Source organism: Bacillus sp. LK2, from assembly GCF_001043575.1.
Taxonomy (GTDB): domain Bacteria; phylum Bacillota; class Bacilli; order Bacillales; family Bacillaceae_G; genus Bacillus_A; species Bacillus_A paramycoides.
The window spans coordinates 229,381-344,723 of the sequence record NZ_LDUK01000021.1 but is presented as its reverse complement, the minus strand read 5'-3'; the positions used below and the strand labels follow the sequence as shown (position 1 = coordinate 344,723).

The window sequence follows — 115,343 nt, the reverse complement described above, 5'->3', positions numbered from 1 at the left end:
GCTGTTGTAGACCGTATTCATACAATGATTCCATCAAAACAAAAAAGGGCGTAACAAATGAGCGTAAAAAAAGAAAGAGTAGATGTACTATTAGTAGATCGAGGACTTATAGAAACGCGTGAGAAGGCTAAACGTGCTGTTATGGCAGGTCTTGTATATGCGAATGAAATGAGACTCGATAAGCCAGGGGAAAAAATTCCGCAAGATACGGAGATTACGGTGAAAGGGCAAGTTATGCCGTATGTAAGCCGTGGTGGTTATAAGCTTGAAAAGGCGTTAGAAACATTTCAACTTGATTTACAAGATAAAGTTATGATAGATATCGGTTCATCAACTGGTGGTTTTACAGATTGTGCGCTTCAAAATGGAGCGAAGTTATCCTATGCATTAGATGTAGGATATAATCAACTTGCGTGGAAATTGCGTCAAGATGAGCGTGTTGTTGTGATGGAACGAACGAACTTCCGTTACGTGACACCGGCAGATTTAGAACGTGGTTTACCTCAGTTTGCAAGTATCGATGTTTCATTTATATCATTAAAGCTTATATTGCCGGTTTTAAAAACAATGCTTATGCAAAATGGTGATGTAGCGGCATTAATTAAACCGCAGTTTGAAGCTGGGCGAGAACAAGTCGGGAAAAAAGGTATTGTTCGTGATAGAAAAGTACACGAGGCTGTCGTGGAAATGATTGTCGATTTTGCTCTGAAAGAAGGCTATGATGTAGAAGGTTTAACATTCTCACCTATTACAGGTGGAGATGGTAATATTGAATTTTTAATTCATCTAAAGTGGCACGGTGAACGTGAGAATGGCGAAAATCATTCTCCAGTTTCTATTGAGCAAGTTGTTACAGAAGCACATGAGGTTTTAAAACAAAAAGGGAAAGGGGAATAACATATGTTGTTCCTCTTTTTGTTGTAATTGTATAATGATTGTAAAAACAATTGTGTACAAGTAACGGATTATACGTTAACATAAATAAGTGAAGTATACCAATGTTTAAACTATGGTAAGAGATAGTGTGAGGTGCAAATGTATGAATAAAGGTCAGCGCCATATTAAAATCAGGGAAATTATTGCGAACAAAGAAATTGAAACACAAGATGAACTAGTTGATATTTTACGTAATGAGGGATTTAATGTAACGCAAGCAACAGTATCACGCGATATTAAAGAACTGCATTTAGTGAAGGTGCCATTACATGATGGTCGCTATAAATATAGCTTGCCAGCAGATCAACGATTTAACCCGTTGCAAAAATTAAAACGAAATCTAGTGGATTCATTTGTAAAATTAGACACGGCAGGACATATGCTTGTGCTAAAAACATTGCCTGGTAACGCTCATTCACTTGGGGCACTTATTGATCATTTAGAGTGGGATGAGATCATCGGAACCATTTGTGGTGATGATACTTGCTTAATTATTTGCCGTACACCTGAAGATACAGGTGTTGTCTCTGATCGTTTCTTAAATATGCTGTAACAGAAAAATCTTGTTTGCTTTCCTCTGTAAAGTGGAAAGCAAACAAGATATTTTTATTGGCTAAAAATATGGATTTTCAAATACAATACATTATTTTTTCCGAATAAAGTTAGAAAATAGGTGGATTGACCCGTAAAACAAATGTTTGGTACAATGGAGCGGGTTAGAAGAGTAATTTATACATATAAACATATAGTATAACTATTTGAATGAAGAATACTGAGAAAAGCCCTTAATAGGGGATTAGTTAATAACGAGGTGAATGGGGCATTGTTATCGGAATTATCGATTAGAAACTTTGCTATTATTGAGGCATTAAATATTTCTTTCCAAAAAGGTTTAACTGTTTTAAGTGGTGAAACAGGAGCTGGAAAATCCATTATTATTGATGCAATTAGTTTGCTTGTTGGTGGCCGTGGTTCAGCGGAATTTGTTCGATACGGAACAGAAAAGGCTGAGATAGAGGGATTATTCTATGTAGAAGATGATAAGCATCCATGTATCGCAAAGGCAGAAGAGTTAGATATAGAAATAGAAGATGGTATGATCATTTTGAAGCGTGATATTGCTGCGAACGGAAAAAGTGTATGTCGTGTAAATGGGAAACTTGTTACACTCAGCATATTAAAAGAGATTGGGAAAACGCTTGTTGATATTCATGGACAGCATGAAACGCAAGATTTAATGAATGAAGAACGTCATATGTTTATGCTCGATCATTTTGATGGAGATCGTATTGTTAAACAATTGGACGTATATCAAAATGTATACGCAGACTATGAGAAATTAAAAAAACAGTTGAAATCTTTAAGTGAAAATGAACAACAAATGGCCCATCGTCTAGATTTAATTCAATTCCAACATGAAGAAATTCGTAAAGCGGATTTAAAAATGGATGAAGAATATGAATTGACTGAGGAACGATTAAAAATCTCCAATTTTGAAAAGATTTATAAAGCGTTAGGAGATGCGTATCGTTCGTTAAGTTCGGACGGACAGGGGTTAGATCATGTAAGGAATGCAATGGCACAAATGGAGAGTATTACGCACTTAGATGAAGCGTATCAAGAAAATCATGATTCAATTGCAAATAGCTATTACTTATTAGAAGAAGTTGCATATCAGCTTAGAGAAAAGTTAGATATGATGGAATATGACCCGAAACGTTTAGATGAAATTGAAACGCGTTTGAATGAAATCCGTATGTTAAAGAGAAAGTATGGAAATACTGTAGAAGAGATTTTAGCGTATGCAGATAAAATTGAACAAGAAATTTTTACGATTGAAAATAAAGACGTACATATTGAAACAACGAGAAAGCAGTTAAAGGAATTAGAAGTTGTTATTCTAAAAGAGGCAACGTTGTTAAGTGATATGCGTCATGAACTTGCAGATCATCTTACAAGCGCAATTCATCAAGAGTTAAAAGAACTATATATGGAAAAAACGAAATTTGAAGTGAGAATCATGAAGAGGGAAGGAAACGCAGAAGAACCTCTTGTAGAAGGAACACCGGTGAAACTTACGACGGATGGCTACGATCATGTGGAGTTTTATATTTCAACGAACCCAGGTGAACCGTTAAAGCCACTTTCAAAGGTCGCTTCTGGCGGAGAGTTATCTCGTATTATTTTAGCTTTAAAAAGCATTTTTTCTAAGCATCAAGGTGTTGCATCTGTTATTTTTGATGAAGTGGATACGGGTGTGAGTGGTCGGGTTGCACAGGCTATTGCGGAAAAAATTTATCGTGTATCAGTAAACTCGCAAGTACTTTGTATTACGCACTTACCTCAAGTAGCTTCAATGGCGGACTCGCATTTATTTATTAGAAAGCAAGTGGCGAATGATCGGACGATTACATCCGTTACTGTGTTAAGTACGGATGAAAAAGTAACAGAAATTGCTCGAATGATTTCTGGTGTGGAAATTACAGATTTAACGACAGAACATGCGAAAGAGTTACTTACGCAAGCACATCATTTCAAGCAGACAGCAGAGGCTATCCAGTAATGGATAGCTTTTTTTCTCAAATGACGATTTCTTAATTCTTCCGGTTATAAATAAAGCACTGCAAGGAGAGATTAAAAAGTGAAGCCAAGAGGCTGAATGTGGGGTAGGAGCGAGGAGAGTGAACAAATTGAAATTAGAAAGATTTCGAAAAATAATAGGTCTTTGTCTCCTTGTTTCTCTAGTTCTTATTGGATGTTTTAAACCGCTTCGAACGTTTATTTCATCCCCGAAGCAACTTGTTGTTTTTGAAGGACAACAATCAGAAATAGCATCATTACCAGTTTTTAAGGCCTCATCTACAAATCGTAATGTATTTACAGTAAGTTCAAATGAACAAGAACTTATGGTAAATTCTCACCAAAATGGTGAAGCTGATATGGTGTTTCAACTCGCTGGTTTTCCAGTGAAAAAAGTAAATGTGAAAGTATTAAAAGATTTTAAAGTTATCCCAGGTGGACAATCGATTGGTGTGAAATTAAACACAAAAGGTGTACTTGTTGTAGGCCATCATTTAATTCAAACTGAAAAGGGTAAAGTATCTCCTGGTGAAACAGCTGGTGTACAGATTGGGGATATGATTACTGAAATTAATGGTAAAACAATTGAAAGAATGAGCGATGTAGCACCATTTATTCATAATAGCGGAGAAACAGGTGAACCGCTTAATCTTGTTTTATTAAGAGATGGAAAATACATTCGCACTAAGCTAACACCACAAAAAGACACTGGCGAATCCTCTTACCGAATTGGACTATATATTCGTGATTCAGCAGCTGGTATCGGAACGATGACATTTGTACATCCAGATTCCATGAAATATGGGGCGCTTGGTCATGTGATTTCCGATAATGATACAAAAAAGCCGATTCAAGTAGAAGATGGACAAATTATGCGTTCGACAGTAACGTCTATTGAAAGAGGGAGTCACGGGAACCCAGGGGAAAAATTAGCAAGATTTTCACCAGACCGTGAAGTAATTGGTAATATTACAGTAAATAGTCCGTTTGGTATTTTTGGGAAATTGAACACAAATATGACAAACGGTATAATGGATAAAGCAATGCCTATCGCATTATCCCATCAGGTAAAAGAAGGGCCAGCGAAAATATTAACAGTTATTGATCAAGATAAAGTAGAAGCATTTGATATTGAAGTTGTTAGCACAGTACCGCAAAAGTTCCCAGCTACAAAAGGTATGGTAATAAAAGTGACAGATAAACGCTTGTTAGCGAAAACAGGTGGCATTGTACAAGGGATGAGTGGAAGTCCAATTGTACAAAATGGAAAAGTAATTGGTGCTGTTACACATGTATTTGTAAATGATCCAACGTCAGGATACGGTGTTCATATTGAATGGATGTTACATGAAGCTGGAATTAATATTTATGATCAAGAAAGAAAAGCGAGCTAATACATATTAGCTCGCTTTTCTATTGGAAAATTCGTTGAAATTTTGTAAAAGCTCCGCAAGAGCTGTTTTTTGTTGTAAAATATAAGCAAAGGGTTGAACGTTTCGCTGGAATTCTATGATGGAATGTGTTGCGAAAGAAAAAAAATGAACGATAAACATATTTTTTTGTGATTTTATCGGAAAGTAAGAAACTTTAAAAGGGAATTTTCACACAATTGTCGAACAATTCATGTAGCCTAGAAGCTTACACATGTCGGAAGAATCGATTCGGTAAGGGAGGAAAAGCTGTGGAAAAAATTAAAGTATGTCTTGTGGATGATAATAAGGAATTGGTATCAATGCTAGAGAGCTATGTTGCTGCTCAAGATGATATGGAAGTTATCGGAACTGCTTACAATGGCCAAGAGTGTTTAAATTTATTAAAAGACAAGCAGCCTGATGTTCTTGTTTTAGACATTATTATGCCACATTTAGATGGTCTAGCTGTGCTAGAGAAAATGCGACATATTGAAAGGCTAAGACAGCCTAGCGTAATTATGTTGACAGCATTCGGGCAAGAAGATGTGACGAAAAAAGCAGTTGACTTAGGTGCTTCATATTTCATATTAAAACCATTTGATATGGAGAATTTAACAGGTCATATTCGTCAAGTGAGTGGTAAGGCAAATGCTACCATTAAACGTCCATTGCCATCTTTCCGATCAGCAACAACAATAGATGGAAAACCGAAAAACTTAGATGCGAGTATTACAAGTATCATTCATGAAATTGGTGTACCTGCTCATATTAAAGGATATATGTATTTAAGAGAAGCAATCTCTATGGTGTATAATGATATCGAATTGTTAGGATCTATTACGAAAGTGTTGTATCCAGATATCGCAAAGAAATACAATACAACAGCAAGCCGCGTCGAGCGTGCAATCCGTCATGCGATTGAAGTAGCTTGGAGCCGTGGGAATATTGATTCTATTTCGTCCTTATTTGGTTATACAGTATCAATGTCCAAAGCAAAGCCTACGAATTCCGAGTTCATCGCAATGGTTGCGGATAAGCTAAGACTTGAACATAAGGCTAGCTGAGAGTAGCATATTAAAAATATATTTTTTCATAAAAGATCGATGGGTTTAAAACACTCGTTGATCTTTTATTTTGTTATAAGGATAATATTGAAGTGTTATTTTCATAAGAAATATGATTATGACACATTTAAAGGTGATTCATTGATTTATATGGAAAATAAAAAGATATATTTAGTAAAATTATCTATAAAGGGATATTTATTGATATGGAATTTGTTAAGGGAGTAACTGGAAATGACTGGGGGATTTATATGAAAAAGAAAATTTTAATTTGGATTGGATGTGCAATAGGCTTAGTCGGGCTTACTGTTGGTATAACTTTTGGAATGTTGGAACTTGCAGATAATCCGGCGGACAAACAAGCTAGTGCTGAAATAGATACAAGCGAATATAAAACAGTTCCAAAAGAAAAAGAAGCGCAGTTTGGTGAGATTGGTGGCGCAAGTGCGAAACTTCAAATTACAAAAGATTCTACTGAAGAAGAAGTAGTTAAAGCGATGCACAGTATGACCCACCAAAAAGTAATAGCTGAGCAAAAATGGGGAGCAATCCCAATGTCTAAAGAGAATGCTAAAAAAGTAAGAAGTATCTTAAATGAGAGTACTTTTGAAACGAAAGAAGAACTTTTAGCGATTGCTGAAAGATGGATAAACAAAGACTTTAGTAAAGTTGTGGACGATCATAACTACTTCTGGAAATTGCAAGGTGGTAATATCGGAAAAGCTACAGGAGTTATGGATCCGCTAGAAGAGCAAACTTTTTCTTTAAATAATTTTGGAGATGGAGTAACAGGTGAATTACACAAATCTGGAGACCTTCAATATGTTGGAGGAAATTAAAATTTGCAAGTTGTAGAAAAAGCTTCTTTATAGGGGGCTTTTTATTATGGTGTTTCACGCATTCATAATTTTAGTGGGTAAGTTATCCGTGATATAATGAAGGAAGAAATATAAATTATAATAAAAAGCCCTGCAAAACAGGACTATATTATTCTTCGTCTTTATTTTGTTTTTCTAATTCAACTAACTTTTGAATTAAAATGTGTTGTGGCATATGCATAAGCTGTTCGAGCGGGACACCTAACGCTTTTGATAGGCGGACTGCAGTGTCTGGAGAAATTTGTAATGGTCTCATAGAAGTACCTCCTTTTTCGTATAGTATAGCATAAGATTGGGGGAGTGAGGATGACTCTTATATTTGCACATCGTGGTGCGGCGGGAACATACCCGGAAAATACAATGATTTCATTTGAAGCAGCGGAGGCTTTCGGGGCAGACGGAATTGAACTTGATGTTCAATTAACGAAAGATGGAAAAGTTGTCGTCATCCATGATGAAACTGTGAATCGAACGACGAATGGAAAAGGTGCTGTTCGGAATTATTTATACGAAGATTTATGTAAGTTAGATGCAAGTTATAAATTCAGCGGAAAAGTAGGTTTTTGTAAAATCCCTCTATTAGAAGAGGTGCTTGAATGGCTTACAAAAACGCAATTGCTACTCAATATTGAACTGAAAAATAATACAATTCCATATAGAGGCTTAGAGGAAGAAGTAATAACACTTGTACGTAAGTTTAGTTTAGAGGATCGGACTATTTTTTCTTCTTTTAATCACTACAGTATGAAGCGGTGTCATATGATGGCTCCGGATATTCAAACAGCTATTTTATATCGCGAAGGTCTGCATAGCCCGTGGGCATATGCGAAAAAAATGGGTGCTAAAGCAGTGCATCCAAATTATCGTTATCTTCAAGATGCCATTGCTGAATTAACGATGGAAAGTGGTGTAGAGGTTCGTCCTTACACAATAAATGAAGAAACGCTTATGCGTAAATATTTTGATATGAACATATCGGCGATTATTACTGATTATCCTGAAACAGCAAGAACGTTATTGTCGATAAAAAAATGAGACCTATTATAACGGTCTCATTTTTTGTTTATGGATATGTGAAAAATTTGTTCTATCTTCTAAAGCGGGCCTGTACTTTATTTCTCTTACGATCTCTATGTAGGACGAAGCCGCCAAAGATATAAAACCCAAGTGCGAAGCAAAAAGCGCCGATTAAAAATTGTAACCATAATATAGGGATTGGAGAGAATAAAATCCCAAATACAGTGTCTCTCATTAACTTTATGCCAAGCACAGCTAATGAAATAGGGATGAGTGCTAATAATAGAGCAAGGTAACGCTGCATACATAACGCTCCTTTTCAGATTATTTCGTATATATTAAATGATGTTATATGAAAAGGGGGTTTGTCAAGAGGTTGCTGAACGAGTAAGATAAGGGTGTGAAAAATTTTGCAGAGATACTTCGAGAGGAAGTGTAATGTATGAAACAAAAGGTGTTAATTGTTGGAGCAGGTGAAGGTGGAAGTACACTGCTTAGTCTGTTACAAAATTCAAATATATTTCAAATTATAGGGGTTATTGATATTAATCCAATAGCGAAAGGATTAGAAATTGCTAAGGAATATGGAATTCCGATTGATGATAGTGTAACCCCGTTTCTTTCTATGCATATTGATGTAATGTTTGATATGACAGGTGACTATGATTTACATAAGGTTTTATGGGAGGTTAAGCATAAAGATACTCTTCTTATACCAGGGGATATTGCAAAAATTGTTACGAGATTAGCGCATGAGAAGGAAGAATTAATTGGGAAGCTGGAAGAACAGACGCAACAAGGGGATTTGATTTTAAATTCTACACATGACGGTATGATTGTTATAGATCGAGAGGGACAAGTTCGTCTGTTTAATAAAAGTGCAGAGCGTATTATCGGATATAAAAAAGAAGAAGCGATAGGGAAATATATTTTAGAAGTCATTCCAACGAGTAAGTTACTGCGCATTATACGTACGAAACAAATAGAAGTGAATTATGAACTGACGCTAGAGAATGAAAAGAAAATTATTACAACGCGTATACCAATATTAAAAGAAGATGGAGAGGTTCAAGGGGCATTTGCGATTTTTAAAGATATTACAGAAGTTGTAGATTTAGCGGAAGAAGTTACAGACTTAAAAGAAATTCAAACGCTACTTGAGGCGATTATCAACTCATCTGAGGAAGCGATTTCGGTTGTCGATGAGAAAGGAAGAGGGCTAGTTATAAACCCTGCTTATACGAAGTTAACGGGTTTGACAGAAGCGGATATTATAGGGAAGCCGGCTACAACTGATATTGTAGAAGGTGAAAGTATGCATATGAAAGTACTTCGGACACGCCGAGCCGTACGAGGAATACATATGAAGATTGGGCAAAAAAAGCGGGATGTAATTGTAAACGTAGCACCGGTTATTGTTGATGGAATATTGAAAGGAAGCGTCGGTGTAATTCGCGATGTATCAGAAATTCAAAAGTTAACAAATGAATTGAATAGGGCAAGACAAATTATTCGAACATTAGAAGCGAAATATTCATTTGATGATATTGTTGGCGATTCAGATGAAACGACGGCAGCTATTGAACAAGCGAAGCTTGGAGCGAATACACCAGCAACGGTATTGCTACGCGGAGAATCTGGGACAGGTAAAGAATTATTTGCGCATGCGATCCATAATGGAAGTAATCGGAAATATAATAAGTTCGTCCGTGTAAACTGTGCGGCTATTTCGGAGACGTTGTTAGAAAGTGAATTATTCGGTTATGAGGAAGGTGCGTTCTCTGGAGCGAAAAGAGGCGGTAAACGAGGTTTCTTTGAAGAAGCAAACAATGGAAGTATATTTTTAGATGAAATTGGAGAGTTATCTGCGAATACGCAAGCGAAGCTCCTTCGTGTACTGCAGGAAAAGGAGATTGTGAAAGTAGGAGGAACGAAAGCGATACCTATTAATGTCCGAGTGATTGCGGCGACGCATGTGAATTTAGAAAAAGCGATTTTAGAAGGGAAGTTCAGAGAGGACTTATATTATCGTTTAAATAAAATCCCAATTCAAATTCCTTCCCTTCGTCAGCGCAAAGGAGACATACCAGCGATTGCAGAAAGGTTAATTCAAAAAATTAACCAAGATTATGGCCGGAATGTAGAAGGGCTCACCGATGCAGCCGTTTCGTATTTACAATCATATGAATGGCCAGGAAATGTTAGGGAACTTGAAAATATTTTAGGACGAGCTATTATCTTTATGAATTATAACGAGATATATATCGATGTACATCATTTACCGCCTTTACATAAAGAAGAACAAGTAGAGACGAAACAAAATAATTTATTACCTGAATTAGAAGAGAAGGCCCTTGAACACTTAGTGACAGAATTTGAGGGGAATATTATCCATGAATATTTGGAGAAATTTGATGGGAACAAAACGAAGACTGCAAAAGCGTTAGGGATTTCGGTTCGAAACGTATATTACAAGTTAGAAAAGTACAACCATGCAAAAAATAGCATGCAATAAATTGCGTACCGTGCAATTTATTGCATGGTATACAAGAAGTGACAAAATGAGACACAATATTCCGTTTTTTTAAAAGTATTGATTTTACTGCATTTTGAATGCGTTTTCATTATTGGTAAGACCACTTTTAAAAGTTGGCACGGTATTTGCTTAATAAATAGGCGAGGGACGACGGAAAGGGTTGATTACAAAATATGAAGTTAGAACACTTAATTGATCAAGCAGCAGGACAGCCTAAAAAAACTGTAGCTGTAGCAGTAGCTGAAGATCATGAAGTAATTGAAGCTGTAGCGAAAGCAATTAAATTACAGCTAGCTCAATTTCGTCTATATGGAAATCAAGAGAAAATAATGGGGATGCTACAAGAACATGGTTTACAAACTTCAGAACATATTGAAGTGATTGCAGCAGAGTCAAGTGCTGAGGCTGCAGAACTTTCTGTTAAAGCTGTGAGAAACGGTGAAGCAGATGTACTTATGAAGGGGAACATCCCAACAGCAAATATGTTGAGAGCTGTATTAAATAAAGAGTGGGGACTCCGTAAAGGTAGCGTACTTTCACACGTTGCAACGTTTGAGGTTCCAAATTACGATCACCTTATCTTTGTTACAGATGTAGCGATGAACATTGCACCTGATGTAACACAAAAAGCTGCTATTATACAAAATACTGTTCAAGTTGCCCAGGCAATAGGAATTGAGTTGCCAAAAGTGGCACCAATCGCAGCAGTAGAGGTTGTGAATCCAGCGATGCAGGCGACAATTGATGCAGCGATGTTAACACAAATGAATCGCCGCGGACAAATCAAAAATTGTATCGTTGATGGACCACTTGCTTTAGATAATGCAGTATCACAAATTGCAGCAGAGCATAAAGGCATAGTAAGTGATGTAGCAGGTAAGGCAGACATTTTACTCGTCCCAACGATTGAAGCTGGAAATGTGCTATATAAATCACTCGTTTACTTTGCAGATGCAAAAGTAGGAGCAATGATTGCTGGCGCAAAAGCACCGATTGTTTTAACATCTCGTGCTGATTCAGCAGAAACAAAAGTATATTCATTAGCATTGGCAGTTGCGACTGCTTCAAAATAAACCAAAAAGGGTAAAACATTAGGGGGAAACGACAATGACATTAGAAATCTTCGAATACTTAGAAAAATATGATTATGAGCAAGTAGTATTTTGTCAAGATAAAGAATCTGGTTTAAAAGCAATCATTGCAATTCATGATACAACACTTGGACCAGCTCTTGGTGGAACAAGAATGTGGACATATGATTCTGAAGAAGCGGCGATTGAAGATGCATTGCGTCTTGCAAAAGGGATGACATACAAAAATGCAGCAGCTGGTTTAAACTTAGGTGGTGCAAAAACAGTAATTATCGGTGATCCACGTAAAGATAAAAGCGAAGCAATGTTCCGTGCATTAGGACGCTACATTCAAGGACTAAACGGACGTTACATTACAGCTGAAGATGTTGGTACAACAGTAGATGATATGGATATTATCCATGAAGAAACTGACTTTGTAACAGGAATTTCACCTTCATTCGGTTCTTCTGGTAACCCATCTCCAGTAACTGCATACGGCGTTTACCGTGGTATGAAGGCAGCTGCAAAAGAAGCGTTCGGTACAGATAACCTAGAAGGAAAAGTAATTGCTGTTCAAGGCGTTGGTAACGTAGCATATCACCTATGCAAACATTTACACGCTGAAGGAGCAAAATTAATCGTAACAGATATTAATAAAGAAGCTGTACAACGTGCAGTAGAAGAATTCGGTGCATCAGCAGTTGAGCCAACTGAAATTTACGGTGTTGAATGTGATATTTATGCACCATGTGCATTAGGCGCAACGGTTAATGATGAAACTATTCCACAACTTAAAGCAAAAGTAATCGCAGGTTCTGCAAATAACCAATTAAAAGAAGATCGTCACGGTGACATCATTCATGAAATGGGTATTGTATACGCACCAGACTATGTTATTAATGCAGGTGGCGTAATTAACGTAGCAGACGAATTATATGGATACAATAGAGAACGTGCACTAAAACGTGTTGAGTCTATTTATGACACAATTGCAAAAGTAATCGAAATTTCAAAACGCGATGGCGTAGCAACTTATGTAGCAGCAGATCGTCTAGCTGAAGAGCGCATTGCAAGTTTGAAAAACACTCGTAGCACATACTTACGCAACGGTCACGACATTATTAGCCGTCGCTAATTATTCATATAAAACTTTTACAAAAGGTGTGGTTACCTCTCATGAGGTTTCCACTTCCTTTTGAATTTATTAGTGGAGGTAGCAACATTGTCCTTAAATCGAATTCTTGTTATTAATCCGGGTAGTACATCCACAAAAATTGGTGTTTTTGATAATGAAAGACCCGTTTTAGAAGAAACAATTCGTCATGACGAAGAGCAGATTGGAAAATATAAGCGAATCATTGATCAATATGAGTTTCGAAAAGAAACGATTTTAGAAGTTCTACATTCTCACGGTATTAACATTTCAAAATTGAACGCTGTTTGTGGGCGTGGTGGATTACTTCGTCCAATCGAAGGCGGAACGTATACAGTAAACGATGCGATGTTAGAAGATTTAAAAAATGGGTTTAGTGGTCATCATGCTTCAAACCTTGGAGGCATTTTAGCATATGAAATTGCTTCTGGATTAAATATTCCGGCATTCATTGTAGATCCTGTTGTTGTAGATGAAATGGAGCCGATTGCTCGCATAAGCGGTATTGCTGGTATGGAACGTAAAAGTATTTTCCATGCATTAAATCAAAAAGCGGTTGCTCGTAAAGTGGCTGAACAATTAAACCACAAATACGAGGATTTAAATTTATTAGTTACACATATGGGTGGCGGCATTACAGTGGGTGCTCATAAAAAAGGAAAAGTTATTGATGTTAATAATGGCTTAAACGGAGAAGGACCATTTAGTCCAGAGCGTGCTGGTACAGTACCAGTAGGACAACTAGTTGAAATGTGTTTCTCTGGCGAGTATTATCGTGACGAAATGGTTAAAAAGCTTGTCGGACAAGGTGGACTTGTAAGTCTAATCGGCACAAATGATGCGATTAAAGTAGAACAAATGGTTGAAAAAGGCGATCCTGAAGCAACTCTTATTTATAAAGCAATGGCATATCAAGTTGCAAAAGAGATTGGCGGAGCTAGCGCTGTACTTCACGGGAAAATCGATGCAATCGTATTAACTGGTGGACTTGCATACAGTAAAATTCTTGTCGATGAAATAAAAGAACGAGTAGATTGGATTGCAGATGTTATCGTACATCCAGGAGAAGATGAATTACAAGCATTAGCAGAAGGAGCACTTCGTGTATTACGTGAAGAAGAAGCTCCAAAAGAATATGTTGTACGTGAAAAAGAAACGGTAGCTAGGGGTTGAGATAATGGCAAAAGAATATGATTTAGTCATCGTTGGCGGCGGTACTGGTGGATATGTTGCTGCTATTCGTGCATCACAACTAGGTTTAAAAACTGCACTTGTTGAAAAAGAAAATCTTGGTGGTACTTGTTTACACAAAGGATGTATTCCTAGTAAAGCTCTTTTACGTAGTGCGGAAGTATACGCAACTGCTAAAAAAAGCGAAGAGTTCGGAGTTATTGCAAGTAATGTAGAACTAAACTTTGCGAAAGTACAAGAGCGTAAAGAGAAGATTGTAACGCAGCTTCATAAAGGCGTTCAACATTTAATGAAACAAGGTAAAATTGATGTGTTTGAAGGTATTGGCCGTATTCTTGGCCCATCTATTTTCTCTCCGATGCCAGGGACAATTTCAGTTGAACTTGCAAGTGGAGAAGAAAATGAAATGTTAATTCCAAAAAATGTACTTGTTGCAACAGGTTCTCGTCCAAATTCATTACCAGGATTAGAGTTAGACGGAGAGTATGTAATGTCTTCAGATCATGCCCTAAAAATGGAAACGCTTCCTAGTTCAATCATTATCGTGGGTGGCGGTGTAATCGGTATTGAGTGGGCATCTATGCTTGCTGACTTCGGTGTAGAAGTTACAGTATTAGAGTATGCGAAAACTATATTACCACTAGAAGACAATGACGTTTCAAAAGAAATGCAACGTCTATTCAAGAAAAAAGGTATTAAAGTGGTAACTGGTGCAAAAGTATTACCAGAAACATTGGTAAAAGATAATGGAGTAACAATTCAAGCTGAACATAACGGTGAGAATAAAGAATTTAAAGCAGAAAAAATGCTTGTATCTGTAGGAAGACAAGCGAATACGCAAAACATTGGTTTAGAGAATACTGATATCGTTGTGGAAAAAGGATACATTCAAACAAATGAGTTTTATCAAACGAAAGAATCTCATATTTACGCAATTGGAGATGTAATCGGTGGCTTGCAACTTGCTCACGTTGCTTCTCATGAAGGAATTGTTGCAGTAGAACATATTGCAGGTAAAGAAGTTACACCAATTGATTATTCGATGGTATCAAAATGCGTATATAGCAGTCCAGAAGTTGCTTCTGTTGGCTTAACAGAACAAGAAGCGAAAGAAAAAGGCTATAAGTTAAAAGTAGGTAAGTTCTCATTCCGTGCAATCGGAAAGGCACTTGTATACGGAGAATCAGATGGTTTTGTAAAACTTGTAGTTGATGAAGAAACAAATGACATTCTTGGTGTTCATATGATCGGGCCACATGTAACAGATATGATTTCTGAAGCTGGTCTTGCAAGAGTACTTGATGCAACACCTTGGGAAGTAGCACATACAATTCATCCGCATCCATCATTATCTGAAGCGATTGGTGAAGCAGCACTAGCTGTAGATGGAAAAGCGTTACACGCATAAAAATGTGGATTTAGGAGGTTATGAAAAATGGCAGAAGTAAAAGAAAAGCGCCATGAAGAGCTTGGCTTAAATGATGAGCAAGTATTAGAAATGTACCGTACGATGTTACTTGCACGTAAAATCGACGAACGTATGTGGTTATTAAACCGTGCAGGTAAAATTCCATTCGTAATTTCTTGTCAAGGACAAGAGGCTGCACAAGTTGGAGCAGCGTTCGCTCTTGATAGAGAGAAAGATTATGCATTACCATACTACCGTGATATGGGTGTTGTACTAGCATTTGGTATGACAGCTAAAGAGCTTATGTTATCTGGCTTCGCTAAAGCTGGAGATCCAAACTCTGGTGGTCGTCAAATGCCTGGTCACTTCGGTCAAAAGAAAAATCGTATTGTTACAGGTTCATCTCCAGTAACAACACAAGTACCGCATGCAGTTGGTATTGCGTTAGCTGGAAAAATGGAGAAGAAAGATTTAGTAACGTTCGTTACATTCGGAGAAGGCTCTTCAAACCAAGGTGATTTCCATGAAGGTGCGAACTTTGCTGGCGTACACAAACTACCTGTTATTTTCATGTGTGAAAATAATAAATACGCAATCTCTATTCCAGTTGAAAAACAATTAGCATGTAAAAATGTATCAGACCGTGCAATTGGATATGGTATGCCTGGATACACAGTAGACGGAAACGATCCACTTGCAGTATATAAAGCAGTAAAAGAGGCAGCAGACCGCGGTCGCCGTGGTGAAGGCCCAACTCTAATCGAAACAGTATCATATCGTTTAACAGCACATTCTAGTGACGATGATGATCGTGTTTATCGTGATAAAGAAGAAGTAGAAGAAGCGAAGAAAAATGATTCAATTATAACATTTGCTGCTTATTTAAAAGAAGTTGGCGTGTTAACTGAGGAATCTGAGAAACAAATGTTAGATGAAATTATGCATATCGTAAACGAAGCAACAGAATATGCAGAAAATGCTCCGTATGCAGCACCTGAAGATGCATTGAAGCACGTATACGCAGAATAGGGGGGAACGTTTCATGGCTGTAATGTCTTATATTGATGCTATTACATTAGCAATGCGCGAGGAAATGGAACGCGATGAGAAAGTATTCGTTTTAGGTGAAGATGTTGGTAAAAAAGGTGGCGTATTTAAAGCGACACACGGATTATATGATCAATTTGGTGAAGATCGTGCGTTAGATACACCACTTGCAGAATCAGCAATCGCTGGGGTAGCAATTGGTGCAGCGATGTATGGTATGCGTCCAATCGCTGAAATGCAGTTTGCTGACTTCATCATGCCAGCAGTAAACCAAATTGTTTCTGAGGCAGCAAAAATTCGTTATCGTTCTAACAACGATTGGACTTGTCCAATTACAGTTCGTGCGCCATTTGGTGGCGGTGTTCACGGTGCATTGTATCATTCACAATCTGTAGAAGCGATGTTTGCAAACCAACCAGGTTTAAAAATTGTTATCCCTTCTACACCATATGATGCAAAAGGCTTATTAAAAGCTGCAATTCGTGATGAAGATCCAGTATTATTCTTTGAGCATAAACGTGCATATCGCTTAATTAAAGGTGAAGTGCCAGAAGATGATTACGTATTACCAATCGGAAAAGCAGATGTAAAACGTGAAGGTGATGACATTACTGTTATCACATACGGATTATGTGTCCACTTTGCTCTTCAAGCAGCTGAGAAATTAGCGCAAGATGGCATCTCTGCACACATTCTTGATTTACGTACTGTATATCCATTAGATAAAGAAGCAATTATCGAAGCTGCTTCAAAAACTGGTAAAGTTCTTCTTGTAACAGAAGACAATAAAGAAGGAAGCATTATGAGTGAAGTGGCAGCAATTATCGCTGAAAACTGTCTGTTTGATTTAGATGCACCAATTGCACGTCTTGCAGGCCCAGACGTTCCAGCAATGCCATATGCACCAACAATGGAAAAATTCTTTATGGTAAATCCAGATAAAGTTGAAAAAGCAATGCGTGAACTTGCGGAATTTTAATCGGGGGGACTATACATGGCTGTAGAAAATATTACAATGCCTCAGCTCGGGGAGAGCGTTACAGAGGGTACAATTAGTAAATGGCTCGTTAATGTTGGCGATCATGTGAACAAATATGATCCACTTGCAGAGGTAATGACAGATAAAGTAAATGCAGAAGTACCATCTTCTTTCACTGGTATTGTGAAGGAGTTAATAGCTGGTGAAGGTGATACGTTAGCTGTAGGTGAAGTTGTTTGTGTCATTCAAGTAGAAGGCGCAGATGAAGTAGCGGCAACTGCTGTAGAGGAAAAAACGAAAGAAGAACCAAAAGCAGAAGTAACTACATCTGAAAAAGCACCGAAAGTAAAACAACCAACTGATGGAAAACCACGTTTTTCACCAGCGGTTTTAAAACTTGCGGGCGAGCATAATGTTGATTTAGATTTAGTAGAAGGTACGGGAGCAAATGGCCGTATTACTCGTAAAGATATTTTAAAGCTAGTGGAATCTGGAAACATTCCGCAAGCAGGTGCGAAAAAAGAGGAAGCTGTAGCAGTAGTAGAAGCACGTCCAGAAGCACCGGTAGCGCAAAAAGTAGAAGCTGCAAAACCAGTTTCTGTGCCGACAATGCCTGGAGATATCGAGATTCCAGTAACAGGTGTGCGTAAAGCGATTGCAGCAAATATGTTACGTAGTAAACACGAGGCACCTCATGCTTGGATGATGATTGAAGTAGATGTGACAAACCTTGTGTCATACCGTAACTCAATTAAAGGTGATTTTAAAAAGCGTGAAGGCTTTAACTTAACGTTCTTTGCTTTCTTCGTAAAAGCAGTAGCACAAGCGTTAAAAGAGTATCCTCAAATCAATTCTATGTGGGCAGGCGATAAAATCGTTCAGAAGAAAGATATTAACCTTTCAATCGCTGTTGCAACAGAGGAAGAACTATTTGTACCAGTAATTAAGCAAGCGGACGAGAAAACAATTAAAGGTATCGCTCGTGAAATTACAGAACTTGCAGGGAAAGTACGCACGAAGTCGTTAAAAGCGGACGAAATGCAAGGCGGAACATTTACAATTAATAACACAGGATCATTCGGTTCTGTTCAATCTATGGGTATTATTAATTACCCACAAGCGGCTATTTTACAAGTAGAATCAATTGTAAAACGCCCAGTAATTATGGATAACGGTATGTTCGGTGCTCGTGACATGGTTAACTTATGTTTATCACTTGATCACCGCGTACTTGATGGTTTAATTTGTGGTAAGTTCTTAGGACGTGTTAAAGAAATTTTAGAAAACATGTCAGAAAACAATACGTCTGTATATTAATAAAAAGCTCGCTTATGCGAGCTTTTTATCATCTTATTTCTTCATTTGCTTCCTACAATATGTATAAACCTTTTCCCATTAATCTTACAATGAATGATCATGTATAAGGAATTTGCGAAAATACATTGCTGATATATGGTATATAGATATAAAATAAGAAAAGAATAATTTTTTTGGCAAATCTTACTGATGAAACTGTAGTATAATATATTGTATTGTATGAAAAAGAGAGTTATTCTATATAAGTGTTTTATAGATAATGTGTAATCAGTCGTCAAAACATGAAGAATGTTGACTCCTGGTTTTTTATTTTGCTGTAACAATGTTTCAGGAGGATGTCATGAAAAGAAGTACCGAGTTTCTAAAAAGTTTAGATGTAAAATTAATTTTAATTTTGTGTGCATTATGTGTTACGAGTATAGCCGCTATATATAGCAGTCAGCAAACCGGACAGTATGGAGATGCAAACTTTGCTGCGAAACAGGGTTTGAACTACATAATTGGGGCTGTATTGTTATTGCTTGTTGCAAGCATCGACTTAGATCAATTGCAAAAATTGTCTTGGCCGCTTTATATAGTTGGGTTTGGTTCACTTATTCTTTTGAAAATACTACCGGTTTCCACTTTCACACCTGAAAAATTAGGTGCAAAAAGATGGTTCGTTTTTCCATTGGTTGGACAAATCCAGCCATCTGAGTTTTTCAAAATTTCATTGCTTCTACTAGTTGCAAGTTTAGCGGTGAAACATAATGCTCAGTATATGGCCCGGACATTCCAGACTGATTTAAAATTGGTTGGGAAGATTATGTTAGTATCTCTTCCACCTATGGCCGTTGTATATAGCCAACCAGACACAGGAATGGTGTTCTTATATGCAGCAGCTATCGCATGTATTTTATTCATGTCAGGAATTCAAAAGAAATTAATTGCGATATGTACAGTAATTCCAGTGACAATATTGTCTGCATTAATATTTATATTTGTAAGATACCCAGACTTCTTCTTTAATAAACTGGTTACTTTACTAAAACCTCACCAACAATCACGTATTATAGGTTGGTTAAATCCATTTGAAAATGCAAATGAAGGCTATCAAACGCAGCAATCGATTTTAGCTGTAGGTAGTGGAGGTATGGAAGGTAAAGGGTACGGTGAAGGGAGCGTCTATATTCCAGAGAAACACACTGACTTTATATTCGCTACAATTGCTGAAGAAGGTGGATTTATAGTAGCAGCACTAGTTGTGTTCTTGTTCCTGTTACTACTTTATCGAACAATTATTATTGGTTATTCTGCTGATAATTTATTTGGTACACTATTATGTGCGGGATCAATAGGAATACTAACGGTTCAAATATTTCAAAATATTGGTATGATCGTTGGATTAATGCCTGTAAAAGGTATCGCATTACCTTTCTTATCATATGGGGGAAGTTCCTTATTCTCGAATATGATTATGATGGGACTCATATTATCGGTACGGAAAACGTATAAAAAATATATGTTTTCAGTTAAGTAACAAAAAGCTGGTTCGTTTAAAAACGAATCAGCTTTTTTACATATATGCTCTTAAACGTTGCAAACTAAAACAAAATTGTAGTTTGCAACGTTTAAGGGGTGCAAAGTTATGTATATACATATTTTTGAAGGAGCACGGCATATTTCTAATGGGGAATGGATTATTCGGGCAGTTATAGCTTATATATTTTTAATTTTAGTTGCGAAATTGATGGGACAAAGGTCCATTGCACAACTTCGCTTTTTAGATGTTGTATTAGTGTTATTGCTTGGTGGGAATATTTCTAATGCACTATCCGATGAAAAGGTCGGATTGCTTGGTTCAATGATTACAACTTTTATACTAGTTGTATTACATATTGTAAGCTCTGTTTTAATGTTGAAATGGGATAGGTGGAGACGTTTTTTAGAGCCTGCGCCAGTTATTCTTATACACAATGGTTCCATTGATTTTAGCAATTTGAAAAAAGCGAGAATTACGGCAGAATATTTATTTTCGGAACTTCGCATGCGAAATGTGAGCGATATTCAAACGATTAAATTAGCATTATGGGAAGCAAGTGGTGTTGTTTCTATATTTCAGTATCCAGAATATGAAGCAGTTTCTCGGCTTGATCTTAAAGTGGCGGGGAAAAAATCTCCAGTTGCTTTTATTTTAGTGAAGGATGGTAGAATTCAACAGGATGTACTCGCTTTATTAGGAAAAACAGAAGAGTGGGCGAAAGAGTTTTTAGAGAAGAGTGCGGAAATCGAATCCATTATGTTAGCTACAGTAGATGAAGCACATAAAATAAATATTTTGTTAAAAAAATGAAAAATATACGCATTTTGTCGTTTCATACATATGATACAATAGTGTGGACAACGAAAAAGGAGGCGATACGATGGGATATGTAGAAGAATTACGAAAAATAGTTGGTCATCGCCCTTTAATTTTAGTTGGAGCTGTTGTACTCGTTATAAATGAAAGTGGATATGTATTATTACAGCAACGAACAGAGCCGTACGGAAAATGGGGGCTGCCTGGCGGGTTAATGGAGCTTGGTGAATCACCAGAAGAAACAGCTTACCGCGAAGTATATGAAGAGACAGGAATAGAAGTTAAGAATTTACGATTAATCAATGTATTTTCTGGAGCGAATTATTTTACCAAATTAGCAAACGGTGATGAATTTCAATCCGTAACAACTGCCTATTATACCGATGAATACGAAGGAAATTTTGTTATGAATAAAGAAGAAGCTGTTCAGCTTAAGTTCTTTCCAGTAACAGAGCTACCTGACTATATTGTAGGGTCACATAAAAAAATGATTGTTGAATATATGAAAATTATGGAAAGAAAGATATAATAATAGTGGAAGAAATACAAAAACACAGCTCTGGTTGGTAGTCCAGACGCATGATTTCATGTCAGTAACCTTCCCCTCCGGGATGTCCGGTATTTCTAATTTTGCTAAGGAGGGGCTGTCAATGGAATTGACAGTATATCACGATGGTCAATTTTTTGTAGGAATTATTATGCGCCAAGAAAAAGGGAAATTGTATGGAGCCAGGTATATTTTTGGGACGGAACCATCAGATGAAGAAGTACTTATATTTGTAAATGGTCCAATGTTAGCGTATTTCCAGCGCTTTGCAAGATGTGGTGTGGAGATTAAAGAAAAACAGCGTCCGAAAAGTATTAAGCGTATCATAAGGCAAGCTGCTAAAGAATTAAATGTAAAACGTTATACAAAGGCGCAAGAGGCAATTAGTTTATCTTATGAACTGCATAAACAAGAAAAGAAAGTGCAATCTAAAGAGAAGCGAGAAGCAGAAAAGCAGCGGAAACGTTTAATTAAAGTACAAAAGGCAAAGCAAAAACATCGAGGTCATTAAGAAAAGGTGTTAGAGCAAGAGCTCTAACACCTTTTCTATGCTTAAATACAAGTAAACTTACTTGTATTTTCTAAACATTAACTGGTAAGATACAAATAGGTAGAATTAGAGGAGGGAACACATTGATTAACTTTAACTTTTTTATGAACGATGTTGTCCGTCAAGCGCGTGAAGAGATTGTCTCTGCGGGATATACGGAATTGACGACACCAGAAGCAGTTGAAGAAGCATTTAAAAGAAATGGTACAACACTTGTAATGGTAAACTCTGTATGTGGTTGTGCAGGCGGTATTGCTCGCCCTGCTGCTGCACATTCCGTACATTATGATAAACGTCCTAACCACCTTGTAACGGTATTTGCGGGTCAAGATAAAGAAGCTACAGCAAGAGCTCGTGAATATTTTGAGGGATATCCACCTTCATCTCCATCATTTGCTTTATTGAAAGATGGAAAAATTGTAACGATGGTAGAACGTCATGAAATTGAAGGTCATGAACCAATGCAAGTAATTGCAAAACTACAATCTTACTTCGAAGATAATTGCGAAGAACTATAAGGAAGAGAAAAAGCGGTACGTCCACGATTAAGTGGATGTACCGCTTTTTTATTTAGTTTTTATAATGATCGAACATGCATAAGAATGTTATTTTATGCATGTTTTTATGCGTTGTGAATGACGGTAATAATGTTTTTGTGTTTATTTTTATTTTAAATATTGCATAAAAATAAAAGTACTGATACAATACTAACAACGAATAAATATTCTATTAAACTTTTAAATATACATTATTAGGGGGAAGAAGGATGAAGAAGTTATTATCAATATCATTTGCACTTATTTTAATTGTAAGTATGTTTAGTGCCTGTAGTAAAGGGGATTCGAAGGCAACTAACGCAGGTAACACGAATAAGAAAGTACTCGTTATGGGGACTTCAGCAGACTATAAACCATATGAATACGTGGAAGCATCAAAAAGTGATGAAATTATCGGCTTTGATGTTGATATTGCAAAATATATCGGAAAAGAACTTGGATATGAAGTGAAAGTGAAAGATATGGATTTTGGTGGTTTATTAGCATCTCTTAACTCAGGAAAAGTTGATTTTGTTATGGCGGGTATGACGCCAACTGCAGAGCGTAAAAATAATGCAGATTTCACAGACATTTATTTTGTTGCTAAAAACATGATCGTGTCAAAAAAAGATTCCAATATTAAATCGTTAGAAGATTTAAAAGGGAAAAAAGTAGGGGTACAAACAGGGTCAATTCAAGAAGAAAAGGCAAAAGAATTTCAAAAACAAGTCGATTTCAAAGCCGAGGGACGTGACCGTATACCGGAAATCGTACAAGAAATTAAAGCTGGCCGTTTTGACGCAGCTATTTTAGAAGATACAGTAGCTAAAAATTATTTAGAAAATATGAAAGAATTACAAGGAATTGAAATTCAAGAAGCACCAGAAGAAGTAGGTGCAGCAATTGCCCTTCCGAAAAATAGTGATAAAACAGCAGAATTTAATAAAGTAATTAAGAAAATGCAAGAGAATGGAGAAATGGATAAATTAGTGAAGAAATGGTTTGGCAGCGCGAAATAAGCTGCCTTTCACTTTTCTGTGAGGGGAATGAAAAGGATGAATCTAGATTTTTCGGCGATTACGCCTTCTATACCATATATATTAAAAGGCTTAGAAGTTACATTGAAAATTGTGGCTGTATCAGCTTTAGCAGGATTTATTTTAGGAACGTTATTAGCGCTTTGTAAAATTGCTAGAATACGAGTATTAAATATTGTAGCAGATATTTATACATCAATATTTCGTGGCACACCGCTTGTATTGCAATTAATGATTATTTATTTCGGTGTCCCGCAAATGATTGGTTATGATATACCTGCCTTTTTAGCAGCTGTACTTGCATTTAGTTTAAATTCAGGGGCATACATGTCAGAAGTAATTCGTGCCGGAATTCAAGCGGTCGATAAGGGACAAACTGAAGCGGCGATGGCTTTAGGTATTCCTTACGGGAAAATGATGAGAAATATAATTTTACCTCAAGCATTAAAAAATATATTACCAGCACTTGTAAATGAATTTGCGACTCTTACGAAAGAATCGGCTGTAGTAACTGTAATTGGAGCAACAGATTTAATGCGCCGAGCTTACATTGTAGGCGGTGAAACATTTAAGTATTTAGAGCCATTACTGTTTGTTGGACTTGTTTATTATATGTTAGTGATTATTCTTACATTAGTTGGAAAGGCAATTGAAGGGAGAATGAAGAAAAGTGATTAAAATTGACAACCTTCATAAATCATTTGGAAAAAATGAAGTATTAAAAGGGATCACGACAACGATTGAAAAAGGAGAAGTTGTTGCAATTATCGGACCGTCAGGATCTGGCAAGTCAACATTTTTACGTTGCATGAATGTATTAGAAGCACCAACAGATGGTCACATTTGGATTGGAACGGAAGAAGTAACGAATCCGAAAACAAATATTATGCACGTTCGTGAAAATGTCGGAATGGTATTTCAACATTTTCATTTATTCCCTCATATGACTGTATTAGAGAATATTACGTATGCTCCTATTAATGTAAAAGGTGTAGCGAAGCAAGAGGCTGAAAAGAAAGCTGAGAAGCTTCTAGAAAAAGTAGGGTTATTAGATAAAAAAGCTGCGTATCCGAATCGTCTTTCAGGGGGACAAAAGCAACGTGTAGCAATTGCAAGGGCACTGGCGATGGAACCGGAAGTTATGCTATTTGATGAACCGACATCAGCGCTAGATCCAGAAATGGTGAAAGAAGTGCTAGAAGTTATGAAATCATTAGTTACGACAGGAATGACGATGGCGATTGTTACGCATGAAATGGGATTTGCAAAAGAAGTAGCAGACCGCGTTCTCTTTTTAGATGGTGGAAAACTTGTAGAAGATAGCAATCCGGAAGAGTTTTTTACGGCACCAAAAAGTGACCGTGCAAAAGAATTTTTGCAAAAGATATTGTAATATGTAAAGGTTACGTGAATAATAAGTAGAAAAAGGATGACATCGCGTCATCCTTTTTTTATACTATCTTTAAATACGTTTATACATATAGGAGTAATGATATGTTTAAAATTGGATATAGAACAGTGAAAACAGCGCTTGGAACAGGTGCGGCAGTTTTTATTGCTCAGCTATTAGGGTTAGAATTTTATAGTTCAGCTGGTATTTTAGTCATTTTATGCGTACAAAACACGAAACGTAAATCAGTTCAAGTATCGTTGCACCGTTTTTTAGCTTGCGTATTATCGATGGTATTCGCGTTTTGCATTTTTGAAACGGTTGGCTATACACCACTTGCGATTAGCTTATTACTGCTTACCTTTATTCCGACTGCAGTTATGTGCAAAATTCAAGAAGGTATTGTCACGAGTTCAGTTATTGTTATGCATCTGTACTCATTAAAGCAAATTACATGGTCTATAGTTGGTAATGAAATTGCTATATTAACGATTGGAATTAGTGTCGCTTTATTAGTAAACATGTACATGCCAAGCAGTGAGAATAAACTGAAAGAGTATCAAGAGAAAATAGAAGAGCACTTCAAAACAATTTTGTTTGAAATGGTTGTTTATTTAAGAAATCGCGATAGTAATTGGAGTGGAGCAGAATTAATTGAAACAGAGATGATGTTGAAAGAAGCGAAAGATTTATCATTTAAAAAGCTTGAGAATGAGTTTATGCGTGAAGATGACTATTATTACCGTTATTTTGATATGCGCATGCAGCAATTTGAAATTTTAGAGCGGATGATACCATTAGCTGCGTCACTATCGTGGACGTATGAACAAGCTGATATGATTGCAGACGTAATCGAAAATATAGGGAATTCCATTCGTCCTGAAAGTACAGGGGTCATTTCGTTAAGACAACTTCAAGAAATGCGAGAAGTGTTTAGAGAAATGCCGCTACCAGTCACGCGAGAAGAATTTGAAATACGTGCGAAACTTGTTCAACTTGTTTATGAGATGGAGCAGTATCTACTCATTAAAAGTCGTTTTAAGGGAAAGGATAATATAAAAGAACTTATATAGAAGGCAGGAATTATTTATGCCGTATCTTCTCTCTTTATTATTATGTCTTTCTTTATCACCGATTTGGCCTCTTGGTGATAATCCTCGTGCTGGGGATCCTTTTATAATTGTAAATAAGGCGACGAATAAACTAGCTTACATTGACGATGGGAAGATCCAAAAGGTTTTTCCAGTAGCGACGGGGAAAACAAATGAATTAACACCAGAAGGAACTTTTGATATTGTATTGAAAGCGAAGGATCCGTATTATATTGCGAAGGATATTCCTGGGGGGTCTCCGAAAAATCCACTTGGATCGAGGTGGATGGGATTTAACGCAAAAGGAACTGACGGAAGTAAATATGGGATACATGGGACAAATCAGCCTAGTTCAATTGGAAAGTATATTTCACAAGGATGTATAAGAATGAAGAAACAAGATGTGGAATATTTGTTTGATCGTATTCCAATTGGAACGAAAGTATGGATTGTGAAATCGAAGAAATCATTTCAGCAATTGGCGAAGGAAAAAGGAGCCATTGCATTCAGAGAAGTCAACGAGAAGTTGGCTTTTTCTTTTATCCCGCTATTTGCGAGCAGTAAGATCCCCACCTCAAAATTTGGCTAAAGCAAAGAAGTTAGGTGGGAGTAGGGCTGCCCGTAAAAGCCCGATTGGTGTGGGCTAATAATCAGTGTATTATGAACAAAACCCCAACTGATTAAAGTTTCACTTTATTAAGTTGTCTTGACATGTGTACATAACCATGCGTTAATGAGAATATATAAAGATAACTAAGTAAAGGGGTTGCTCATATGTATTTGAATCCAAAAATTTCTTATATGCAGTTTTGTGTTGGTTTTCTATTTGTCATTACATTCATATTAGCAACTTTTAATATATGCTCTTACGTAGTATCAATTGTATTGATGGCATTACTTAATTTTACTTTCGTCATTGGGGCATTTCAGCAAAAACAGTACACGAGTTTTGTAATAGCACTTGTAATGGCCTTTTCCTTTAGCATTGTAGCGATTGTACTATATATAAAATAAGAATTTTCATACAAAAAAGACTATCTCGATTTCGAGATGGTCTATTTTGTATAAATAGAAAGTAAAAAAAGGACGAGTGAATCGTCCTTTTTACCAAAACATACTTGCGCCAGTAAGTAATGTTGTTACAAGCATAGAAATTAACATTATATAAACCATAATTTTTTGAGCTTTTTTATGCATCGTTAAGCCTCCTTGCAAATCAGTACAATTTCATTGTAACGAGAAATGAAATTGTGGACAAGGGGAGAGAAAGGACAAATTTCGGGAAGGGGTTGCAAAATATAACAGGAAATTTGGGTATGCGTGGAGAATATATTAAAAGATAGATTGTGAGTTTTTGTTATGCAAGCTGAAGAATGGAGATACGATGATGAAAATATACGAAACAGATCGCTTACATTTAAGGGAAATTGATGAGTCGTATGCAGAAAAAGTTCTTCAATATTACGACAGAAATCGTGAGTTTTTAAAGGCGTGGGAAGAATATAGACCAGATGATTTTTTTACGTTAGACTATCAAAAGAAAAGGTTACAAAAGGATAGAAGAGAGTTCGCGGAAGGTAAAATCATTCGATTATGGATTTTTAAAAAGGGCGATGATACGAAAGTTATTGGGTGTATTTCATTTAATCTAATTGTTCGTGGAATTTATCAATCTTGTGTACTTGGTTATAAATTAGATAAGGAAGAACTGAATAAAGGTTATACAACAGAAGCGCTTAGAAAAGCAATTCAAGTTACCTTTGAAGAATTTCATTTACACCGTATAGAAGCACCGATTATGCCACGAAACTTAGCATCTATACAAGTAGTGACAAAGATAGGGTTTCAATATGAAGGCGTATCTCGCAAAATGTTGATGGTAAATGGAGTTTGGGAAGATCATATGCGTTGGGTGCTATTAAACGAGTAATAGAAAGCAGATGGGTATCTAGATGTGTGAACCATCTGTTTTTTGTCTTGTATTTCGAAACTTTTGCGAAATTCTGTTATAATTAATATTGTTACATACATAATGGTAGTGCAGGAGGCGCAGTCTTATGATTAATCAAGAACGTTTAGTAAATGAATTTATGGAGTTAGTACAGGTAGATTCTGAAACGAAATTTGAAGCAGAAATTTGCAAAGTGTTAACAAAGAAATTTACTTCTTTAGGTGTAGAAGTATTTGAAGATGATACAATGGGTGTGACTGGTCACGGTGCAGGTAACTTAATTTGTACTTTACCAGCAACAAAAGATGGTGTTGATACAATTTATTTCACTTCTCATATGGATACAGTAGTTCCTGGTAATGGAATTAAGCCTTCTATTAAAGATGGATATATCGTATCAGATGGTACTACAATTTTAGGAGCGGATGATAAAGCTGGATTAGCATCTATGTTTGAAGCAATTCGTGTTTTAAAAGAGAAAAACATTCCTCACGGTAAAATTGAATTTATTATTACAGTTGGAGAAGAATCTGGTCTTGTTGGTGCAAAAGCATTAGACCGAGAGCGCATTACAGCAAAATATGGTTATGCATTAGATAGCGATGGAAAAGTTGGGGAAATCGTAGTTGCAGCACCAACACAAGCGAAAGTGAATGCTATCATTCGTGGGAAAACAGCTCACGCTGGCGTAGCCCCAGAAAAAGGTGTATCTGCAATTACTATCGCAGCAAAAGCGATTGCAAAGATGCCACTTGGCCGTATCGATTCTGAAACAACTGCAAATATTGGACGTTTTGAAGGTGGTACACAAACAAATATCGTTTGCGATCATGTTCAAATCTTTGCAGAAGCTCGTTCTTTAATAAATGAGAAAATGGAAGCACAAGTTGCAAAAATGAAAGAAGCATTTGAAACAACTGCAAAAGAAATGGGCGGTCAAGCAGATGTTGAAGTAAAGGTTATGTATCCAGGATTTAAATTCGCTGATGGCGATCACGTTGTAGAAGTAGCGAAACGTGCAGCTGAAAACATCGGTCGTACACCTTCTCTTCACCAAAGTGGTGGAGGAAGTGATGCGAACGTAATCGCCGGACATGGTATCCCAACAGTTAACTTGGCAGTTGGTTATGAAGAAATTCATACAACAAATGAAAAAATTCCTGTTGAAGAATTAGCGAAAACAGCAGAATTAGTTGTAGCTATTATTGAAGAAGTAGCGAAGTAATAAAGTAAAAAAGACGTGTGAACCAACTATGGTTTACACGTCTTTTTTTATTTTGATTCAAGTGCTTTTACAAGGCGGATAAGCCAGTATAAGAAGAGCCATGGCAATATATAAGTTGTTACAAAGCGTATGAAATGAGAGAAGATTCCTAAAACATGAATGTTGATGTTAAAAAGGGGAAGTAACAAATAATTAATTGCAAGGATTATAATAATGAAAATAAATACATTATTGAGTTTATTGTGTTGTTTCATAACAATCCACTTCCTTTACAATAAAATCCATTTCTTTCATAAAGTATAGCAAAAATAAAGATGAAAAAGAATAAGTAATTATTATATTGTACATGAATTTGGTATAATGAAGGAACGAATGTTCTTGGAGGAGGGTGGTATTATGCGAGAAATGTATCCGAAAAATGGTCGTGTTATTTTACATGTAGATATGAATTGTTTTTTCGCATCTGTTGAAATTGCCCATGATCCACCATTAAAAGGAAAGCCATTAGCGATTGCCGGGAATGAAAAAGAGAGAAAAGGGATTATCATAACATGTAGTTATGAAGCGAGAGATTATGGAATACGTACGACGATGCCCCTTTGGGAAGCAAAGCGATTATGTCCGCAACTAGTTGTAAGGCGTCCTAATTTTACATTATATCGCGAAGCCTCATTTCAAATGTTTCAAATCCTTTCCCGTTTTACAGAAAAGATACAACCAGTTTCTATAGATGAAGGGTATTTAGATATTACAGATTGCTATGTGCTAGGTTCGCCGCTTGAAATAGCAAAGATGATTCAACAAGCGTTATTAACAGAGTTACAGCTTCCGTGTAGCATTGGTATTGCTCCAAATCTTTTCTTAGCAAAGACTGCTTCTGATATGAAAAAGCCACTTGGTATTACAGTGCTTAGAAAACGTGATATCCCAGAAGTCATTTGGCCACGACCAGTTGAAGCGATGCACGGAATTGGAGAGAAAACAGCTGAAAAACTAAAAGATATTCATATAAATACAATTGGACAGTTAGCAAAAGGAGACGAGCATATCATTCGCGCTAAAATTGGAAAGCACGGTGTTGATTTACAAAAGCGTGCAAAAGGTATGGATGATAGGGATGTTGATCCGAATCAAATGGGACAACATAAAAGTGTTGGAAATTCGATGACTTTCTCAAAGGATATGGATGAAGAGAAAGAATTGCTTGATATGTTAGGGCGACTGTCGGGCTCAGTGAGTAATAGACTACAAAAGCGAACTCTTGTCAGCTATAATATCCAAATTATGATTAAATACCATGATAGGCGGACGGTAACACGAAGCAAACAATTGAAAAATGCAATTTGGGAAGAACGTGATATATTTCAAGCTGCATCACGTTTGTTGAAACAACATTGGGATGGTGATTCCATTCGTTTATTAGGTGTTACAGCTACTGAATTGGAGTGGAAGACAGATTCGGTCAAACAGTTAGATTTGTTTTCATTCGAAGAAGATGCGAAAGAAGAGCCGCTACTTGCTGTTATTGATCAGATTAATGATAAGTATGGAACACCTCTTTTACAGCGAGGTAGTCAATTATTACGTAAGCAAGAGAAGTCGTTTCAGCAAAAACTAGAAAATAAATTTATGTAGAAGGTGCTATGAATATAAAACCTTCTTTTTTAGATGGAAAAGAGAATCCGGCCATGAGAAGAAGCGGTCAGAACCTTTTTCAGCCCCATGCCAAGTTAAAACAAAAAGATCGAACGAGTATGGATTACTTTAAGTTATTCCAAGCAGTTGCTAATAACTTGAAAATAAAAAATGGGTGTATGTAGAAGGTGTCATGAATATAAAACCTTCTTTTATATTCATGACACCTTTATGATTTAACTTGCTTCTAAATCTAGTGAGGTTTTCCAGCCAGCGGCAGTAACACCAGATTCTAAAAGCATTCTACTTACTATTTTTTCGATTAAGACAGCTGCATTTGTATTGCAATGTAATGTAGCTTGTATAGATACTTTTTTGTTAGAATCAACGTCTTCACTGTACAATTCTTTTAAACCGATACCTTCTGAACTTACCATGTGCATGAGAAGAAAACGAATATGTGCTTCATTTTCTTCTGAACAAGTAAGAGAAAGTAAGTAGTTTGTTTGCTCGGGTACATCTTCTTTTGATTTATTATTCATAAATAGAGCGATTGGGCGTAGTAGTATATTTGCTAGTAAGACGCCGGCTGCACCTAGCATAGCTGCAACGAGGAAGCCAGCGCCTGTAAGAGTACCTACAGCAGCTGCACACCATAAAGTTGCCGCTGTATTTAACCCTCTAATACTAAAACCGTCACGAATAATAACACCGCCCCCTAAAAAGCCAATACCACTCACAACTTGAGCAGCGATACGTGATGGGCTAGCTTCATGATCAAGCATGACGGATAATAAAACAAATATACAGGCACCAAGTGATACGAGAGCATTTGTCCGTAGCCCGGCCATTCGATGTCTCCATTGTCTTTCCATTCCGATGCAAGCTCCTACAATAATTGCTATAAATAATCTTAATACGATGTCATACCATACCATCATGGTCACCTCCATACATTTAAGTACATGGTATATTTTTTAAGAATGAGTGAGAAATACCCACTCATTCTTATTTTTACAACCAGCTATGAAACTTTTTAATATAAAGTTTTTTCAGGAATTGTGTTAAGAAAGCATAACCTAATAATATTCCTATTAACCATGGGAAGTAGCTTAGTGGTAATGCTTGTAAACCAACTGCTGCACCAAGTGGTGAGAACGGAATGTAGATACCAATTGCCATAATACAAGCAGTTAATAAGAGAACTGGTATTGATGCAGTACTTTGAATGAATGGAATCTTCTGTGTTCTGATCATGTGAACAATTAATGTTTGCGTTAGTAACCCAACGACAAACCAACCAGATTGGAATAGCGATTGTTCTCCAGGTGTATTTGCACCGAATACATTCCACATGACAACGTATGTGATAATATCGAATATAGAGCTAATTGGGCCGATACAAATAATGAAATTACGTAAGTTTGCAGTATCCCATTTTCTTGGTTTTTCTAAAAATTCTTTATCCATCTTATCCCATGGAATAGAAAGTTGAGAAAAATCGTAAAGTAGGTTTTGAATTAATAGATGAATTGCAAGCATCGGTAAAAATGGAATGAAAGCACTTGCCACTAATACACTAAATACATTTCCAAAATTAGAGCTAGCTGTCATTTTTATATATTTTAAAATATTGCCGAACGTAGTGCGACCTTCTAAAATGCCTGCTTCTAATATAGTTAAACTTTTTTCAAGTAGGATAATATCGGAAGATTCTTTTGCAATATCAGTAGCAGTATCAACAGATATCCCAACGTCAGCATCACGTAGTGCAACGGCATCGTTAATACCATCCCCCATATAACCTACAGTATGACCATTTCCTTGTAATACGCGAATGATGCGAGATTTTTGCATTGGATTTAGTTTTGCGAACACTGTTGTTTCTTCTGCTAGTTTTGCTAATGCTTTATCTGGTAAAGAATCAATTTCGTAACCGAGGACAGGCTCCCCTATATTTAATCCAACTTCCTTGCAAACTTTTTTTGTAACAATTTCGTTATCGCCAGTTAAGATTTTCACTTGTACGCCGTGTTTATGCAATGCTTGAATTGCAGAAGCAGCAGATGGTTTTGGTGGATCTAAAAAGCCGATATATCCAGTAAGAATCATAGCGGATTCATCTTGTACTGCATAAGCTTTATAATCAGGTTTGTTATCTTTCTTGTATGCTACAGCGATGACACGCATTCCTTCACTATTTAAAGTTTCGCTAAGGTGTTTTACATTTTCTCTCACTTCTTCAGTAAGAGGGACAATTTGCCCATCCACTTCAGTGTAGTTGCAAATTGATAAGATTTCTTCTACGGCACCTTTACAAACCATTGTATGTTCACCTGAAATCTCTTTCACGATGACAGACATACGACGGCGAGCAAAATCAAATGGAATTTCATCTAGTTTTTGAAAAGCTGATGGATCAAATTTATGGTTTTCCTCTGTATGTTCAATGACAGCTTTATCTATTAAATTTTTCAATCCAGTTTGATAGAAGCTATTTAAATATGCAAATTGTAAGACGCGATTACATTCATTTCCATTAGGATCTAAATGACGAACAAGGACAACTTTATCTTCTGTTAAAGTTCCAGTTTTATCTGTACAAAGGATGTTCATAGCACCTAAGTTTTGAATAGAGTTTAGCTGTTTTACAATTACTTTTTGCTTAGACATGTTAACGGCACCTTTAGCTAAATTAGCAGTTACAATCATTGGTAACATTTCAGGTGTAAGACCAACTGCAACGGCAATAGCAAAGAAGAAAGCTTCTTGCCAATCTCCTTTTGTGAATCCATTAATGAGAAGGACAATAGGTGCCATAATAAGCATGAATGTGATTAAGAGCCAACTTACTTTGTTTACGCCTTTATCAAAGCTTGTTTCTGCACGTTTTCCGATAACCTTTTTTGCCAAAGAGCCGAAATACGTATCCGTACTTGTTGAAACGACAATAGCTTTTGCGCTACCGCTAACAATATTTGTACCCATGAAGCAAAGGTTTTCCATATCGAGTGGATTGTAATTTTTTTTCATGTTTTTCGGTAATATATGTTTATTTTCCGTATGATAGCAGTTTTCATATTTTTCTACCGGAAGTGCCTCGCCTGTTAAGGAAGACTGATTTACAAATAAATCTTTAGCCGATAAGATACGCACATCAGCTGGAACGATATCACCAGCTGAAAGTGAAATGATATCACCAGGTACAAGTTCTTCAATTGGGATTTCCGTTGTATGGTTACGATTTAAATTCATTACGTTTTTTGTTTCGTGTATAAATCCATTTATTCTAGAGACGCTTGCAGTTGTTCGAACCATAGCTTTTAACTTATCTGCAGCTTTTTGAGAACGAAATTCTTGAAAAAAACGAATCGTTGCACTTAGTAGTACCATCACAGATACGACAATTGTTCCTTTTATGTCATCTGTGAAAAAAGAGAGTGCTCCAAGAGCTAACAAAACAAAAATAAATGGGTTTTTAAATGCCAGCAGAAATTGAATATACCATGGCAATGTTTTATTATGAGCAATTTCGTTCGGACCATATAAAGAAAGTCTACGAGACGCTTCTTGTTTAGAGAGTCCATCTTGTGTTGTGTCTAGAAGTTTTAACGCTGAGTTTACATCTTGCGTTGCAACTTCCACTAATAATTCGTTATTTGTTTTCATGCTATCTTGATCGTAAGCATGCTTCGTTTCTTGTCTTTGTAAATTTAACATTGGTAGTTCCTCCTTTTCATGAAGGAGGAAACAATCTGTTACTCGACTATATTAAACAGGGAGGAACAGCTTCTTTCCTACCTACATGATGAAATATTAACGTAAAACATATGGGTATCTGGGCCGAATCATCACTTGCCACTGTTCCTCACCTCCGTACAATTAGTAGTTTCTAAATATGCTATGTTTGTTTCATAGTAAGGTGCATAAAGATATAAAAAAGGCCTTTACTCAAAACGAGTAAAGGCCTGAATTCGCAGTTAAAAAGAGTCAACAACAAAGACTGTTATTAAACATAGATAAAAACAGTTTTTGTGTATGACAAAACATACGCACCTCTCCCTCGTTGAGTTTTAGCACTGTATAGCATAGGTACTGAAACCAGCTACGTTAAGAAAGGCCTTCATTCCGACCTTTCCTGTTGACCCATTGGCGTCTCTCGACATTTTTGGGCAGCAGCGTTTCTCTATACAGGAGCCTCACCTAACAGAGACCATATTCAATTACAAGTTGAATATTAGCACTGTAAATTTGTAGTGTCAATATCTTTTTTGTCTCTTTTTTTTGAAAAATCAAATAGATTCATGATGGCTATATAGTAGGAAATAAGAGGTGTTTTTTTGGAAATAAGGTGGGGAATAAATACTTTAATGGATATAAATAAAAAGCACTGATTACAGTGCTTTTTATTATAGATTATGAGATTGTAGGATTTTCAAAAATAACAATTTCTGAGCTGTTTGTTGTTGCAATGCGTTGTGCGTAATATGTTAAAGCTGAAGAAATATATGTTGGTAACGTCTCATTTGTATGTGATGTTGTATATTCATGAATTAATTCTTTTAAAGTCGTCCATTCTAGTTGTGCTGGGTGATCAGAAACGAAAGAACTTACCCAGCGATCAAATGAAGATGAAAAATCAGTTTGTAAACGAAATACTTCTTTCATAATAAAACGCTCCCTTTATATGTGATATAGTTATATTACTACAAAACACGAACGATTGTTAAGTTTTTTATTTCCAATGTTCGTGTTATATAGTTGTCTAGATGATTGGTTATGTAAATTCAATTTGCCATTTGAAATAACATTCCGTAAGATGAAGAGTAGATTATATAAAGAGCTGGAGGAAAGAAAGTGGAATTTGTATTTTTAGGAACTGGTGCAGGTGTTCCTTCAAAAGGAAGGAACGTTTCAGCAATCGCCCTACAATTGTTAGAAGAACGAGGGCAAACGTGGCTATTTGACTGTGGTGAAGCGACTCAGCATCAAATTTTACATACATCTGTGCGCCCACGACGCATTGAAAAAATTTTTATTACGCATTTACATGGAGATCATATTTTTGGCTTGCCGGGTTTATTAGGGAGCCGTTCTTTCCAAGGAGGAACAACGCCGTTAACGGTGTATGGACCGAAAGGAATTAAACAATTTATTGAAGTAGCGTTATCGGTAAGTACGACACATGTAAAATATCCACTTGAAATCGTTGAGATTACAGAAGAAGGCATTGTGTTTGACGATAATGAATTCTATGTAGAAACAAAAAGGTTATCACATGGAATTGAATGTTTCGGATATCGTATTGTAGAAAAAGATATACAGGGAGCTCTTTTAGTGGATAAGCTGCTGGAAATTGGCGTGAAACCTGGTCCGATTTTTAAACGCTTAAAAGATGGTGAAGTAGTTGAATTAGAGAACGGTACTGTACTAAGTGGAAAAGATTTTATCGGTCCACCTCAAAAAGGGAGAGTTATTACAATTTTAGGCGATACACGATATTGCGAAGCGAGTAAAGAGCTTGCGCAAGATGCTGATGTACTTGTTCATGAAGCAACTTTTGCAGCAGAAGATGAGCAACAGGCGCATGATTATTTCCATTCCACAACAAAGCAAGCTGCGAGTATCGCACTTAAGGCAAATGTGAAGCGATTAATATTGACTCATATTAGTTCGCGTTATCAAGGAGATACATATAAGGAATTATTGAAAGAGGCACGGGAGTTATTTTCTAATACAGAAATAGCGATGGATTTAAAATCATTCCCAGTAGAGAAGTAATATTTTCGTAAAAAAATGGTAACGTACGTTTGCCATTTTTTTTATTTATGATAATTTTTTTTTACTCAAACTGTTATCATTTCATGTTTATATGGAATAATACAGAGTTTTGTAATGGTTTGAATATATAGGATAACAATACATAATACCGATTATTTAGACAAACTGTTATATAAGCACGCTTATATACAACTAATACAAACAAGGGAAATAGATTTTTGTTCAGAAATTTTAAAATTCAATAAAAGTAAGCGTTTTATAAAAAACAAGCTATAATGAGGGCACATTATAATTTATCGTAAGTTACAGCGTGCGTTTTAGCCATTTTTCGTAACAAACGAAATTGACTAAAAAGGGAGAGGGCATCATAGAGATTATTAAGGGAACGGTATTACTATTATTTGTACTAAGTCTTTTTTCACTCTTTAGTTTTAAAGCGTCAAATGGTATGAAAGCAATGGAGCTTTAGCAAATGCGGCCGTTGCAAGTTTCTTAGTTGAAGCTTTTCAATTATACGTTGGTGGAGATTTGATTGGTATACCATTCTTAAAAGAGGTTGGACAATCAGCAGGTAGTCTGGGCGGAGTAGCTGGTGCAACTTTAGTTGCATTAGCAATGGGTGTATCACCTGTTTATGCTATGCTTGTAGGGGCTTCTGTGTTAAAATTTGGTTTGCTACCAGGCTTTATTGCTGGTTATCTCATATCATTTTTAATAGTAGAAAATAATCTTTTCATAGAGTTTTAGGGGGAGTTATGATGAAGTATCGCTCAGTGTTTGATATTATTGGTCCGGTTATGATTGGTCCATCAAGTTCACATACAGCAGGCGCTGCAAGAATGGGGCAAGTTGCTCGTCAGCTGTTTCGTCATGAGCCAGAGAGAGTTAGCATTTCATTATATGGTTCATTTGCAAAAACATACCGTGGTCACGGTACGGATGTAGCGTTAATCGGTGGAATACTAGGATTTGAAACAGATGATTTACGTATTCCAAGTGCGTTAGACATTGCAAAAGAACGCGGAATTGAAGTGGAATTCATTGAAGAAGATGCAAATGCTCCACATCCTAATACAGCGAAAATTCGTCTGTATAAAGGAGAAGAGGAAATCGAAGTTGTTGCTTGCTCAATCGGTGGCGGTAAGATCGAAGTTGTAGAATTAAACGGATTCGATCTTCAATTATCAGGAACGAGTCCAGCGCTGCTTATTGTAAATAACGATCGCTTTGGTGCTATTGCAGCTGTAGCTTCAATCCTTGCAAAACATGAGATTAACATTAGTACAATGAGTGTTTCTCGTAAAGAAAAAGGAAGAAGAGCGCTTATGGTCATTGAAACAGATGAATTATTAGCAGACGAAGTGATTGAAGAAATAAATGGGCAACAAAATATTTGTCAAGTAACTATTATGGATTAATTGCAGGGGGGACACATCATGTTTCGGAACGCAGCGGAACTAGTGGCGCAAGCTAAAGAACAAAATGTAAAAATCGCAGAAATTATGATTCAGTGTGAAATGGAAACAAGAAGTATATCACGTGAAGAAGTAATTGCCGGAATGGAAAAGAACTTAGTCGTGATGGAACAAGCAGTAGAACGCGGTATTCGTGGTGTAAAATCACCGACTGGTTTAACTGGCGGGGATGCTGTGAAAGTTCAAGCGTATATGCAGAGTGGAAAAGGCTTATCCGGGGATACAATTTTGGACGCAGTGAGTAAAGCTGTTGCGACAAATGAAGTAAATGCGGCGATGGGAATCATTTGTGCAACACCAACAGCAGGATCAGCTGGAACAGTGCCAGGCGTACTGTTTGCACTTAAAGAAAAATTACAGCCTACACGTGAAGAAATGATTGAATTTTTATTTACAGCAGGAGCTTTCGGTATGGTTGTTGCGAATAATGCTTGTATTTCTGGTGCGGCAGGAGGTTGCCAAGCTGAAGTAGGTTCAGCGAGTGGAATGGCAGCCGCAGCCGCAGTTGAGATGGCTGGTGGAACACCAGATCAAGCAGCTACAGCGATGGCGATTTCTTTAAAGAACATGCTTGGTTTAGTATGTGATCCTGTTGCAGGGCTTGTAGAAGTACCTTGTGTAAAACGGAATGCAGCAGGTGCTTCAAATGCCATGATTTCAGCTGATTTATCATTAGCTGGTGTAACTAGCACAATTCCATGTGACGAAGTAATTGAGGCGATGTTTAGAATCGGACAAACGATGCCAGTAGCACTTCGTGAAACAGCTGAAGGTGGACTTGCAGCAACACCGACAGGTCGTCGTCTGCAAGAAGAGATCTTTGGGAAGAGTAATAATTAAGAATAATTATGAGAAAACGGAGCTCAAATAAAGTTGAGCTCCGTTTTCTATTTTTCGTTTGTGATTTGTTCTAATGTTTTTCCGAGATCATGTGATCGTTTCGTCGCTTGTGTAATACATGAAACTAGTGCTTGTTGAAAATTATGCTCCCGTAATACTTCAATTCCTGCTTCGGTAGTTCCGCCAGGAGAAGTAATTTCTTTTCGCAAAATAGAAGGGTGTTTTTCACTTGCTTTTAGCATTTCAGCAGCACCAATCATCGTTTGAAGAATAAGTGATTTTGCAACATCTTCTTTCAGACCAATTTTTTTTGCAGCTTCTTCCATTGCTTCCACTACGTAATAAATATAAGCTGGTCCGCTTCCGGATAATGCAGTGACAGCATGCATATCTTCTTCCTCTACAACAGAGACGAGGCCAATCGTCTCAAATAAAGCTGTTGCAGTGCGAATATGTTCTTCCGTTGCATGTTCTGAAGGTGAGATGGCGGTAGCAGATTTTAAAATAGCCGCAGATGTATTTGGCATTGCACGAATAATCGGAATGTCTTTTTGAAGTAGGTTTCTAATTGAATGGGTAGAAACACCTGCCAATAACGAGATAATAAGCAGGTTGTTATTTATATGTTCTTTAAGAGGGATAATCGCTTCTGCGACATCTTTTGGCTTCATAGCTAGAAAAAGAATATTTGCATCAGTAAGTAATTCTTTTTTGTTATGTGTACCTTTAGTCCCGTATTTTTTATGTAACTCCTGTAATCGTGTCTCGTTAGAACGATTACTTACAGTAATATGTTCCCCTTTGACAACATTTGCGTCTAATAAACCACCAATAATTGCTTCGGCAATAGAGCCTGCACCGAGAAAGGAAATATTTTGAATAGACATGATGTTCCTCCTTTAAATTTGGTTAGAAATGCTTATAAATGTACATACATTCGTTTTTTTATGGGAAACACCTCTTTTTATCTGAAAATAATGACAAATTTGTGGAGAAGTTGTAAACTGAAGAGGTATTCATTTTTGAACCGGAAAGAAACAGGGGGGGCTAAGCATGACGGCGATTCATCGAATGGAGATTCCTGTTCCATTTGCAGTTGAGACAGTGAATGTGTTTTTAGTTGAGGGAGAAACATTAACGTTAATTGATACAGGGACAAATACAGAAGAGGCAAAGAAGGCACTAGAAAGTCATTTAGATGTATTAGGATATAAGATAGAAGATATTGAAACGGTAGTGATTACGCATCACCATGCGGATCATTGTGGACTTTTAAATACATTTTCTGAAAAAGTAAATATTATCGGACATCCATGGAATGAACCATGGATTACGCAGAATGCCGAGTTTTTAAAGCGGTATCATGAATTTTTTAAAGAGACAGCACTACAGTTCGGAGTTCCAGCAGCATTTTTGAATGATGAGGCACTATTGACGACGAAGACACTTAAATATTCTTGTAATAGATCGTTAACACACACTGTGAGAGAGGGAGATCGTATAGATTCGTTACCTGGATTTACAGTGATTGAAACGCCAGGTCATGCTTCTACTCATATTTCATTATATAGAGAATCTGATGGAATATTAATTGGTGGGGATGCGCTCATTAGTCATATTTCTTCTAATCCAATATTAGAACCACCATATGAAGGGCAAACAGAAAGAGCACGTCCATTATTGCAGTACAATCAAACGTTAAAACGTTTAAGTGAGATGAATATTTCACGTATTTTATCAGGACATGGGGAAGATGTTTTGAATGTGAAACAACTTATTGAAACGAGGTTACAAAAGCAAGAAACACGAGCGTTTAAAGTGCTTGAGTTATTAAAAGAAAAGCCAATGACAGCATTTGAAGTATGTGTAAAATTATTTCCGGTATTATATAAAGAACAATTGCCACTTACTATCTCAGAAACTGTTGGACAATTAGACTTTTTAGCATATAATCAACAAGTGATGATTGATGAATCTTCGCAACAATTGATTTATTATGCAAAGTAGGTGACAGCAATGACGGGACGTTTACAAGAAAAAGTAATCGTCATTACAGGTGCTTCTAGTGGAATTGGAGAGCAAGTCGCAATGCAGGTTGCGGAGCAAGGAGCGACTCCAGTATTAATGGCTCGAACAGAAGAGAAACTACAAGCATTAGCAGAAAAAATTAAAGCAACTTATAATACGCCTTGCTATTACTATGTATTAGATGTAAGTGAAGAAACGAAAGTACAATCAGTTTTTTCAAAGGTATTACAAGAAGTAGGACGTATTGATATATTGGTAAACAATGCGGGATTTGGTATTTTTAAAACATTTGAAGATGCGTCAATGGATGAAGTAAAGGATATGTTTCAAGTAAATGTATTTGGATTAGTAGCTTGTACGAAAGCAGTATTACCTTATATGGTAACAAGGAACGAAGGACAAATTATTAATATTGCTTCATTGGCTGGAAAAATAGCAACTCCGAAGTCGAGTGCTTATGCAGCAACAAAACACGCTGTATTAGGATTTACGAATAGTTTACGTATGGAGTTATCTAACACAAATGTGTATGTAACAGCAATTAACCCGGGACCGATAGATACGAACTTTTTTGAAATAGCCGATCAATCAGGTACATATGTAAAAAATATGGGACGTTACATGTTAAAACCAACATATGTAGCAGAACAAATCGTAAAGGCGATGCAAACGAAAAAACGTGAAGTAAACTTGCCGAAGTGGATGGGAATTGGGCCGAAGCTCTATGCATTATTCCCGGGGGTATTTGAACGTGTTGCAGGTAAATCATTAAGTAAAAAATAGGAGATTTCCATATGGAAATCTCCTATTTTTTTATTTTCCGGTCACATAATCGTAAACGATATCTTCAACCGCCTCGTACACATCAATTTCAGTATTTGAATGAATTATCGTTTGAATATGTTTAATTAACATTTCCTGATCCTCTTTTGAAACAGGATTACATTGATATTGCCGAAAACTTTTTGTAATCATTTTCTCAATTAATTTTTCATTCATGTTTTTCCCCGCCCATATGTATACATGTATTGTTTTATTGTACTTGAAGTGAAATAAAAATACTACCATACATAATTTTTGTATAAAAATTCATCTGCGTATATTGTTTTTCTAGTAAAATTAAGTTTTTAAAGTTTGTAAAATCAATAAATATTTAATTGACTCTATAAATATACAATATTATAATCATACTTAATTTAAAGAATCGATTGAAGGAGGAGCATATGAAAGTCGCAATTATTGGAGCAACTGGATATGGAGGTATTGAATTAATTAGGTTATTAGAGCAACACCCCTACTTCTCAATAGCATCTCTCCACTCCTTTTCGCAAGTTGGTGAATGTATAGCGAATGCATATCCGCATTTGCGGAGTGTTCTCGTTCATAAGTTGCAAGAAATTGATGTGGATGAAATAAGGAAGGTAGCGGAGATTGTATTTTTAGCAACGCCCGCGGGAGTATCTGTGGAGCTCACACCAAAATTATTAGAAGTAGGTTTAAAAGTAATTGATTTATCGGGTGACTTTCGTATGGTAGATCCTTCGCTATATGAAATGTGGTATAAGCGGCCAGCTGCAAAGGGAGAGATTCTCAGAAAAGCAGTGTATGGATTAAGCGAATGGAAAAGGGAAGAGGTTAGGTGCGCTGAATTAATTGCAAATCCGGGATGTTTTGCAACAGCGACATTGCTAGCGGTAGCGCCGTTAATGCAAAACGGGATAGTTGAAGAAGATTCAATTATTATAGATGCAAAGTCAGGAGTATCAGGAGCGGGAAAAACACCAACAACAATGACTCACTTTCCAGAACTATACGATAATTTTCACATTTATAAAGTAAATAAGCATCAGCACGTTCCTGAGATTGAGCAAATGCTTATAGAATGGAATGATGAAGCGAAGCCAATTACATTTAGTACACATTTAATACCGATATCACGAGGAATTATGGTTACACTCTATGCAAAAGTAAAACAAAAAATCAAAATGCAACAACTTCAAAAGTTGTATGAAGAAACGTATCACAACTCAGCTTTCGTTCGAATTCGTTCTCAAGGAAAATTCCCAAGCCCGAAAGAAGTAAGAGGCTCAAATTATTGTGATATTGGGTTAGCCTACGATGAAAGAACAGAAAGAATTACAGTAGTTTCTGTTATAGATAATATGATGAAAGGTGCAGCGGGGCAAGCGATTCAAAATGCAAATATATTAGCGGGATTGGAAGAGGCAACGGGTTTACAGCATATACCGCTTTATCCATAAGGGGGAAATTATGATTAAAGAATCGTCCATTAATATTAATAAATTAGAAAATGGTTCAATTGTCACTCCGAAAGGCTTTTCGGCAATTGGTACTGCAAATGGTTTGAAAAAGGAGAAAAAGGATATAGGTGCAATCATTTGTGAAGTGCCAGCATCGTGTGCCGCTGTTTATACAACAAATCAAATGCAAGCAGCGCCGTTGCAAGTAACGAAAGATAGTATAGCGGCGGAAGGGAAATTACAAGTAATCGTCGTTAATAGTGGAAATGCAAATGCTTGTACGGGAATGAAAGGATTGCAAGATGCTTACGAGATGCGAACATTAGGAGCTGAACACTTTGGAGTAAAAACGAATTACGTCGCGGTCGCTTCAACAGGTGTAATTGGAGTACCTTTACCGATGGATATAATTCGAGAGGGAATTGAATCACTTGTACCAACAAAGGAAGTAAGTGAAGCTCATTCTTTTTGTGAAGCGATTTTAACGACGGATCTTATGACGAAAGAATCTTGCTATGAGATGATAATTGACGGAAAAGAAGTAACAATTGCTGGGGTCGCAAAAGGTTCTGGGATGGTTCATCCCAATATGGCAACGATGCTTAGTTTTATTACAACAGACGCTAATATAGAGCATGACGTATTACAAACAGCACTATCACAAATTACGAATCATACATTTAATCAAATTACGGTGGACGGAGATACTTCTACGAATGATATGGTCATCGTTATGGCAAGTGGATTATCAGAAACGAAGCCAATAAGTATGGAACATAAAGAGTGGGAAACTTTCGTATTTGCTTTACAAAAGGTATGTGAAGATTTAGCAAAAAAAATTGCGCAAGATGGTGAAGGGGCTACGAAGTTAATAGAAGTAAATGTGCTAGGGGCTCGAACAAGCGAAGAAGCAAAGAAAATCGCAAAGCAAATTGTCGGTTCGAGTCTTGTGAAAACAGCAATATACGGTGAAGACCCAAATTGGGGGCGAATAATTAGTAGTATTGGCCAAAGTGAAGTAGCTATTAATCCAAATACAATTGATATCACCCTTCAATCTATCAATGTGTTAAAAAATAGTGAACCTCAAATGTTTTCTGCAGAGGGAATGAAAAAGAAATTACAAGAACATGAAATTATTATTGATGTGTATTTACATTTAGGAGAAGAAACGGGATCGGCTTGGGGCTGCGACTTAAGTTATGAATATGTGAAAATAAACGCTTGTTATCGTACATAAGGAGAGAGAAGATGAGTGATTATATTGTAGTTAAATGCGGCGGTAGCATGTTGAATCGATTAAATAGTGCGTTTTTTGAGTGCATAAAGAAATTGCAACAGAAGTATAAGGTAGTGATTGTCCATGGCGGTGGCCCAGAAATTGATGCTAAGTTAGAAGACTATAATATCAAGGTAGAAAAGAAAGATGGATTACGAGTAACGCCGAAAGAGGTTATGGATGTTGTTCAAATGGTGCTATGCGGAAGTACGAATAAAAAGTTTGTAATGAATTTACAAAAGCATAATTTACTTGCGGTAGGTTGTTCAGGGTGTGACGGTAATTTACTTCAAGTTCAACCTGCCAGCGAAGGGATAGGATATGTGGGAGAAGTAAGTTATGTAGAAACAGCCTTATTAAAAGGATTAATAAATATGAATTATATTCCTGTTATTGCTCCAATCGGGATAAATGATAATGAGATTTATAACATAAATGCTGATACCGCTGCAGCTGGGATTGCGGTCGCATTATCCGCAAAAGAACTCATTTTTATTACGGATGTAGATGGAATATTACATGAAGGAAAATTGGTAAAGAAAACGGACGAATCTGAAATTGTTACTTTTATAGAAAAAGGAGTTATTACAGGCGGGATGATTCCGAAAGTACAGGCGGCACTTACATCTTTAAAAATGGGAGTGCAAAAGGTAAGTATCGTAAATGGTACAAAGGATTTTACTGGGGGCACAGGAGAGTGTATTGGAACTACGGTAACAAAAGGAGTGAGTATCGTATGACAAGCCATCTTTTTCAGACGTATGGAAGAAGAAAAATTGAGTTTCTAAAGGGGAATGGAACGAAAGTTATTGATAAAAATGGTAACCAGTATTTAGATTTTACGTCGGGAATTGGCGTATGTAATTTAGGACATTGTCACCCTACTGTTATGAAAGCTGTACAAGAGCAACTTGATGATATATGGCATATATCTAACCTGTTTACAAACAGCTTACAAGAAGAAGTCGCGTCATCATTAACAGAAAATATAGCATTAGATTATGTGTTTTTCTGTAATAGCGGAGCAGAGGCGAATGAAGCTGCTTTGAAGTTAGCCCGTAAGCATACTGGAAAATCTCTCGTCGTAACATGTGAGCAATCTTTTCACGGTAGAACATTCGGAACGATGAGTGCGACGGGGCAAAATAAAGTGAAAGAAGGATTTGGTCCACTACTTCCGTCTTTTTTACATACCCCTTTTAACGATATTAAGGCGTTAGAGGAAGTAATGAATGAAGAAGTTGCGGCGGTAATGGTAGAAGTTGTTCAAGGAGAGGGAGGAGTAATACCTGCTGATCTATCTTTTTTGAAAGCGATTGAAACATTATGTAATAAGTTCGGTTCATTATTTATTATAGACGAAGTACAAACAGGGATCGGAAGAACAGGAACACTATTTGCTTACGAACAAATGGGAATAGATCCTGATATCGTTACCACTGCTAAGGCTCTTGGAAATGGCATTCCCGTTGGAGCGATGATTGGCCGGAAAGAACTTGGAACGTCGTTTACTGCAGGATCACACGGTTCAACGTTTGGTGGGAATTATATTGCAATGGCTGCAGCGAAAGAAGTATTGCAAGTAAGTAAGGAACCATCGTTTTTAAAAGAAGTAAAGGAAAAGGGCGAGTACGTATTAGAGAAGTTGCGAGAGGAATTACGACATGTCGAATGTATTCAAAATATACGTGGTAAGGGGCTTATGATTGGGATTGAGTGTAAGCATGAAGTTGCAAGTTTTATAGAACAACTAGAAGAAGAAGGACTTCTCGTATTACAAGCAGGGCCTAATGTTATAAGACTATTACCGCCACTTATTGTAACGAATGAAGAGCTAGAACAAGCGGTATGTATGATAAAAAAGATAGTTTGTACAAAAAATGCATCAATCATATAAGGGGGAAATTTCATGTCAACTGTACAAGTACCAAAATTAAATACGAAAAATCTTTTAACACTAGAGGAATTAACGCAAGAAGAAATCATTTCTTTAATTGAATTTGCTATATATTTAAAAAAGAATAAGCAGGAGCCTTTATTACAAGGAAAAATATTAGGTCTCATTTTTGATAAACATTCAACTCGTACTCGCGTTTCTTTTGAAGCAGGGATGGTACAGCTTGGAGGACATGGAATGTTTTTAAGTGGAAAAGAGATGCAAATTGGCAGAGGAGAAACGGTGTCAGATACTGCGAAAGTACTATCTCATTATATTGATGGAATTATGATACGTACATTCTCGCATGCAGATGTAGAAGAGCTTGCGAAAGAGTCCAGTATTCCAGTTATTAACGGTTTAACGGATGATCATCATCCTTGCCAAGCATTGGCAGATTTAATGACGATATATGAAGAAGTTCATGCGTTTAAAGGGATTAAATTAGCTTATGTAGGTGATGGAAATAATGTATGTCATTCGCTATTGTTAGCGAGTGCAAAAGTCGGAATGAATATGACTGTTGCAACTCCCGTAGGGTATGAACCGAATGAAGAAATTGTAAAAAAAGCATTAGCGATTGCAGCTGAAACAGGGTCTGAAATTGAAATTTTGCATAATCCTGAATTAGCGGTAAGCGGAGCGGATTTTATTTATACTGACGTTTGGATGAGTATGGGGCAAGAGGGAGAAGAAGAGAAATATACTTTATTTCAACCTTACCAAATCAATAAAGAACTTGTTATGCATGCGAAGGAAACATATCGTTTCTTACACTGTTTACCTGCCCATCGTGAGGAAGAAGTAACAGGGGACATTATAGATGGGCCACAGTCTGTTGTCTTTGAGCAAGCTGGTAATCGATTGCATGCGCAAAAAGCATTATTAGTGAGTTTGTTTCAAAATACTGGAAAACCTTCCTAAAAAGGAAGGTTTTTTTTTATTGAAATGTCGGATGTATATTTGGTTAATTATCTCTATATCATTTATAATAAAAAGAGAAAATTAATTTTGTTTTTCATATTATGTAGGGACATACTAGATAGAAAAAATATAGTTAAAGAGATGATAATTGTGAAAACAACTAAGAAGACATATTCGTTTTTTCAACGGATGTGGAGAATATTAAAGTTTCAATATTATAAGTTACTGCGATCGCCAGAAGGAGCAAAGAAAGTGTCGTTAGGCTTTGCTATTGGATTTGGTTTAGAAATGTTAGTAATTTATACGGCATCGCTCGTATATTTAATATTTTATCCAATTGTCAGGTTGGCAAAGGGATCTTTTCCAGCCGCAGTCATTGGCAATATTATTGGGAAAATATCGTTTCTCCCAGTATTTTTATTTCCATTTGCTTACGCGTTAGGGAAAACGATTTATCCATTTCATGTAAAGAAAATACATCATGAACCATTTACGATATCAGATTTGTTTTCGAGCCATATTTTCACAATGTTAAAGAGCTTGTTACAGAGTGAAGTGTATGTATTGATTGGTATGACGATAATAGGAGTTGTGTTTGGGGTAATTTCATATTTCGTTGTGCATTATTTATATGAAAAGAATCGTAAGTTACGTTTGAAGAAAAGAAAGAAACGAGTGAGAGAACCACTTGTACAAATATAAAGAATGTCACATTCATTTTCTCCGTTGAATATGTTTAAGAAAAAGGGGGAGAGAATGAATGTATTATTATTACGTACCTCAAGTATACTCGTATCCAACATATTATCCGGTACATGATATGCGAAGACAATTTGGAGTGTATCAACAACCGCAGCAATTACAACAACCTCAACAACAGAATACGCAAGAGCGAAAGCCATATTTAATGACATGGCCGTATTCAAATGTTTATTATGGTAATTATTACGAATCATAAAGCTGCTTCTATTTAGAAGCAGCTTTATACGTTTGTTTTCAAAATTAAATTTTGAATGGTTTGAAGAGAATAAATGAGCTTTTCGCGCTCTTCCTCAGATAATGTTTGGAAATTTTCTTTTAGTTTGTCTAAAATGAATTGCTGATACTGACCTACTAGCAATTTCCCTTCAGCTGTTAGGGAAATTAAAATGACCCGTCGATCTTTTTCGCTATAATGACGCTCTATTAGTTCTTCTTGAATGAGTTTGTTCAATAGAGGGGTCATGTTAGGCCGTGATATCGCTAGCCGCTTGCCAATTTCTGAAACTGCTAATGTACCATTTTCATGCAAAAGCAGTAACACCTGTGTATGTGATGGCGGCATATGTCTTTGAGAAGAAAATTCTCCAGGAAGCATAAATTTGCGATAAAAAAGAGGCACTAGCGAAAGCAGATGATCAACGATACGTTCCCACTCGCGTGATTCCATGTAAAGGCCCCCTTCCACTATCATTGTAACAAAAAAGACAAGGTATAAAAATAGAATTGTTTCATGGTCGCCTTAATATTTGTAGGATAACACTTGCTTTGTAAATGTATTGGCAATAATCGCATAGCCGTTATCATTTGGGTGTACTTGGTCAAATAGTAAATCTTTTTTATCGTTCGATATTAATTTGCGAATCGGTAAAACGATAGATGGTTGATTCGCTTTTGAAATAGCATGAACAGAATCATTCCAACCATCTAAAAACATATCTGCATAACTTGCGATGGAGTCATCGAGTTGTAAAGGGTTATAGAGTTCAGAGAGAATGAGTAAAGCATTCGGATTTTGATCTCGAACTGTCTTTACAATGTTTTTTACATCCGTTTCGAAACGAGCTTTTTCTTTATTTAGCATTTTAATACCATCTATAACACCTACATCACGATTTAAGCGAAATAAATTATTTCCTCCAATATTAATAGTAATGATATTCGCTTCCCTAATTTTTTGTTGAACTTCTTCGGACTGAACTTTTTTAGCGAGACGATCCGTAGTAAGGCCATTTACACCAAGATTTTCTACTGTAATTGGTTTATGAATTTGTTCTTCCAGTTGTCTGGAAGCTAATTCGGCAAATCCCCCCTGTGTAGATCCATATCCTTTGGCGAGTGAATCACCTAATACGAGGTGATAAAAGGAGTCGTTCGTTTGTTTATCAATCCAACTTGGAGCAGATGGTTTTTCTGTTTTTTCTTTAATTTCTTTTTGTTTTGTCTCATCGTTCTTTTCAAAATTAGAATAAGAAATGATTAGAAGGAGGAGACAAACAATTGTTAAGATGACTTTTCTCATAAATTCATCCTCCTTGTAATTGGTAATTGTATCATATTCAGCAGTATAAGCAATGTAAGGGCATATTATATATTTATGAAAACTTCACAATAACTTTACAGGAAATTTGTAGAAGTGTGTCAAAAAATATTGACGATATGAAAGAAGTTTAGATATGATAATGTCAGATAAGGTGAAAATCGTCGCTCTAATAGAAGAAAAAAGTATGTGGTTAGGGACTGATGGAGATTCATTTCATTATTTTGGGGTAATTGTATAAGGGGGATTTTTTGTGAGAAAGTCAAAAAAAATGCTAGCTGGAGCAACTCTTGCTATTGGTGTTATAGCGCCGCAAGTATTGCCAACAACAGCTCATGCAGAGGAAAAAACTGGGGAGAGTACAGTTAACTTACGAATTTTAGAAACATCAGATATTCACGTTAACTTAATGAATTATGATTATTATCAAACGAAAACAGATAATAAAGTAGGTCTCGTGCAAACTGCAACGCTTGTTAATAAAGCGCGTGAAGAAGCGAAGAACTCTGTCCTATTTGATGATGGGGATGCATTACAAGGGACGCCGCTTGGGGATTATGTGGCGAATAAAATAAATGATCCGAAGAATCCTGTTGATCCAAGTTATGTACATCCATTATATCGTTTAATGAATTTAATGAAGTATGACGTCATCTCTCTTGGGAATCATGAATTCAACTACGGTTTAGATTATTTAAACAAAGTGATTAGTAAAACGAAGTTCCCAGTTATTAACTCGAATGTTTATAAAGATGATCATGATAATAATGAAGCGAACGATGAAAATTATTTTAAACCATATCATATTTTTGAGAAAGAAGTAGTGGATGAATCAGGTGAAAAACAAAAAGTGAAAATTGGTGTAATGGGATTTGTTCCACCTCAAGTTATGAACTGGGATAAAGCGAATTTAGAAGGAAAAGTAAAAGCGAAAGATATTGTTCAAACAGCGAAGAAAATGGTACCGAAAATGAAAGCAGAAGGTGCAGACGTTATCGTTGCATTAGCTCATTCAGGTGTTGATAAGAGTGGATACAACGTTGGAATGGAAAATGCATCGTTTTATTTAACTGAAGTTTCTGGTGTAGATGCAGTATTAATGGGACATTCACATACTGAAGTGAAGGATATATTTAATGGTGTTCCGGTTGTAATGCCTGGCGTTTTTGGCAGTAACTTAGGTATTATTGATATGCAATTGAAAAAGGTAAACGGAAAATGGGAAGTGCAAAAAGATCAATCTAAGCCACAACTTCGTCCGATTGCTGATGGTAAAGGAAACGCATTAGTAGAATCAGATCAAAAATTAGTTAATGAAATTAAAGATGATCATGAAGCAACAATTAACTATGTTAATACACCTGTAGGTAAAACGACAGCACCAATTAATAGTTATTTTTCACTAGTACAAGATGATCCTTCTGTACAACTTGTGACGAATGCCCAAAAATGGTATGTAGAAAAGTTATTTGCTGAAAATGGACAATATAGTAAATATAAGGGAATTCCAGTTTTATCTGCAGGAGCACCATTTAAAGCAGGTGGCCGAAACGGTGCTACATACTATACTGATATTCCGGCTGGAACTTTAGCGATTAAAAACGTTGCAGATTTATATGTATATCCAAATACATTATATGCTGTGAAAGTAAATGGAGCACAGGTAAAAGAATGGCTTGAAATGTCTGCTGGTCAGTTTAATCAAATCGATCCAAAGAAAACAGAAGAACAGCCATTAGTAAATGTAAACTATCCTACATATAACTTTGATATTTTAGATGGTTTAAAATACGAAATTGATGTGACGCAACCAGCGAAATACGACAAAGATGGAAAAGTTGTAAATGCAAATACGAATCGTATTGTAAATATGACGTATGAAGGTAAGCCTGTAGCTGACGATCAAGAGTTCATCGTAGCGACAAATAACTATCGTGGAAGTAGCCAAACGTTCCCTGGTGTAAGTAAAGGGGAGGTTGTATACCAATCACAAGATGAAACACGTCAAATCATTGTGAAGTATATGCAAGAAACACCAGTTATTGATCCAGCGGCAGATCAAAATTGGGCGTTCAAACCGATTATTGCAGATAAATTAAATACAACATTTGATTCTTCACCAAATGCACAAAAGTATATAAAGAAAGATGGGAAAATATCATATGTTGGACCATCTGAAAATGAATTTGCTAAATATGCAATTGATATAACGAAGAAGAATGATGATGGAGAAAAACCAACGACACCACCAACAGGTGATGGAGGTAATGGAGAAAAACCAACGACACCGCCAACAGGTGATGGAGGTAATGGAGAAAAACCAACAACACCATCAACAGAAGAAGGCAATAATGGTAATGAACCAAAACAAGAAGGAAACAACACTGGATCTGGACAAACTACAACGGAAAGTCAAAATACAAAAGAAACAACAACAACTGTAAGTGAAAATAAAGAAGCTGAAAAAGATGAACATGATTTACCGAAAACAGGTGCAAGTGTTGCTTCTACAATTGGAGCTGGTCTTGCGTTTGTTGGAGCGGGATTACTTATGTTATTTAGAAGAAAGAAAGCAAGTAAATAGTAAAGTATTGTATGAGAAAAGGATTACCGATTACGGTAATCCTTTTTTATGTGTATATTATGAAACTGTTACTGCTTTTTCTTTTTTCCATGAAAGACCGAATCCAGTAAAGCCAACGATAATAGTTACGACTGGACAAGCTAAGCAGAAAATTGCGTATGGAACATAATCGAATGTTGGAACACTAAGGACGTTTGATAAGAATACGCCACTTACACCCCAAGGTACGAGCGGATTAATTACTGTACCAGCATCTTCTAATACTCGTGATAAATTACGACGTTCTAAACCGACTTCATCGTATTTGTTAGCGAATGCTTGTCCTGTTAAAACAATTGATAAGTATTGTTCGCCGAGTAAGAAGTTTACACCAATTGCAGTTGAAGCGGTAGAGATGATTAAGCGTGTACTTGTCTTTACAAAGCTAGAGATGATATTCATAAGCTGTGTGATAATACCCATTCCTTGTAGTAAACCACCCATACATAGAGCTAGGAAAATAAGGGCAATCGACATCATCATACTTTGCAAACCACCGCGAGATAATAAGCTATCAATATCTTTTATACCAGTTTTAGAAACGTAACCGTCCTGCATAATTTTCATTAAATCAGGTAGAGACGTACTTGGCTTGAAAATAAAGAGAATAATGATTCCTACTACGATTCCAGCAAGTAATGTTGGAACTGCGGGCACCTTTTTAAATGCGAATAGGAATAGTAATAAAATCGGAATAAGTGTAACGATAGAAATCGTTGTATTTTTTTCTAATGTACTAATAAAGGTTGTAAAATCAACGTCACCTTTAGTACCGCTGCTTCCTAAAATGAAAAATGCAATAAAAGCAATAATGAAAGCAGGAACTGTTGTCCAAAGCATATTGCGAATATGTTCAAATAAATCTACACCCGTTACAGCTGGAGCTAAGTTTGTTGTATCAGATAAAGGAGACATTTTATCTCCAAAGAAAGCACCAGAAATAATTGCACCAGCGATAAGAGCTGGATCGTATCCAAGAGCACTACCCATGCCCATAAAGGCAAGGCCTACAGTTGCAGCAGTTGTAAACGCACTACCAATACTCGTTCCAACAATTGCACAAACAACAAAAACAGTTGGAATGAAAATTTTAGGAGATACAAGTTGGAAGCCGTATACCATTAAAGTTGGAATTGTTCCAGCTGCGATCCAAACGCTGATTAATACGCCTACAAGTAAGAAAATAAATATAGATGGAATACCAGCTGAAATACTACTGATCATCCCTTTTTCCATAGTAGACCAAGAGATTTTTTTCATAAAGCCAAACGCTAATAAAATAACGATACCGAATAAAATTGGGATATGCGGTGAAACTTCTAATTGAATAACACTAAAACCAATACAGAAAAAGATAAAAATTGTTAAAAGAACAGATTCAATTTTTGAAACCATTGTTTTCCCCTCCTAATTAATCGAAAATAGTCTTTTTTATATAAAATTCGCCAATATTGTATATTTCCTTCTAAAATTTAGAATTTTGTGACAAATTACCGGTAATTGTTAATAATTCTATATGATACGGAAATGATTGGATAAAAAAACGTCCCTGCATATAATTATGCAGGGACGAAGAAATCGCGGTACCACCCTAGCTTGTGAAATGAATGTATCACAAAATAAAGGGTCGTATGATATGCGCTAATAAAATAAAAACGCCCCTGCAATATATGCAGGGACGAAAAATTCGCGGTACCACCCTAAATTGTGAAACAGTGTCGTTTCACCACTCTTTAGACATAACGGTCTATAACCGTCTTTCACTACTCCTCACGTTTCGTAAAAGAAGCTCCAGGGGGTAATTCATAAATCGCTCTGTACTGGTTCGCACCGACCACCAGCTCTCTGAAATCAGAAATCGAAATACTACTAAATCCTATCAACGCCGATTCATATGATGTTAGTTAAATTTTTATCATATATTCGTCTCACATGTCAATAAAAACATTCAAGATTTTTTAAGGGGAATAAAGGGAAAATGTTTTTAAAGCTCTAAATTTGTGCGTTATAATGAAAGTGAAAGGGGGAGAAAAGAGTGAAGAAAAAAATAGTTCTTTTTACAACCTTATTAGTTGTTGGGAGTGGTGCTGGAATTTACACAGCTTTTGCAGCCTCCTCAGACCAACCAGATAAATACAAAATACAGCAGTCAGAAGTGAAAAAAGTAAAAGAAACTGAAGAGAAGAAATCAATGGAAAAAACAGCGGAGAAACTAGGTGTTTCTACCGATGGAAAAACAAAAGATGAGATTGAAAAAGAAGTAAACACTGCCAGACTTGAGCAGCGACACGATCTATTAATTGAGCATGCAAAACAACTTGGAATTGATACAGAAGGAAAAAAAGATGAAGAAATTATTTTAGAAATTGGAAAGGTAAAGCATGGAAGGTAGAACAACTTATCGTATGATAAGTTGTTCTTTTTTAAGAACCTTTTGATTTAAAAATAATTGACAGTCATTCGGATTTAATGTTAACTGTATTTATGAACTAGTTAACATTAGGGGTGACAATTGTGACTGTTAGTAGTAATACGAATGAAAAATTACCTTATACATATGAAGAATTATCGGAGAAAAATAAAGCCTATGTATGGCATCCATTTACACAAATGAAAGATTATATAGAAGAAGATCCTGTCATTATTGAACGTGGAGAGGGAAGAAAGCTATACGATGTAAATGGAAATGAATATTGGGACGGTGTTTCGTCTATTTGGTTAAATGTGCATGGGCATCAAGTACCGGAACTAGATGAAGCAATTCGTGAGCAATTAAATAAAATTGCACATTCTACTATGTTGGGACTTGCTAACGTTCCATCTATTTTATTAGCAGAAAAAATAATTGATATTGTACCAGAAGGCTTGAAGAAAGTATTTTATTCAGACTCTGGTTCAACCGCTGTTGAAATTGCAATTAAGATGGCTTTTCAATATTGGCAGCATAAAGGGAAACCGAGAAAACAAAGATTTGTTACATTAAAAGAAGCATATCACGGTGATACAATTGGTGCTGTTTCAGTAGGAGCAATAGACTTGTTTCACCAAGTGTATAGTTCGCTCTTATTTGAAGCAATCAAAATGCCTTATCCGTATACATATCGTTCTCCTTATGGAGATAATAAGGAACAAATTGTAAAAAAACATTTAGAAGAAATGGAAGAGCTACTGAAAGAAAAACATGAAGAAGTAGCAGCGATTATTGTGGAGCCATTAATGCAAGGTGCTGGCGGGATGATTACAATGCCGAAAGGATATTTAAAAGGGCTTCGCGATTTATGTACAAAATACAATGTATTATTTATTACAGATGAGGTAGCGACGGGATTTGGGCGTACCGGAAAAATGTTTGCATGTGAACATGAGAATGTGACGCCAGACATTTTAACTGCGGGAAAAGGTTTAACAGGTGGTTATTTACCTGTTGCAATTACGATAACGACAGATGAAATTTATAATGCCTTCTTAGGAGACTATGAAGAACAAAAAACGTTTTTCCATGGTCATAGTTATACAGGGAATCCGTTAGGGTGTGCTGTAGCAATTGCAAATTTAGAACTATATGAAAAAACTAATTTAATAGAAGATGTTGCGTATAAAACGGAATATGTAGCAAAACAATTAGAAGCGCTTAATGAATATAAGCATGTAGGAGATATTCGTCAGTGCGGGCTAATGGTTGGCATTGAACTTGTTAAAAATAAGGAAACGAAAGAATCGTTTGAATGGACAGAAAGAGTCGGCGTTCAAGTGTGTAAACGCTCAAGAGAGTTAGGCATGATTTTACGTCCACTTGGTAACACCATTGTATTTATGCCTCCTCTTGCATCTACAATGGCTGAAATTGATGAGATGTTACGCATTTTATATAAAGCAATCTCAGATGTTACGGAGGAAGAATGATGAGTAGTTTCTTTATAACAGCAACAGATACGGAAGTTGGAAAAACTGTAGTGGCAGGGGCCTTAGCAGGTATATTTCGTGAGCGTGGGTATAATGTTGGTGTATTTAAACCGTTGCAAAGTGGACATGTTGCGTCAAATCCAGATGGGGATGCAGCAAGGTTAAAAGCATTATCGGGTGTACCGACAAAAGAAGATGAAATTTGCCCTTATTCAATTGAAGAACCACTTGCTCCGAGACTTGCCATGAAAAGAGCTGGAAGAGTCGTAAAGTTAAAAGAAATTATTGCGCACTATGAGGAGTTATTAAAAGAGTTTAATAGCCTATTTGTAGAAGGAGCTGGTGGGCTTGCCGTCCCATATACAGAAGACGCTCTAGTAATCGATTTCGCAAAAGAATTAAAGCTGCCTCTTATTGTAGTAGCACGTCCTACACTAGGAACAGTAAATCATACAATTTTAACAATAGCTTACGCAAAGGCACACGGATTAACAGTGGCAGGTGTCATTTTATCTGGTTGTAAAGAATGTGAAATGGAAAGAGTACAAGAAAATAAAGAAATGATTGAAGAATTGAGTGGGGTACCGGTTTTAGGTTTATTACCATTCTTTGAAGGTGAGTTTACAAAAGAAGAAGTCTTGGAATCTGCAAAAGAATATATAATGATTTCAAAATTAGAGGAGTTCGTCCAAAATGAATCAAATGTGGCGCACACATCTTCAATCTAAATTACAACAATTAAATGAGCAAGGGCAGTATCGCAATTTGCATGTAACAGAGCAAGCAGAAGAGACATGGCTTATTCGAGATAAGAAAAGGATGCTAAATTTAGCATCAAATAATTATTTAGGATTAGCTGGAGATGAAAGGTTGAAAGAAGCTGCTATTGTCTGTACAAAAAAATATGGAACTGGAGCGACAGCATCTCGTCTCGTTGTAGGAAATTATCCACTGTATGACGAGGTTGAGAGAAGTATATGTAATTGGAAAGGTACTGAAAGATCCTTAATTGTAAATAGTGGATATACCGCGAATGTTGGAGCGATTGCTTCGTTAGTTGGTCGTCATGATATTGTTTTTAGTGATAAATTAAATCATGCAAGTATTGTTGATGGAATTATATTAAGCGGGGCAGAACATAAAAGGTATCGTCATAATGATTTGGATCATTTAGAGAAGCTGTTGAAAATAGCGTCACCTGAAAAGAAGAAATTAATCGTAACAGATACTGTTTTTAGTATGGATGGTGATACTGCATATTTGAGAGATTTAGTGCAACTTAAAGAGAAATACGGGGCAATCATTATAGTTGATGAAGCGCATGCGAGTGGAATATACGGAATTAGTGGAGCTGGATTATCTCATATAGAAAAAGATATTGCTCAAAAAATTGATATACATATGGGGACGTTTAGTAAGGCTTTAGGGTGTTATGGTGCGTATTTAACAGGTGATGCAATTTATATAGAGTATTTACAAAATATGATGAGGAGCTTTATTTTTACTACAGCCTTACCACCAGGAACATTAGGAGCGATACAAAAAGCAATTGAGATTGTGAAAGAAGATCACGAAAGAAGAGAGAACCTTATAGCGAATGGTGCGTACTTCAGGAACCGTTTAGGAGAAGCTGGTTTTGATATTGGGAATAGCTCAACTCATATTGTACCGATTGTAGTCGGTTCAAATGAAAATGCCCTACGCTTTAGTGAAAAATTGCAAGAGATAGGCATTACAGCAATTGCAATTCGCCCACCAACTGTTCCGGTCAATAGTTCCCGAATTCGCTTTGCAGTTACGTCACAACATACAAGAGCCAATTTAAGATGGGCAACGCAACATATTATTCGTATTGGTAAAGAAGAGGGGTTTTTAGTATGAAAGAGCTGAAGATTATTTTTATTCCTGGATGGGGAATGGAAGAAGAGGTTTGGACTTTAGTTCTGCCGTATTTTAAAGGATATTCTGTTCAATGTGTAGAGTGGCGTAATGTGAAAGAAAGTAGTGAATTTGTGGGGCGCATCATAGATGCAGCAAATGATGAAAATGTGATTTTAGTTGGGTGGTCATTAGGAGCGCTAGCCGCTATCCAATCTTATAAAAAGATTAAGGCAAAAGGTATAGTTTTAATAGGTGGTACTGCTAAATTTACAATTACTAGCGACTATACAAGTGGGTGGAATGCTTCATTTGTAGAACGTATGAAAAAGAATTTAGCAAGGCAGAAAGAAAGTACGCTACAGCGCTTCTATGAAAATATGTTTACAAAAAATGAGTTAAAAGAGAATAAGAATTTTGAAGAGATTACAATGCGATTTAAAGGAGACACGACTCAGTCTTTGCAATTAGGTTTAGATTATTTAATAGAAACAGATATGAGAAATGAATTAACAGATATTAAAGCCCCGTTGTTACTCCTTCATGGAGAGCAGGATGTAATATGTCCATTGTCTGCAGCTCATAGTATAACGAAGAATACGAACGCTACGCTAAAAGTAGTAAGCGGGGCTGGGCATGCATTATGCATAACGAATTTTGAATATTGCGCAAATGAAATAATTCAATTTGTAGAGGGGATACGACATGATCAACAAAATGTTACTGCAAAAACGGTTTAACGGGGCGGCGGTATCTTACGATCAATATGCAAACGTGCAAAAGAAAATGGCACAATCGTTACTTTCTATATTGCAAGAAAGGTACAGTGAAGCATCATCGATACGTATTTTAGAACTTGGATGTGGAACTGGATATGTAACAGAGCAATTATCAAATTCATTTCCGAAAGCACATATTACAGCTGTTGATTTTGCTAATGAGATGATTGCAGTGGCGAAGGCTAGGAAACAAGTAGAGAATGTTGTATTTAGATGTGAAGATATTGAGAAATTAAAATTAGAAGATTCATATGATGTCATTATTTCAAATGCTACATTTCAATGGCTAAATGATCTAAAAGCGACAGTGAAAAATTTATTTAACCATTTGTCTGAAGAGGGAATATTATTATTTTCAACGTTTGGTAATACGACTTTCCAAGAATTACATACATCTTTCCAACGTGCTAAGAAAGAAAAGGGGATACACAATTGTACTTCAATTGGACAACGCTTCGTTTCGAAAGAACAGTTGGTAAATATATGCAAAATACCATTAGGAGATGTACATGTTTCTGAAACATGTTACATAGAAAGATTTACAGAAGTTAGGGAGTTTCTACATTCTATTCGAAAAGTAGGAGCGACCAATAGTAATGAAGAATCGTATTGTCAAAGTCCTTCACTCTTTCGGGCGATGCTTCGAATATACGAAAGAGACTTCACGGAAAAAGAAGGGATAATGGCAACATATCACGCTTTATTTACGTATATAACAAAAGAGGGGAAGAGATGAAATGAAACAAGTACAAACAAAAAGGGATTGGAAAAAACTTGCATACGACGTAGTAGAAGAGAAAATGATTACGAAAGAAGATGCAATAGCGATATTAGAAGCTGATGACACAGAAGTTTTAGAAATTATGAATGCAGCTTATATCATTCGCCATCATCATTTTGGTAAGAAAGTAAAATTGAATATGATTATTAATACGAAATCAGGCTTATGTCCTGAAGATTGCGGGTATTGTTCACAGTCTATTATTTCAGAAGCACCGATTGATAAATATGCATGGTTAACGCAGGAGAAAATTGTAGAAGGAGCACATGAAGCAATTCGCCGTAAAGCAGGTACATATTGTATTGTAGCATCTGGACGTCGTCCGACGGATAAAGAAGTAAATCACGTAATTGGAGCAGTTAAGGAGATTCGTGAAACGACAGATTTGAAGATTTGTTGTTGTTTAGGTTTCTTAAACGAAGATCAAGCAGGACGTTTAGCAGAGGCTGGTGTGCATCGTTATAACCACAACTTAAATACACATGAAAATAATTATGATAGTATTTGCTCAACTCATACGTATGACGATCGTGTTGATACAGTTCAAAAGGCGAAGCAAGCCGGCATTTCACCATGCTCTGGGGCGATTTTTGGAATGGGAGAAACAATTGAACAACGTGCTGAAATTGCCTTTGAATTACAACGTATAGATGCAGATTCTATTCCTTGCAATTTCCTTGTTGCTGTAAAGGGGACGCCGCTTGAAGGACAAAAAGAGTTAACACCTGTAGAATGTTTAAAAGTGTTGGCGATGATGCGTTTTGTAAACCCAACAAAAGAAATTCGTATTTCAGGAGGACGCGAAATCAATTTACGTTCTGTACAGCCGCTCGGTTTATTTGCAGCAAACTCTATTTTTGTCGGCGATTATTTAACGACAGCTGGACAAGAGCCGACTGCGGACTGGGGTATGATTGAAGATTTAGGATTTGAGATTGAAGAATGTGCACTATAATATAGATGAAAAGCAAACTTTTTTAAGAGTTTGCTTTTTTTGTAAATAAAATGTAATAAAAAGCCATTAACGCTTGATACTATTGCCTTTTAATCGAGAAAAAGAATTTTTGTGGACGAATTTTCCAAGGCCCAATTGTACATAGTAAAAAAGTAATTTATATTGGGTTGGAGGATTTTACATGCACAAATATATATTAGCTATTATGACTTGTCTTATTTTAATAAAAGCAATAAGTGCTGATCCAGTTAAGGCGGCTGAAAATCCTGAACAAAAAGAAATGCAACAAAGAATTGAACAACATTTTCGAACGAAAGCTGAGCATTTTGGACTTGAAACAGAAGGAAAAGATTTAAAAGAAGTGCGGAAAGAAATTTATATTATAGAAGAATCGAAAAAGAGAGAAAATGTGTGGAGAACAGCACAAACTCTTCGTATAAAAACAGAAGGAAAAACGATGGATGAATTAATAGAAGATGTACGAAAAAAGGTGAAAAAATAAAATAAAAAAAGAGGCCGTAGCCTCTTTTTTTTAAGCCCATTGTTTTGATAAGTGAGCCATTTCGATTGCAGCAACTGCTGATTCATATCCTTTATTACCAGCTTTTGTACCTGCACGTTCAATCGCTTGTTCAATTGTTTCTGTCGTTAATACACCGAAAATAACTGGAATGTCTGTTTGTAGTGATAAAGACGCAACACCTTTTGCTACTTCATTACAAACGTAATCGTAATGTGTTGTAGCACCACGGATTACTGTACCTAATGTAATAACAGCATCATACTTTCCGCTATTGGCCATCTTTTTAGCGATCAAAGGAATTTCGAATGCACCAGGAACCCATGCAACGTCAATATCATTTTCTTCTACACCGTGGCGCTTTAATCCATCTAAAGCCCCGCCGAGTAACTTGCTTGTAATAAACTCATTAAAACGTCCAACAACAACCCCAACTTTTAAACCTGTACCAACTAAATGACCTTCGAATACCATATTTTATCTCTCCCTTAATTATAAGTTTAATAAATGTCCTAATTTGTTTACTTTCGTTTGTAAATACGTTTTATTTTCTTCTTTTGCTGGCATTTGCAACGGTACACGCTCGATTACTTCTAAATCGTAACCTTGTAAGCCAGCAATTTTTCGTGGATTATTCGTTAATAATCGTAACCTTTGTAAGCCTAAATCTTTTAAAATTTGAGCGCCAATACCGTAATCACGAAGATCTGCTGGGAACCCGAGTTTTTCATTTGCTTCTACAGTATCAAAGCCTTCTTCTTGTAATTTATAAGCGCGAAGCTTATTAAGAAGCCCAATGCCTCGTCCTTCTTGTCTCATATAGAGAAGAACCCCTTTTCCTTCACGCTCAATTTGAGCAAGCGCAGCATGTAGCTGTGGTCCGCAGTCACAGCGGCACGAACCGAATACATCACCTGTTAAGCATTCTGAATGGACACGTACAAGTATATGATCACCTGTTGAAATATCACCTTTTACGAGTGCGATATGTTCTTTCGTGTCTAATGAGTTAGAATAGCCAATTGCATGAAACGTACCGAAATCAGTAGGTAATGTAATTTCCACTTCTCTCGTTACAAGCGTTTCATGATGGCGGCGATAAGCAATCAAATCTTCAATTGTAATCATTTTTATATCAAATTGTTTTGCGCACTGCAGTAAATCAGGTACACGTGCCATCGTCCCATCTTCATTTATAATCTCGCAAATGACCCCAGCTGGTTCTGCTCCGCAAAGTTTGGCTAAATCGACAGCAGCTTCTGTATGACCAGCACGGCGCAAGACACCGCCTTCTTTCGCAATTAATGGAAAGATATGTCCAGGGCGATTGAAATCAGCACTTTTTGATGTAGGATTTAACAATTCTTGTATCGTAGTTGCACGTTCGTGAGCGCTAATCCCTGTAGTTGTAGAAATATGATCAATACTTACTGTAAACGCAGTATGATGTGAATCTGTATTATGAGAAACCATCGGTTCTAACTGTAGACGCTCTGCGCATTGTTCTGTAATCGGTACGCAAACGAGGCCACGACCGTGTGTAATCATAAAATTAATCGTTTCTGGTGTAATGAACTCTGCTAAAGCAATAAAATCGCCTTCATTTTCTCGGTTTTCATCATCACATACGATAACGACTTTTCCTTGTTTTAAATCTTCTAGAGCTTCTTCAATACGATGAAACATTGTGTTTCCCCCTTATAGAAATCCGTTTTCTTGTAAAAAGCTTTCGGTCATTGAATCTGTTTTTTTTACCGGTTTTGAAATAAAGCGTTCAATATATTTACCAATCATGTCACACTCAATATTTACGATATCTCTGGCTTTTTTTTCTCCGATGACAGATTCGCTTACTGTGTGTGGGATGAGTGAGATTGTAATTGAAGATTCGTCTATATCAAATATTGTCAAACTAGTGCCATCAACAGAAACGGATCCTTTATGCAAACAATAGCGTAGTAATTCATCAGAAATTGCTATTTTGTAATAGATGGCATTGTAATGTTGTTTTTTAGTTAAAATCGTACCGATGCCATCTATATGTCCGGTGACGAAATGTCCACCGAATCGTCCGTTCGCAGCCATTGCCCGTTCTAAATTTACTTTGGCATTTGGCTTTAGCATACGAAGTGATGTTGCTTTCATAGTTTCAGGCATTGCATCGACGGTGAATGAAGTAGTCGTAAAATGAGTCACGGTTAAGCAAATCCCATTAACTGCGATGCTATCACCTAACTTGACATCGGATAAAATTTGATTTGCGCTAATAGTTAACTTCATTGCTTCCCCACTTTGAGTCATGCTTGATATCGTTCCTAACTCTTCTACAATTCCTGTAAACATTCCGTCACCTCGCTTTTTAAGGTTGCAACAATTTTTATATCATTACCAATTTGTTTCATCTCTTGAATTGTTAAGGGAAGTGCATCTTGTAATTTTGAAAAACCATTTCCGCCAAATAAAGTAGGTGCATCTTTTCCACCGATTAATCTCGGGCTTATATAGGTCACAATTTCATTAAAACTATATGTTTTTAAGAAACTTGCATGTACCGTTTGACCACCTTCAACGAATAGAGAAAGAATTTGTTTCTCCCCGAGTAGGGATAGGACATCTTGTATTTCAATTTGCTTCGTTTTCATTTGGAATACAGCTATATTGTTAGATTCATAAGATGCTATTTGCTCTTTATTTACATCCTTACCGACAATAATCCATGTCGGAGCTAAGCCATCTGTTATGACATGAGAAGATGGCGGCGTTCGTAAGTGGGTATCTAAAATAACGCGTATAGGATGTTTACCTCCGTTTGGAATTCTTGTTGTTAAGTGTGGATTATCAGTTATAACTGTATTCACACCGACAAGGATAGCATCATGCATATGACGATATCGGTGAACATCAGCTCGCGCTTCTTCACCTGTAATCCACTTACTTTCACCGGTTACAGTCGCTGTTTTTCCATCTAAGCTCATTGCTGTTTTTATTGTTACAAATGGACGTTTCGTTTTCATATAGTGGAAAAAGTATCGATTTAATAAAGTTGCTTCCGCTTCAAGAACACCGGTAGTTACCTCGATTCCGGATGCTTCTAATCTCCTTTTTCCATTACCGGAAACGAGTGGATTGCAATCAAGGGTAGCAATTACAACACGCTGGACTCCTTTTTCAATGAGTGATTCACAGCAAGGTGGTGTTTTTCCAAAATGGCTACACGGTTCAAGTGTTACATAAACGGTAGCGCCTTTTGCTCTTTCACCAGCCATGTGAAGAGCATGAACTTCAGCGTGTTCTTCACCAGCACATAAGTGAGCACCCATTCCAATAATATTTCCATCCTTTACAACAACAGCACCAACCATAGGGTTTGGACTTGTTTGTCCTGATGTACCTTGTGCTAACTGCAAGGCAATTCTCATATATTCTTGATCTGTCATTCTCTTCACCTCTCCTGAAAAAATCAAAAAACCCCAAGGATATAAAATCCTTGGGGTTTGGGAGACGTGATTTCTAGAAATATAGTTCGAATACGAAAGTATAGGAAAGAAACCTAACGATGACTGATATTTTGGCATAAGGAAAAAGCCTAGCACAATATCGAGTTTTTCAAACGCTAGTCGTATCTTTTTATTTCAGTATAGAAAGATAAGTATACAAAATAAAACATATATGAAGATTCAAAATGAACCTTTAAAAATATGCATACTGAAATAAAAGTGTATTCGCTATATATAATTACTAGAAAACATATCCTTCTCCCATCCAGACTATACTGTCGGCCCTAGAGTTTCACTAGATCCACCGTTTTCGAGTTGAAAACGGGTCACGGACTTAAAAGCTTTCGCTTCATCACCGCCGGTTGGGAATTTCACCCGACCCCGAAGGATGTTGTTTGCTCACATTATAGCACAAAAAAGAAAAAAGCATAGTAGAAAATGTTCGAATGTGAAGAATTGTGTGAAAATACATGTTGCTTTGAATGGAGTCAAAAGGAATAGAAATGTTGTAATGGGAAGGTGTGTACAGGCGTTGATTAAAAGAAAAAACATGCACAAAAAATGTGCATGTTTTTTACAAAATTATTCTGCCTCTGGTGCTCTAACAACAGATTCGAATTTTCCTTTATGCGAAGCATCGCAATAAGGCATATTTTTTGATAGACCACAACGGCATAAAGAAAATGCCGGTTTTGCTGGAAATACATTCCCTTGTGAATCGACTAATTCCACGTCCCCTGTAACGCGAAAAGAGCCATTATCATTTACTTTAATTTGTACTTTTGCCAACGTTATCCCTCCTTTCCAAACGCTTAATCTCATCATATAATCAGGGGGAGGACTTGACAATAAAAAAGAGTTCTTTGTATGAAAGAAGAGGGAATGTTATAATAGCTTTTATAACTGATTAGAGTAAGGTGACGAAAGATGGATAAACAATTACGAACACTACAAAATATTGCAAATGAGCGCACGTGGGCGTCATTTTTGAATGATAATCATCCATATAGTTTACTTCATTGGTCAATCGCAGGTGTAGGACAAGAACCGAAAGATGTTTGGTTACTTCAAGATGAGGTGACCTTTCAAACGACGGAATTCCCAACGCTAGATGAGGCAGTAAAGTGGATTTCTGAAAATATGGAACAAGTTACAGACGTTTTAGCGCAGTAAAAAACAGGCTTATGCAAGCCTGTTTTTTGTTTCTTTTACATATGTGTTTAAAAATTTGTCAATGGCAGCTTCGTACTCTTCTTTATTTTCATTATAAGAGCAAGCGTGTGCACCATGTTCTGCAATATAAAGTTGTTTATTATTCTCTTTTGCTTCATAAAGTGATTTCGTCATATCAGCTAAAATATAGTCATCATCTTTACTATGAATAAAGAGAACAGGATTGTTAATATTTTTTATGCAATCAATTGGTGAAACTTCACGAATTGTATAGCCGTCACGAACTTTTAAAAAGGCATTTGCTAAAGGTAATAAAGGCCATTTTGGCAAATGAAATTCAACCTTTAAACGATGTTGTAATTGTCCGTAAAAATCAGAGAAAGGACAATCAGCAATATAAAAATCGGCATCATCTTCTACAAGTCCTGCATATTGAAGAAGGGTTGCAGCACCCATAGATTCACCATGAATTCCAAGTGTAATATTCGTTCCGAAACGACTTTTTAGCCAGTCAACTACTGATTTTAAATCATGTTTTTCATAATAGCCATAGCTTGTCGTTTTGCCACCTGTTTTACCATGGCGACGATGATCATAAATAAATACGTTATATCCTCTACTCAAAAATAAGTTTGCATACTTAACGGAATTCATTTTATTTACAGTCACACCGTGGCAAAAAATCATAAATTTATTGGAATGTCCAGCTGGCATGTAATATCCGTGAAGTTCGTATCCAAATTGAGAAGGGATGTGAATTTCTTCTTTTTGAATAGCATTAAAATCGTCCAAATGAAAATGTTTTTTCGTTTCGCGTTCTAAAACTTCTTCCTCTGTTTTTTTCTTCAAGTACATAACTTTATTTGTAAAGAAAATCCCAATAGCAGTTAGTGCACCTAGTATAGTAAACAATGCTGTAAAAAAACGTTTCATACTTTACCTCATCCTCCAAATACCTCTACATATGATACACTTACATTGTATCACAATGATATAAAAAGGGGAGAAATCGTGTATGGTTCATATACAAAAAATTACACCAGAAATGAAAGAAACAATTCAGGATTTTATGTGTGAAAATTGGGGAAGCTCAATGATGGTCTCACGGGGCAGAGTACATCGATTGGAAAAATTACCCGGTTTTGTTGCGCTTCAAAATGACAGAATAGTGGGAATTATAACTTGTGAAGTGACAGAAAACATGTGTGAAATTGTATCGTTAGATAGTCTTGAAGAAGGAAAGGGGATTGGTACAAAACTGGTGGATTGTGTATTGCAAATAGCAAGGGAGAATGGATGTAAAAAAGTATGGCTCATTACGACGAATGATAATATGAACGCACTTCGTTTTTATCAGAAACGTAACTTTATGATGACGAACTTATATATTAATGCGGTAAAGGAAGCACGAAAAATAAAGAAAGAAATTCCGTTTATTGGTTATGATAATATCGCGATTTCACATGAAATTCAGCTGGAGTATATTTTGTGAGTAAAGTGGAAGTTATGTAACAATTTTCAGAAATATAAAACAATAGCCTTGACGAATGTTATATTTTGGTTTAGTTTAAAATTGTAATCTATTACCATATTAAGGGGTGACGATGTGGCAACTATACGTGATGTTGCAAAATTGGCCGGTGTTTCAGTCGCGACTGTTTCAAGAGTAATTAACGAAAAAGGATATGTCCATGAAGATACGGTGAAACAAGTAAAAAAAGCAATTGAAGAATTACATTATAGGCCGAATGCTGTAGCAAAGCCTTTATTTAAACAGCCTTCAACGATGATTGCATTACTTGTAGATAATTTGCATAATCCATTATACATCACTTTGCTGCGTTTCGTTGAGGAAATAGCATATAAAGAAGGATATCAAGTAGTAGTTTGTAATATAGAAAATAAGAATAGATACATAGATATGTTTATGCAAAATAACATTGCAGGCGTTATAATGACGGAAACTGTTTTTCGAAGTATAGGAGGAATCTCACTTCCTTTCGTTGTGCTTGAGGAAAGGAAATCTCTTATGAGCTATTATGAAAGTGGGCAGAAGGCTGTTTCTTTATTAAAAGAGAAAGGCTGTCAGTTTCTTGCTTATATTGGTGAGGGGGTAGAGAGTGAAGAAATGGAAGAGCATGTGGCAGGATTTTTAGACACTGCTTGGAAAGAAGGAATTTCTTATCGAGAGGAAATTGTACAAGGGTATACGAATCAACAGTTTCTTGAAATATTGCAAAAGCATCCGTACATAGATGGGATTGTAGCTTCGAGTGACAAGGTCGCTATTGAGCTAATCAGGGCGGCGAAAACTCTTAATATTCATATACCAGGCAAGTTGCAAATCATTGGATTTAATGGGAGTGTAGAGGGGGAATGGATAAGTCCATCGTTAACGACGATTGGAAGCCATATCGAAGAAAATGGAAAAATAGCTTTTCAGCAGTTAATTGGAAAAATAAAAGAGAAGAAAGTGGAACAAGAAGAAGTAAAAACAGAATGTAGATTCATTGAGAGAGAAACAACAAAGTAAAAGGTGCGTTTTTAAAACGCACCTTTTATAGTGTAATTGCGGCAATAAAGCCGAATATAAGTAACGGTATATTATAGTGTAGAAAAGTTGGAACACATGTATCCCATATATGGTGATGCTGACCGTCAGCATTTAAACCGGAAGTTGGTCCAAGTGTACTATCTGATGCTGGAGATCCTGCGTCACCTAGTGCACCAGCTGTCCCGATAATTGCGATTGTTGCCATCGGGCTAAATCCGAGCTGGATGCATAACGGCACGAAAATTGTTGTTAAGATTGGGATGGTTGAAAAAGATGAACCAATTCCCATCGTCACGAGAAGTCCAATGACGAGCATAAGAAATGCAGCGAGCGGTTTACTATTTCCGATTATATGCGCACTCGTTTGCACAAGAGATTCAACGTGTCCAGTTTTTCGAAGAACAGCGCCAAATCCAGCGGCAGAAATCATAACAAATCCGATAAAGGACATCATGCGCATCCCGCTCGTTAAAATAGCATCGGCTTCTTTAAGAGGAAGACTACCGCTAACTGATAAGACGATAATCCCTGCTAAAGCACCGAAGATCATTGATTCTGTTGCTAATTGAACAGTTAATGTAGCTAGAATAGATAATAAACCAAAAGTAATGCTTCTTTTCGTATAGGGAACGATTTCATTCTGTGCAGCATGAACGTGTTCTATTTCATACGTACGTGGTTTTCGGTATGTAATGAAAACCGCTACACATAATCCGATAATCATACCGATTGCTGGAATAGTCATTGCTTTTGGAATAAGTGCGACATCAAATGTAAGACCACTTTGCGCAGCATTTGTTTGCAACACGTCATGATAAATTTTTCCGAACCCTGCTGGGACCCACATGTAAGGGGTAATCAATCCAAATGTAATAAGACATGTTACAAGCCTACGATCCACCTTCAGTTCATTTAATACTTTTAAAAGTGCTGGAATTAAGATCGGGATGAAGGCGATATGAACAGGGATAATATTTTGTGAGAAACAAGCCATTGTTAAAATAATAAATAATATAAGTATTTTAGAATAGACTTGTTTTTTTGTGTCTTGTTCGTTGCCAATCCATTTTAAGGCTGATTGGATCATTGCATCGGGAAGCCCTGTTTTTGAAAGGGAAATAGCAAATCCACCAAGCATTGCGTAGCTTAATGCGATAGGAGCACTGTTCCCAAGACCAGTTGTAAAAGTGCTAATTGTTTCTGAAATACCCAGGCCACCGATAAGTCCGCCTGTTAAAGCTCCAACAATAATGGCGACGATGACTTGGACACGTAACAAACTAAGCAATAGCATGACTGCTACTGCGACGAGTACAGCGTTCATAATAAATGTAATCTCCTAATTTTTATTCTGTTAAGGCAAGCAAATACGAAGTATGTTATTTTGTCGTTACACGTGTTTGCGACATATTATTATAAAATGTTTTTTATGAAATGTAAAAGAGCCATTTGTTATTTATGTTGAAAAGATAGCTCTTGTTTAATTGATTGTAAAGATTTGGCGAATAGTTCAGGCTCTTCTAAATCTGGAGAATGCGCCGAGTTTGGAAACCAAATCATCTTTTTAATAGGAGCTTGAATGATATCGCAATATTGTTGAACGAGTGCATAAGGAGTTTGATAATCATAGCGACCGGAACAAAAATAAACAGGAACGGATAAACTTGAAATAGACGAAAAGAAATCGATTGTCAGCATCTCTTCCCATAAAACCCCGGACTTTAAATTTCCTGTGAGAAACTTGAACCAATCTAACAGCGTGTATTCAGGAGAAAAGAAACCTTTTCGTATGAAAGAAAAGGAAGATCCGTTTTGTATTGCTCCTCCAAATGTACCAAGCCACTTTCTTTGAATAATGAGACGTCTCGTATCTAAAAAGGGTGGTTTACCTAATTTTAAAAGAGAAGCTAGTGCTTTTTTATGGTCATGTTTTTTTGCCGAGTTAATTAAATGTTGGAATAGTAATTCCTCATTTTTCTTCATATGTACGATTTGACCGATGCCGATATAAGCCTCTATATATTCCGGACATTGACTAGCGATTTTCAGTCCGATAATACTCCCCCAAGAATGACCAGCGAGAAATAATTTTTGCTTATTGAACCTTTTAAGAAGATATTGGATGACTTCTTTTGCATCTGAAACAAATTGATCAATCGTAAAGTTTGATTGGATATCCCGCCATAAAAAGGATTTTCCTGCCCCACGTTGGTCCCAATTAATCACAATAAAATGCTTTTCTAACTCTTTTTGAAAATGTCGAATAAAGCCGATTTGAGCCATACCAGGTCCGCCGTGACAGCATAATAAAATAGGCTGATCCACATTTTGCCCACGTATAAGGAGAGATTGTTTCCAATCATTAATCATAACGCTTTCTATCGTAGCGATACTGTTAGGGATTAATTGCTTCTTTTCGTTATAAAACTGAGGGGTATGGCTACGAAAAAGCATATGTAAACCTCCTTTTCTTAAATGGTATGAATCGCACGGGCTCTTTCTTTTGCATATACTACTAGAAAATCATTGTATCATAACATACTGGTTAGATTTCAAGCTTAGGCAATTAAGAGAGGAGGGAGAATGTGACGATTGGAGAAATTATCGATTCTTTAAATAGACGTGAATCATATCGAGAGAAATAAAAGAAAGGATACTATGTTCCATATAAGAGCGTGTATCCTTTTTAACTTATTTTATTTGTGTTTTGAAAAGTAATATGGAAACTAAACAGCATGATTTTGTTCATCAGCAGCTGCGCGTCGAAATGCTTCTTTTATTTGCTGATTTGTCTCTTCGTCTGCAATTTCTAAGTAAAAATCAACAGAGCGTTGTGCATCTTGTATAGCGAATTCTAATCCGTTCAAATAAAGAGTTGGGCATTCTTCAGTGATCTGAGGCTGAGGGTTTTTACCAGTTAAAAGGGTGTGAATTTGTACAAATTGGTGGAAATGTTTTATTTCATCTTGCCGAATTTCAAGAATCTGATTTCGTTCATTGTTTTCTCAATACTACGAATAGGTTTGTCGTTTTGTCGATATAAAGCATCGCAATTGTCTGGCCGGAAATACATATGAACCCTCTCAGTATAGTTTTCTGTATACTACGAGGAAATAAGGGGCTATGTGCTTATCTATTACTGCACTAGAAGAATACGATAATATGTATAACCATAAAAGAAGAAGCTCCTTGCATATTAAAAGGAGCTTCTTCTTTCGAGTGTCACGCACTAGTTTGATTAATATTTAGTTGTTTTTTTGAATACGGCCATCAATAATTGGCTGAATTGGTTCTTTTAATTGTTTTACATAATCGACTAACGCTTCAAAATCGTTTGGACCAGTTTCAGCATTTTTTCCATTTTTAAAGGATACGAATCCATCACCGCCAGAAGCTAGAAAAGCATTTGCAACTACGCTATACGTTTTAGAGGAAGCTAATTCTTCACCATTTGTTAAACGGATATTAGTAACCTTTTCGCCATTTGGTTTATTTGCATCCCAAGTGTATTGAATACCTGAAATTTGGAGCATTCTCGTAGCTCCTTTTTGCCATTGTTGATTTAAAATATCACGAATATCTTGACCTGTTAAATCTACTTTAATTAATTGATTTCCGAAAGGTTGAATGCCATATAATTCGCCCCATGTAATATCTCCAGCGTCTAGATCGTTACGAATGCCACCGGGATTCATAAGAGCGATTTGTGCTTGCATTGTTTGGCGCTGTGCATCGGCAATTAAATTTCCAAGAGTAGATTCACCAGCATCGTTTTGTTTACGGTCGATAGGTGCTGTGGATTTCCCTACAACTTCATTTACAAGCGGTGCAATTTTTTCTTTATATTGATCTAATTTTTGTTTTACTTGTTTATCAGGCTCTACACCTTCATGGTACGTTGTAATAACTTCAGCTTTTTTCTTAACGATATCTTTTGTTTTTCTATCAATGGTTACATCTACGTCTGAGAAAGCCATTCCGTAAGAATTCGCTTGTACGATAAGTTTATTATTTACAGTACCATTTACATACGTATGACTATGTCCACCGAAAATAACATCAACTTCAGGGTCTGTTTCATTTGCAATACGGACAAGATCACCATTTGTTACACCAGTGTCATCAGTTGTACCTCCAACATGTGCGAGGACTACGATAGATTTAACGCCGAGACGCTTTAATTGTTGTGTGGATTTATTAATAGCTTCTACTTCATCAGTAATTTGTACATTTTTTAGCATAGTGGGCATAACGACATTTGGTGTATCCGTTGTAACAACCCCAATGAATCCTACAGGAACTCCATCAACCATTTTTACAGTAAATGGCGGTAAAAATAAGCGGCCAGTTGATTTATTATAGAAGTTTGCAGCGACATAAGGGAAGTTTGCTCCTTCGAAATTCCCTGTTTTTTCGTGATATCCACCGTAAATGAGGCGTTTCATTTCATCGATACCTTCATCGAATTCATGATTTCCAATTGTACCAACATCAAACTTTAAGTCATTTAAAAATTCAATAGTTGGTTCGTCTTGTAGTAAAGCTGAAACTGGTGGACTAGCACCGACAATATCTCCAGCATGCACAAGAAGTGTATTTGGATTTTGTTTTTTACGTTCTTTTAAATAAGTGGCTAAGTATTCAGCACCACCAGCTTCTTTGTTATTAATTTTTTTTACAGTGTCTAGTTGTCCATGGAAATCATTAATACCAAGCATTTGTACGTCTATGTATCGGTTTTGTTCAGCAGGAGTCTGAGATGGAGGAGCGGCGAATACACTTGAAAAAGTCATGGTGCTTAAAATAGCGACAGCAGGAATAATTTTTTTCCACATGATTAGTTTCTCCTTTTTTATAATCTGACATCATACGACATAATTTTAATAGATTAATAGGAGTATATCTACAATAAAATTTAGTTTTTTCGAAAAATTAACATATTTACAAAAAATAAATAATAGAGAATGCGAGAGTAATGTACCTTTTTTATTGTCGATTTCACCGTGTATCCTCTATAATGGAGGAAAAAGTAAAAGGTGAGCAGTATGAAGAAAAAGAAACAAAGACAAATGCAAAGACAATCTCAAATGAATAAACCAGAGAAAGAATCACTTACATTAGGTGATCAATTGAACGATTCACTAATGCAACAATTAAAGAATAAGAAAAAAGAGTTGCAAGTAAGAGAAGAGAAAAAAGAGGCAGCTGAGCAAGAAAGAAAGCGTAAAGAGCAAAAAGAGCGTGAAAAGAATAAATCATTTGAAGAACTGTTAAGTGAAAGTAACCTTACTTGGAAAGACTTTAAATAATAAAAAATGATCAGTGAAATATCACTGATCATTTTTTTTGACGAGTTTGTAAGAAAAGGGGAGTTAAAATGAGAAAAATTGTAGTCGTTCCGTACGAAAATCATTGGAGTGAGAAATTCCAAATGGAAGCCGAAAGATTAAAATTGGCGATGCCAGAAACGGTGAAAATTTATCATATTGGCAGTACATCAGTGCCAGGACTTGCGGCTAAGCCAATCATTGATATGATAATGGAAGTAGATAGTATTGAAAGAGTGGATCATTGGAATAAACAATTTGACGAGCTTGGTTATATTGTGAAAGGGGAAAATGGCATTTCAGGTCGCCGTTTTTTTATTCATGGAACTGAGGAGAAACGCTCGTATCACTTGCACGTATTTGAAAAAGAAAATTCTGAGATTACAAGGCATTTAGCGTTTCGTGATTATATGATGGCTCATTGTGAAGAAGCTGAGGCATATGCAACTTTAAAGAAAGAACTGGCAGAAAAATATACATATGATGGCACGCTGTATACAGAAGGAAAAGATGAGTTTGTACGTAATGTTGATGAAAAAGCAAAAGAATGGATAGAAAATAACGTGAATGACTGAGTTCACGTTATTTTTATAAGGTGTATAAAATTATTATGTAAACTGTACGTATGTTTTGACTTTTTGGATGAATCTTGTTGAAATAAAGTGGTGGTTTATAAAAATGTAACAATGAAAGGGAGAACGAATGTGCATATTCCAACAACTACACTTCATAATGGCGTGAAAATGCCAATGATTGGCTTAGGCGTTTATAAAGCGAAAGAAGGCGACGAAGTAAAACAAGCAGTAAAAAAAGCGTTAGAAGTTGGATACCGTTCGATTGATACAGCGACTGTATATGAAAATGAAAGCGGTGTCGGAGAGGCGGTTCGTGAATCAGGAATCCCGCGAGAAGACTTATTTATTACAACGAAAGTTTGGAACGACGATCAAGGGTACGAGGAGACGCTCGAGGCATTTGAAAAAAGTTTAAAGAAATTACAAATGGACTACGTAGATTTATATTTAATACATTGGCCGATAAGAGGGAAGTATGTTGATACGTACCGAGCTTTAGAAAAATTGTATGAAGAAGGTAAAGTGCGTGCGATAGGTGTTTCTAATTTTCATCAACATCACTTAGAACTGTTATTACCAAATTGCAAAGTGAAGCCGATGGTAAACCAAGTGGAACTTCATCCAATGTTAGCGCAATTTGAATTGCGTAACTTCTGTCAAAATGAGCAAATTCAAATGGAAGCATGGAGTCCATTAATGAGGGGTGGGGAAGTATTCGAGCACCCAATTATTCAGGATATTGCTAACAAATATGAAAAAACACCCGCGCAAGTTATATTAAGATGGGATATTCAAAGTGGGATTGTGACAATTCCTAAATCTGTTACGCCATCTCGTATTGAAGAGAACTTTACTATTTTTGATTTCTCATTAACTGAAGAAGAGATGAATCAAATTAATACGTTAGATCGTAATTTACATGTAGGGACGAATCCTGATAAATATGATACGTTATAAAAAGGCGCTACCAGTATGGTAGCGTCTTTTTAACGATGTAAAGCATATGTATCAAATTTTACAATTTGCTGAAGTTGTGTATATTCTTCTTCTGTTAAAGGTGTTTGTTTACCAGCATGTACATTTTCTTGCAACTGTTGAATAGAGCTTGCACCAGGTATAACAGATGCAACAGTTTCATTATGTAAGCAATATTGAATAGCTGTTCCTGTTAAAGAGTTCCCCCCGATTATTTCTTTTACACTTGCTAATGCTGTATTTAATTCATCATAAGAATAGGAGAGGTAATCTTTTTCTTTCACTTTTCCTATCTTCGTTTCATTGCTGTCAGTTAACAGTCCTTTTGCAAGTGGTCCGCGTGCGATGACACTAATTTGATGTTCATTAAGCAGCGAGAACCATTCTTCAGGGCGACGATTTAAAAGGCTGTACTCCATTAATACACTAACGATATTTGAACGTTTTGCATACTCACGGATGACATTTGGACGTATAGAAGAGATACCATAATGACGAATAATACCTTCTTTTTTTAATTCTTCAAAGGCTTCAACAGTTTCATCGATAGGATCTTCAATCGTCCCGCCATGCAGTTGATATAAATCAATATAATCTGTTTGAAGTCTACGTAAACTTTCTTTTACTTCGGCCTTTATGTAAGTTTTAGAAGGATCCCAAGACCAGCCGTTTTTTTCTTCTGTCCATCGATTTCCAACCTTTGTTGTAAGAACAATTTGATCTCGTTTTCCTTTCAGAGCTTTGCCGACAAATTCTTCATTTAATCCATAATCGTATAAGTCCGCTGTATCAAAAAAGTTAATTCCTATATCGATTGCCTCATCGATAATACGCATAGCTTCTACTTCAGATGTACCGAGAGACATACAGCCAAATCCGATTTCCGTAACATATAAATCTGATTTTCCTAATTGACGTTTTTTCATAAGTCAACCTCCTTATCTTTATTGTACGAAAGGGGAAGAAGGTTGACAAACGTTTACTTTTTGTTTGCTGTAATCCACTCCTGCACAGTTGTATACTCTTTTCCATATTGTTTTAGTTTATGACGAATTTGCCATGCTTTGCCGACTAAAGTGACGCGATTTGGTAAAATATAAATTTTCATTTCTATCACGCTCCTTTCAATGTGGTAAAATGTATGAAGAACGATTAGGAAATAGAACAGGGAGATGAAGTAGTATGAGTAATCTTGCAGAAAGAACAGTAAAAACTGAACCGATTTTTGATGGTAGAGTTATAAAAGTTCGTGTTGATGATGTAGTATTACCAAATGGAGAAATGAGTAAACGTGAAATCGTAAATCACCCTGGGGCAGTTGCTATTATTGCTATTACTGATGAGGGGAAAATTGTACTTGTTGAGCAGTATCGTAAAGCTCTCGAAAAGGCAATTGTGGAAATTCCAGCTGGGAAGTTAGAACCTGGGGAAAAGCCAGAGGTAACAGCAGTTCGTGAATTAGAAGAAGAAACAGGATATGTATGTGAAAATATGGAATTTATCACATCTTTCTATACATCACCTGGTTTTGCAGACGAGATTTTATATGTATATAAAGCGACAGGATTAAAACAAAAAGAAAATAAAGCAGCTTTAGATGAAGATGAATTTGTGGAATTAATGGAAGTGTCATTAGAAGAAGCAATTTCTCTTATGGAAAATCATCGTATTCATGATGCGAAGACGATGTTTGCAGTACAATATTTACAATTACAAAAATAAAACACTCGCCTTAGGCGAGTGTTTTTTAATTAATTTTCGCATATACACGTGCATCGCGTAAGCTACCGTCTGGCGCTAGGAAATCATTTTCCATAGTACCCTCTAAAATAAATTCAAGACGTTCTGCTAAGCTACATGCATTTACATTTGTTGCATCAGTACGAATTTCAATTCTTCTAGCACCTAGTTTATCAAAGGCAAATTGAATGGCCCCTTTAACGGCTTCTGTCATATAGCCTTGCTTTGTATAAGCGCTATGTAACCAGAAGTGAAGTGAAAACTTTGGAATATCCCAGTTTTCAGGCTTAAGAGTAATAGCTCCGATGAATGTACCAGATACTTTATCGTATAAGTGAAAATCAAGTGTTTCACGAAGTAAAAACTGTCCGTGAGCTTCGCGAACAATTTCTTCAGCACTTTCTTCTGTTTCAGCTGTAATTGGCATCCACGGTAATAAGTCTTCTAGAGAAGCTTGGATTGCTTCATATACTTCTGTACCGTCACCTGGAAACGGCTTACGTACTTGCAAGCGCTCAGTTTGAAATAATGTTGGAAAATCTAACAATAATGGTTTCAAGAGAAATCCCTCCTATTCTCTACTATTTAGTTTAGCAAAGTAGAGCGGAATTTCAATGTTAATTCGTCATACTTTTTTCTTTCTCACATACATTTTTAGTAAGAGTGTGAACGGAGGGAAGGAAAATGTGGCGAAAAACTTGGCAAGACCGTGTAATGTCTCACATACAGGAAAATTCTTCACTATATATATTTAACTCTGTTTTATTATTGATGGGAGTAATATTTGGAGCGATTCTTGTGAATAGTTTACAAATAAACCAAAAGCAAGATTTATCATTTTATTTACAGCGTTTTTTTGGACAAGTTTCTAAAGGAGAATTTGCTATTGCGGGTGAAATGTTTCGAGAAAGTTACTTTTCGCAATTAAAATATATTGGCTTTATTTGGATTTTAGGGATTTCCATTATTGGATTGCCACTTATTTTTATCTTATTATTTTTAAAAGGAGTAGTTGTTGGATTTACAGTAGGTTTTTTAGTAAGTCAGCACGGATGGAATGGATTGCTATTAGCATTTGTATCTGTATTGCCGCAAAATTTAATTATAATTCCAGTGTTTCTTGTTATGACAACAATTGCTGCAAGCTTTTCTTTGAGAATGATTAGGCACCAATTTATCCGGAAAATAACTGAGCCACTATTACCGTTATTAATTCGTTATACATGCTTTTTTCTCGTGATTGGAGCAGTGTTAGCTATCGCTTCTAGCGTCGAAGCATATGCATCACCAATTTTAATGAAAGAAGTCGTGGAAGCTATTAATAAAAAATAAATACTTTTTGAGAATAATTATCAATTTGTTTTTATTGTTTTTTCTTTTGACAGAAGCCCTTCTTCTGATATAATGGTGTAAGAGTGGCGAGGAGGGAGTAGTACCGAATGGAAGAAAGAATTGAACGAATTAAGAAGCAATTACATGCAGCGAGCTATAAATTGACACCACAACGTGAAGCAACAGTTCGTGTGCTGCTAGAAAATGAAGAAGATCATTTAAGCGCAGAAGATGTATACCTCCTTGTAAAAGAAAAGTCGCCAGAGATCGGATTAGCAACCGTCTATCGAACTTTAGAGCTATTATCTGAGTTAAAAGTTGTCGATAAGATTAACTTCGGAGACGGTGTTTCACGCTATGACTTACGCCAAGAAGGTGCACAGCGTTTCCACCATCATTTAATCTGTACACAATGCGGTGCTGTACAAGAAATACAAGAAGATTTACTTGGTGAAGTGGAGAATAAAGTAGAACGAGACTGGAGCTTTAAGGTGAAAGATCATCGTTTAACATTCCATGGGATTTGTAAAAATTGTCAAGAAAATGAAACGGATGAAAAATAACCTTTTCCTATTTAACTAGGAAGAGGTTTTTTATTTGAATAAGGTATAAATCGGTGAAAGCTTGGCATATGTTGTAATAACTTATATTTTGGAGGAATTTACAATGCGCCGAGCTTTGAAATTAACTTTTGATGGGATGAAAGTATTTTTATTATTTACGAGTTGTACGATTTTGTTTTATTTCGCTATACTATGGATAAATGAAGAATATGAAAGTTACCATCGTTATGAAAAGCCAAAAGAAGAGACTGTAGAAAAAGTATCAGGGAATGAGGAGCCGGCAAAGGATGCTTTCGTAAATAGAATGATGTTTTTCTATGAAAATGGGGAGTAGTGTAGATTGGAAGATCAATTAAAAGATTTTATTCATTATATGATTGTTGAAAAAGGATTAGCGAAAAATACAGTTGTATCTTACGAACGTGATTTGAAAAGCTATGTGAAGTATTTGCAAAATGTGGAACAGACGAAGACATTTCATGAAGTGACACGCCTACACATTGTTAACTTTTTGCAGTATTTAAAAGAAAATGGGAAGTCTTCAAAAACATTGGCACGTCATATTGCATCGATTCGTTCGTTTCACCAATTTCTACTTCGTGAACGAGCGGTGGAGCATGACCCATCGGTACATATTGAAACGCCGCAAGGAGAACGGAAATTACCAAAAGTATTATCTGTTGACGAAGTAGAAGCGTTACTTCAAACACCGAAAGCGGCGAGTGCTTTTGGGATTCGTGATAAAGCAATGTTAGAGTTATTGTATGCAACAGGACTTCGTGTTTCAGAATTAATTGCATTAAATTTAGAAGATGTACACTTAACGATGGGGTTTGTTCGCTGCATAGGGAAAGGGAATAAAGAAAGAATTATTCCATTAGGAAGCTTAGCGACGGAAGCGATTCAAAAGTATATTGAAAAAGGTAGAAGAGAATTGATGGGGAAAAAAGCAGTAGATGCGCTCTTTTTAAACCATCATGGAAACCGATTATCGAGACAAGGGTTTTGGAAAATTTTAAAGCGATTAGCGAAAGAAGCAAATATTGAAAAAGAGCTTACACCGCATACGTTGCGTCACTCTTTTGCTACGCATTTATTAGAGAACGGGGCAGATTTGCGTGCTGTACAAGAAATGCTTGGACATGCAGATATTTCAACAACGCAAATCTATACACACGTTTCAAAAACTAGATTAAAAGATGTATATAAACAGTTCCATCCGAGAGCATAGTTATTATGCTCTTTTTTTTCATAGATTGAGAAGAGTAAAGCACTTCACAAAAACTTCACAAACATTTCGTACATTGTTTTCAGCAGAAGACTAGAATATTACAATGTATTTCCTCTATACTAAGGAAAGTATGAAGGAGGAAATGAAGATGAAAAAACTTATTATGACTTTATTTATCGCGATGCTAGCACTGGCTGGCTGTAATACAAACAAAGAAGAACCGAAAAAAGAACAGAAACTTGAAGCTATAAACGTAGCAGTTCAAACGAATCCGAAAGAAATAAAACCTGGTGAAAAAACAGAAGTACAAGCACTTGTTACACAAGGAAAAGAAAGAGTGACGGATGCTGATGACGTAAAGTTTGAGATTTGGAAAGATGGCGACGAAAAACACGAGATGTTAAATGGTAAGCATAAAGGGAAAGGTGTTTATGCTGTAGAGAAAACATTTGAAACTGATGGAGTATATCATATTATTCCTCATACAAATGCACGTGATATGCACGTTATGCCAGAACACAAAGTTGCTGTAGGGAATGCGAAAGTAGAAGATGCGAAAAAAGAAAATAGCGATCACAGTGCAGGACATGGCGATCATAAAAGTGACACAATGATTCACCTTATGGCTGGTGACATAAAGGCAAATGCTGAATCAACAATGAAAGTTCATTTAATGCAAAAAGAAGAAGCGTTAACTGGTGCTGAAGTTCAACTCGAGATTTGGAAAGATGGTGTTGAAAAACACGAATTTATTCCAGCGAAAGAAGGAAATAAAGGAGAGTATGAAACGAAACATACTTTCAAAGAGAACGGCTCTTACAAAGTGAAAGTTCATGTAAGAAAAGGCGAACTGCATGAACATAAAGAAGAAACAGTAGAAGTAAAATAAAAAAGCAGCTCTTTAGAGCCGCTTTTTTATTTTTATATTAGGAAATTATTCATAAAATGATTAGCACTTCTTTGTAGAATGGATTACAATAGAAGTGTGAAGAAAATGAGAAATTCTACGAAAATGTATTAAAAAGAAAGCGTAAACATGTTATGATATCAATATCAGTTGTCTGACATCTGACTTAGAAAAAACTAGAAATGTTTTTCAGTCGTTTCAAGTAAAACGAAATAGGTTAGAGAATTTAAAGAAGTACTGTTTGACAATGAGAACGAAAGATAATTCTTATGGATAACAGTTTCACTTTATAGCGTTTTGAACATACTACAAGAAGTAGAACTGAACTTATAGGAGGTCGCAGTTATGAATAAATATAAACGTATTTTCCTAGTCGTAATGGACTCAGTAGGGATCGGTGAAGCACCAGATGCTGAGCAATTTGGTGATTTAGGTTCTGATACAATTGGTCACATTGCTGAACATATGAATGGATTACAAATGCCAAACATGGTGAAACTAGGTCTTGGTAACATTCGTGAAATGAAAGGAATCTCTAAAGTAGAGAAACCGCTTGGATATTATACAAAAATGCAAGAGAAATCTACTGGTAAAGATACAATGACAGGTCACTGGGAAATCATGGGCCTATATATTGATACACCATTCCAAGTGTTCCCTGAAGGATTCCCGAAAGAATTACTTGATGAATTAGAGGCAAAAACAGGCCGTAAAATTATCGGTAATAAGCCAGCTTCTGGAACTGAGATTCTTGATGAGCTTGGTCAAGAGCAAATGGAAACAGGTTCTTTAATCGTTTACACTTCTGCTGATAGCGTATTACAAATCGCAGCTCATGAAGAAGTAGTACCACTTGAAGAACTATATAAAATTTGTAAAATCGCACGTGAACTAACATTAGATGAGAAGTACATGGTAGGACGTGTTATCGCTCGTCCGTTCGTTGGAGAACCAGGAAACTTCACACGTACACCAAATCGTCATGACTATGCGTTAAAACCATTTGGTCGCACAGTCATGAATGAACTAAAAGATAGCGATTATGACGTAATTGCTATTGGTAAAATTTCTGATATTTATGATGGAGAAGGGGTAACTGAATCACTTCGTACGAAGTCTAATATGGATGGAATGGATAAGCTTGTAGATACATTAAATATGGACTTTACAGGTCTTAGCTTCTTAAACTTAGTTGACTTTGATGCATTATTCGGTCATCGCCGTGACCCACAAGGATACGGAGAAGCATTACAAGAATATGATGCACGTCTTCCAGAAGTATTCGAAAAACTAAAAGAAGATGATCTATTATTAATTACAGCAGACCACGGTAATGATCCAGTTCACCACGGTACTGATCATACACGTGAATATGTGCCGTTATTAGCATATAGCCCAAGCATGAAAGATGGCGGACAAGAATTATCACTTCGTCAAACATTTGCTGATATTGGTGCAACTGTAGCAGAAAACTTTAACGTTAAAATGCCAGAACACGGAACAAGCTTCTTAAACGAGCTAAAGAAATAGGGGGATAAACAAATGAATCGTGAACTTATTACAAAATCAGCTTCATACTTAAAAGAGCAATTTCAAGAGACACCACAAGTAGGACTAATCCTTGGATCTGGACTAGGTGTATTAGCAGATGAAATCGAGAATGCAGTAACAGTACCATACAGCGAAATCCCTGAATTCCCAGTTTCAACTGTAGAAGGTCATGCAGGTCAATTAGTATTTGGTACACTTCAAGGTGTAACAGTAGTAGCAATGCAAGGACGTTTCCATTTCTACGAAGGATATGATATGCAAAAAGTAACATTCCCAGTTCGTGTTATGAAAGAACTAGGTGTAGAAACAGTTGTTGTAACGAATGCAGCTGGTGGTGTAAATACATCATTTGAACCAGGCGATCTTATGTTAATTTCAGATCACATTAACTTCATGGGTACGAATCCATTAATCGGACCGAATGATTCTGAAATGGGTGTACGCTTCCCTGATATGTCTACATCATATACGACAGAACTTCGCGAAATGGCGAAACAAGTTGCAGCAGACTTAAACATTAAAGTACAAGAAGGTGTATACGTTGGAATGACAGGTCCTGTATATGAAACACCTGCTGAAATTCGTATGCTTCGTACACTTGGCGGAGATGCAGTTGGTATGTCAACAGTACCAGAAGTAATTGTAGCGCGTCACGCAGGTATGAAAGTACTAGGTATTTCTTGTATTTCAAATATGGCAGCTGGTATTTTAGATCAGCCACTTCACCATGATGAAGTAATTGAAACGACAGAACGTGTTAAAGCTAACTTCTTAGCACTAGTAAAAGCAATCGTAAAACAAATGAAGGGGTGACTTCACAATGAGAATGGTGGACCTAATTGCAAAAAAACGTGATGGACATGCATTAACGACAGAAGAAATTAACTTTATCGTTGAGGGATACACAAATGGTGATATTCCTGATTATCAAGTAAGTTCACTTGCAATGGCAATTTTCTTCCAAGATATGAATGATCAAGAACGTGCAGATTTAACGATGGCAATGGTAAATAGCGGTGATACAATTGACTTATCAGCCATTGAAGGGGTCAAAGTAGATAAGCATTCAACAGGTGGAGTTGGTGATACAACGACACTTGTATTAGGTCCATTAGTAGCTGCTTTAGGTGTACCAGTTGCGAAAATGTCTGGACGAGGTCTAGGACATACGGGTGGTACAATTGATAAATTAGAAGCAGTACCAGGATTCCATGTGGAAATTGAAAATGATGAATTCATGCGTCTTGTAAATGAAAATAAAATTGCTGTTATCGGTCAAAGTGGAAACTTAACACCTGCTGATAAAAAATTGTATGCACTTCGTGATGTAACGGCAACAGTAAACTCAATTCCGCTTATTGCAAGCTCGATTATGAGTAAAAAAATTGCTGCTGGTGCAGATGCAATCGTTCTTGATGTGAAAACTGGAGCAGGAGCATTTATGAAAACGGATGAAGATGCAAAACGTTTAGCAGAAGCAATGGTACGAATCGGTAATAACGTTGGTCGTAATACGATGGCAGTTATTTCTGATATGAGCCAACCACTTGGTGAGGCTATTGGTAACGCATTAGAAGTACAAGAAGCAATTGATACATTACAAGGTAAAGGACCAAAAGATTTAGAAGAGTTATGTTTAACGCTTGGAAGTCAAATGGTATACCTTGCTGGACAAGCTTCATCTTTAGAAGATGCTCGTGAAAAGTTAATTGAAGTAATGAACAACGGTAAAGCGCTAGAATCATTTAAAACGTTCTTATCAGCGCAAGGCGGCGATGCATCTGTTGTTGATGATCCTTCTAAATTACCACAAGCACAATTTAAAATTGAAGTGGAAGCAAAAGAAGACGGTTATGTATCGGAAATCGTTGCAGATGAAATCGGAACAGCAGCAATGCTTTTAGGGGCAGGTCGTGCGACGAAAGAGTCTGAAATCGATTTAGCAGTTGGTCTAATGCTTCGCAAAAAAGTAGGCGATAGCGTGAAAAAAGGTGACTCTCTTGTTACAATTTACGCAAACCGCGAAAATGTTGAAGACGTAAAAGCGAAAATTTATGAGAACATGAAAATCGCTAAAGACCATATAGATGCACCAACTTTAGTACACGGTATTGTAACAAAGTAATAAAAAAAGCTGAGGAGATTTCTCCTTGGCTTTTTTGACTATTTTTTGTTTATAATAATAATGGGTGAAATTATGATTAGAATTTGTGCAATAACGAAAAAAAATGAAGTTTTATATGATGTTTCGCTAGAAGAAACGCAAAAAGAAAACATCGTATGGTATTGGCTTGATTTATATAAGCCGACGAAAGAAGAGTATACATATATTTTGCAAGATCATTTTAAGTTCCATCCCCTTGCAATTGAAGATTGTGTAGAATATGTACAAAGACCAAAGGTAGATTTTTATGATGGTTATAATTTTTTAGTTCTCCATGCATTCGGCGAAGACGGATTAGAACCGCATGAAATCGATTTATTTGTTAGTGATCGATTTATAGTCTCTTTCCATTTTTCTCATAACAATGCGATTGAAAGAGTATGGAAAACGCTCGGTGAGAAGAAACGTATTAAGAAGAGTCCTTTACATGTAGCGCATACCATTATTGACCAAATTGTAGATGATTATTTCGCACCTGTTTATTACATTGAAGACCATTTAAATGCAATTGATGATAATTTAACGGGTGAGACAGCAGGAAGTGTGCTAGAAGAGGTATTTGATATTCGTGCAGATTTATCTAAGCTAAGGCGTACGATTATTCCGATGCGTGATTTATTGTATCGCATTTTAAATTCAACTCGTTTTTACGGTATAAGCGATCATGAAATTTATTTTAAAGATATACATGATCATTTGCTTAAACTGACAGAGATGATTGAAGCGAGCCGTGAATTAACAGCAGATATTCGAGATAGCTACTTTTCATTGAATTCCCACCATATGAACAACATTATGAAAACATTAACTGTATTCTCGACTATTTTCATGCCATTAACATTTATTGCAGGGGTATATGGCATGAACTTTTCGCATATGCCAGAGCTTGGCGGACAGTATAGTTATTTTATTTGTTTATTTTTAATGGCTTTAATTGGCGGAGGAATGATGGTTTGGTTTTACAAAAAAGGATGGTTTAAGTAAAAAAAACACCGAGAAATACTCGGTGTTTTTTTACTAGCCAATAGCGTGTAATACGAACATGGCTAAGAATAAACATGTAATGATATACATGGATGGTGCGACTTCTTTACGCTTTCCAAGAGCAACTTTCAAGATAGGATAAGCAATAAATCCGAACGCAATGCCATCAGCGATACTATATGTGAACGGAATCATAACGATAATTAAAAACGCTGGAAATCCTTCTGAAAAGTCGTTCAGAGGAATTTTTTGAATGCTTGTAATCATCAGGCCGCCAATAATAATTAAGATTGGTGCAATGGCACTATTAGGAATTAGTTTGACAAACGGAAGCGCAAACAGTGATGCGAAGAATAACAATCCTGTAACGATAGACGTCAGACCTGTCTTTCCGCCTGCGGTAATACCTGCAGCACTCTCTACAGTTGAAACGGTAGGGCTTGTGCCAAATAGACCACATGTCATTGCTGAAATTGCATTTGCTTGGTAAGCACGTGGGAATTTACGGTCATCTTCTAATAAACCGTGTAAAAGCCCCATGTTCTCAAAAATAAGCACCATGCTTAAGGAGAATGTTGCAATCCAAAACGGTAAGGAAGAAAGTTTCCCAAATGACATAGCTCCAAATACATCGCCGTAATTAGCGAATGAAAACGAACTATTTCCCACTTGACTCGTATCTACAAGGCCGAACAGCCATGCAATACCAGTTCCAATTGCAATCGTCCATAAAAAGTTTCCACGTACGTTACGCACAAATAGCACAAGTGCTACAATAAGAGTAAGTAGTGTTGCAAGAACGACAGGACTACTTAATTTCCCCATTGCTACAGCAGTAGTAGGATGCGAAACGACTAAACCACCTTTTTGCAAGCCGATGAAAGCTAAAAATAACCCGATACCGACAGTGATCGCTTCCTTTAATGACTTTGGAATCGATACCGAAAGCACGCGAGCAATCGGTGTAAACGCGGCAATTGCAAAAATAATACCAGAGATAAAGACAGCAGCTAATGCTTCTTGCCAAGTTAAACCGAGCGTATGCACAGCAGTGTACGTGAAGAATGCATTTACACCCATACCAGGGACAAGAATAGCAGGTGCATTTGCCCAAAATGCCATGAGTAGACATCCGACAAATGAACTAAAAACAGTTGCCAAGATTCCTGCCTCAAGAGGAATGCCGGCATCTGATAAGATTGACGCATTTACAATCATAATATAAACGATCGTGAAAAATGACGTAACTCCAGCTAAAACTTCTTGTTTTGGTGATGTTTCGTGTAAGTCTAATTTAAATGTTCTTTCAAGTATTCCTTTCATGTTAAACCTTCTTTTTCATATCCCTCTCCCACCCGTGATATCTCTTTTGTAAGAGCTCACCGTCCTTTATTATATCAGAACATCATGTTTTTACAACAACGAAAATGATAACGGTTACTTATAAATGAAATTATTTATAAATAAGTAAAAATAGCCCGGATAGATGAAATGATTTCTAATTCTCCTGATTGAATGGGAGGAGCTGCGTGCGCTTGCAAAGTAGCATAGGATGCAACCTCCCGTGGTAATTGGACAGATTCTTCAACGAATGACAGTGGAACAGGATTAATATTTAAATTGTATGTACTCGCAATTGTACGAGCTTTGTCTACTGCTTGTTGCAGAGCCTGAATGAGAGCTTGCTCATAATATTTATTTGGATGAGATATTCGAAAACGTAACCCTTTTGCTACATTTGCACCATTCGAAACGGCTATATCATATACTTCCCCTGCTTTTTGCACATTTAAAACGGTAATTTCATACAAATGCTCCACACGGTATCCTTGTAGTAATGCTTTATCATTTACATATTCGTATTGAGGAGTAATCGTATAAGAAATGGTTTCTATATCTTTATCGGCAATACCGAGCTGTTTGAGTGCATCCAGCAATTGTTTCGATTGTATCGCATTTTCTTCTTGCGCCTGTTTTACATTTTTACTATCTGTTCGAATTCCGAGTGTTAATATAACAACATTTGGTTTTGCTTTTACAATGCCTTCTCCTTGTACAGTAATAGTAGCTTCTTTACCAGCATTTGTCGTACGGATATTATGTAAATACGGATTCATTCCACCTTGCATTTTACATCACCATCCTTTTTTATCCCGCTATTTGCGGACAGTAAGACTGCCCGTAAAAGCCCGATTGGTGTGGGCTAATAATTAGTGGGGGATGGAGACCTCCCCACTGATTAAAGTTTTACTTTATATGTATATGTGTGAACAAAAAAGAAAATCGTATGAAAAAAGTTACATAAATGAGAATGATGAGGAAATAAAGCATATACAACAGAGGTATTTATAGATTATAATATGTGTAAATATGATAAAAAAGGGACGAGGCTAGTGAACGAAAAAAGAGAAACACTGATTTTAGATTTATCTGCATCATTTCGAAAGATGATACGTTTATTACAAAATGATATTAATACACGTTTTTCAGAGCATATGCCATATAATGAATTCTCTGTCCTACGTGCGTTGTTTTTAAAAAGTCCACAGATGGCTTCGCAAATTGCGAGTGAAGTAAACGTAACCTCCAGTCATATTACAGCTGTAACAGATCGTCTCGTACGAAAAGGATTTGTAGAAAGAAAACGTTCAAATTCAGATCGTCGTATCGTGTACTTAGAAATTACAGAACACGGACGAGAAGTAACTGAAAAACTTGAAGCTGTACGTAAAGAATATTATAAAGATAGATTTAAAGGTTGGAGCGACCAAGAGATAGAAATGGTTTTAGAACTATTTGGCCGCGTATTATAATAAATGAGGATAGGAAGCGAGAGCTTTCCTATCCTTTTTCTTTTGAATAAAAACATTTTGAAACTCCGATACTTTAATTAAAAAGATCGGAGGAAAGATTATGAAATATATTGCTGCACTTACCATTTTACTTGGAAGTTTTTTCTGTTTTCATACATTCACGTACGCCGATACCCCTATTCAAGTGGTGCAAAAAGAAGTGAAGTATATTGAAAATGATAATACGGTCTTATATTCGAAATTATGGGTTCGTTCTATGCAAAATGCAGTATTATTCCATCACAGCGATAATATTCGTAATCAGGACACATTGCGTAATGTAACAAATTCAGAGCTCGTTAAAGCGAAGCAATTGCCGTTTAAGAAAGCATCTATGTACATTCCGAGATTATCGCAATACGTATCAAAAGCAGGGAAAGAAAATATTCAAGTGTACTACATTGCGGTGCATTATAACGTGAAAAAAGAAAATGCATATCAACTTAATGGTATGAACTATTTTCTACAAGTATTTGTGAAAGAAAATGGGAAATGGAAAATTGCTGAAAGTGTAGTCGCACCGACAGAACAAATTGTACAAAATGGTGATGGATTTGGGATGAAAGAAGAGATGGTGTATGGGGATAGGAGAGAGAATGTAAAATAACCTCGCTCTTAGCGAGGAGGTTATTTTATTTGAAATTCCAAGAGACTTTCCATTTTAATATTTTAGGTAGGAGGAAATACATAATTAAACTAGCCGCCAAAAATCCGATGTAAAAGCTGGACAATGACTGTGCACGACTTAGTATTAAACCTCCAACGATCCCGCCAAAGAAAATAGCACAAGCCATAACTACTTTTTGTAGTTTTGGATATAATAAATAGTTACCATTTCGTTCATTGGCTGAACGAATATATAAATACATCCCGAGTGGTAACAAAATAATGATATGTGCAATAGGTCCAATTAATGTTTTTGCTGGTGGAATCCTTGTGAAATTTGGTTCGTTATGACGCACTCCATCTGAATCGGTATAAGCGCTTTGTGGATCATAATTAAAGTCAATATAAAAATTTTCTGCTGGACCAGAAATACGTATGTTTTCTATACGACGTTGTATATTGCTATTGTCCTCATGAAATTCAGTATTTGAGTGAACAGCAATGACTCCAGAAATAAGTAATGGAAGGAAAGCAGGGAAGATTAATATAGCTGCAGTAAGAAATCCTTGCGATATAATATTCCCGGCAATTGTTCCTATGCATAAGGCAAGTGTATAAATAGCGATTAATACAATTAACATGTATATAAAATAACTATGAAATGGGGAAAATACTTGATATTTATTATGAAAAGTCAACTTTTTCATAATAGCAAATAGTCCCCAGTTTAAAACGACAATCGCAACGATATTACAGATTCCAAACAACCATTTTGTTATATAAAGGTGTGAACGTTTAAAGGGCATAGACCATAACAAGTCACTAGAGTTACTTTGTCTTTCCCAGCCAATTAATGTACAGGCGAGTACGATAAGTGTACCACCTTGAAATATGACAGGGTCTATAAGTGATAAATCAAAGTTGTAATGATATATGTATTTCCATTTTTTATTCATATTTAAAAAGTGTTGTTGTTGAATAGAAGTCATATAGTATTTATATGACAAAGTATAGAAGCTGACGAGCCAAAATAGCCATACAACATATTTACTTTGTTGATACGTTCTTAGCCATAGTGCTTTTTGAAACATAGGATCTCTCCTTTAAAAAACTTTATAATTTGTTAGGCGTGATAATACAACATAAGTAATGATTCCAGCGAGAAACAAACCTATATAGTAGTTAAGTAAGAAATTGAATTGAGTTATTTTATAGCCACCTAGTAATGCAAAGTAAATGGTTGTCCCCCATATCCATAGTTTTAAATGTTTTTGGAAAATAAATATCTTTTGACTGTTTTCATTTGGTGATCGCGTATATAAATATGTTCCAAGTAGTAAGTAAAAAATTGTATAAAAAATAGGGACTAGCATGCATTTAGCCGAATAGTAACTATAAGATGCTGGATCTCTTAAAGCAGTTGAATCTTTTTCTTTTTTACGTGATTTTGGATCATAATCGTAATAAATAGAAAAATTATATATTGGTACAACTATATTTGTTTTATTATTTATTTCAGAAAGACTTTCATATAAGGAAGAGTTTCTACTATTTTGGGCATCTAAATGATTTATTGTAAAATTGTATAGTAATGAAATAAATGTAAGACCCATTAGTAACCAAGGAATACAAAAAGCGACTTGTGAAACAACGCTTCCAGTAAAGGTACCAATACATAATGCAGCTGTATATACTGCAACATATGAAACAATTGCATAAAGAAAGTATCGATGAAATGGTTCAAATGATTGATAATCAAAATGAATTGTTGTTCTATAAATTAAGTACATAACAATCCAGTTTACAAGAAGAGACCCTACAATCCAGAATGAACCGAAAGCCCATTTAGATAAGAAAATATCTTTTCTTTTAAATGGCATTGTCATAAGTAGTGCATTAGACTGGTTGCTACGTTCCCATCCTATTAATAGACAAGCAATAGAGATAATAAGAATAGTTATCGAAAAACTATTACCTGTATTTTGCCAAAAAGCATAATCATAATAGAACGTTCCCTTTTCATGTAATTTATAATAATTAGCAAGTTGTCGCTGAGCTGCTTTATAGTATCCGAAAGATAGAAGATAAAGAGTATAAAAGAAGAATAGTAATACAGCATATTTCCCGCGCTTCCAATTCCACATCCACAACGCTTTATGAAACATACCCATCCTCCTTCAGTGTCGTAACGAAGACATCTTCAAGTGACATTGTTAATTCTTCAATGAGTATAGGTTGCTCTTTATAAAACTTCTCAAGCGTTACAGCTACATTTCCTTCGATTAAAATCGTATATACTTTTCCCGTTTGATTTAATATTTTAATATTGCTTAAGTTTTCTAGTTTTTGAGGTAATGATCGTTCGTAAGCAACTTGTATTTTAGCAAATCGTGATTTTGCATCGTCTAGTGACGTAATAGAATCTACTGTATGCCCTTTTAAAATAATGATTATATCTGCGATTTTTTCAACTTCATCTAAATGATGAGTAGAGATGAAAATCGTAATTTCTTTCTCTGCTACTTCTTCAACGAGAAATTGTAGGATTTGTCTTTTAATGATAGGATCAAGCCCGTTTGTCGGTTCATCTAAAATAATATATTCTGCTTTTGCAGCGAAAGCTAAAATGATGGCAAGCAGTGCTTTCATTCCTTTTGAATAGCTACGGATTCGTTTGTTCGGCAAGTTAAAACGTTCTAATATTTCATAAAAATATTGTTCATCGAATGCTGTATAAACGGCTTTATAAAACTTCACGATTTCCTTTACTGTATATCCGTTCAGTATGTTAGTAGAATCCGGAACATATACAACTTTTTGTTTAATTTCCGGCTGCATATGAACATCTGTATCCTCATATGTAACAGTGCCTTCATCGGGGTCTAAAATGCCGACCATCGTTCGTAATAAAGTTGTTTTCCCTGCACCGTTTCTACCGAGCAATCCGACGATACTACCTTTTTGTAATGTGAAAGAAACATCGTCTAAAATTGTTTGATTATCAATTGTTTTCTTCAAGTTTGTCACTTTCAGCATCTGTACTTCCTCCAATCTCTTTGTAGTATGAATCTATCCAATCGTGAATTTTATCTTTCGTAATCCCAAGATAAGAGGCTTCTAGTAGTAATTGATGAAATTGCTTTTCAACCATAGCGATTTTCCTTTCGTCTAATGTTGGGGTAATCGATTGGGATACAAATGTTCCTTTCCCTCGTAATGTTTCAATAATTCCTTGTCGCTCTAATTCTTGATAAGCTTTGCTTACTGTATTTGGATTTATAACGAGCAAAGATGCGAGCTCGCGTACAGAAGGAAGCTTATCACTTGGAGCTAACATGTTTTTCAATACGAGTTCTTTTACATTTTGGACAATTTGTTCCCATATCGGAGTGTTGCTTCTTGGATCAAGTTGAATATGCAAGAGCAATGTCTCCTTCCTGATGAGTATTAAGTGTACTACTGTGTGTAATACACTTAATACAATATAGGCGATGAATTTATTTGTCAACTGAAAATGATAGAAAAATATGGTATTAAAAATGTATAAATTGGAAAAAATAGGTTTGATATAGAATGGAGGGTTAGTCATGAAGCGAGTTTTTGGAATACTTGTTTGTTTCATGTTATTGCTTTCTGGTACTTCAGTTAGTTTCGCACAATCTGAGAAAACGAAGCAGGAGAAAACAGAAGAAACAGCACCGAAGTTAGCCGAACAAGCGTCGTCAGCAATCGTAATTGAGCAAGATACAGGTAAAGTTTTGTTTGATAAAAATCCGAATGAAAAGTTACCACCTGCTAGTATGACGAAGATTATGACAATGCTATTAATTATGGAACAAGTTGAAAAAGGAAAACTAAAACTAAACGATAAAGTTAGAGCGAGTGAACACGCAGCTTCAATGGGTGGATCACAAATTTTTCTAGAGCCTGGGGAAGAGATGACTGTAAATGAAATGCTAAAGGGCATTGCGATTGCATCTGGAAATGATGCATCTGTTGCAGTAGCTGAGCATATCGCTGGTTCAGAAGAAGGATTCGTAAATATGATGAACAAAAAAGCGAAAGATCTAGGACTGAAAAATACACATTTTCAAAATCCGACAGGTCTTCCAGCGAAAAATCATTATTCCACAGCGAATGATATGGCTATTATGGCGAAAGAGTTGATGAAGTATCCACTTATTCGAAAATATACAGGTAAGTATGAAGACTATTTACGTGAAAATACGGATAAGAAATTTTGGCTCGTTAATACGAATAAGTTAGTTCGTTTTTATCCTGGAGTAGATGGAGTGAAGACGGGTTTTACGACAGAAGCGAAATATTGTTTAACAGCATCAGCTGAAAAAAATGGAATGCGTGTTATTTCAGTTGTCATGGGAGCACCTACGTCAAAAGAGCGGAACAATCAAGTAACAAAGCTTCTTGACTATGCATTTGGACAATATATGACAAAGAAATTGTATACACGTGGCGAGAAAATTAAGACTGTACAAGTAGGAAAAGGTAAAAAAGAAAAAGTAGATTTAGTTGCGTCAGACAATGTGTCTCTTCTTATGAAGAAGGGCGAAAATATGGACAAGGTAAAACAAGAAGTGATTGCTGAAAAGAAAGTAAAGGCACCAATTAAAAAAGGTGATGCACTTGGTACACTCGTTATTAAAAAAGATAAAGATGTTTTATTAAAACAAACAATTGTAGCAAAAGAAGATGTTGCTGCAGCAAGCTGGTGGGAATTATTTAAAAGAAGTTTTGGGATGTTTTCAACATCAAAATAGCGGCGGGAATTTTGCCGCTTTTCTGCTCGTATATACGGGGATAATTGCTGAAAGGTTTCACTTTATGACGAAATAGTTCTTCTTTTGTCAGTAGGAAGGATTCTTATTTTATATCACGAAAATCTTATGTTAATGAGTAAAGTTTGAGCATAAGGAGGAAATCGTGTGAGTCTTTCCATGCACTTAGAAGTAAAACGTGACGTCTTATGTGTGAGACTAGAGGGTGAATTAGATCATCATACTGCTGAAGAGTTGCGAACGAAAGTAACAGATATGATTGAGACACATGGTGTTCATCATATTGTTTTGAGCCTAGAGAACTTAACATTTATGGATAGTTCTGGTCTAGGTGTTATATTAGGCCGATATAAACATGTAAAGGGATTAGGTGGAGAAATGGTTGTCTGTGCAATTTCACCGCCTGTTAAACGTTTATTTGAAATGTCAGGTCTATTCAAAATTGTTCGTTTAGAAGAAAGTGAAGCGCATGCGCTCGCGACGTTGGGGGTGGCATAAATGAGAAATGAAATGAACCTTCAATTTTCAGCGTTAAGTCAGAATGAATCATTCGCTCGCGTTACAGTAGCTGCTTTTATTGCACAACTAGACCCGACGATGGAAGAACTAACAGAGATTAAAACAGTTGTGTCAGAAGCAGTTACAAATGCAATTATTCATGGATATGAAGGAAATGCAGAAGGTGTTGTTTATATTTCAGTGATTTTGGAAGAAGCAATGGTGAAACTCACGATTCGAGATGAAGGGATTGGTATCTTTAACTTAGATGAGGCAAGACAACCCCTTTTTACAACTAAACCTGAATTAGAGCGTTCCGGAATGGGATTTACTATCATGGAAAATTTTATGGATGAAGTAGAAGTTATTTCAAACGAATCTTTCGGGACAACAATCCATTTGACAAAATACTTATCAAATAGTAACGCTCTATGCAATTAAGGAGAATAGCCTATGGACATAGAGGTCAGAAATGAGAAGAAGAAACCTCAGTTAAAGGACCACGAGCTAAAAGCGTTAATTCAAAAAAGTCAAGATGGAGATCAACAAGCGAGAGATACAATCGTTCAAAGTAATATGCGTCTCGTATGGTCGGTTGTGCAGCGATTTCTTAATCGAGGGTACGAACCAGACGATTTATTTCAAATTGGATGTATTGGGCTCTTAAAATCGGTAGATAAATTTGATTTATCTTTCGACGTGAAATTTTCAACATATGCAGTTCCAATGATTATTGGTGAAATACAACGGTTTTTACGTGACGATGGATCTGTGAAAGTAAGTAGATCTTTAAAAGAAACAGGAAACAAAATTCGAAAGATGAGAGACGAGCTTTCGAAAGAATTTGGAAGAGCCCCAACGATTAATGAAGTAGCGGAGGCTCTTGAACTAACGCCAGAAGAAGTCGTTTTGGCACAAGAAGCGAGTCGTGCTCCTTCATCAATACATGAAACTGTGTATGAAAACGATGGAGATCCAATTACTATTTTAGATCAAATTGCAGATCAATCTGAAACGAAATGGTTTGATAAAATTGCTTTAAAAGAAGCAATTAGAGAATTGGATGAACGAGAACGTCTAATTGTGTATTTGCGTTATTATAAAGACCAAACCCAATCAGAAGTAGCGGAGCGCATAGGCATTTCGCAAGTACAAGTTTCAAGACTTGAAAAGAAAATATTGAAACAGATGAAAGATCGAATAGATGAGTAGCTATCTATTCGATCTTTTTTTATTGTCATGAAAAGGAGGAGGATCCAATTATTTCTAAAAAATTAACAGAATATATTGATAATTTAGTTAATTTAAAATATAATCCAAGTATGAACTTGTCACAAAGGGGGAAGGAAACATGGAAACGAGGCAACAATGGGGAACGAGGGCTGGATTTATTTTTGCAGCAATCGGTTCAGCTGTTGGACTAGGGAATATATGGCGTTTTCCTTATACCGCGTATGAAAACGGGGGAGGCGCATTCTTTTTACCGTACTTATTTGCATTATTAACTACTGGTATTTCATTGTTAGCGTTCGAGTTTGCTCTTGGACATCGTCATCGTGGCTCGGCGCCACTTACATTCTTCCGTATTAATCCACGTGCTGAATTTATTGGATGGTGGCAAATGTGTGTGACATTTATTGTTTCAACATATTATGCTGTAATCATTGCTTGGTCTATTTCGTATACATACTTTTCAATTACTGGAGCATGGGGGAAAGACACGCAATCATTTTTATTTAAAGAGTATTTACATGTTGCAGATAAGCCAGGACAATTCGGGGGACTCGTACCAGAAGTATTAATTCCATTGGCTCTCGTTTGGATTATCGTGCTTGGTGTTGCATTTAAAGGAGTTAAAAAAGGAATCGAAGTTGTTAACCGCATTTTTATTCCTTTACTAGTTGTTATGTTCCTTATTATCGTTGTTCGTGCAGTGACGATGGAAGGCGCGATGCAAGGGCTAGATGCATTCTTTAAACCAGATTGGAGTCGTATTTTTGATGGGAAAGTATGGCTTGCTGCTTACGGTCAAATTTTCTTTAGTCTATCATTAGCATTCGGAATTATGATTACGTATTCTAGTTATTTACCGAAAAACTCAGATACAACAAATAATGCTTTTATTACAGGGTTTGCAAATTCAGGATTTGAGTTATTGGCAGGTATCGGTGTTTTTGCAGCTCTTGGATTTATGGCAAATAACATGGGGGTACCGGTTGATAAAGTAGCTAGTGCTGGCGTAGGGCTTGCGTTCGTAGTATTCCCGCAAATTATTAATGAGTTACCGATGTCACCGTTATTTGGCGTATTATTTTTCTTATCTTTAACGGTTGCTGGAATTACATCACTTATTTCACTTGCGGAAGTATGCTTTGCCGCTGTATCTGAAAAATTCAGCTTGAGTCGTCAAAAGACGATTGGAATTATGGGAACGCTTTTAGTATTAGTTTCTCTTGTTTTTGCAACGCGCGGTGGACTTATGTTCCTCGATGTTGTTGATTATTTCGCTAACAATTTTGGATTGATTACAATTGCACTAGCTGAAGTAGTTACAATAGGACTTATTCTACGCCGTTTACCAGTTTATCAAAATCATGCAAACTTTGTATCTGATATAAAGTTAGGGACGTTTTGGAGAGTGAGTTTACTCGTTATTACTCCACTTATGTTAGGGTATATGTTAATTGATGGTACAATCCAAAACATTAAAAAGAACTACGGAGATTATCCGACAGAGTTTGTTGTAACATATGGTTGGTCGATAGCTGCAGCATTTCTTGTTGTTGCGATAGTAATTAGCTTAAAAAAATGGAATGCACAAATACATTCAGATTCTGCACAGCTTGAAAAAGAATGGAAGGACCGAGGTGTTTCATGATGAGTGGATCAGCGATTATGATGATGGTTATTGGTATGGTAGTTATTTGGGGAGGACTCGCATTAAGTATTGCAAATTTATTTAAGAAAAAGGCGTAGGTTAAAACATCTGTACCGAAACGGTACAGATGTTTTTTTATGAAAAAATTGTATTAGAAAAAATTCCAATAACCATACTACAACTACGAGGAAGAGTGAAGGGGTGATTGGAAGTTGGAACAAACGCTTTATATTAAAATGCGAAATCGCTTAAAAGTTTCTCCTACTTATGAAGTAAAGCTGGGCGATGTTGCTCAACTTGCCGGAGATTCTTTGATAGTTGAGTCGTTACAAAATGAGATAGTTTACAAAATAACAGCGCATGATAAAACGCACGTTGTAATTGATGTTATGAAAGTGATTGAGATTATTCAACAAAAAGCGTCTCATATACAAATTAATTTATTTGGTTCTGGACAAACTCTTGTTGAAATTATATACGAAAAAAAGAAAGTGCATCCGCTTTTCTTTGGACTTGTATGGTTGTTGCTTTTCATTGGAGCGGCTCTTGCGATAATTTATTTCCATGAAGATGTAAGTATGCAACAAGTACATCAACGGTTATATTACATGATTACTGGAGAATTTAAGGCACAACCGCTATTATTTCAAATTCCATATTCACTAGGTCTTGGATTAGGTATGGTTTTATTTTTTAATCATGTATTTCAAAAGAGAATCAATGAAGAACCAAGTCCGTTAGAAGTTGAGATGTTTCAATATCAGCAATCGCTAGATCAATACGTTATCGTTCATGAAAATAAGGATAATACGAAACAGATAGCTGATGATTGAACATGGATTCGTTATTTTAATTGGTCTCGCTGGAGGAATTGCTGTAGGGAGCGGATATGTTGCGTTTTTAGCTGTGCTAGGCATTATCCCACGTTTAGCTCAATTAACGAGAAGTGGAAAACACATTCAATATTTTGAGTGGGCGGTCATTGCAGGCACTTTAACAGGAGCTTGGTGTAGTTTGAGAAATATTACATTTCAAACATCACAATATTGGCTTGTTATATTAGGGATATTTTGTGGCACATTCATTGGAATGCTTGCTGCGGCATTAACAGAAGTGTTAAATGTTTTACCTATTTTAGCGAAACGAGTAGGGGTAGAGGGAAAAATTGTTGTTTTACTCGTTGCTCTTGTACTTGGAAAAGTAATAGGCTCGCTGTTTCACTGGATTTATTTCGTAAAGTAGGAGGCAATATATATATGACACAAAAAAAACTAAAGGATGACTACATAAATAAAGTGAAGGAGTACCATCCAAAACCAAACTATTTCATAAATTGTGTCAAGGCATTTCTTGTAGGTGGACTCATTTGTACAGTTGGAGAAGTATTGATGAAATTTTATATACATTATTTTCATTTTAGTGAACAAGAGGCAGGGAATCCTACAGTTGCCACTCTTGTCTTATTATCGGCGATTTTAACAGGATGTGGTGTATATGATAAGATCGGGCAGTTTTCTGGAGCCGGATCAGCAGTACCAGTTACTGGATTTGCGAACTCTATGGCGAGTGCTGCACTAGAACATAGGAGTGAAGGGATTGTTCTTGGGATTGCTACTAATATGTTTAAGATTGCAGGCAGCGTCATTGTGTTTGGAGTCGTCGGTGCATACATTATCGGGTTAATAAGATATACATTTAAAATTTTAATGTCTTAAAGGAGGGATAGGTATGAGGTTGACAGGAAAACAAACGTGGGTATTTCAAAATGATATCTTCGTGAATGCAACTGGTACTGCCGTCGGTCCGAAAGAAGCTGAAGGCCCTCTTGGAAAGGATTTTGATATTTCATATGCTGACTTACATTGTGGAGAGGAAAATTGGGAACTTGCTGAGCGAAGGTTAATGTCAGACTCGATTCAACAAGCGATGCAAAAAGGAAATATCAAAAAATCGCAAATTGATTTCTTTTTAGCGGGTGATTTATTAAATCAAACAGTGACCGCAAATTATGTTGCTCGTGAGTGTGGTATTCCTTTTTTAGGAATGTTTAGCGCTTGTGCGACGTCAATGGAAACTTTAGCGGTTGGGGCAGCCTTTATAGACGGTGGATTTGCGAATCGCATCTTAGCTACAGTAAGTAGTCATAATGCGACGGCTGAAAGACAATTTCGTTATCCAACAGAGTATGGAGGACAAAAGCCAGGAACAGCAAATTCAACGGTTACTGGAGCAGGATCCATATTAATTAGCAATGAAGAGAGTGCAATTAAAATAACGGCAGCTACGATTGGGAAAGTACAGGACTTAGGAATTGCGAATCCTTTAGATATGGGATCGGCAATGGCACCAGCTGCTGCTCATACAATTCAACAGCATTTTGAAGATTTAAGAAGAAGTGCCGCTGATTATGATTTGATTGTTACGGGTGATTTATCAGCTGTTGGGACACCAATTGCGAAACAACTTTTACTTGAGGAAGGATATAATCTCGGGAATATATACAATGATTGCGGATTAATGATTTACGATTCGAGTCAGGAAGAAGTGTTTGCAGGTGGTAGTGGCTGTGCTTGTTCAGCGGTTGTAACGTACGGGCATTTATTACGTGAGATGCACAAAGGGAATTTACAACGAATTCTTGTTGTTGCTACTGGAGCATTATTAAGCCCGATGATGATGCAACAGAAGGAAACGATTCCGACAATCGCGCACGGTGTTGTATTTGAAAGAGTGAAAGGAGAGTGAATTGTGGATTTTATATATGCATTTCTTGTAGGCGGAGCTATTTGTGTAATTGGACAAGTGTTGCTAGACTTCGCCAAGTTAACACCAGCTCATTTAATGGCAACATTTGTAGTCGTTGGGGCTATATTAGATGGATTCGGATTGTATGATAAGCTTATAAAATTTGCGGGTGCTGGGGCAACGGTCCCTATTACAAGCTTTGGGCATTCGCTACTGCACGGAGCAATGCATGCGGCAGAAAAACATGGATATTTAGGAATTGGAATCGGTATGTTTAGCTTAACGTCAGCGGGTATTTCAGCAGCAATATTATTTTCATTTTTTGTAGCACTTATATGTAAACCGAAAGGATAAATCAAATGAGACGAAGGGTTGTTTTGGTCACAGATGGAGATGAATATGCAAAGCGGACAATTGAGCTGTTAACAAAGGAATTTGGGGGAAGGTGTATTTCAGCATCGCAAAGTAATCCAACCAAATTGACAGGGAAGAAAGTTGTTGAGCTTATTATGCAAACACCATATGACCCTGTATTTGTCATGTTTGATGACAGCGGATTTATAGGAGAAGGATCTGGTGAAAAGGCGTTAAAATATGTCGCAACACATAAACAAGTTGATGTACTTGGTATTTTAGCAGTAGCATCTAATACACATCATTGGGAATGGGCACGTGTAGATGTAAGTGTAGATCGGAATGGGAATTTGACAGAATACGGTGTGGATAAATTTGGACTTCCAGATGGTGAAATTGGCAGGATTAGTGGGGATACGATTTATTGTTTAGATGATTTGAATGTTCCTGTCATTGTGGGGGTCGGTGATATTGGTAAGATGTGTGGAAATGATGAATGGGAGAGAGGATCACCTATTACTAGAAAAGCGATTCAATTAATTTTGGAAAGGAGTGGGTTTTATGACGAAGCCTAAAAAAGTGAATATCCCTATTTCATCTTTTTTAAGTGATAATGAAAATTATTTAAAACAAACGGTTGGACTAGGTGTTACATACGATGTGGGTATTCGTAAATTTCAAATTTTAAATAAAGAAATTGGTGTGTTATTTGTAAATGGACTTTGTGATACAAATTATATTATCCATATTTTAGAAGAAGCGGTAGATACAAATGAAATAAGGGATGTAGAAGAAGATACAGTGAAGCTTTTAGAGAATCGTTTAATTCATCAACAAGTAAGTAAAGTGAAAACGATGGATGAGGTAATGCTCCAAGTATTATCAGGACTCATTGTTATATTTGTGGAAGGTGAAACGGAAGCGTTCGCGATAGATGTACGTAGTTATCCAGGTCGGACACCGACAGAACCAGATACAGAAAAGGTAGTACGTGGTGCAAGGGATGGCTTTGTTGAAAACATCGTTGTAAATACAGCGTTAATTCGTAGAAGAATACGCGACCCACGTCTTCGAAATGAAATGATTCGAGTAGGGGATAGGTCGCAAACGGATATTTGTATTACATATGTACAAGATGTTGCAAATCCGGATTTAGTGAAGATTATAAAACAAGAATTAAATAACATTGATGTAGACGGGATTACGATGGCGGATAAAACGGTAGAAGAATTTGTTGTAAAACAAGGTTATAATCCATTCCCGCTTATTCGATATACAGAAAGGCCAGATGTAGCAGCAAATCATCTATTAGAAGGACATGTGCTAGTGCTCGTTGATACGTCACCAAGTGCGATGATTACGCCAACGACATATTTCCATCATTTACAGCATGCAGAAGAGTTTAGACAAAATCCAGCTGTAGGTACATTTTTACGTTGGGTACGTTTTCTGGGTGTTATATTCTCCTTATTCTTATTGCCATTTTGGTTAGTGTTTGTATTTGATCCAACGCTTTTACCGGAGAAACTAGCTTTCATTGGGCCAAATAAGATGACGCATTTACCGATTTTATTACAAGTTTTGATGGCTGAAATTGGACTTGAATTTTTAAGAATGGCTGCTATTCATACACCGACACCATTGTCGTCAGCAGCAGGTTTGATTTCAGCTATATTAATTGGTCAAATTGCAATTGATGTAGGTTTGTTTGTACCAGAAGTTATTTTGTATGTAGCGGTTTCTATGATTGGATCATTTGCAACGCCGAGTTATGAACTTGGACTTGGAAATAAGGTCGGAAAATTGTTTGTCATTATTTTGACCGGCATCTTTCATGAGATGGGATTTGTAATCGGAATGACGGTATTGATTTTATTTTTAGCGTCTATAAAAAGTTTACAAACACCGTATTTATGGCCGTTTTTACCGTTTGATTGGGGTGCATTAACAAAAGTTTTACTCCGTCCAACTATGTCTAGTTTAAAGGTTCGTCCAAGTATTGTAAGACCTCAAAATGTGCGAAGACAAAAATAAGCGGGATTATGCTCTCGCTTATTTTTTATTGAAAAATTATTGCTTTTTTAACAAAAACCAAACATTTTTTTTGTACAATTAGAGTAGATATTGTGTATGAAAGGGGAAGAGGACATGATTAAATTATTTGTAAGTGATTTAGATGATACGCTCGTTTACAATGTGAATCATATGCAAAAAGAAGATGAACGAGCGCTTTGTTGGCTAGCTGAAAAAGGGACAAATATTTGTTTTGCCTCTGGCCGTTTTACTCACCGAATTAATGAGGCGGTAGAAAGGTTCTCGTTCCCGTATTACACAACCGGTTTAAATGGAGCGACAATGTTACTACCGGATGGAAAAGTATTTCATGAATCGAGTTTTGAAGATGGGGTTGCCCAGGAAATATATCGATATATACATAAAAAGGGACTAGCAGATATTGTATGTGCAAATGAGCAGCGATATACAAAAAGGAAGAATGAACATCATCATACTTTTGAAGAGTATATGGGAGTGCATATCGCTGAAATAAAAGCATTAGAAGAGGAATTTGGGAAGACTGTACATCCTGCGAAGTTGTTTGTTTTTGGGGGTGAAGAGAAAATTGTAGCATTAGATCAAGAATTGCGAGATACATTTCATAGCGAAGCAGAAGTTTTTATATCGGGTAAGCGCTACGTTGACATTATGCCAAAGGGAGTAAGTAAGGGGAGCGCTCTGAAGCGATTAATGGAATATTTAAAAGTTGAGGCAAAGGAAGTCGCGTGCATTGGTGATTCTTTTAATGATATTTCTATGTTTGAAGTAACTCCGCACTCGTTTACTCTTCATCATGCTCATCCGTATGTGAAAGAGAAGGCAAATCATGTTGTTCGTTCGGTTGAAGAGGCTATTATGAAATTACCTTTGCTCGTATAAAGTGAAACCTTAAATCCTGCTAATTATTAGCTCAGATGCTCGTTAATGCAAAATAAAAAAGCTCGTCAAAGACGAGCTTTTTACTTAAATAATGATTTAACAAAATCAATGATACTAGAGAAGAAATCTTTTACTTTATCTAAGAAACTTTGTCCTTCTTCAGATCCTAAGAAGGCCGATACATGGTCTTTTGCTTTGTTTAATTGGCTACCAACTTGGTTCCAATCAATATTAAGATTTTTCATTTTATCAAATAACGCTACTAAGTTATCCAACTGTTCATCTGTTAATGTAATACCGAGTTGATCAGCAATTTTTTTTATTAATGAACGTAAATCTTCAGTAGTTTTTGGCTGTTCTTTTGCAATTTCTTCTTTAATTTTTGCAACAAGTTGAACTGCTTTTTCTTCACCGATTTTATCACCAAGTTTTGCTGTTTGTACCATTTCTTCATTGGCTACTTTTTTAACATCTTCTGGAATTTCTTTGTTCGATGTTGTTTCATATGCCTTCATTAAACCGGTTAAAGCAGCGGTTCCAGAAACTTTAAATGGTGCAGTAATTTGAATCTCTGCATCTTTCACACCTGCTGTAATAAGTGCATTTGTGTACATTGCATCTGTTATCGAATTAATGTTTTTTGAGCGTACAATGAGACCTGACCCTGGTTTTGTGTATGTAATCATAGAAGAGGAAATTGCTCTCGTACCAATTTGTGCTTTTGGAACAATTCCTTCTAGAAATTTATGTTCTTCCGCATTAGACACAGTAATAATTGTAGCATCTTTTGGTGCTTTCATTTCTTTTAACAGATCTTGTTTTTGTTGTTCAGATAAGTTTTCTCCTAGTGTAACAATTGATTCTCCCTCAATGATGTCTGCAAATGAAGCTGTTGGCATAATAAATACGGCTACAGCTAATAGCAGAGCTAGTAATTTCGCTTTCACGAAAAATCGCTCCCTTTCTCTTTCTAAAATTTTCGGGCAACACAGTTATTATAGTATATTTTTCTTATTTGTCACCTAGCTTTTTCCACATTTCAAAAAAGAAGTATGCAGATTGTCGGATTCTTTTTGTTTCTCGTCATGAATATGGTAATATAGTGCTGAGATAGTTGAAAGGAGACATATACGTATGAAAACTTTAGGATACATATTAATGGAAAATGGTGAAAAAATCGAATTGGAATTTTTCCCAGAAGAGGCACCGAAAACTGTAGAAAACTTTAAAAAATTAGCAGATCAAGGATTTTATGATGGTGTGACATTCCACCGCGTTATTCCTGGCTTCGTAAGCCAAGGTGGAGACCCAACAGGCACAGGTGCAGGTGGCCCAGGTTACTCTATTCCATGTGAAACTGATGGAAACCCTCATAGACACGTTGTTGGCTCACTTTCTATGGCACATGCTGGCCGTAATACAGGTGGTAGCCAATTCTTTGTTGTTCATGAGCCACAACCTCATTTAGATGGCGTACATACAGTGTTTGGTAAAGCGACGAGCGGTATTGAAACAGTATTAAACATGCGTCAAGGCGATGTAATGAAAGAAGTTAAAGTTTGGGAAGAATAAGTTATAGAAAAAAGAGAGCAATTGTGCTCTCTTTTTTATTTGCTCAAATAGGAATTGGGATATATTCTATAGTACATGATACAGATAGTACGGTTACTACTGTTAAAATATATTGTTCATGAGAACAAAGTTTTAACAAAATACATAGAATACATTAACAATTATATGCTTCAATAAATGGATTTCTTTTATCATATTATTTTTGCTAGAATTACTTTGTTCAAAAGTGATTAATAATTATGCTGTGATGAGCAGGGATTTTCCTTTTAGTTCCTATGCAGTAGTGTTTTTTTTGTGTAGTCTACTGGAAACAAATAGTGTGAAAACATATATTTGACTTTCTTCTTTACGCTTTGTATGATTATCAAGTTGTTTTAGACTCTTCTCACTCTGGTGAAAATACTGTAGAATGAATATGATGTGAAAAGAGTGATTGAGGGGATTAATAGTTTATAACTTTTGTAAGAAGGGATAAGGGTTATGTTAATTCGTTTTAAAAAAAGTTATGAAAAAATTGCAATGGGGCTTCTTTCATTTATGCCAACTGAAAAAGATGTGAAAACATTACAATTGACAATGAAAGAGTATGAAACAAAAGATGATTGGCAACTGTATTTGTGGAAACAAAACGAAGATTTTGTTGGGATAATGGGGATTGTAAAAAAAGAGAATCATGTATTAGAAATTCAGCATTTGAGCGTGAACCCGTCTCACCGTCATATGGGGATTGGGACGAAGATGGTTCAAGAGCTTAAGATTAAATTTCTTGAGTTTACAATTTGCGGAAATGAGCAAACAGCAAGTTTTTGCAAAAAGTGTAAAGAACTTGAACAAAATATACATTCATGAAAGCAGGGATAAGTAGTTTATTATCTCTGCTTTCTTTTTTGTAGTTGTTCGTTTCGTTCAGAAATGACTTCTGTTCGATCACGTAATGTGTGCTTATTCATAATGTATTCACCAGGAATGGCATTCGCATCTTTCCAAGATAGGTTTTGTTTCTTACATAACTGTATGCAGTGACGTTCTAATGTAGCATCTAATAATGGTAAAAATAACGGAGCGAAATTTTCTTTTTTATGGATAGATAGTAATCTTTCATTTAATAAGAATATTAGCTGTTTATGATCTATTCCTAATTGTTGTAATGACACACTGTTCTTTTCTAAAAGTGCTATTGAACTTTTTATCATTCTCTCTGCGCCATTCCAGTTGGAGCGTCTTTGATGATATAAAGAAACTGCAATTTGAATGAGACCAACTAAGTAATTGTCACGCTCTCCTCTAGGTTTTAATTTCCAATACTCTTCTAGTATTTCATGACATTCAAAATAATCATAATCTCCGTGAAAATGAATTAAAAATTGTATGTATTCGGTAGGATACATTTTTTTCGCTCCTGTCTAACTATTATATGTACAGTGTATCATAGAAATATTAACAATAAGCGACTAGGGAATTTTCCGTAGTCGCTTTATTGCCTCATGTTAGCAGAAGCAAGCCGCTCCTACAATGATTAGTAAAATGAACAGTACAACAAGTAATGCGAATCCACCGCTAAAACCGCAATCAACGTGACCCATAGTTTTTTGACCTCCTACATTGTTCTTACTACACTGTTATCATATGAAGCGGTGGGCATTATGACATGGGCATAGGTCTATTTTTAATTAAATTTCTTAAAAAGGTTGGATAGAACATGAGTATGCTCTATACTTATGTTGTTATAGAAAAAATGTGGTGGGATGCTTTGTGCAGTATAATTTTAAAGTAGAGGCATTTGAAGGGCCTTTAGATCTATTGTTACATTTAATACATCGTTACGAAATTGATATATACAATATTCCTGTAGCGGAAATTACAGAGCAATATTTATCTTATGTCCATACGATGAAAGAATTACAATTAGATGTTGCTAGTGAGTATTTAGTAATGGCAGCAACGTTATTGCAAATTAAAAGTAAAATGTTGTTACCAAAACAAGAAGAAGATGTACCTGATAACGGTGAAGACTTTATGGATGACCCTCGTCAAGAATTGATGGAGAGGTTAATTGAATATAAGAAATATAAGCAAGTTGCTACTGAGTTAAAAGAAAGAGAACAAGAAAGAGCACAGCTATATACACGTCCGCCAATTGATTTTACATCATTTCAACAAGAAGAGGAGACAAGCTTACCTCTTGATGTTACATTATATGATATGTTAGCGGCATTTCAAAAGCTAATGCGTCGTAAAAAAGCAAAGAACCCTGTGACAACACGAATTACTCGTCAAGAAATACCAATTGAAAAGCGAATGACTGATATTCTACAGCAGTTAGAAACAAAAGGCGGTCGTCAAAGCTTTTATGATTTGTTTGCTGATGAAGAACGAGAAATAATGGTTGTAACATTTTTAGCGGTTCTTGAGCTGATGAAAAACCAACAAATTATTATTGAACAAGAGCATAATTTTGATGAAATTTTCGTATCAAGCTCTAATAAATCCATATAGATTCAGTATAGTTTATTAGGGTGGAAAATGAGAGGGAAATACTTTATCTCATGATCGTTTTTAGTGTATCGTTTGGAACAAGAAAAGAAATATTGAACCGAACGCATTGACTGTGATTCGGTTTTTTTTATGTGTATTTTTTTGGAAAAGACAGGAGGAAGGAGTTCGTAAAATGGATAGAAAAGAACAAAAAGCAATTATTGAAGGACTTTTATTTGTTGCCGGTGATGAAGGGATTTATCCAGAACAAATAGCGAAAGTTCTTGAAATTGAAGTGGAAGAAGTAAGAAACAGTATAGAGGAAATGCAAACGGAATGCGAAGGAACGCATCGCGGCTTGCAAATTGTGCAATATGCAAAAGTATATCGTTTTGCAACAAAGAAAGAGCATGCTTCGTATTATCAAAAATTAATAGATACCCCAACCGCGGCTTCACTTTCTCAAGCAGCTCTTGAAACGTTGGCAATCGTTGCATATCGTCAACCGATTACAAGGACAGAAATGGAAGAGATTAGAGGTGTGAAAACGGACAAGGCATTACAAACGTTAGTTTCGCACTTACTTATAAAAGAAACGGGAAGAGCGGAAGGCCCAGGGCGTCCTATCTTATACGGAACTACGAAAGAATTTTTGGATACGTTTGGATTGAAAACATTAGATGATTTACCATCGCTTTCTGAAGAAAATGAACAAATGAATGAAGCAGATTTATTCTTCGGTTCTTTACAGGAATTATCAAAATAAAAGCTTAGCATTTTGCTAAGCTTTTTTTGTATATCAATTACAGGGCGTGCCATACTAAATGAAAAAAGGAGACGAGTTATGAGAGGTGTACGGAGTATTCTATTGTTGGTTTCTGTTTTATTATGTTTTTCGCTAAACAGCGCATCGGCTAAAAGATATATGATGACTATTCATACTGCGTCTTCTTTACATATGCAACGGCAACATTTAGGGAAAATGAAAGTAAGTTTTTTAAAAGTTGGACAAGGTGATGCGACACTTATTACCTTGCCAAATGGCCAAACGATGTTAATTGATGGAGGGCCTTATGAAGCGGGAGAGGTCATTATTCAAAAGCTAATTGAAAAAGGGATTAACCACTTAGATGTTATTGTAGGTACGCATCCTGATATGGACCATATAGGTGGACTTATTCCGATTGTAGAACAAATGCCAGTCTCACTCGTATTAGATAGTGGGAAAACATATAGTTCATTTACTTATCATACGTATCGGAATAATATTAAAAAAAGGGGCATACCTTTCGTTTCAGTGAAGGAAGGACAATATATACCGTTAGATCCACATGTTTCTATACAGGTGTTGAACAATGGGAAATCGAAAGATGAGAATAATGAGTCTTCAATTGTTTTAAAAATTCGATATGGTAAAGCAGACTTTTTATTAATGGGTGATGCTGATGTACGGACGGAAAATGAAATATTAAAGCGATTTGATGTACATGCAGATGTGCTAAAAGTGGGGCATCATGGCTCGTATACTTCAACGAGTGAAACATTTTTAAAAAAAGTAGATCCACAATTCGCAATTCTTTCATACGGAAGTAAAAACCCGTATGGACATCCTCACCAAAGTGTAGTGAGACGATTAAAACAGCGCGGTATAATGCTATATGGAACAAACAAGCGAACAGTAGAAATAGAAACAGATGGTGAACATATTGCCATGTGGTCGAGCGGCTGGATGCCATTACTTAAGTAACAAATTATATAAGAGGTTATTGTCCCTTTTTGGAAAAAATGAATAACATATATTATAATTGTGAGAGAAACAATTAATTTCCTTTTTTGCTGAACAAAGAGGAAATTTCATTAGAATGTATAGACAACTACTCGTGTGTATATTAAGATGGAATTAGGCGAATAAGGTAATAATAACAAGTAGGTATTTCATGGGAAAGGATCGATGAAAATGAAAACGCAAGTTGTCATCAATGCCAAAATTTATACAGGTCAAGAAGTAGTGGAAAACGGATTTATTCGTTACGCAGAAACAATTAAAGAAATTGGTTTGATGGCTCAATATGTCTCACAAGAAAATGAAACTGTTTCAGATGCGGCAGGGAAGATTGTGATTCCAGGTATGATTGATGTTCATATTCATGGTGGGTACGATATTGATGCGATGGATGCAAATAGCGATGGATTAGTAACTCTTGGTAAAGAAATGTTAAAAGAAGGAGTTACAACTTATTTCCCAACAACAATGACACAAGCTCCAGAAGCGATTGAAGCGGCACTTAGTGCTGCGAAGGAAGCGAAAGAAAAAGGAGCACATTTCGAATATATTCACTTAGAAGGACCATATGTTTCAAAAAAACGTGCGGGTGCACAACCACTTGAACATATTGTTCCTGCGAGTATCGAGCAATTTAAACAATGGCAGGAAGCAAGCGGTAATCTAATTAAATTAGTAACATATGCGCCAGAAGAAGAAGGTGCGTTAGAGTTTGAACAGTATCTTGCTGAAACAGGTGTTGTTGGCACAATGGGGCACACAGATGCGATGGATGCACAACTGAAAAATAGAAAAATTACACATGCAACACATTTATACAATCAAATGCGTGGATTACATCACCGTGAACCAGGAGCTGTTGGTCATGTGTTATTAAATCCAGATGTAATGGTTGAAGTAATTACAGATGGCATTCATATTCACCCTGATATGGTGAAATTAGCATATAAATTAAAAGGACCGAAAAAAGTAAGTGTCATTACTGATGCAATGCGTGCAAAAGGTCTTGAAGATGGATTATATGAGCTTGGCGGACAGCCAGTACATGTAAAAGATGGAAGTGCCCGATTAGAAGATGGAACGTTAGCTGGTAGTATTTTGAAAATGGATCAAGCCTTCCGAAATGTAATTGAATTTACAGGATGTTCAATCGAAGACGCAGTACTGATGACATCAGTTAACCAGGCAGAAGAGTTTGGATTAAATAATAAAGGTGCGTTAGCGGTAGGTAAAGATGCAGACTTTGTTGTTATGACTGAAGAATTACATGTATATGATACGGTTCGTTTAGGAACTCATATGAAGGAAGGGAAGTAATTAGATGAAAATTCTTGTTGTAAAAACTCCAGAAGAATTAGCAGAAGCAGGCTATAAGTTAATTGAAGAGGTTGTAAAATCAAAAGAAAATCCAACATTAGGAATGGCTACTGGAAGCTCCCCATTAGGTATTTATGCAGAAATGCGAAAAAATAAACTTGATACAAGTCATGCAACCACTGTAAACTTAGATGAGTACGTAAATTTACCACACGAAGATAAAAACAGCTATCACTATTTCATGCAAGAACAGTTGTTTGATCATCTTCCATTTAAACAAACTTATGTACCAAACGGGATGGCAAGTGATTTAGAGGGAGAGTGCAAGCGTTATGAAGGCATTCTAGCAGCTAACCCAGTTGACTTACAGATTCTTGGAATCGGTGAAAACGGTCACATCGGATTTAATGAGCCAGGAACACCATTTAATTCTCCAACTAACATTGTGGAATTAACAGAATCTACGCGCCAAGCAAATCTTCGCTTTTTTGAGAATGAAGAAGATGTGCCGACTCATGCGATTACAATGGGAATTGGAAGCATCATGAAAGCGAAACAAATTCTACTTGTTGCTATGGGATCTAAAAAGGCAGAAGCTATTAAAGAATTATTGCAAGGTGAATATAGTGAGGTGTGTCCTGCTACAGTTTTACAACGTCATCCGAATGTAACCGTAATCGCAGATCCAGAAGCTCTATCTTTATGCAGTGAGGCGATTGCTGATGAACATCGACAAGTATTCACCATTTCCGATCTATTATCAGATTCAAGAGTGGGTGAAACAGCTAATTGAGGACGGCGAATGGAAGCCGGGAGATAAAATTCCATCTGAGAATGAACTTTGTGATAAGTTCGAAGTGAGTCGTATGACAATCAGACAGGCAATTAATAACTTAGTGGAACAAGGATATTTATACCGGAAACGTGGAATTGGAACATTCGTTCAACTTCCGAAAGTGGAGCAAAAGTTGCAAGGAATGACGGGATTCACAGAAGATATGATTTCTCGTGGTATGAAACCGAGCAGCCAGTTATTGAGCTTCCGCCTAGTTCCAGCTACTGCTAAAATAGCAGACCGGCTGAGAATACAAGAGGGAGAGTCGGTTTATGAAGTGAGGCGTACTCGCTTAGCTGATGACGAACCGATTGCATTTGAGACGACATATTTGTCGCCAACTCTTGTGAATGATATTAACGAAGAAATATTGCAACAATCTTTATATGAACATTTAGAGAAAAAACTAGGCTTTAAACTTGTTCGCGCTACTCAATCAATTGAAGCTTCAATCGCAACAGATAATGAAGCTGAACATCTGCATATTCCTAAAAAGGCGCCTGTACTTGTAATGCGTCAATGGTCATATTCGGAAGGTGAGTTACCGTTAGAGTATGTGAAATGTATTTATCGCGGTGATCGTTATAAGTTTATTACGAACATCGCACGTAACAAGTAATATATTTCAGTTTGTGAAGTACAGTGAACTTTCATGTGTTCAACATGTAAAGAAAATAAAAATACGACTCATCCTTATAAGGATCGAGTCGTATTTTTATTTTCTTCTTTATTATAAGCAAGCACTTGGTTAACTGCATCTTTAACAGCATCGACTACATAGTGAGCATGTTCTTTTACCGCGTCATCAGCCTGAGACATAGCAAAACTATGAGGAGTTAGAGTAAACATAGGGATATCATTGTAAGAATCTCCGATGCAAGCAACCTCTTCGGGTTGTATTTGAAACTCTTGTAATAAAATGGAGATAGCGGAGCCTTTACTAATATTAGGTGGCATTACATCTAAACACTGTTCAGCTGAAATGAAAGTACTAACTTTCCCCTGAAATTTTTTATCAATTTTTTTTTGAAGAACTTGTAAGCTTTCCTTAGTTCCACCAACAGAAATTTTATTTGGAAAAATTGTATCGTCTATTTTCTGTAACAAATGTGGTTCTTCAACGGAAGTCATCGTTACTTGTTTTTCAAGTTCATGAATAAAAGGTGTCTTTTCTTCAATGTAGTAATTATGCTCATCACTTACATAACGGAAATAAGGGTCCTCGTTCGTCATCGCTAACAAGTCAGGTAGAATACTGGAATCGAATGTTGCAGATAATAGTTGCTTATTTGCATGAGTATATACGAAAACACCATTCACACTAATACGATGAAAATTTGTATTTACAGCTTTCATTAAGTCTGCGATTTCATTATCAAGTCGTCCGGAAGCGAAACAAAGAATAACATTTTGCTCAGCTAGACTACGAAGTGCTGCAATATCTTGTTCGTCAATTAGACCTCCGTGTTGCATCATTGTACCGTCAATATCACTTACAAACATTTTAATCATGTTGCTATCTCCTTTCTATGTACAGTTGCTCTTACATTATACGCATCATATACAAACATGTCTAAAAAATGAATTTTTATCAAATGGTAGATGTTTTACATTGACGACAAAGAAGAATGTTCTGTAACATAACAGTAGGCTATTTAAGTACGAGGGTGGTGTTATATGAGTAATTATCTAGAAATTAAAAAAGTTTTAAATAATAATGTCATCATTGCTAGCCATCCTGAACACGAGGAAGTAGTAGTGATCGGTAAAGGAATTGGATTTGGAAAAAAGGCTGAAGATGTGTTGGAGCAAGAACAAATTGAGAAAATGTTTGTTTTAAAAAATGAACGTGATCGAGAACAATACAAACTTTTAGTGCCACATGTGAGTGAAAAGCTAATTGAATTGATGAATGATATTATGTTATACATTCAAGAAAAAGCAGAGTCTCCATTAAATGAACATATTCATATCGCTTTAACAGATCATATTTCTTTTGCAATTAAAAGGCTGAAACAAGGACTTACAATAGATAATCCTTTTTTGGTTGAAACGAAAATGCTATATCCAGAGGAATATAAAATTGCCGAAGGAGTTGTACACCTGTTAAACTCTCGTTTGCAAATTACATTGCCAGAAGGGGAAGTTGGCTTTATCGCACTTCATATATACAGCTCGCTTACAAACTCTGATTTATCTTCTGTTAATCAAAATTCCCGTCTTATTGCACAACTTGTGTCTTTAATTGAAACAAACCTACAAATTACATTAGACCAAGAAAGCATTCATTACTTACGCCTTATTCGTCATTTACAATATGCTATTGAACGGGTAAAAAAAGGCGAAAAAGTAGAAGAGGCACAAAGTTTTGCTGATTTATTAAAATTGGAATATCCAGTCTGTTACAATTTGGCGTGGAAGCTAGTCAAAGTAATGCAGAAAGAATTGCAACTACCTGTATATGAAGCGGAAAGTATTTATTTAACGATGCATTTACAACGGTTAGTAAAAGCAGAGCATGTGTAAAAAGACATATATTTTTGTCTAAAATGAAAACGTTAAAAAAAATGATTGAATCGCTTACAATAGTTATGTATAATAACTATTGCAAAGTTGTACAAAATTCGACAAACACATTAAGGTGAGTAACGAAAACGTTTGCCTTAATTATAGTGAACTTATACGTAATCCTATTTTTGACACGTGTTACTGATTCGATCAGGCATGAGTGGAGAAAAGTAAGGAATGTAAGCTAGAGAAAGGGATATACTACCCTTTGTATAGCTATCGTTCTATCTTTTTTTCCTCATGCCTTTTTGGCGTTTGTCGAAAAGTATCAATATAGATAAGAGAGGAAGGGTTTCCATGTTTAAGAATATCTTTGGTGTTCTTCAAAAAGTCGGAAAAGCGCTTATGCTTCCAGTAGCGATTTTACCGGCTGCAGGTATTTTGCTTGGATTTGGTAATGCATTTCAAAATCCACAGTTAACAAATGTTATTCCTGCTTTAAAAGCAGATTGGTTCGTAATGGTTGCGAAAATTATGGAACAATCTGGTGATATTATTTTCGCTAACCTTGCGTTATTATTCGCAGTTGGGGTAGCAATTGGTTTAGCTGGTGGAGACGGAGTAGCTGGTTTAGCAGCATTCGTCGGCTACTTAATTATGAACAAAACGATGAGTGTGTTCTTAGAAGTAGATAAGTTAGTGAAAGTAACAAGCACTGGAACAGATCCAGTGAAAATTGGATTTGCAGATCCTGCATATGCAAACGTATTAGGAATTCCAACACTACAAACCGGAGTATTTGGTGGTATTATCGTCGGGATAGTAGCGGCATATTGCTACAATAAATACTTCAACATTGAATTACCATCATACTTAGGTTTCTTTGCAGGTAAGCGTTTCGTACCGATCGCGACTGCAACATTCTCTTTAGTAGTAGGTATTATCATGTGCTTCGTGTGGCCATACATTCAAGGTGGCTTAAATACGTTCTCGCATCAAATGATTGATGCAAATAGAACGTTAGCAGCATTTATTTTTGGTTTAATAGAACGTTCACTAATTCCATTTGGATTACATCACATTTTCTATTCACCGTTCTGGTTCGAATTTGGTCAGTACACAAATGCGGCTGGCGAATTAATCCGTGGTGACCAAAAAATCTTTATGGCACAGTTAAAAGACGGCGTAGAATTAACAGCAGGTACATTTACAACTGGTAAGTATCCGTTCATGATGTTCGGTCTTCCAGCAGCAGCTTTAGCGATGTACCATGAAGCACGTCCTGAAAATAAAACATTAGCAGCAGGTATTTTAGGTTCTGCTGCATTAACATCTTTCTTAACAGGTATTACAGAACCACTTGAATTTTCATTCTTATTCGTAGCACCAGTATTATTCGGGATTCACGCTGTATTTGCTGGTCTATCATTTATGACAATGCAAATTTTAGGTGTTAAAATTGGT

At 36.3% G+C, this 115,343-nt stretch carries 127 protein-coding genes, 2 pseudogenes, 2 riboswitches and 1 other annotated feature (2 of these 132 only partly in view); of the genes and pseudogenes, 94 read left to right on the top strand and 35 right to left on the bottom strand.

Going from position 1 to position 115,343, the window contains the following annotated elements; genetic code table 11:
* The 7 genes from dxs to VK90_RS16675 form a co-directional block, all read left to right on the top strand.
* Window positions 1–54 carry the 3' end of a 1-deoxy-D-xylulose-5-phosphate synthase gene (dxs, locus tag VK90_RS16705; RefSeq protein ID WP_002173404.1) on the top strand. Its footprint begins 1,839 nt before the window's first position, so only the last 54 of its 1,893 coding nucleotides appear in the window; its start codon lies off the left edge, out of view; its stop codon occupies window positions 52–54.
* Between the two features lie 3 nt (window positions 55–57).
* A complete protein-coding gene (locus VK90_RS16700) occupies window positions 58–897 on the top strand; it encodes a TlyA family RNA methyltransferase (protein ID WP_025150073.1) in 840 nt (279 codons plus the stop codon).
* A 142-nt stretch (window positions 898–1,039) separates the two neighbouring features.
* A complete protein-coding gene (gene argR / locus VK90_RS16695; RefSeq protein ID WP_001032581.1) occupies window positions 1,040–1,489 on the top strand; it encodes an arginine repressor ArgR in 450 nt (149 codons plus the stop codon).
* A 270-nt stretch (window positions 1,490–1,759) separates the two neighbouring features.
* Window positions 1,760–3,499: a DNA repair protein RecN gene (gene recN, locus VK90_RS16690; protein WP_002173402.1), complete on the top strand. Its 1,740-nt coding sequence runs from the start codon at window positions 1,760–1,762 to the stop codon at window positions 3,497–3,499.
* 118 nt (window positions 3,500–3,617) lie between these two features.
* The gene (gene spoIVB, locus VK90_RS16685; protein ID WP_002173401.1) at window positions 3,618–4,910 is read left to right on the top strand and encodes a SpoIVB peptidase; all 1,293 of its coding nucleotides are present in this window, start codon (window positions 3,618–3,620) and stop codon (window positions 4,908–4,910) included.
* Between the two features lie 287 nt (window positions 4,911–5,197).
* Window positions 5,198–5,992 carry a sporulation transcription factor Spo0A gene (spo0A, locus tag VK90_RS16680; protein WP_002173400.1) on the top strand — a complete coding sequence of 265 codons (795 nt, stop codon included), beginning with the start codon at window positions 5,198–5,200 and terminating at the stop codon, window positions 5,990–5,992.
* Window positions 5,993–6,243: 251 nt separating this feature from the next.
* Window positions 6,244–6,831 (top strand): PRK06770 family protein, encoded by a 588-nt coding sequence (locus VK90_RS16675; RefSeq protein WP_033719448.1) that lies wholly within the window; start codon window positions 6,244–6,246, stop codon window positions 6,829–6,831.
* Between the two features lie 148 nt (window positions 6,832–6,979).
* Here the strand turns inward: VK90_RS16675 and VK90_RS27685 are convergent, their stop codons facing one another.
* Window positions 6,980–7,126 carry a YycC family protein gene (locus tag VK90_RS27685; protein WP_001247671.1) on the bottom strand — a complete coding sequence of 49 codons (147 nt, stop codon included), beginning with the start codon at window positions 7,124–7,126 and terminating at the stop codon, window positions 6,980–6,982.
* A 50-nt stretch (window positions 7,127–7,176) separates the two neighbouring features.
* On the opposite strand from VK90_RS27685, the gene VK90_RS16670 reads away from it, so the two are divergent.
* The gene (locus VK90_RS16670; protein WP_002173398.1) at window positions 7,177–7,905 is read left to right on the top strand and encodes a glycerophosphodiester phosphodiesterase; all 729 of its coding nucleotides are present in this window, start codon (window positions 7,177–7,179) and stop codon (window positions 7,903–7,905) included.
* Between the two features lie 52 nt (window positions 7,906–7,957).
* Here VK90_RS16670 and VK90_RS16665 read toward each other — a convergent pair whose 3' ends face one another.
* Window positions 7,958–8,191 (bottom strand): DUF2627 domain-containing protein, encoded by a 234-nt coding sequence (locus tag VK90_RS16665; RefSeq protein WP_002173397.1) that lies wholly within the window; start codon window positions 8,189–8,191, stop codon window positions 7,958–7,960.
* A 138-nt stretch (window positions 8,192–8,329) separates the two neighbouring features.
* Between VK90_RS16665 and VK90_RS16660 the strand changes: the two genes are divergently transcribed.
* From VK90_RS16660 to VK90_RS16570, 19 genes are all read left to right on the top strand, one after another.
* Window positions 8,330–10,402, top strand: coding sequence for a sigma-54-dependent Fis family transcriptional regulator (locus VK90_RS16660; protein ID WP_048374148.1), 2,073 nt, complete (start codon window positions 8,330–8,332; stop codon window positions 10,400–10,402).
* Window positions 10,403–10,596: 194 nt separating this feature from the next.
* Window positions 10,597–11,496, top strand: a complete 900-nt coding sequence (gene yqiS, locus VK90_RS16655) for a phosphate butyryltransferase (RefSeq protein ID WP_048374147.1) — start codon at window positions 10,597–10,599, stop codon at window positions 11,494–11,496.
* Window positions 11,497–11,530: 34 nt separating this feature from the next.
* Window positions 11,531–12,631, top strand: a complete 1,101-nt coding sequence (locus VK90_RS16650) for a leucine dehydrogenase (RefSeq protein WP_048374146.1) — start codon at window positions 11,531–11,533, stop codon at window positions 12,629–12,631.
* Between the two features lie 87 nt (window positions 12,632–12,718).
* The gene (buk, locus tag VK90_RS16645; RefSeq protein ID WP_002173393.1) at window positions 12,719–13,822 is read left to right on the top strand and encodes a butyrate kinase; all 1,104 of its coding nucleotides are present in this window, start codon (window positions 12,719–12,721) and stop codon (window positions 13,820–13,822) included.
* 4 nt (window positions 13,823–13,826) lie between these two features.
* The gene (gene lpdA, locus VK90_RS16640) at window positions 13,827–15,248 is read left to right on the top strand and encodes a dihydrolipoyl dehydrogenase (protein WP_002173392.1); all 1,422 of its coding nucleotides are present in this window, start codon (window positions 13,827–13,829) and stop codon (window positions 15,246–15,248) included.
* 27 nt (window positions 15,249–15,275) lie between these two features.
* Entirely contained in the window at window positions 15,276–16,277 is a 1,002-nt protein-coding gene (gene bfmBAA / locus VK90_RS16635; protein ID WP_025150081.1) for a 3-methyl-2-oxobutanoate dehydrogenase subunit alpha, read from the top strand.
* Between the two features lie 13 nt (window positions 16,278–16,290).
* The gene (bfmBAB, locus tag VK90_RS16630) at window positions 16,291–17,274 is read left to right on the top strand and encodes a 3-methyl-2-oxobutanoate dehydrogenase subunit beta (protein WP_000290076.1); all 984 of its coding nucleotides are present in this window, start codon (window positions 16,291–16,293) and stop codon (window positions 17,272–17,274) included.
* A 15-nt stretch (window positions 17,275–17,289) separates the two neighbouring features.
* Window positions 17,290–18,591, top strand: coding sequence for a dihydrolipoamide acetyltransferase family protein (locus tag VK90_RS16625; RefSeq protein WP_048374145.1), 1,302 nt, complete (start codon window positions 17,290–17,292; stop codon window positions 18,589–18,591).
* Window positions 18,592–18,931: 340 nt separating this feature from the next.
* Window positions 18,932–20,110, top strand: a complete 1,179-nt coding sequence (locus VK90_RS16620) for an FtsW/RodA/SpoVE family cell cycle protein (protein ID WP_048374144.1) — start codon at window positions 18,932–18,934, stop codon at window positions 20,108–20,110.
* A gap of 108 nt (window positions 20,111–20,218) precedes the next feature.
* Window positions 20,219–20,923, top strand: a complete 705-nt coding sequence (locus tag VK90_RS16615; protein WP_048374143.1) for a DUF421 domain-containing protein — start codon at window positions 20,219–20,221, stop codon at window positions 20,921–20,923.
* Window positions 20,924–20,993: 70 nt separating this feature from the next.
* Complete coding sequence (locus tag VK90_RS16610) at window positions 20,994–21,458, top strand: NUDIX hydrolase (protein ID WP_048374142.1); 465 nt, start codon at window positions 20,994–20,996, stop codon at window positions 21,456–21,458.
* Window positions 21,459–21,579: 121 nt separating this feature from the next.
* Window positions 21,580–21,987: a YjdF family protein gene (locus VK90_RS16605; protein WP_048374141.1), complete on the top strand. Its 408-nt coding sequence runs from the start codon at window positions 21,580–21,582 to the stop codon at window positions 21,985–21,987.
* Window positions 21,988–22,130: 143 nt separating this feature from the next.
* The gene (locus tag VK90_RS16600) at window positions 22,131–22,544 is read left to right on the top strand and encodes a BrxA/BrxB family bacilliredoxin (RefSeq protein ID WP_002015097.1); all 414 of its coding nucleotides are present in this window, start codon (window positions 22,131–22,133) and stop codon (window positions 22,542–22,544) included.
* Window positions 22,545–22,792: 248 nt separating this feature from the next.
* The gene (locus VK90_RS16595) at window positions 22,793–23,581 is read left to right on the top strand and encodes a transporter substrate-binding domain-containing protein (protein WP_025150087.1); all 789 of its coding nucleotides are present in this window, start codon (window positions 22,793–22,795) and stop codon (window positions 23,579–23,581) included.
* A gap of 36 nt (window positions 23,582–23,617) precedes the next feature.
* A complete protein-coding gene (locus VK90_RS16590) occupies window positions 23,618–24,277 on the top strand; it encodes an amino acid ABC transporter permease (protein WP_002173384.1) in 660 nt (219 codons plus the stop codon).
* Window positions 24,270–24,992: an amino acid ABC transporter ATP-binding protein gene (locus tag VK90_RS16585; RefSeq protein WP_048374140.1), complete on the top strand. Its 723-nt coding sequence runs from the start codon at window positions 24,270–24,272 to the stop codon at window positions 24,990–24,992. Before VK90_RS16590 ends, VK90_RS16585 begins: the two co-directional genes overlap by 8 nt.
* Before the next feature lie 101 nt (window positions 24,993–25,093).
* The gene (locus tag VK90_RS16580) at window positions 25,094–26,062 is read left to right on the top strand and encodes an aromatic acid exporter family protein (protein ID WP_002173382.1); all 969 of its coding nucleotides are present in this window, start codon (window positions 25,094–25,096) and stop codon (window positions 26,060–26,062) included.
* A 16-nt stretch (window positions 26,063–26,078) separates the two neighbouring features.
* A complete protein-coding gene (locus VK90_RS16575) occupies window positions 26,079–26,669 on the top strand; it encodes a L,D-transpeptidase (RefSeq protein WP_048374139.1) in 591 nt (196 codons plus the stop codon).
* 185 nt (window positions 26,670–26,854) lie between these two features.
* Window positions 26,855–27,094, top strand: coding sequence for a DUF3894 domain-containing protein (locus tag VK90_RS16570; RefSeq protein ID WP_002173380.1), 240 nt, complete (start codon window positions 26,855–26,857; stop codon window positions 27,092–27,094).
* A gap of 90 nt (window positions 27,095–27,184) precedes the next feature.
* Here VK90_RS16570 and prli42 read toward each other — a convergent pair whose 3' ends face one another.
* Window positions 27,185–27,277, bottom strand: coding sequence for a stressosome-associated protein Prli42 (prli42, locus tag VK90_RS28795; RefSeq protein ID WP_000549036.1), 93 nt, complete (start codon window positions 27,275–27,277; stop codon window positions 27,185–27,187).
* Window positions 27,278–27,464: 187 nt separating this feature from the next.
* Between prli42 and VK90_RS16565 the strand changes: the two genes are divergently transcribed.
* Window positions 27,465–28,010 carry a GNAT family N-acetyltransferase gene (locus VK90_RS16565; protein ID WP_025150091.1) on the top strand — a complete coding sequence of 182 codons (546 nt, stop codon included), beginning with the start codon at window positions 27,465–27,467 and terminating at the stop codon, window positions 28,008–28,010.
* Window positions 28,011–28,137: 127 nt separating this feature from the next.
* Window positions 28,138–29,256, top strand: a complete 1,119-nt coding sequence (locus tag VK90_RS16560; protein WP_048374138.1) for a tripeptidase T — start codon at window positions 28,138–28,140, stop codon at window positions 29,254–29,256.
* A 47-nt stretch (window positions 29,257–29,303) separates the two neighbouring features.
* Here VK90_RS16560 and VK90_RS28790 read toward each other — a convergent pair whose 3' ends face one another.
* Window positions 29,304–29,510, bottom strand: a complete 207-nt coding sequence (locus VK90_RS28790) for a hypothetical protein (protein ID WP_082147948.1) — start codon at window positions 29,508–29,510, stop codon at window positions 29,304–29,306.
* A 142-nt stretch (window positions 29,511–29,652) separates the two neighbouring features.
* Here VK90_RS28790 and VK90_RS16555 point away from each other — a divergent pair, with 142 nt between their 5' ends.
* Entirely contained in the window at window positions 29,653–30,891 is a 1,239-nt protein-coding gene (locus tag VK90_RS16555) for a DNA polymerase IV (RefSeq protein WP_025150092.1), read from the top strand.
* Window positions 30,892–31,127: 236 nt separating this feature from the next.
* Here VK90_RS16555 and VK90_RS16550 read toward each other — a convergent pair whose 3' ends face one another.
* The 3 genes from VK90_RS16550 to VK90_RS16540 all read right to left on the bottom strand — a co-directional run bounded on the left by VK90_RS16550 (window position 31,128) and on the right by VK90_RS16540 (window position 35,559).
* Window positions 31,128–31,829, bottom strand: coding sequence for an MgtC/SapB family protein (locus VK90_RS16550; protein WP_048374137.1), 702 nt, complete (start codon window positions 31,827–31,829; stop codon window positions 31,128–31,130).
* Window positions 31,830–31,905: 76 nt separating this feature from the next.
* Window positions 31,906–34,611, bottom strand: coding sequence for a magnesium-translocating P-type ATPase (mgtA, locus tag VK90_RS16545; protein ID WP_048374136.1), 2,706 nt, complete (start codon window positions 34,609–34,611; stop codon window positions 31,906–31,908).
* A gap of 330 nt (window positions 34,612–34,941) precedes the next feature.
* A riboswitch (M-box (ykoK) riboswitch) is annotated at window positions 34,942–35,109 on the bottom strand.
* 198 nt (window positions 35,110–35,307) lie between these two features.
* The gene (locus VK90_RS16540; protein ID WP_002173374.1) at window positions 35,308–35,559 is read right to left on the bottom strand and encodes a DUF3932 family protein; all 252 of its coding nucleotides are present in this window, start codon (window positions 35,557–35,559) and stop codon (window positions 35,308–35,310) included.
* A gap of 189 nt (window positions 35,560–35,748) precedes the next feature.
* Here VK90_RS16540 and rnz point away from each other — a divergent pair, with 189 nt between their 5' ends.
* The 4 genes and pseudogenes from rnz (at window position 35,749) to sdaAA (ending at window position 38,987) form a co-directional block, all read left to right on the top strand.
* Window positions 35,749–36,672, top strand: a complete 924-nt coding sequence (gene rnz / locus VK90_RS16535) for a ribonuclease Z (RefSeq protein ID WP_048374135.1) — start codon at window positions 35,749–35,751, stop codon at window positions 36,670–36,672.
* Between the two features lie 367 nt (window positions 36,673–37,039).
* Window positions 37,040–37,389: pseudogene (locus VK90_RS28785) on the top strand (PTS sugar transporter subunit IIC); the annotation flags it as partial.
* A gap of 41 nt (window positions 37,390–37,430) precedes the next feature.
* Window positions 37,431–38,090, top strand: coding sequence for an L-serine ammonia-lyase, iron-sulfur-dependent subunit beta (gene sdaAB, locus VK90_RS16525; protein WP_002173372.1), 660 nt, complete (start codon window positions 37,431–37,433; stop codon window positions 38,088–38,090).
* Window positions 38,091–38,108: 18 nt separating this feature from the next.
* Window positions 38,109–38,987 carry an L-serine ammonia-lyase, iron-sulfur-dependent, subunit alpha gene (gene sdaAA / locus VK90_RS16520; protein WP_025150097.1) on the top strand — a complete coding sequence of 293 codons (879 nt, stop codon included), beginning with the start codon at window positions 38,109–38,111 and terminating at the stop codon, window positions 38,985–38,987.
* A gap of 47 nt (window positions 38,988–39,034) precedes the next feature.
* Here sdaAA and proI read toward each other — a convergent pair whose 3' ends face one another.
* Window positions 39,035–39,874, bottom strand: coding sequence for a pyrroline-5-carboxylate reductase ProI (gene proI / locus VK90_RS16515; RefSeq protein WP_048374134.1), 840 nt, complete (start codon window positions 39,872–39,874; stop codon window positions 39,035–39,037).
* Between the two features lie 166 nt (window positions 39,875–40,040).
* Here proI and VK90_RS16510 point away from each other — a divergent pair, with 166 nt between their 5' ends.
* Together VK90_RS16510 and VK90_RS16505 are read left to right on the top strand one after the other, a co-directional pair.
* A complete protein-coding gene (locus tag VK90_RS16510) occupies window positions 40,041–40,994 on the top strand; it encodes an MBL fold metallo-hydrolase (protein ID WP_002173369.1) in 954 nt (317 codons plus the stop codon).
* Between the two features lie 9 nt (window positions 40,995–41,003).
* The gene (locus VK90_RS16505) at window positions 41,004–41,798 is read left to right on the top strand and encodes an SDR family oxidoreductase (RefSeq protein ID WP_048374133.1); all 795 of its coding nucleotides are present in this window, start codon (window positions 41,004–41,006) and stop codon (window positions 41,796–41,798) included.
* A 30-nt stretch (window positions 41,799–41,828) separates the two neighbouring features.
* On the opposite strand, the gene VK90_RS16500 is transcribed toward VK90_RS16505, so the two are convergent.
* Entirely contained in the window at window positions 41,829–42,014 is a 186-nt protein-coding gene (locus VK90_RS16500; protein ID WP_002145860.1) for a YqzH family protein, read from the bottom strand.
* Window positions 42,015–42,238: 224 nt separating this feature from the next.
* On the opposite strand from VK90_RS16500, the gene argC reads away from it, so the two are divergent.
* The 7 genes from argC to VK90_RS16465 all read left to right on the top strand — a co-directional run bounded on the left by argC (window position 42,239) and on the right by VK90_RS16465 (window position 48,373).
* The gene (gene argC / locus VK90_RS16495) at window positions 42,239–43,276 is read left to right on the top strand and encodes an N-acetyl-gamma-glutamyl-phosphate reductase (RefSeq protein WP_048374132.1); all 1,038 of its coding nucleotides are present in this window, start codon (window positions 42,239–42,241) and stop codon (window positions 43,274–43,276) included.
* A gap of 10 nt (window positions 43,277–43,286) precedes the next feature.
* Window positions 43,287–44,516 (top strand): bifunctional glutamate N-acetyltransferase/amino-acid acetyltransferase ArgJ, encoded by a 1,230-nt coding sequence (argJ, locus tag VK90_RS16490; protein WP_048374131.1) that lies wholly within the window; start codon window positions 43,287–43,289, stop codon window positions 44,514–44,516.
* Window positions 44,517–44,527: 11 nt separating this feature from the next.
* A complete protein-coding gene (gene argB / locus VK90_RS16485) occupies window positions 44,528–45,295 on the top strand; it encodes an acetylglutamate kinase (protein ID WP_048374130.1) in 768 nt (255 codons plus the stop codon).
* Window positions 45,292–46,452 carry an acetylornithine transaminase gene (locus tag VK90_RS16480; RefSeq protein WP_048374129.1) on the top strand — a complete coding sequence of 387 codons (1,161 nt, stop codon included), beginning with the start codon at window positions 45,292–45,294 and terminating at the stop codon, window positions 46,450–46,452. The genes argB and VK90_RS16480 overlap by 4 nt, the downstream gene beginning before the upstream one ends.
* A gap of 12 nt (window positions 46,453–46,464) precedes the next feature.
* Window positions 46,465–47,415: an ornithine carbamoyltransferase gene (gene argF / locus VK90_RS16475; protein WP_048374128.1), complete on the top strand. Its 951-nt coding sequence runs from the start codon at window positions 46,465–46,467 to the stop codon at window positions 47,413–47,415.
* Window positions 47,416–47,565: 150 nt separating this feature from the next.
* Window positions 47,566–48,117: a DUF2062 domain-containing protein gene (locus tag VK90_RS16470; RefSeq protein ID WP_025150106.1), complete on the top strand. Its 552-nt coding sequence runs from the start codon at window positions 47,566–47,568 to the stop codon at window positions 48,115–48,117.
* 58 nt (window positions 48,118–48,175) lie between these two features.
* Window positions 48,176–48,373: a hypothetical protein gene (locus tag VK90_RS16465; RefSeq protein WP_048374127.1), complete on the top strand. Its 198-nt coding sequence runs from the start codon at window positions 48,176–48,178 to the stop codon at window positions 48,371–48,373.
* Between the two features lie 24 nt (window positions 48,374–48,397).
* On the opposite strand, the gene VK90_RS16460 is transcribed toward VK90_RS16465, so the two are convergent.
* Both VK90_RS16460 and VK90_RS16455 read right to left on the bottom strand, forming a co-directional pair.
* Window positions 48,398–48,844, bottom strand: a complete 447-nt coding sequence (locus VK90_RS16460; RefSeq protein WP_002173352.1) for a MarR family winged helix-turn-helix transcriptional regulator — start codon at window positions 48,842–48,844, stop codon at window positions 48,398–48,400.
* Between the two features lie 72 nt (window positions 48,845–48,916).
* Window positions 48,917–49,696: a GDSL-type esterase/lipase family protein gene (locus VK90_RS16455; RefSeq protein ID WP_048374126.1), complete on the bottom strand. Its 780-nt coding sequence runs from the start codon at window positions 49,694–49,696 to the stop codon at window positions 48,917–48,919.
* Window positions 49,697–49,967: 271 nt separating this feature from the next.
* On the opposite strand from VK90_RS16455, the gene cpdB reads away from it, so the two are divergent.
* A complete protein-coding gene (cpdB, locus tag VK90_RS16450; RefSeq protein WP_048374125.1) occupies window positions 49,968–52,298 on the top strand; it encodes a bifunctional 2',3'-cyclic-nucleotide 2'-phosphodiesterase/3'-nucleotidase in 2,331 nt (776 codons plus the stop codon).
* Between the two features lie 57 nt (window positions 52,299–52,355).
* Here the strand turns inward: cpdB and nhaC are convergent, their stop codons facing one another.
* Window positions 52,356–53,732 (bottom strand): Na+/H+ antiporter NhaC, encoded by a 1,377-nt coding sequence (gene nhaC / locus VK90_RS16445; protein ID WP_048374124.1) that lies wholly within the window; start codon window positions 53,730–53,732, stop codon window positions 52,356–52,358.
* Between the two features lie 276 nt (window positions 53,733–54,008).
* Window positions 54,009–54,229, bottom strand: a binding site (T-box leader).
* 143 nt (window positions 54,230–54,372) lie between these two features.
* On the opposite strand from nhaC, the gene VK90_RS16440 reads away from it, so the two are divergent.
* From VK90_RS16440 to VK90_RS16405, 8 genes are all read left to right on the top strand, one after another.
* Entirely contained in the window at window positions 54,373–54,729 is a 357-nt protein-coding gene (locus VK90_RS16440; protein WP_048374123.1) for a hypothetical protein, read from the top strand.
* 122 nt (window positions 54,730–54,851) lie between these two features.
* A complete protein-coding gene (gene bioA / locus VK90_RS16435; RefSeq protein ID WP_048374122.1) occupies window positions 54,852–56,240 on the top strand; it encodes an adenosylmethionine--8-amino-7-oxononanoate transaminase in 1,389 nt (462 codons plus the stop codon).
* On the top strand, window positions 56,240–56,968 hold the full coding sequence (gene bioD / locus VK90_RS16430; protein WP_048374121.1) for a dethiobiotin synthase: 729 nt from the start codon (window positions 56,240–56,242) through the stop codon (window positions 56,966–56,968). The genes bioA and bioD overlap by 1 nt, the downstream gene beginning before the upstream one ends.
* Complete coding sequence (gene bioF, locus VK90_RS16425) at window positions 56,934–58,121, top strand: 8-amino-7-oxononanoate synthase (protein WP_048374120.1); 1,188 nt, start codon at window positions 56,934–56,936, stop codon at window positions 58,119–58,121. The genes bioD and bioF overlap by 35 nt, the downstream gene beginning before the upstream one ends.
* Window positions 58,118–58,858, top strand: coding sequence for an alpha/beta fold hydrolase (locus VK90_RS16420; RefSeq protein WP_048374119.1), 741 nt, complete (start codon window positions 58,118–58,120; stop codon window positions 58,856–58,858). The genes bioF and VK90_RS16420 overlap by 4 nt, the downstream gene beginning before the upstream one ends.
* On the top strand, window positions 58,824–59,633 hold the full coding sequence (gene bioC / locus VK90_RS16415; RefSeq protein WP_048374118.1) for a malonyl-ACP O-methyltransferase BioC: 810 nt from the start codon (window positions 58,824–58,826) through the stop codon (window positions 59,631–59,633). The genes VK90_RS16420 and bioC overlap by 35 nt, the downstream gene beginning before the upstream one ends.
* Window position 59,634: 1 nt before the next feature.
* A complete protein-coding gene (bioB, locus tag VK90_RS16410) occupies window positions 59,635–60,633 on the top strand; it encodes a biotin synthase (protein ID WP_002173341.1) in 999 nt (332 codons plus the stop codon).
* Between the two features lie 181 nt (window positions 60,634–60,814).
* Window positions 60,815–61,135, top strand: coding sequence for a hypothetical protein (locus VK90_RS16405; protein ID WP_048374117.1), 321 nt, complete (start codon window positions 60,815–60,817; stop codon window positions 61,133–61,135).
* A 30-nt stretch (window positions 61,136–61,165) separates the two neighbouring features.
* Here VK90_RS16405 and ribH read toward each other — a convergent pair whose 3' ends face one another.
* From ribH to VK90_RS16380, 5 genes are all read right to left on the bottom strand, one after another.
* Window positions 61,166–61,627 carry a 6,7-dimethyl-8-ribityllumazine synthase gene (ribH, locus tag VK90_RS16400; RefSeq protein WP_000230892.1) on the bottom strand — a complete coding sequence of 154 codons (462 nt, stop codon included), beginning with the start codon at window positions 61,625–61,627 and terminating at the stop codon, window positions 61,166–61,168.
* Window positions 61,628–61,645: 18 nt separating this feature from the next.
* Window positions 61,646–62,839, bottom strand: a complete 1,194-nt coding sequence (gene ribBA, locus VK90_RS16395; RefSeq protein ID WP_025150118.1) for a bifunctional 3,4-dihydroxy-2-butanone 4-phosphate synthase/GTP cyclohydrolase II — start codon at window positions 62,837–62,839, stop codon at window positions 61,646–61,648.
* Window positions 62,840–62,851: 12 nt separating this feature from the next.
* Window positions 62,852–63,496, bottom strand: a complete 645-nt coding sequence (ribE, locus tag VK90_RS16390; RefSeq protein ID WP_048374116.1) for a riboflavin synthase — start codon at window positions 63,494–63,496, stop codon at window positions 62,852–62,854.
* Complete coding sequence (ribD, locus tag VK90_RS16385; RefSeq protein WP_048374115.1) at window positions 63,478–64,590, bottom strand: bifunctional diaminohydroxyphosphoribosylaminopyrimidine deaminase/5-amino-6-(5-phosphoribosylamino)uracil reductase RibD; 1,113 nt, start codon at window positions 64,588–64,590, stop codon at window positions 63,478–63,480. Before ribD ends, ribE begins: the two co-directional genes overlap by 19 nt.
* A 309-nt stretch (window positions 64,591–64,899) precedes the next feature.
* Window positions 64,900–65,043: riboswitch (FMN riboswitch) on the bottom strand.
* Between the two features lie 189 nt (window positions 65,044–65,232).
* A complete protein-coding gene (locus tag VK90_RS16380) occupies window positions 65,233–65,439 on the bottom strand; it encodes a CDGSH iron-sulfur domain-containing protein (RefSeq protein WP_001151582.1) in 207 nt (68 codons plus the stop codon).
* 138 nt (window positions 65,440–65,577) lie between these two features.
* Between VK90_RS16380 and VK90_RS16375 the strand changes: the two genes are divergently transcribed.
* A complete protein-coding gene (locus VK90_RS16375; protein ID WP_002173336.1) occupies window positions 65,578–65,823 on the top strand; it encodes a DUF2552 family protein in 246 nt (81 codons plus the stop codon).
* A gap of 9 nt (window positions 65,824–65,832) precedes the next feature.
* On the opposite strand, the gene VK90_RS16370 is transcribed toward VK90_RS16375, so the two are convergent.
* On the bottom strand, window positions 65,833–66,756 hold the full coding sequence (locus VK90_RS16370; protein WP_048374114.1) for an alpha/beta hydrolase: 924 nt from the start codon (window positions 66,754–66,756) through the stop codon (window positions 65,833–65,835).
* Window positions 66,757–66,838: 82 nt separating this feature from the next.
* On the opposite strand from VK90_RS16370, the gene VK90_RS16365 reads away from it, so the two are divergent.
* Complete coding sequence (locus VK90_RS16365; RefSeq protein WP_048374113.1) at window positions 66,839–67,315, top strand: GNAT family N-acetyltransferase; 477 nt, start codon at window positions 66,839–66,841, stop codon at window positions 67,313–67,315.
* Between the two features lie 114 nt (window positions 67,316–67,429).
* Window positions 67,430–68,356, top strand: a complete 927-nt coding sequence (locus VK90_RS16360; protein WP_048374112.1) for a LacI family DNA-binding transcriptional regulator — start codon at window positions 67,430–67,432, stop codon at window positions 68,354–68,356.
* Window positions 68,357–68,381: 25 nt separating this feature from the next.
* Here the strand turns inward: VK90_RS16360 and VK90_RS16355 are convergent, their stop codons facing one another.
* The 4 genes and pseudogenes from VK90_RS16355 to VK90_RS16340 all read right to left on the bottom strand — a co-directional run bounded on the left by VK90_RS16355 (window position 68,382) and on the right by VK90_RS16340 (window position 73,212).
* Entirely contained in the window at window positions 68,382–69,701 is a 1,320-nt protein-coding gene (locus VK90_RS16355) for a Na+/H+ antiporter family protein (RefSeq protein ID WP_048374111.1), read from the bottom strand.
* A 128-nt stretch (window positions 69,702–69,829) separates the two neighbouring features.
* Window positions 69,830–70,831: an alpha/beta fold hydrolase gene (locus VK90_RS16350; protein WP_048374110.1), complete on the bottom strand. Its 1,002-nt coding sequence runs from the start codon at window positions 70,829–70,831 to the stop codon at window positions 69,830–69,832.
* A gap of 272 nt (window positions 70,832–71,103) precedes the next feature.
* Window positions 71,104–71,450: pseudogene (locus tag VK90_RS16345) on the bottom strand (ferritin-like domain-containing protein).
* A gap of 172 nt (window positions 71,451–71,622) precedes the next feature.
* Window positions 71,623–73,212, bottom strand: coding sequence for a bifunctional metallophosphatase/5'-nucleotidase (locus VK90_RS16340; RefSeq protein ID WP_048374108.1), 1,590 nt, complete (start codon window positions 73,210–73,212; stop codon window positions 71,623–71,625).
* 210 nt (window positions 73,213–73,422) lie between these two features.
* On the opposite strand from VK90_RS16340, the gene VK90_RS16335 reads away from it, so the two are divergent.
* The 3 genes from VK90_RS16335 (at window position 73,423) to VK90_RS16325 (ending at window position 75,236) form a co-directional block, all read left to right on the top strand.
* On the top strand, window positions 73,423–73,686 hold the full coding sequence (locus VK90_RS16335) for a YqkE family protein (RefSeq protein WP_025150128.1): 264 nt from the start codon (window positions 73,423–73,425) through the stop codon (window positions 73,684–73,686).
* Between the two features lie 68 nt (window positions 73,687–73,754).
* A complete protein-coding gene (locus VK90_RS16330) occupies window positions 73,755–74,279 on the top strand; it encodes a GrpB family protein (protein ID WP_048374107.1) in 525 nt (174 codons plus the stop codon).
* A 129-nt stretch (window positions 74,280–74,408) separates the two neighbouring features.
* On the top strand, window positions 74,409–75,236 hold the full coding sequence (locus VK90_RS16325; protein WP_048374106.1) for an aldo/keto reductase: 828 nt from the start codon (window positions 74,409–74,411) through the stop codon (window positions 75,234–75,236).
* Window positions 75,237–75,265: 29 nt separating this feature from the next.
* Here VK90_RS16325 and VK90_RS16320 read toward each other — a convergent pair whose 3' ends face one another.
* On the bottom strand, window positions 75,266–76,180 hold the full coding sequence (locus VK90_RS16320; protein WP_048374105.1) for an aldo/keto reductase: 915 nt from the start codon (window positions 76,178–76,180) through the stop codon (window positions 75,266–75,268).
* A gap of 53 nt (window positions 76,181–76,233) precedes the next feature.
* Complete coding sequence (gene mciZ / locus VK90_RS16315) at window positions 76,234–76,362, bottom strand: Z-ring formation inhibitor MciZ (RefSeq protein WP_002173323.1); 129 nt, start codon at window positions 76,360–76,362, stop codon at window positions 76,234–76,236.
* Between the two features lie 74 nt (window positions 76,363–76,436).
* On the opposite strand from mciZ, the gene VK90_RS16310 reads away from it, so the two are divergent.
* Window positions 76,437–76,976: an NUDIX domain-containing protein gene (locus VK90_RS16310; RefSeq protein ID WP_002173322.1), complete on the top strand. Its 540-nt coding sequence runs from the start codon at window positions 76,437–76,439 to the stop codon at window positions 76,974–76,976.
* Window positions 76,977–77,001: 25 nt separating this feature from the next.
* Here the strand turns inward: VK90_RS16310 and VK90_RS16305 are convergent, their stop codons facing one another.
* On the bottom strand, window positions 77,002–77,553 hold the full coding sequence (locus VK90_RS16305) for a GNAT family N-acetyltransferase (protein ID WP_002173321.1): 552 nt from the start codon (window positions 77,551–77,553) through the stop codon (window positions 77,002–77,004).
* A 155-nt stretch (window positions 77,554–77,708) separates the two neighbouring features.
* Here VK90_RS16305 and spoIIM point away from each other — a divergent pair, with 155 nt between their 5' ends.
* The 9 genes from spoIIM (at window position 77,709) to corA (ending at window position 85,726) form a co-directional block, all read left to right on the top strand.
* On the top strand, window positions 77,709–78,326 hold the full coding sequence (gene spoIIM / locus VK90_RS16300; protein WP_231595869.1) for a stage II sporulation protein M: 618 nt from the start codon (window positions 77,709–77,711) through the stop codon (window positions 78,324–78,326).
* Window positions 78,327–78,433: 107 nt separating this feature from the next.
* Window positions 78,434–78,889, top strand: coding sequence for a ferric iron uptake transcriptional regulator (gene fur, locus VK90_RS16295; protein ID WP_000392654.1), 456 nt, complete (start codon window positions 78,434–78,436; stop codon window positions 78,887–78,889).
* Between the two features lie 103 nt (window positions 78,890–78,992).
* Entirely contained in the window at window positions 78,993–79,223 is a 231-nt protein-coding gene (locus VK90_RS16290; protein ID WP_001250436.1) for a YqzK family protein, read from the top strand.
* Between the two features lie 6 nt (window positions 79,224–79,229).
* Window positions 79,230–80,120, top strand: coding sequence for a site-specific tyrosine recombinase XerD (xerD, locus tag VK90_RS16285; protein ID WP_002173319.1), 891 nt, complete (start codon window positions 79,230–79,232; stop codon window positions 80,118–80,120).
* A 148-nt stretch (window positions 80,121–80,268) separates the two neighbouring features.
* Complete coding sequence (locus VK90_RS16280) at window positions 80,269–81,009, top strand: FixH family protein (RefSeq protein WP_048374104.1); 741 nt, start codon at window positions 80,269–80,271, stop codon at window positions 81,007–81,009.
* Window positions 81,010–81,372: 363 nt separating this feature from the next.
* Window positions 81,373–82,557: a phosphopentomutase gene (gene deoB, locus VK90_RS16275; protein WP_048374103.1), complete on the top strand. Its 1,185-nt coding sequence runs from the start codon at window positions 81,373–81,375 to the stop codon at window positions 82,555–82,557.
* Between the two features lie 12 nt (window positions 82,558–82,569).
* Entirely contained in the window at window positions 82,570–83,391 is an 822-nt protein-coding gene (locus VK90_RS16270) for a purine-nucleoside phosphorylase (RefSeq protein WP_025150135.1), read from the top strand.
* Window positions 83,392–83,398: 7 nt separating this feature from the next.
* Window positions 83,399–84,703, top strand: coding sequence for a pyrimidine-nucleoside phosphorylase (locus VK90_RS16265; protein ID WP_048374102.1), 1,305 nt, complete (start codon window positions 83,399–83,401; stop codon window positions 84,701–84,703).
* A 60-nt stretch (window positions 84,704–84,763) separates the two neighbouring features.
* Window positions 84,764–85,726, top strand: a complete 963-nt coding sequence (gene corA / locus VK90_RS16260; protein WP_048374213.1) for a magnesium/cobalt transporter CorA — start codon at window positions 84,764–84,766, stop codon at window positions 85,724–85,726.
* Between the two features lie 33 nt (window positions 85,727–85,759).
* Here corA and VK90_RS16255 read toward each other — a convergent pair whose 3' ends face one another.
* Together VK90_RS16255 and VK90_RS16250 are read right to left on the bottom strand one after the other, a co-directional pair.
* A complete protein-coding gene (locus tag VK90_RS16255) occupies window positions 85,760–87,049 on the bottom strand; it encodes an NCS2 family permease (protein WP_048374101.1) in 1,290 nt (429 codons plus the stop codon).
* Window positions 87,050–87,183: 134 nt separating this feature from the next.
* Window positions 87,184–87,855 carry an SIMPL domain-containing protein gene (locus VK90_RS16250; RefSeq protein ID WP_048374100.1) on the bottom strand — a complete coding sequence of 224 codons (672 nt, stop codon included), beginning with the start codon at window positions 87,853–87,855 and terminating at the stop codon, window positions 87,184–87,186.
* A gap of 264 nt (window positions 87,856–88,119) precedes the next feature.
* Between VK90_RS16250 and VK90_RS16245 the strand changes: the two genes are divergently transcribed.
* Together VK90_RS16245 and VK90_RS16240 are read left to right on the top strand one after the other, a co-directional pair.
* The gene (locus tag VK90_RS16245) at window positions 88,120–88,539 is read left to right on the top strand and encodes a MarR family winged helix-turn-helix transcriptional regulator (protein WP_025150140.1); all 420 of its coding nucleotides are present in this window, start codon (window positions 88,120–88,122) and stop codon (window positions 88,537–88,539) included.
* Between the two features lie 100 nt (window positions 88,540–88,639).
* The gene (locus VK90_RS16240; RefSeq protein WP_048374099.1) at window positions 88,640–89,185 is read left to right on the top strand and encodes a hypothetical protein; all 546 of its coding nucleotides are present in this window, start codon (window positions 88,640–88,642) and stop codon (window positions 89,183–89,185) included.
* 25 nt (window positions 89,186–89,210) lie between these two features.
* Here the strand turns inward: VK90_RS16240 and VK90_RS16235 are convergent, their stop codons facing one another.
* Genes VK90_RS16235 through VK90_RS16220 form a run of 4 tightly spaced genes read right to left on the bottom strand, consistent with a single transcriptional unit; the run spans window position 89,211 to window position 92,605 of the window.
* Entirely contained in the window at window positions 89,211–90,275 is a 1,065-nt protein-coding gene (locus VK90_RS16235) for an ABC-2 transporter permease (protein WP_048374098.1), read from the bottom strand.
* Between the two features lie 12 nt (window positions 90,276–90,287).
* On the bottom strand, window positions 90,288–91,349 hold the full coding sequence (locus VK90_RS16230) for an ABC transporter permease subunit (RefSeq protein WP_048374097.1): 1,062 nt from the start codon (window positions 91,347–91,349) through the stop codon (window positions 90,288–90,290).
* Window positions 91,339–92,220: an ABC transporter ATP-binding protein gene (locus VK90_RS16225; RefSeq protein ID WP_048374096.1), complete on the bottom strand. Its 882-nt coding sequence runs from the start codon at window positions 92,218–92,220 to the stop codon at window positions 91,339–91,341. The genes VK90_RS16230 and VK90_RS16225 overlap by 11 nt, the downstream gene beginning before the upstream one ends.
* Entirely contained in the window at window positions 92,186–92,605 is a 420-nt protein-coding gene (locus tag VK90_RS16220) for a GntR family transcriptional regulator (RefSeq protein ID WP_025150145.1), read from the bottom strand. Before VK90_RS16220 ends, VK90_RS16225 begins: the two co-directional genes overlap by 35 nt.
* A 166-nt stretch (window positions 92,606–92,771) precedes the next feature.
* Here VK90_RS16220 and dacF point away from each other — a divergent pair, with 166 nt between their 5' ends.
* The 14 genes from dacF to VK90_RS16150 all read left to right on the top strand — a co-directional run bounded on the left by dacF (window position 92,772) and on the right by VK90_RS16150 (window position 103,389).
* The gene (gene dacF, locus VK90_RS16215) at window positions 92,772–93,962 is read left to right on the top strand and encodes a serine-type D-Ala-D-Ala carboxypeptidase DacF (protein ID WP_002173304.1); all 1,191 of its coding nucleotides are present in this window, start codon (window positions 92,772–92,774) and stop codon (window positions 93,960–93,962) included.
* 165 nt (window positions 93,963–94,127) lie between these two features.
* Window positions 94,128–94,478: an anti-sigma F factor antagonist gene (spoIIAA, locus tag VK90_RS16210; protein ID WP_002088460.1), complete on the top strand. Its 351-nt coding sequence runs from the start codon at window positions 94,128–94,130 to the stop codon at window positions 94,476–94,478.
* Window positions 94,479–94,919 carry an anti-sigma F factor gene (gene spoIIAB / locus VK90_RS16205; protein WP_001243400.1) on the top strand — a complete coding sequence of 147 codons (441 nt, stop codon included), beginning with the start codon at window positions 94,479–94,481 and terminating at the stop codon, window positions 94,917–94,919. It begins immediately after the preceding gene.
* Between the two features lie 12 nt (window positions 94,920–94,931).
* A complete protein-coding gene (gene sigF / locus VK90_RS16200; RefSeq protein WP_025150147.1) occupies window positions 94,932–95,690 on the top strand; it encodes an RNA polymerase sporulation sigma factor SigF in 759 nt (252 codons plus the stop codon).
* A 139-nt stretch (window positions 95,691–95,829) separates the two neighbouring features.
* On the top strand, window positions 95,830–97,356 hold the full coding sequence (locus VK90_RS16195; RefSeq protein ID WP_002173303.1) for a sodium-dependent transporter: 1,527 nt from the start codon (window positions 95,830–95,832) through the stop codon (window positions 97,354–97,356).
* Entirely contained in the window at window positions 97,353–97,454 is a 102-nt protein-coding gene (locus VK90_RS16190; protein ID WP_002094424.1) for a methionine/alanine import family NSS transporter small subunit, read from the top strand. The genes VK90_RS16195 and VK90_RS16190 overlap by 4 nt, the downstream gene beginning before the upstream one ends.
* Window positions 97,455–97,568: 114 nt before the next feature.
* A complete protein-coding gene (locus VK90_RS16185) occupies window positions 97,569–98,189 on the top strand; it encodes a stage V sporulation protein AA (RefSeq protein ID WP_048374095.1) in 621 nt (206 codons plus the stop codon).
* A complete protein-coding gene (gene spoVAB, locus VK90_RS16180) occupies window positions 98,182–98,598 on the top strand; it encodes a stage V sporulation protein SpoVAB (RefSeq protein ID WP_048374094.1) in 417 nt (138 codons plus the stop codon). Before VK90_RS16185 ends, spoVAB begins: the two co-directional genes overlap by 8 nt.
* Before the next feature lie 14 nt (window positions 98,599–98,612).
* The gene (gene spoVAC / locus VK90_RS16175; protein ID WP_048374093.1) at window positions 98,613–99,071 is read left to right on the top strand and encodes a stage V sporulation protein AC; all 459 of its coding nucleotides are present in this window, start codon (window positions 98,613–98,615) and stop codon (window positions 99,069–99,071) included.
* 13 nt (window positions 99,072–99,084) lie between these two features.
* Entirely contained in the window at window positions 99,085–100,101 is a 1,017-nt protein-coding gene (gene spoVAD / locus VK90_RS16170) for a stage V sporulation protein AD (RefSeq protein ID WP_048374092.1), read from the top strand.
* 3 nt (window positions 100,102–100,104) lie between these two features.
* A complete protein-coding gene (gene spoVAE, locus VK90_RS16165; RefSeq protein ID WP_000345912.1) occupies window positions 100,105–100,455 on the top strand; it encodes a stage V sporulation protein AE in 351 nt (116 codons plus the stop codon).
* Window positions 100,456–100,460: 5 nt separating this feature from the next.
* Window positions 100,461–101,030, top strand: coding sequence for a stage V sporulation protein AE (locus VK90_RS16160; protein WP_001254419.1), 570 nt, complete (start codon window positions 100,461–100,463; stop codon window positions 101,028–101,030).
* Window positions 101,017–102,489, top strand: a complete 1,473-nt coding sequence (gene spoVAF, locus VK90_RS16155) for a spore germination protein SpoVAF (protein ID WP_048374091.1) — start codon at window positions 101,017–101,019, stop codon at window positions 102,487–102,489. The genes VK90_RS16160 and spoVAF overlap by 14 nt, the downstream gene beginning before the upstream one ends.
* Before the next feature lie 96 nt (window positions 102,490–102,585).
* On the top strand, window positions 102,586–103,389 hold the full coding sequence (locus VK90_RS16150; RefSeq protein WP_048374090.1) for a Cof-type HAD-IIB family hydrolase: 804 nt from the start codon (window positions 102,586–102,588) through the stop codon (window positions 103,387–103,389).
* Window positions 103,390–103,469: 80 nt separating this feature from the next.
* Here VK90_RS16150 and VK90_RS16145 read toward each other — a convergent pair whose 3' ends face one another.
* Entirely contained in the window at window positions 103,470–104,336 is an 867-nt protein-coding gene (locus VK90_RS16145) for a DUF1002 domain-containing protein (RefSeq protein ID WP_002173296.1), read from the bottom strand.
* A gap of 187 nt (window positions 104,337–104,523) precedes the next feature.
* Between VK90_RS16145 and VK90_RS16140 the strand changes: the two genes are divergently transcribed.
* Together VK90_RS16140 and ribT are read left to right on the top strand one after the other, a co-directional pair.
* Window positions 104,524–104,961 carry a peptidylprolyl isomerase gene (locus VK90_RS16140; RefSeq protein WP_048374089.1) on the top strand — a complete coding sequence of 146 codons (438 nt, stop codon included), beginning with the start codon at window positions 104,524–104,526 and terminating at the stop codon, window positions 104,959–104,961.
* Between the two features lie 480 nt (window positions 104,962–105,441).
* The gene (gene ribT / locus VK90_RS16135; RefSeq protein ID WP_002173295.1) at window positions 105,442–105,810 is read left to right on the top strand and encodes a GNAT family N-acetyltransferase RibT; all 369 of its coding nucleotides are present in this window, start codon (window positions 105,442–105,444) and stop codon (window positions 105,808–105,810) included.
* A gap of 20 nt (window positions 105,811–105,830) precedes the next feature.
* On the opposite strand, the gene VK90_RS16130 is transcribed toward ribT, so the two are convergent.
* Both VK90_RS16130 and VK90_RS28775 read right to left on the bottom strand, forming a co-directional pair.
* The gene (locus VK90_RS16130) at window positions 105,831–106,349 is read right to left on the bottom strand and encodes a DUF309 domain-containing protein (protein WP_048374088.1); all 519 of its coding nucleotides are present in this window, start codon (window positions 106,347–106,349) and stop codon (window positions 105,831–105,833) included.
* 99 nt (window positions 106,350–106,448) lie between these two features.
* Complete coding sequence (locus tag VK90_RS28775) at window positions 106,449–106,544, bottom strand: YjcZ family sporulation protein (protein WP_000510194.1); 96 nt, start codon at window positions 106,542–106,544, stop codon at window positions 106,449–106,451.
* A gap of 169 nt (window positions 106,545–106,713) precedes the next feature.
* On the opposite strand from VK90_RS28775, the gene VK90_RS16125 reads away from it, so the two are divergent.
* The 6 genes from VK90_RS16125 (at window position 106,714) to phnF (ending at window position 111,990) form a co-directional block, all read left to right on the top strand.
* Window positions 106,714–107,457, top strand: coding sequence for a segregation/condensation protein A (locus tag VK90_RS16125; protein WP_002173293.1), 744 nt, complete (start codon window positions 106,714–106,716; stop codon window positions 107,455–107,457).
* A gap of 172 nt (window positions 107,458–107,629) precedes the next feature.
* Complete coding sequence (scpB, locus tag VK90_RS16120) at window positions 107,630–108,202, top strand: SMC-Scp complex subunit ScpB (RefSeq protein ID WP_002173292.1); 573 nt, start codon at window positions 107,630–107,632, stop codon at window positions 108,200–108,202.
* A gap of 78 nt (window positions 108,203–108,280) precedes the next feature.
* Complete coding sequence (locus VK90_RS16115) at window positions 108,281–109,183, top strand: ComEC/Rec2 family competence protein (protein WP_002173291.1); 903 nt, start codon at window positions 108,281–108,283, stop codon at window positions 109,181–109,183.
* A gap of 210 nt (window positions 109,184–109,393) precedes the next feature.
* Window positions 109,394–110,536, top strand: coding sequence for an N-acetylglucosamine-6-phosphate deacetylase (gene nagA / locus VK90_RS16110; protein WP_048374212.1), 1,143 nt, complete (start codon window positions 109,394–109,396; stop codon window positions 110,534–110,536).
* A gap of 4 nt (window positions 110,537–110,540) precedes the next feature.
* The gene (gene nagB, locus VK90_RS16105) at window positions 110,541–111,329 is read left to right on the top strand and encodes a glucosamine-6-phosphate deaminase (protein WP_048374087.1); all 789 of its coding nucleotides are present in this window, start codon (window positions 110,541–110,543) and stop codon (window positions 111,327–111,329) included.
* A complete protein-coding gene (gene phnF, locus VK90_RS16100; protein ID WP_071718750.1) occupies window positions 111,259–111,990 on the top strand; it encodes a phosphonate metabolism transcriptional regulator PhnF in 732 nt (243 codons plus the stop codon). Before nagB ends, phnF begins: the two co-directional genes overlap by 71 nt.
* A gap of 74 nt (window positions 111,991–112,064) precedes the next feature.
* Here the strand turns inward: phnF and VK90_RS16095 are convergent, their stop codons facing one another.
* Window positions 112,065–112,883, bottom strand: coding sequence for a Cof-type HAD-IIB family hydrolase (locus tag VK90_RS16095; RefSeq protein ID WP_048374086.1), 819 nt, complete (start codon window positions 112,881–112,883; stop codon window positions 112,065–112,067).
* A gap of 165 nt (window positions 112,884–113,048) precedes the next feature.
* Here VK90_RS16095 and glcT point away from each other — a divergent pair, with 165 nt between their 5' ends.
* Together glcT and ptsG are read left to right on the top strand one after the other, a co-directional pair.
* The gene (gene glcT, locus VK90_RS16090) at window positions 113,049–113,897 is read left to right on the top strand and encodes a glucose PTS transporter transcription antiterminator GlcT (protein WP_002173286.1); all 849 of its coding nucleotides are present in this window, start codon (window positions 113,049–113,051) and stop codon (window positions 113,895–113,897) included.
* A 339-nt stretch (window positions 113,898–114,236) separates the two neighbouring features.
* Window positions 114,237–115,343 carry the 5' portion of a PTS glucose transporter subunit IIABC gene (gene ptsG / locus VK90_RS16085; protein WP_025150161.1) on the top strand. Its footprint extends 957 nt past the window's final position, so 1,107 of the gene's 2,064 nt are visible here — the first part of the coding sequence; it begins with the start codon at window positions 114,237–114,239; the stop codon falls past the right edge of the window.

Bases quoted from the DNA above. Each gene is read 5' to 3' on its own strand.
- VK90_RS16700 (WP_025150073.1), top strand. From the start codon at position 58: ATGAGCGTAAAAAAAGAAAGAGTAGATGTACTATTAGTAGATCGAGGA.
- argR (WP_001032581.1), top strand. From the start codon at position 1,040: ATGAATAAAGGTCAGCGCCATATTAAAATCAGGGAAATTATTGCGAAC.
- VK90_RS16675 (WP_033719448.1), top strand. From the start codon at position 6,244: ATGAAAAAGAAAATTTTAATTTGGATTGGATGTGCAATAGGCTTAGTC.
- VK90_RS27685 (WP_001247671.1), bottom strand. From the start codon at position 7,126: ATGAGACCATTACAAATTTCTCCAGACACTGCAGTCCGCCTATCAAAA.
- VK90_RS16670 (WP_002173398.1), top strand. From the start codon at position 7,177: ATGACTCTTATATTTGCACATCGTGGTGCGGCGGGAACATACCCGGAA.
- VK90_RS16665 (WP_002173397.1), bottom strand. From the start codon at position 8,191: ATGCAGCGTTACCTTGCTCTATTATTAGCACTCATCCCTATTTCATTA.
- VK90_RS16660 (WP_048374148.1), top strand. From the start codon at position 8,330: ATGAAACAAAAGGTGTTAATTGTTGGAGCAGGTGAAGGTGGAAGTACA.
- yqiS (WP_048374147.1), top strand. From the start codon at position 10,597: ATGAAGTTAGAACACTTAATTGATCAAGCAGCAGGACAGCCTAAAAAA.
- VK90_RS16650 (WP_048374146.1), top strand. From the start codon at position 11,531: ATGACATTAGAAATCTTCGAATACTTAGAAAAATATGATTATGAGCAA.
- lpdA (WP_002173392.1), top strand. From the start codon at position 13,827: ATGGCAAAAGAATATGATTTAGTCATCGTTGGCGGCGGTACTGGTGGA.
- bfmBAA (WP_025150081.1), top strand. From the start codon at position 15,276: ATGGCAGAAGTAAAAGAAAAGCGCCATGAAGAGCTTGGCTTAAATGAT.
- bfmBAB (WP_000290076.1), top strand. From the start codon at position 16,291: ATGGCTGTAATGTCTTATATTGATGCTATTACATTAGCAATGCGCGAG.
- VK90_RS16625 (WP_048374145.1), top strand. From the start codon at position 17,290: ATGGCTGTAGAAAATATTACAATGCCTCAGCTCGGGGAGAGCGTTACA.
- VK90_RS16620 (WP_048374144.1), top strand. From the start codon at position 18,932: ATGAAAAGAAGTACCGAGTTTCTAAAAAGTTTAGATGTAAAATTAATT.
- VK90_RS16615 (WP_048374143.1), top strand. From the start codon at position 20,219: ATGTATATACATATTTTTGAAGGAGCACGGCATATTTCTAATGGGGAA.
- VK90_RS16610 (WP_048374142.1), top strand. From the start codon at position 20,994: ATGGGATATGTAGAAGAATTACGAAAAATAGTTGGTCATCGCCCTTTA.
- VK90_RS16605 (WP_048374141.1), top strand. From the start codon at position 21,580: ATGGAATTGACAGTATATCACGATGGTCAATTTTTTGTAGGAATTATT.
- VK90_RS16600 (WP_002015097.1), top strand. From the start codon at position 22,131: ATGAACGATGTTGTCCGTCAAGCGCGTGAAGAGATTGTCTCTGCGGGA.
- VK90_RS16595 (WP_025150087.1), top strand. From the start codon at position 22,793: ATGAAGAAGTTATTATCAATATCATTTGCACTTATTTTAATTGTAAGT.
- VK90_RS16590 (WP_002173384.1), top strand. From the start codon at position 23,618: ATGAATCTAGATTTTTCGGCGATTACGCCTTCTATACCATATATATTA.
- VK90_RS16580 (WP_002173382.1), top strand. From the start codon at position 25,094: ATGTTTAAAATTGGATATAGAACAGTGAAAACAGCGCTTGGAACAGGT.
- VK90_RS16575 (WP_048374139.1), top strand. From the start codon at position 26,079: ATGCCGTATCTTCTCTCTTTATTATTATGTCTTTCTTTATCACCGATT.
- VK90_RS16570 (WP_002173380.1), top strand. From the start codon at position 26,855: ATGTATTTGAATCCAAAAATTTCTTATATGCAGTTTTGTGTTGGTTTT.
- prli42 (WP_000549036.1), bottom strand. From the start codon at position 27,277: ATGCATAAAAAAGCTCAAAAAATTATGGTTTATATAATGTTAATTTCT.
- VK90_RS16565 (WP_025150091.1), top strand. From the start codon at position 27,465: ATGATGAAAATATACGAAACAGATCGCTTACATTTAAGGGAAATTGAT.
- VK90_RS16560 (WP_048374138.1), top strand. From the start codon at position 28,138: ATGATTAATCAAGAACGTTTAGTAAATGAATTTATGGAGTTAGTACAG.
- VK90_RS28790 (WP_082147948.1), bottom strand. From the start codon at position 29,510: ATGAAACAACACAATAAACTCAATAATGTATTTATTTTCATTATTATA.
- VK90_RS16555 (WP_025150092.1), top strand. From the start codon at position 29,653: ATGCGAGAAATGTATCCGAAAAATGGTCGTGTTATTTTACATGTAGAT.
- VK90_RS16550 (WP_048374137.1), bottom strand. From the start codon at position 31,829: ATGGTATGGTATGACATCGTATTAAGATTATTTATAGCAATTATTGTA.
- mgtA (WP_048374136.1), bottom strand. From the start codon at position 34,611: ATGTTAAATTTACAAAGACAAGAAACGAAGCATGCTTACGATCAAGAT.
- VK90_RS16540 (WP_002173374.1), bottom strand. From the start codon at position 35,559: ATGAAAGAAGTATTTCGTTTACAAACTGATTTTTCATCTTCATTTGAT.
- sdaAB (WP_002173372.1), top strand. From the start codon at position 37,431: ATGAAGTATCGCTCAGTGTTTGATATTATTGGTCCGGTTATGATTGGT.
- sdaAA (WP_025150097.1), top strand. From the start codon at position 38,109: ATGTTTCGGAACGCAGCGGAACTAGTGGCGCAAGCTAAAGAACAAAAT.
- proI (WP_048374134.1), bottom strand. From the start codon at position 39,874: ATGTCTATTCAAAATATTTCCTTTCTCGGTGCAGGCTCTATTGCCGAA.
- VK90_RS16510 (WP_002173369.1), top strand. From the start codon at position 40,041: ATGACGGCGATTCATCGAATGGAGATTCCTGTTCCATTTGCAGTTGAG.
- VK90_RS16505 (WP_048374133.1), top strand. From the start codon at position 41,004: ATGACGGGACGTTTACAAGAAAAAGTAATCGTCATTACAGGTGCTTCT.
- VK90_RS16500 (WP_002145860.1), bottom strand. From the start codon at position 42,014: ATGAATGAAAAATTAATTGAGAAAATGATTACAAAAAGTTTTCGGCAA.
- argC (WP_048374132.1), top strand. From the start codon at position 42,239: ATGAAAGTCGCAATTATTGGAGCAACTGGATATGGAGGTATTGAATTA.
- argJ (WP_048374131.1), top strand. From the start codon at position 43,287: ATGATTAAAGAATCGTCCATTAATATTAATAAATTAGAAAATGGTTCA.
- argB (WP_048374130.1), top strand. From the start codon at position 44,528: ATGAGTGATTATATTGTAGTTAAATGCGGCGGTAGCATGTTGAATCGA.
- VK90_RS16480 (WP_048374129.1), top strand. From the start codon at position 45,292: ATGACAAGCCATCTTTTTCAGACGTATGGAAGAAGAAAAATTGAGTTT.
- argF (WP_048374128.1), top strand. From the start codon at position 46,465: ATGTCAACTGTACAAGTACCAAAATTAAATACGAAAAATCTTTTAACA.
- VK90_RS16465 (WP_048374127.1), top strand. From the start codon at position 48,176: ATGTATTATTATTACGTACCTCAAGTATACTCGTATCCAACATATTAT.
- VK90_RS16460 (WP_002173352.1), bottom strand. From the start codon at position 48,844: ATGGAATCACGCGAGTGGGAACGTATCGTTGATCATCTGCTTTCGCTA.
- VK90_RS16455 (WP_048374126.1), bottom strand. From the start codon at position 49,696: ATGAGAAAAGTCATCTTAACAATTGTTTGTCTCCTCCTTCTAATCATT.
- nhaC (WP_048374124.1), bottom strand. From the start codon at position 53,732: ATGGTTTCAAAAATTGAATCTGTTCTTTTAACAATTTTTATCTTTTTC.
- bioD (WP_048374121.1), top strand. From the start codon at position 56,240: ATGAGTAGTTTCTTTATAACAGCAACAGATACGGAAGTTGGAAAAACT.
- bioF (WP_048374120.1), top strand. From the start codon at position 56,934: ATGAATCAAATGTGGCGCACACATCTTCAATCTAAATTACAACAATTA.
- VK90_RS16420 (WP_048374119.1), top strand. From the start codon at position 58,118: ATGAAAGAGCTGAAGATTATTTTTATTCCTGGATGGGGAATGGAAGAA.
- bioC (WP_048374118.1), top strand. From the start codon at position 58,824: ATGATCAACAAAATGTTACTGCAAAAACGGTTTAACGGGGCGGCGGTA.
- bioB (WP_002173341.1), top strand. From the start codon at position 59,635: ATGAAACAAGTACAAACAAAAAGGGATTGGAAAAAACTTGCATACGAC.
- VK90_RS16405 (WP_048374117.1), top strand. From the start codon at position 60,815: ATGCACAAATATATATTAGCTATTATGACTTGTCTTATTTTAATAAAA.
- ribH (WP_000230892.1), bottom strand. From the start codon at position 61,627: ATGGTATTCGAAGGTCATTTAGTTGGTACAGGTTTAAAAGTTGGGGTT.
- ribBA (WP_025150118.1), bottom strand. From the start codon at position 62,839: ATGTTTCATCGTATTGAAGAAGCTCTAGAAGATTTAAAACAAGGAAAA.
- ribE (WP_048374116.1), bottom strand. From the start codon at position 63,496: ATGTTTACAGGAATTGTAGAAGAGTTAGGAACGATATCAAGCATGACT.
- ribD (WP_048374115.1), bottom strand. From the start codon at position 64,590: ATGACAGATCAAGAATATATGAGAATTGCCTTGCAGTTAGCACAAGGT.
- VK90_RS16375 (WP_002173336.1), top strand. From the start codon at position 65,578: ATGGATAAACAATTACGAACACTACAAAATATTGCAAATGAGCGCACG.
- VK90_RS16370 (WP_048374114.1), bottom strand. From the start codon at position 66,756: ATGAAACGTTTTTTTACAGCATTGTTTACTATACTAGGTGCACTAACT.
- VK90_RS16365 (WP_048374113.1), top strand. From the start codon at position 66,839: ATGGTTCATATACAAAAAATTACACCAGAAATGAAAGAAACAATTCAG.
- VK90_RS16355 (WP_048374111.1), bottom strand. From the start codon at position 69,701: ATGAACGCTGTACTCGTCGCAGTAGCAGTCATGCTATTGCTTAGTTTG.
- VK90_RS16350 (WP_048374110.1), bottom strand. From the start codon at position 70,831: ATGCTTTTTCGTAGCCATACCCCTCAGTTTTATAACGAAAAGAAGCAA.
- VK90_RS16340 (WP_048374108.1), bottom strand. From the start codon at position 73,212: ATGTGGAAAAAAATTATTCCTGCTGTCGCTATTTTAAGCACCATGACT.
- VK90_RS16335 (WP_025150128.1), top strand. From the start codon at position 73,423: ATGAAGAAAAAGAAACAAAGACAAATGCAAAGACAATCTCAAATGAAT.
- VK90_RS16330 (WP_048374107.1), top strand. From the start codon at position 73,755: ATGAGAAAAATTGTAGTCGTTCCGTACGAAAATCATTGGAGTGAGAAA.
- VK90_RS16320 (WP_048374105.1), bottom strand. From the start codon at position 76,180: ATGAAAAAACGTCAATTAGGAAAATCAGATTTATATGTTACGGAAATC.
- mciZ (WP_002173323.1), bottom strand. From the start codon at position 76,362: ATGAAAATTTATATTTTACCAAATCGCGTCACTTTAGTCGGCAAAGCA.
- VK90_RS16310 (WP_002173322.1), top strand. From the start codon at position 76,437: ATGAGTAATCTTGCAGAAAGAACAGTAAAAACTGAACCGATTTTTGAT.
- spoIIM (WP_231595869.1), top strand. From the start codon at position 77,709: ATGTCTCACATACAGGAAAATTCTTCACTATATATATTTAACTCTGTT.
- fur (WP_000392654.1), top strand. From the start codon at position 78,434: ATGGAAGAAAGAATTGAACGAATTAAGAAGCAATTACATGCAGCGAGC.
- VK90_RS16290 (WP_001250436.1), top strand. From the start codon at position 78,993: ATGCGCCGAGCTTTGAAATTAACTTTTGATGGGATGAAAGTATTTTTA.
- VK90_RS16280 (WP_048374104.1), top strand. From the start codon at position 80,269: ATGAAAAAACTTATTATGACTTTATTTATCGCGATGCTAGCACTGGCT.
- deoB (WP_048374103.1), top strand. From the start codon at position 81,373: ATGAATAAATATAAACGTATTTTCCTAGTCGTAATGGACTCAGTAGGG.
- VK90_RS16270 (WP_025150135.1), top strand. From the start codon at position 82,570: ATGAATCGTGAACTTATTACAAAATCAGCTTCATACTTAAAAGAGCAA.
- VK90_RS16265 (WP_048374102.1), top strand. From the start codon at position 83,399: ATGAGAATGGTGGACCTAATTGCAAAAAAACGTGATGGACATGCATTA.
- corA (WP_048374213.1), top strand. From the start codon at position 84,764: ATGGGTGAAATTATGATTAGAATTTGTGCAATAACGAAAAAAAATGAA.
- VK90_RS16255 (WP_048374101.1), bottom strand. From the start codon at position 87,049: ATGAAAGGAATACTTGAAAGAACATTTAAATTAGACTTACACGAAACA.
- VK90_RS16250 (WP_048374100.1), bottom strand. From the start codon at position 87,855: ATGCAAGGTGGAATGAATCCGTATTTACATAATATCCGTACGACAAAT.
- VK90_RS16240 (WP_048374099.1), top strand. From the start codon at position 88,640: ATGAAATATATTGCTGCACTTACCATTTTACTTGGAAGTTTTTTCTGT.
- VK90_RS16235 (WP_048374098.1), bottom strand. From the start codon at position 90,275: ATGTTTCAAAAAGCACTATGGCTAAGAACGTATCAACAAAGTAAATAT.
- VK90_RS16230 (WP_048374097.1), bottom strand. From the start codon at position 91,349: ATGTTTCATAAAGCGTTGTGGATGTGGAATTGGAAGCGCGGGAAATAT.
- VK90_RS16225 (WP_048374096.1), bottom strand. From the start codon at position 92,220: ATGCTGAAAGTGACAAACTTGAAGAAAACAATTGATAATCAAACAATT.
- dacF (WP_002173304.1), top strand. From the start codon at position 92,772: ATGAAGCGAGTTTTTGGAATACTTGTTTGTTTCATGTTATTGCTTTCT.
- spoIIAB (WP_001243400.1), top strand. From the start codon at position 94,479: ATGAGAAATGAAATGAACCTTCAATTTTCAGCGTTAAGTCAGAATGAA.
- sigF (WP_025150147.1), top strand. From the start codon at position 94,932: ATGGACATAGAGGTCAGAAATGAGAAGAAGAAACCTCAGTTAAAGGAC.
- VK90_RS16195 (WP_002173303.1), top strand. From the start codon at position 95,830: ATGGAAACGAGGCAACAATGGGGAACGAGGGCTGGATTTATTTTTGCA.
- VK90_RS16190 (WP_002094424.1), top strand. From the start codon at position 97,353: ATGATGAGTGGATCAGCGATTATGATGATGGTTATTGGTATGGTAGTT.
- spoVAB (WP_048374094.1), top strand. From the start codon at position 98,182: ATGATTGAACATGGATTCGTTATTTTAATTGGTCTCGCTGGAGGAATT.
- spoVAC (WP_048374093.1), top strand. From the start codon at position 98,613: ATGACACAAAAAAAACTAAAGGATGACTACATAAATAAAGTGAAGGAG.
- spoVAD (WP_048374092.1), top strand. From the start codon at position 99,085: ATGAGGTTGACAGGAAAACAAACGTGGGTATTTCAAAATGATATCTTC.
- VK90_RS16160 (WP_001254419.1), top strand. From the start codon at position 100,461: ATGAGACGAAGGGTTGTTTTGGTCACAGATGGAGATGAATATGCAAAG.
- spoVAF (WP_048374091.1), top strand. From the start codon at position 101,017: ATGACGAAGCCTAAAAAAGTGAATATCCCTATTTCATCTTTTTTAAGT.
- VK90_RS16150 (WP_048374090.1), top strand. From the start codon at position 102,586: ATGAAAGGGGAAGAGGACATGATTAAATTATTTGTAAGTGATTTAGAT.
- VK90_RS16140 (WP_048374089.1), top strand. From the start codon at position 104,524: ATGAAAACTTTAGGATACATATTAATGGAAAATGGTGAAAAAATCGAA.
- ribT (WP_002173295.1), top strand. From the start codon at position 105,442: ATGTTAATTCGTTTTAAAAAAAGTTATGAAAAAATTGCAATGGGGCTT.
- VK90_RS16130 (WP_048374088.1), bottom strand. From the start codon at position 106,349: ATGTATCCTACCGAATACATACAATTTTTAATTCATTTTCACGGAGAT.
- VK90_RS28775 (WP_000510194.1), bottom strand. From the start codon at position 106,544: ATGGGTCACGTTGATTGCGGTTTTAGCGGTGGATTCGCATTACTTGTT.
- scpB (WP_002173292.1), top strand. From the start codon at position 107,630: ATGGATAGAAAAGAACAAAAAGCAATTATTGAAGGACTTTTATTTGTT.
- VK90_RS16115 (WP_002173291.1), top strand. From the start codon at position 108,281: ATGAGAGGTGTACGGAGTATTCTATTGTTGGTTTCTGTTTTATTATGT.
- nagA (WP_048374212.1), top strand. From the start codon at position 109,394: ATGAAAACGCAAGTTGTCATCAATGCCAAAATTTATACAGGTCAAGAA.
- nagB (WP_048374087.1), top strand. From the start codon at position 110,541: ATGAAAATTCTTGTTGTAAAAACTCCAGAAGAATTAGCAGAAGCAGGC.
- phnF (WP_071718750.1), top strand. From the start codon at position 111,259: ATGAACATCGACAAGTATTCACCATTTCCGATCTATTATCAGATTCAA.
- VK90_RS16095 (WP_048374086.1), bottom strand. From the start codon at position 112,883: ATGATTAAAATGTTTGTAAGTGATATTGACGGTACAATGATGCAACAC.
- glcT (WP_002173286.1), top strand. From the start codon at position 113,049: ATGAGTAATTATCTAGAAATTAAAAAAGTTTTAAATAATAATGTCATC.